The organism is Sphingomonas sp. NFX23 (genome assembly GCF_049887795.1).
In the GTDB taxonomy this organism is placed as follows: Bacteria; Pseudomonadota; Alphaproteobacteria; order Sphingomonadales; family Sphingomonadaceae; genus Sphingomonas.
In genome coordinates this window covers 283,226-398,568 of the sequence record NZ_JAGEKH010000004.1, presented here as the reverse complement: position 1 = coordinate 398,568, position 115,343 = coordinate 283,226, and the positions used below count along the sequence as shown (strand labels likewise).

Genomic DNA, 115,343 nt, shown 5'->3' with positions numbered 1-115,343 from the left:
ATCGTGTCGAACTTGCTCCAATTGTACGCGACGACCTGCGCGTTCAGCGTCAGCGCGTTGGTGGCACGGATGCGACCGGCGACGATCACCTGGCCGGGCGTGTTGAAGCTCGCCTTGGCGCCATCGATCGAAACGTTCGAGCTTGCCAGCGGACCGACCAGCCCGGTGACGTTCAGGCTGCCCTTCAGATTGTGGCGGATGCTCGACTTGTAGCTGACACCGACGGTGGCGAAGTCGTTGTGAAGCTGCACGCCTGCGGTCCAGCCGAAGTCCCAGCCGTCACCCTTCAGCTCCTGGAAGCCGTCGGGCAGCGCCGCGGACAGGTTGGGGAGCGCATTGTTGAGCGTCGCATCGGTATATTCGACGTTCAGCGCACCACCGACACGGAGCCAGTCGGTCACCGCAACGCCGATCGACGGTTGGATATCGATCGTCCGCAGCCGCGTCTTGTCCGCGCTGTAGCGTGCCCAGCTGTTCGCTTCGTAATTGGTGGTGAAGCTGAACGGCGACGTCACCGCGACGCCGATCGCAATCCGGTCGGTCAGCGGATAGGCGATCGCGCCCGACGGAACGACGCCCTTGTTGATCGGATCGCTCGACGTACCGTTGCCGCCGACCGGCGCATAGTTGAATCCGGTTGGCCGGCCGGTCGTCGGCGAGAAGGTTGGACGGCCGATGAGCGTGCCGGTGTCGACGACGTCGCCCTTGGGCAGGATCGCGCTTGCGCTCAGCGTCGCGCTGCCGTCGCGGATGCCGGCGATCGCGGCCGGGTTCCACCACAGCGAGTCAGGGCCGGTATCGGCGCCTTCGCCCGAGAATGCGCGACCGGCGCCACGCGCGGACTGCGCCTGGAGATAGAAAGCGTCGGCGTAGGCGGTGCTGGCGAATCCGAAGGCGGAGACAAGCGCTGATACCGCGAGAAGCGGAGCTTTGGTGCGAAGCATCATGGGTAAGATCCTGAAAGCTATACTGATAATAGGGAGGTGGAAGCCGCGCCTCAGCGCACGCGCGTCCAGGTCTGGGTCTTGCAGAGCGGGAAGAAGACGCAGCCGCGCAGCTTCAACTGGTTCGCGCCGAGCGGGGTGATCTTGCCGCTATACGTCTTGCCGTCCTCGGCGTTGTAGACTTGGCCGCTGCTCCAGACGCCGCCTGAGTCAGACTTGAACCCGCTGAGCATCTGCAAACCCTGGATCGGGCGGTTGCGCAGCGCAGTGTTCGAATTGTTCGCGTCCTTCATCGAAGGATTCGCGCGCAACGCGTCGGAGGTGAGGATCTTGCCACAGATCGAAGGGCCGCAACGAGCGATCTCTACGATGGCGTTGTGCGTCTCGGTCTTCCAGCGGCCGATGACGGTCTCGGGCGTGGCAGACGCGCCGGCGAGCAGGGCGGTGGCGATCAACAGGGACATCTTCTATCCTCTCCTAGTGTCGTTTGGCGCGCCGTATGCGTACGGTCGCTAAAATCTCGTAAAGCCGGCGACGTTATCGCGACCTCGTTGCCGTATACGGCAGTTATCGGTCCCGACTAGAATTGTACGAAGACAAGTCAAGTCTTCTTACTGATTTCGGGCGGTGAAAAAGTGTTCATAAGCCCACTCCGTCACGTCGCAAGCGCCTCCGTCATGCCGGGCTGGTTCCGGGGTGACGAAGTGAGTGGCGGCTCAATTCCGCAGTGGTTTGCCGGTCTGCAGCATGTGCACGACTCGCGCCTGCGTCCGCGGATCCTTCACGCTCGCCATGAACGCCGCGCGCTCAAGCTCGAGCAACTGGTCCTCGGTCACGGTGTCGACCAGATCGGCCTCGCCGCCAGTGAGCACCTCGGCCAGACGATCCGCGACGACGAGGTCGTAGTCGGTCGCCATGCCCTTCTTGTGGAAGTCCGCGACCGCCATGTTCAGCCCCGTACGGCCACTCGCGCCTGCCAGACGGAAGGTCGGCTTCTCCGGCGGAGCATAGCCTTCGACCAGCGACAACGCCTTGGCCTTCGCATCCGCGAGCAACCGGTCGCGGTTCATCGTGATGCCGTCGGCCTTGCGCAGGATCATCATCTCCTTCGCCTCCGCCGCCGACTTGGCGACCTGCGCGGTGGAGACAGCCTGGAACACCTTGGTCAGCACCGGCATCGGCCCATTCGGCAGCGTGCGCGACTTGGTCCAGCGGTCGAGCATCTCGCCATTGCCGCCCCAGCCGGGAACGAGACCGACGCCGCACTCGACAAGACCCGCATAGGTCTCGGCATGCGCCTGCACCGCGTCCGAATGAAGCAGGATCTCGCACCCGCCGCCAAGTGCGAGCCCGGCCGGCGCGCTGACGACCGGGAAGGGCGCGTATTTGAGCGCCTTGTACGCCTGCTGGCCGCCCGAGACGCTGGCCTCGACCATGTCCCAAAGGCCCGCTCCGACCGCGAACATCGCCGCGCCCAGGTTCGCACCCGCCGAGAAGTTCGACGCCTCGTTATAAACCACCAGCGCCTTGAAGCGCTCGCGCACGACCGGGATCGCCTCGTTGATGAGCGCCACGACCTGATCGTCGAGCGCGTTCATCTTCGTGTGGAACTCGAGCGCCGCGACGCCGTCGCCGACGTCCCAGAGCGACGCCGACAGGTTCGTAAGTATCGGTCGCGAGCGGAGCTTGATGTCCTCCAGTAGCTCGACGCCGTCAGCGCGCGGCACGTCGGCATACTCACCGTCCGCAGTGAGATACTGATGCTGCCCGTTTTCGACACGGTAGAACGGACGATCGCCCGCAGTCTTCAGGATCGCCGGAACGTCGCGACCTTCCTCGGCGAGGCGCGCGGCGAGCACACCCGGTTCCATGCGGTCGATCAGCTCGAACGGCCCGTATTTCCAGTTGTAGCCGAGCTTCATCGCGTCATCGATCGCGACGACATCGTCCGCCGCTTCGCCGACGAGCATCGCCGCATAGGACAGCGTGTTGCCGAGGATCGTCCACGCATAGGTGCCGATCTTGCCCGGCTCCGCGATCAGCGCCGCAAGATCCTTGCCCGTCTTGCCCGGCAACTCAGCCGGCTTGGCTTCCGCACGGTACTCGCCGGTTGCGAGATCGAGCGACAGCTTGGTGCGGGTCGCCTTATCGAAGCGGTAGAACCCGCCCTTGCCCTTGCGGCCGGTGAACCCTTCCGCGATCATCTTGTCGACCAGCGGCAGCGGACGCACCGTATCGAAATACGGATCGCCAGCGGGCAGCGTGGACGACAGGCTCTTCGACAGCAACGGCATCAGATCGACACCGACGAGGTCGACAAGCCCGAAGATACCCGTCTTCGGCACGCCCATCGGACGGCCACCGATCTGGTCGGCCTCTTCGACGGTCAGCCCCTGGTCCATCGCCGCGTTGATCGCGATCGCCAGCCAGTAGGTGCCGATGCGGTTGGCGATGAAGCCCGGCGTGTCCTTCGCCCGCACGATCCGCTTGCCCATAAAGCGATCGACGAAATCCTCGACCTTCTCGGCGACCGCGACGTCGGTGTGCTCACCGCGGACGATCTCGACCAGCCGCATGTAGCGCGGCGGGTTGAAGAAGTGCGTGATGAGGAAGTCGGCCTTGAACTGGTCCGACCGCCCCTCGACGAGGTTGCCGAGCGGGATCGTCGAGGTGTTCGACGACACCGCAGTGCCGGGACGCTTCAACGTTTCGAGCTTGGCGTAGAGCGCCTGCTTGATGTCGAGCCGCTCGACGATAGCCTCGACGATCCAGTCGCACTCGGCGACCCGGTCGAGGTGATCGTCGATGTTGCCCGTCTCGACCAGCTTGGCCGCCCGCTTCGACATGAAGGGGGCGGGGTCGGTCTTGAGCATCTTGGCGACCGCGCCCTTCGCCACCGCGTCGCGGTCGCCGCCCTCGGGGAGGTCACGCGGTACGATGTCGAGCAGCAGTACCGGAATGCCGGCGTTAGCGACTTGTGCCGCAATTCCAGCACCCATGACGCCCGCGCCGATAACGCAGACCTTTTTCACAACGTCGACCATCATGCGCGCTCCAGCACCGTAGCGATGCCCTGACCGCCGCCGATGCACTGGGTCGCCAGCGCATAACGGCCACCTTCACGCGACAAGAGCGCAGCCGCCTTGCCGACGATCCGCGCGCCGGTCGCACCGAGCGGATGCCCGATCGCGATCGCGCCGCCGTCGAGGTTGATCGTCTCGTCCTTGAGCCCGAGATCGCGGATGCACGCGATCGCCTGGCTCGCGAACGCCTCGTTGATCTCGACCACGTCGAGGTCGGCGACAGTGATCCCGGCACGCTCCAGCGCCTTCTTCGACGCACCGATCGGGCCGAGCCCCATCGTCTCGGGAGCACAACCCGAGACGCCGATCGACTTGATCCGCGCGAGGATCGTCAGGCCGTGCTTCTTGGCGAACTCTTCCGAGGTAACCAGCACCGCGGACGCGCCATCGGTCAGCGGCGACGAGGTGCCGGCGGTCACCGACCCATCCGCGCTGAACGCAGGCTTCAGGCCGGCGAGCGCTTCGGTGGTCGTGCCGGCGCGGATCGTGCCGTCCTGGCTGACCGGGCCGGCCTTCGTCTGGATCGTCACGATCTCGTCGGACAGGCGGCCATCGGCGCGCGCCGCGGCAGCCTTGTCCTGGCTTTTCACCGCGAACGCATCCTGCTCGGCGCGCGTGATCTGGTAGTTGCGCGCGACGTTCTCGGCGGTCTCGCCCATGCCCATGTATGCGCCGGCGCTCTTCTTCGCGAGTTCGGGGTTGGGGAGGGGGTTGTAGCCGCCCATCGGTACGCGGCTCATCGATTCGAGGCCCGCGCAGATAAACGCCTCGCCCGCGCCGACCGCGATCTGGCCGTAGGCGATATGGATCGCGCTCATCGACGATCCGCAGAACCGGTTGACCGTCATCCCGCCGACCGAGATCGGCAGGTCGGCGATCTGCGCGATCAGCTTGGCGACGTTGAGGCCCTGCTCGCCCTCGGGGAACGCGCAGCCGAGGATGATGTCCTCGATCTCGGCCGGATCGACGCCGGTCTTGTCGAGCAACCCGCGAATCGTCTGCGCGGCGAGATCGTCCGGACGGACGCGGGCGAGTTCGCCCTTGCCGGCGAGGTGGAACGGCGAACGGGCGTACCCGGCGATGACGACGTTGGTCACGATGATCCTCTCATATTGCGGTCGACCCGGTTAACGCTTGCGGGTTACCCTTAAGGTGCGATACCTCACCTTTACGTCAAGGTGAAGCGGCCGACAATATGGCTTACGCACACTGAGCAATGGAGAGCGAGATGCAGGACACTTCCGGGGGCAAGGCGATCGGCGTCCCGTTGCTGGGCGAGCCGCGGCTGCTGGGCGACATGCTCGACCTGTCGGTGCAGCGGTTCGGGTCGCGCAACGTGCTCGACTTCATGGGCCGGACGCTGACCTATGCCGCGCTCGGCGAGTCGGTCGACCGGGCAGCCCGCGGGCTCCAGTACATGGGTGTCGTGAAGGGCACGCGCGTTGCGCTGTGCCTGCCGAACACGCCCTATTATCCGATTCTGTTCTTCGCGATCCTCAAGGCGGGCGGCGTCGTCGTCAACGTCAACCCGCTCTATGTCGAGCGCGAGCTGGCGCATCTGCTCGAGGATTCGGGCGCGACGATCATCGCCACCTGCGACATTGCTGAGATCCACGCACGCGTGCTCAAGGTCGCGGGGCAGATGGGCGTGAAGCATGTCATCACCTGTCCGATCGCCGGCGCGCTGCCGACGGTGAAGTCGATCGCCTACCGCATCTTCAAGCGCGCCGAGATCGGTCGGGCACCGAGTGATGCGCGGCATTCGACGTTCGATTCACTGCTTAAGGCGAAGGGCGCGCCGTCCCCGGTCGCGGTCACCCCGGACGAAGTCGCGGTGCTGCAATATACCGGCGGCACCACCGGCGAGCCCAAGGCAGCGATGCTCAGCCACGCCAACCTCGTCGCGAACGCCGACGCGATGGTGGTGTTCGTCGGTGGCGAGCAGCCCCACCAGGACCGCGTGCTCGGCGCGCTGCCGCTGTTCCACGTCTTCGCGCTGACCACAGTGCTGACCTATTCGATCCGCACCGGCGCGGAGATGATCCTGTTGCCGCGCTTCGAGCTACAGCAACTGCTCAAGACGATCGAGCGGACCAAGCCAAGCTATTTCCCCGCAGTGCCGACGATCTACGCCGCGATCACCACCGCCGCCGAGACGCAGAAGATCGACCTGTCCTCGATCCACGCCTGCATCTCGGGCGGCGCACCTCTTCCGGCGGAGGTGCGGATCGCGTTCGAGGCAACGACCGGCGCCAAGCTCTGCGAGGGGTATGGCCTGTCTGAAGCCTCGCCGATCATCACGTGCAACCCGATCGATGGCCTCAACAAGCCAGGCTCCGCGGGGCTGCCGTTCCCCGGCACGACGATCGAGATCCGCGATCGCGAAGACCCGACGCGCCTGTTGCCAATCGGCGAGAATGGCGAGATCTGCGCGCGCGGACCCCAGATCACGCAAGGCTATTGGCACAAGCCCGCTGCCACCGCAGACCTGTTCGCGGACGGCGCGCTGCGCACCGGCGACGTCGGCCATCTCGACGCCGACGGCTATCTGTTTATCGTCGACCGGATCAAGGACCTGATCCTCGCCGGCGGCTACAACGTCTATCCGCGCGTGATCGAGGAGGCGCTATATGAACACCCCGCGGTGCTCGAAGCGGTGGTGATCGGCGTGCCCGACAAATACCGCGGGCAGGCGCCGAAGGCGTTCGTCGTACTGGCCGAAGGTGCGGTCGCTACCCCGCTCGAACTGCGCGATTTTCTGCGCGACAAGATCAGCAAGATCGAGCTTCCCCGCGAGGTCGAAATCCGCGACAGTCTCCCCAAGACGCTGATCGGCAAGCTATCTAAAAAGGAACTTGTCGCTGAAGAGACCGCAAAGGCGGCGGCGTCGGAGGCGAGGGGAGTGGACGCGTGAACGACCGACAGGACGATCTGACCGGCATACAGGAGGTGTCGCGCATGCTCGGCGTGAGCGCGCGGACGCTGCGGTTCTACGAGGACAAGGGCCTGATCGAGCCCTGCCGGATCGGTACGACGCGCGTCTACACGCGGCGCGAAGTGGCCCGGATGCAGCTGATCCTGCGCGGCAAACGGCTGGGTTTTACGTTGCGCGACATCGAGGAGTTCCTCGACCTCTACGACGCCGACCCGCAACATGTGGAACAGATGCGCGCGCTGGCGGAACGGTGTCGGCAACGGATCGACCTGCTCGATGCGCAACGCGAAGCGATCGTCCAGACACGGGATGAGTTGGAGAAGATCGAGCAGGAGGCTCTCGCGCGGATTCCGGCGGGGACGGTCTAGGCCTACGAGACGCGACCGCCCTGAAACTGCACCACCCCTCGAACCTGCCCCACCCCGGCGAAGGCCGGGGCCCAGTTGGAGAGGTGGCAATAACGAAGCGCAGCGCCAATCAGCAACGTCCCCCAACTGGACCCCGGCCTCCGCCGGGGCGGGGCACGCTGTGCAGATCGAGGAGCGCCTAAAATCCTCCCCCGCCAGGGGGGGGGTGGCTGGCACTTGCCAGACGGAGGGGGCGGACAGGATAACCGCCGTTCCGTGTCCTTCCCTCCGCCACCTTCGGTGCCACCTCCCCCTTGCGGGGGAGGATCGCGAGTTCGCCGAGAAGCTTAAAGCCCCACCACACCCCCGTCGGTCTTCGTGATCACGATCGTCGAGGATCGCGGCCGCGAAGGGGTCGTCACCGCACCCGCCTGGTTGGCTGGCCAGCTGCTCGTGATATTCGTCGGCCCGCCATTCTCGCCGGGATGCTGGATGTTGACGAACAGCGACCGGCCATCCGGCGTCGTATGGATACCGGTGATTTCACACTCCTTGGGCCCGACCAGGAAGCGGCGCAGTGCCGCGCCCGGTGCCTTGCCGACCCGCGTTGTTACCGAACCGGTTGCCGCACCGATCGTGTTGGTCACCGTCCGCGTGCCGCCATCGTTGACGATCCCCGGTACCGAGGCGAGCAGCATGCAGTTGGTGACGTCCGTGAATGCGCCGTCATCCGTCTCGATCCACATCACCGGTGCGATCGTCCCCGACGCGTTGCTCGGCAGGCCGAACCACAGGCCGTCCGGCGACGAGAAGTCGTTGGTCGCATCGAGACCCGACAGGTTGATGTTGGTTGCATCCAGATCGGAACCGGCACCGAACGCATAGATGTCCCAAGCGAACGTCGTTGCCTCGGACGTGTCGCCCGTCTCGCGTAGACGAATGATGTGGCCGTTGGCATTACCCGTGGTCTGGCCGCCCGTGGTCTTGGGGTCGACATAGGCGCGCGGGTTGGGGGCGTCCGCGGTAGCCACCGTGCGCGACGAGTTGTTGGTGAGCGTGCAATACATCTCGCCGGTCGCCGGATTGACTGCGGTCCACTCCGGACGATCCATCCGCGTCGCACCCAGAGCATCCGCTGCCAGTCGCGTGTTGATCAACACATCGACCTGGCTCGAGAACGGATAGGCTGCGTTGGCCGAGGTGAGGGGCCCCTGGCCGAACACCAGAGGCAACCACTGACCGCTGCCATCCGCCGCGAGCTTCGCGACGTAGAGCGTTCCAGCATCGAGATACTTGTCACCGATCGCGAGACGGTTCGCGGCGCTCGCATCCGCTGCCGACCACGGTGTCGCCGACACGAACTTGTAGATATACTCGTTCTGCGCGTCGTCGCCCATGTAGAAGGCCGGCTTCACGCCCGCGATCGTCCGGCCGATCTGGCAGCCTTCGTGGTTCATACGACCCAGCGCGGTCCGCTTGCGCGGCGTCGAGGCTGCGTCGAACGGATCGATCTCGACTACCCAGCCGTACTGGAAGATCTCGTTGCGGAAATCGCCCGTGCCATCGGCCGGCGCGCTGGCCTGTGCGGTGATGTTCCAGCGCGAATATATCGTGCTCGTCGTGTCCGCTGGCGTGACCGTCGACCACCCGTAGTTACCGCCGGTGTTGCTCTCGCCCTTGCCGTAGCGCGTAAGAGACGTGTTCGCCTTTACGCCCACAGGGCCAGTTGCCGCGCGCCGCGCCGCGTCGCCGACTTCGCGCTTGAAATACCCGACCCAGTTCTCTTCGTTTGTCAGGTACGTGTGCCAAGGCATTGTACCATTGGCGCAATTGTTGATCGTGCCCCGACCCGTGGTGGCATCCGGCGAGTAGCGCGTCTTGAGGCTGTCGGCACCGCGCACGGGGCCCGAGAAGCTCATCGGCGTCAGCGGGGTGATACGGCGGTTGAAGGACGAGGCGGTGGTGTAGCTCCAGGCGGCGGCGCGGTTGACTTCGATGACCGACACACCGTGGCATTCCATTTCCTTCAGCGCTTCGGCTTCGGGGCGGACGCCAGCGGTCGTGGTCGGGCCGTTGGGATGCAGATAGGCTTGCGTGATATTCTCGTGGTTGAGCACGAGCAGGCCGCGCGTGTTGCCGTTGGCGTCCGGGGTACCGGTGGCGGACATGCCGAAATAGCTCATGCCGTCATGATGATCGCCCGCGCGCTTCGAGAAGGTCGCGTCGGTACCGTCATTGGCATACGCGCCGACACCGCTGCCGATCGGATCGCCGAGCCGGTACAAGACCGTCACCGCGTAACCCGCAGGCACTGCAACGACATCCGCAAGGCTCTTCGCAACGGCCGTGAAGCCCAGCGATGCAGCACCGACGGTCACGCTGGTCGTCGCGCTGACCGAACCGCTGGCCGAAACCGCGGTAAACTGGAAGCTGAGGACGGTCCCGGCAGCAGCACCCGGTACGACGAAGGTCGCGGTGGCGGTCGAGGCACCGGCGAGCGTGACGGCGGGGCCGGCGGTCTGGGTCCAGGTCACGCTGTCGACCTGGCCGATCGCTGCACCGGTCAGCGTCGCGACGCGACCCGCGGTCGAGCTGCCGCCGGCAGTCGCCGTCACCGTGACGGGGCTCAAGCCGTTGCCGTCATTGTCGTCGTCGCACCCGGTCAGCAACATGCCGCCGAACACCGCCGCGGCGGTTGCGGACATGCCGCCCATCAAGGTCTGGCGACGCGAATAGCGCGACTCGATCAGGTCGTTGATATGCGGATTGGCAGTCGGGTTGGTATCGATATCGCCGTCGGTATAGATGGTCTCGAACGTCATGCTTGGTCCCCCCGGGGATGGTTGCGTGGTGTGTAACGATGCGTGGAAGTTAGAATTTCGCGCCCAGCTCGACGCCGTAGAAGCGCGGCTCGCCGGCGATGTAGGTCGGGATACCGAAGCCGCCGCCGGTGTTGCCCGCGTCGATCAGGTAGCGCTTGTTGGTCGCATTCCGGACGAAGCCGCCGACGCTGTAGCGACCTTGCGCGAACTCGACCCCGGCGCGCGCGTTGACCAGCGTGTAGCCCGGCGTGCTGATCGCGGGGTTGTTCGGCAGCTCGAAAAACGCCTTGGTGCGGTAGGTGACGCTCGGCGTGGCGTAGACCGTCGCGCCGCCGACCGGCAGGCGGAGGATCACGCCGCCCGACGCGGTCGTGTCCGGCTGAAGGCGGAAGCGGTTGCCAGCGAATACGCCGTTCGCCGCTTCGTCGCCGATGCCGCCGTCGATGTACGCAAATGTCCCGAATACCGAGAGATACGAGGCGAGCTTCAGATTGCCTTCGAGTTCGACGCCGAGGTTCTTGGCCGACCCGGCGCTCTGCGTCGTGGTCACGCCGTTATTCGTCACCGACACCTGGAAGCCGTCATAGGTCTGGTAGAAGACCGATGCCGCGCCGCTGAACGGGCCCACGCGACCCTTGATGCCGCCTTCGTAGTTCCAGACGTTCTCCTGCGGGACGACCTGCAGGTTGGGACCGACGCCGAACGCGGTGCGCTGGGCGGCAAGCTGGACCACCGGCGAGCGGCGTCCCTTGCTGATCGTCGCGTAGAGATTGACCGCGTCGTTGAGCTTCAGCAGCGCGTTGAAACGCGGCAGGATCGCGGTGAAGCTTTTCTCCGCGACGAACTTGTTGCCGTTGGTATTGGCCGTTCCGAGCAGGCTAGTTAACGTCGTAAACGGCGCGGGCAGGCCTGCGAGGATCACGGAGTTCGGCTGGATCGACGAGTAGCCCGACTGGCGATCCTCGATCAGGAGGCGCGCACCAGCGGTCAGTTCCAGTGCTGGTACCGGAATATAGGTCGCATCGGCGAACACCGAGTAGGTGTCGTTGTTGCCGTAGTTCGTGAACTCCGCGGCGTAAGGTATTGCCGTGGCTCGACCACCGGTCAGTAGTCCAGTAGCGCGCGTGGCGGGGATCGTGCCGTTCGGTGCGACACACCCAGTCCCGGTTGGGATACCGGCGCTGTTCAGCACCGATCGAATCGGCGCATACGCACCAGCGACCGAGCAAGCGAGATACGTGCCTTCTTCGGTTGCGAATGGTACCCGCTGATAGCCGTTTTCGAAGAACGCGTTCCAGCCGACCGAGGCGCGGTACTTGGGCCCTTCGAAGGCGAAGCGGCTCTCATGGCTCCACTGGTCGCCCTTCGCGTCTTCGGCGAACTCGAGATACGCAGCGGGGCCACCATCGGCGTCGAACACTTCAAGCGCGTCGAACTTGCGATACCCGTTGACGGTGGTGAAGGTGATCCCCGGCGACAACTCCGCGGCGATCGTCAGGTTCGCGTCATAGACGTTGCGGTCGAGGCCGAGCTTGCGTGCACCGAGAACTGCGGCGCTGTACGGCGAGCCCGAGAGTTCAGCGTAGCCATAGTCTCCAGTCTGGCCGCCGGTCGGGGCGTGCGCGCGGCTCTTGAATGCGGTGCCGGGGTTGCGCTGTCCGTCATAGGTCAGGACGAGGTCGGCGGTGATGCTGTCGCTCGGGCGATAGCGGAGCGAGCCGCGGATGCCGCGCTGGTCCTGGCCGTTCAGATCGTCCTGGTCGACGCCGCCCTGGTTCTGGTTCGGCACATTCGCGTCGCCGGCGATGTTGCGGACGTACCCCTTGCGATATTTGTACGCGAAGGCGATGCGGCCGGCGAGGACGTCGTTGCCCGCATTGAGGAAGCCCGAAACCTGGGTGCGGTCGAAATTACCGTACGTGCCGTTGGTCGCGCCCGATATGCCGGGTTCCGGCTTGGCAGAGACAAGGCTGATCGCGCCGACCGCGGCTGCGGTGCCGAACAAGGTCGCCTGCGGCCCCTTCACGACTTCGATCCGCGAGAGGTCGAACAGGTCCTGATACGCGCCGCGCGAACGGCTGATGTCGATGCCGTTGTAATAGAGCGTGACGCGCGCGCCCTGCTGCGACGAGCCGTTGTCCGAGGTGATGCCGCGGATCACGAAGCCGGGGTTGTTCGCGCTCTGCTCCTGGATCTGGAGGCCGGGAATATAGGCGGCGACTTCGCTCAGCGAGTTGACGCCGATCGACGCCATGCGTGCGCCGGTCAGCGCGGTGACAGTGATGGGGACGTCTTCGATCCGCTGTTCGCGCTTCTGCGCGGTGACGACGATCTCGTCGTCCGACGTTGCGGCCTCGGTTTCGGCTTGGGCAGTGGCTGGCGTGCCGGCTTGTGCGAGCGCCATGGTCGAGCAGGTCGTGGCGAGCGTCGCAACCGCGAGCCGCATGAAGATACGTGTCATTAAGTCCCCCGTGTCGTTGCCGTCGCACTACGGGGACGAGGTGACGTTTCGATGGCGTCTTCATGAAAGCAAAATGACTATTCCGTAACGACGCTGTCACATCGTTGCCGCCGGGGTGTCTTCGATCGTGGCTAGCAGGCGGGCAACACCCGTTACGAAAGTCCGAGACGATGACGATCAACCGCCGCGATGCCCTGAAAAACGCCCTGAAACTTGCCGGCTCCGGCGCGACGCTCGCGCTTCCCGCGGTAGCGTCACAGGCAGCGGGCGCGGCGAAAGCTCGGTTCGATCACGGGGTGGCGAGTGGTGATCCTTCGGTCGACGGCGCCATTCTCTGGACGCGTGCGACACCGGTCGATGCGACGCAGGCCGGCGACATCGCGCTGACCTGGCACGTCGCGGAGACCGAAGGCGGCAAGCCGATCCGCTCGGGCACGGTCAAGGCCCGCGCGGCGCGCGACTTCACCGCCAAGGTCGAGGCGACCGGGCTCCAGCCGGGGCACGAGTACCGCTATTGGTTCGATGCCGCGGACGGCACGCGCTCGCCGGTCGGCCGGCTCCGGACGCTGCCGAAGGGCAAGGTCGCCGACGTCGTCATGGCAGTCGTCTCGTGCCAGCTCTACGCGGGCGGGCTGTTCAATGCTTATGACGCGATCGCCAAGCTCGACCGGCTCGACGCCGTCCTGCACCTCGGCGACTATATCTACGAATACGGCGCCGATGGGTACGGCGCTGACATCGCCAAGAAGATCAATCGTCTAGTCGAGCCGCGTCACGAGATCGTCAGCCTCGCCGACTACCGGATGCGCCACGCTCAGGTGAAGCGCGACGTCGACATGCAGGCCGCCCATGCGCGCGCTGCGTTCATCTGCGTCTGGGACGATCACGAGGTCGCCAACGACGACTGGATGCACGGTGCCGAAAACCACGATCCCAAGACGGAGGGCGACTGGGACGCGCGCAAGGCCGCCGCGATGCAGGCGTATTTCGAATGGATGCCGATCCGCGATCCCAAGCCCGGCCAGCCCTGGGCGGCGATCAATCGCAGCTTCGATTTCGGCGATCTCGCGACGCTGGTGATGGTCGAGACGCGGCTACTCGCGCGCAGTCATCAGGTCGTGTCGAAGGGCGAGGCGATCACACCCGCAGAATACGCGCCGATGCTGGCGGAACGCGCGCGGCCCGACCGCGAACTGCTCGGGCCGGCACAGCTCGCCTGGGTCGAGAAGACGATGGCAACGTCCGTGTCGGCGGGGAAACCCTGGCAGGTGCTGGGCAACCAGATCGTGATGGCGAAGGTCGCTGGTCCCGACATGGAGCGGCAACTCGGCCCGGTGAAATTCGGCGAGACGATGGCGAAGCTTCCGGCGATGTGGCGCGAGCGACTTGCGGCAGGCATCGCTTCGTACCGGGCTGGTATGCCGTTCGGCCTCGACAGTTGGGACGGCTATCCGCCCGCCCGCGAGCGCCTGTACGCGGCGTTCCGACGTGCGAAGTCGCGGCCGATCGTGCTGTCGGGCGACAGTCATGCCGCCTGGGCGAACGATCTGCACGACGACGCGGGCAAGCTGGTCGCGGTCGAATTCGGCTGCACCGCGATCACCAGTCCGTCCTACGGTTCGCTGTTACCGGGTATCGGCACGTTGATCGCCGACGCCAACAAGGGTGAGGTCCGGTTCTGCGACCAGGACGCCAAGGGCTTCACGCTGCTGACGCTGACGCCTGAACAGGCGACCGCCGATTTCGTGACCGTGTCGACGGTGTTTGCCAAGCCGTTCACCCAAGCGACCGTTAAGCGGTTTCGTGCACAGGCTGCTCGGCCCGAACTACCGCTGGAAGAGATTGCCTAAAACGATCCTCCGTTCGAATAGGATCGGAAACCGATCGCCGATCGCTCGGGCTAGCGCCTGACAATCAAAGTTTTTCCGCCGCAAAGTTCAATCGACTGTCAATTCCTATTCAGCGAGGGGATATTCATCTCATCGGACGGAGATGGGAATGCAGCGAGAGGCTTCGAGTTCGACGGTAGGATGGCCGACCGTCCTTCTGGCAGGTGTCGTGTACGGCGGATGGATGGTCGCGACGGCGTGGCATGCGGCCATTCCGACGCCGTTGCTGGTGCTGATCGGCGGGTGGTTGCTCGCCTGGCAGGGATCGCTGCAGCACGAGGTCATTCACGGGCATCCGACGCGGATCCGATGGATCAACGACGCGATCGGGTTTGCGCCGCTGTCGCTGTGGCTGCCCTATCGCCTTTACCGCCGCAGCCATGTCGCGCATCACCGCGCGGAGGTCATCACCGATCCTCGGCATGACCCGGAGTCCCGCTACCGCGTGCAGGCGCGTGGTTTCGCCGCAGTCCTCGGCCGGCTTCAATCCACGCTTCTCGGTCAGATGGTTTTCGGACCTGCGATCTCGGTCGGCCGCTTCTTCCTGCAGGAGTCCCGCCGCCTGGCGTGCGAACCGGCGCGCGTCGTGCGCGACTGGGCGCCACACCTCGTCGCGGTCGCGCTGGTGCTCTGGTGGCTCGATCATGTCGGTCTTGGCGTCGGCCGTTACGTGCTCTGCTTCGTCTATCCAGGCATGGCGCTGACCATGGTGCGCTCCTACGCCGAGCATCGCGCCGATCTTGAGAGCCCCGGTCGCGCCGCCAGCGTCGAGCATGGCGGGCTGCTTGGGCTGCTGTATCTCAACAACAATTTGCATGCCGCACATCACGAGCGGCCGTCGCTCGCCTGGTACGACCTGCCAGCGTACCACCGACATAACCGAGCCCGGTTCGCGGAGGCGGGGGCACCGATCTATCAGGGCTATGGCGAGATCGTCCGGCGGTTCGCCTTCAGCGCGCATGACGACATGGTTCATCCCCTCCACCGCGAGCCCGTGTCTTGACGGGCCGGATCGCCTCGCTCGGGATGTACGATCACCCCGCGCAGCACACTGCGAACGACCGGCTGTGGTCGGCGATCGCCGCTGTCCTGCGCGAACGCGGTGTCGCGGACGTGCCCGCCCGGCTCGATCGAACACGCGACGTCCATGCGATCTGGCGCGATCCGGCGTTGCTGTTCGGCCAGGCCTGTGGCTATCCGTTGATCGCCGATCCGACGCTGGATCTGCAAGTGATCGCGTTCCCGATCTACGCCGGGCGAGAAAGCGGCAGCGTGATCGTGGCGAGAGCGGACGATCCCCGCAGGGCGGTCGCGGCGTTTCGCGATAGCCGCGCGGCCATCAACGACCGCCAGTCGAACACCGGCATGAACCTGTTCCGCGCTACGATCGCGCCGTTTGCAGGGCAGGGCGCGTTCTTTGCCGAGGTGCTGGAAACCGGCGCGCATCGAGCCAGCATCGTCGCGGTCGGGATGGGCAAGGCGGACCTCGCGGCGATCGACAGCGTGACCTATGCGGCGATCGCGCGGTTCGAGCCGGCTTTGGTTACGGGCCTCAAGATCGTCGCACCGAGCCCCGCATCGCCGAGCCTGCCCTTCGTGACCGCGGCCGGGACCGACGCCGAGACTGTAGCGGCATTGCAAAGTGCGCTCGATCATGTCGCTGCCGATCCCGATCTGGCCGCGGTACGCGAGACGCTGTTGCTCGCCGGGATCATACCCGCCGAGCCAGACGCGCTGGCGCCGATATCGACGCTGGAAGCCGAGGCCGTCCGGGCCGGCTATCCCACGCTCTGCTGACATGAAGGACAACGCCGTGTCACCAGCATCCGACCCGATCGACCTAGCCACGACGATCGACGAACTGCGCAGCGCGCGTCGCGCCTGGCGGCAGGAGCAGGACGGCCGGCATAGTGTCGCGCGCTTCCCGTCGCTGGACGAGACCGGTCGCGCGCTCGACGATCTCGTCGCGGCGTTGTTTCCCGGGCGGCTCGGCATGTTCGCAGGTCCGGTCGAGCGTGAGGATGCGTTCGTCGAGACGCGGCTCCGGCAGGCGCTGGAACGGCTGCAACGGCAGGTCGAACGCGAATTCGCCTATTGGCAGGAAGAGGCGGTGCTGTCGTTCGACGTCAGCCATGCGAGCATGATCATCGGTCTGTTCTGTGCCGAACTGGGGCCGATCCGTGAACTGGTCGACGACGACGTCCGCGCGGCGTTCCTCGGCGATCCGGCGGCCCGCAGCGCGGACGAGATCCTGATCTGCTACCCCGGCATCGTCGCGATCCTGTACCACCGGATCGCGCACGCGCTCTACGGCCTCGGCGCGCCGATCGTCGCACGGATCATTTCCGAGCTGGCGAACAACCGCACCGGTATCGACATCCACCCCGGCGCGACGATCGGCCGCAGCTTCTTCATCGATCACGGCACCGGCGTCGTGATCGGCGAGACCGCGATCATCGGCGACCGGGTACAGATCTACCAGCACGTCACGCTCGGCGCGCGCAGTCCGCTCGGCGTGACCGACGTGTCGGCGCGCGAACGGCTCGCGCGGCATCCGATCGTCGAGGACGACGTGGTGATCTATGCCGGCGCGACGATCCTTGGCCGCGTGACGATCGGGCAGGGCGCGACGATCGGCGGCAATGTCTGGCTGCTCGAAGACGTCCCCGCCGGCAGTGTCGTCGCGCAGCCGACCGCGGTGATCCTGGCGGGCGATGCGGCGGATCAGCTGCACGAGACGCTCAGGGGGCGGGGAGCATGAGCCGGTTCGCCTGCTGCCGCGACGAGGACGGCCCGGTCAAGCCGGTGATCGGCGTGCTGTGCTGCAACGAGATCGCCGATCGGCCGATCCAGGCGGTCGCTACTCGCTTCGTCGAGCCGCTGGTGCGCTATGCCGGCGCCACCGTCCTGCTGGTGCCGGCCGTGGCGGATGCGATGGACACGCGGGCGCTGGTCGGACGACTCGACGGCCTGTTGCTGACCGGATCGCGGTCGAACGTCGCGGGGGCACGCTACGGCAAGTCGGACGCGGCCGACGACGCTCTCGATCTGGACCGCGATGCGGTGGCGCTCGAACTCGCGGGGCGGATGATCGAGGCGGGTCGGCCGGTGTTCGGTATCTGTCGCGGGTTGCAGGAGCTGAACGTGCTGTTCGGCGGCACGCTGACCGATGCGCTGGACGATGGCCATCACCGATCGACCGACGACGCGACCGCGTACGAGACGCTGTTCGACCATGTCCACGACGTGAGACTGCGATCGGGCGGGATGCTCGCGGCCGCGATAGCCGAGCCTAGCATCTCGGTCACGTCGGTTCACCGCCAGGGTATCGATCGGCTGGGGGAGGGGCTCAGCGTCGAGGCGCATGCGGTTTCGGACGGGCTGGTCGAGGCGTTCTCGGCGCGTCCGTGCGGCGGCGACGTGCTGGCGGTGCAATGGCATCCCGAATGGGACGTTGCAGCCAGCGCATCCAGCCGCGCATTCTTTTCACTTATCGGCCAGTCGCTTGGGACCTATCGGGACCGATGACTGCGACCGCTCGTTTGGTTCGCACGGAGATCGTCGCAGAGCGATCCACTAACAGGGACACTATCATGACTGCTTATCGTACCGCGTTGACGCTCGCCGCCTCGACCCTCGCCTTTGCCAGCGCGCAGGTAGCCCATGCGCAGGACGTGCCCGCGCAAACTACGACGGCGCCTGCCGCAGACCCCGCTGCGGCGCCCGACACGGGAGACGATATCATCGTCACGGGCACCCGCGCGGTTGGTCGGTCGCGGCTCGACAGCGCATCGCCGGTCGACGTGCTGAGTTCGGCCGCGATCCAGCGCCAGGGGACGACCGAATTGGGGGCCGCGCTGTCGGCGATCGCCCCCTCGATCGATTTCCCGCGTCCGTCCGCCGTCGATGGCACCGACGCGATCCGCCCAGCGACGCTGCGCGGCCTTTCGCCCGACCAGACACTGGTGCTGGTCAACGGCGTGCGCGGCCATACCGCGGCTTTGCTCAATGTCGGCGGGTCGGTCGGGCGCGGCTCGGCTGCGGTCGATCTCAATACGATCCCGACCGTCGCGCTCGACCGTATCGAGGTGCTGCGTGACGGGGCGTCCGCACAATATGGCTCGGATGCGATCGCCGGCGTCGTCAACCTGCGGCTGCGCGAAGCCCGGTCGGGCGGCGGCATGACCGTCAACTACGGCTTCTACAACACCGATATCGACACCGCGCGCGGCAGCCGCAGCACGAATGGCGAGCATGCGCTGACCGTGTCCGGCTGGCAGGGCATTGGCTTTGGCGAGGACGGCTTCCTGACCCTTTCGGGCGAGTATCTGGATCGCCAGGCGACCAACCGCGCCGACTTCGACACGCGCGCGCTGGTCAAAATCCCCGGGACGCCGGGCCGCGTGACCGGCCTCTTCGGCGACCCCAAGGTCGAGCAATACAGCATCTTCGCCAACGCCGGCACGACGCTGACCGGCACGTGGAAGCTGTACGGCTGGCTCGGCTATCAGGACCGCGACACGCGCAGCGCGGCTTTCCCACGGTTGCCGCTCGCGTCGGACCAAGTCGCCGTCGACCGACTGACCTTGGCAGGACTTTCCGATGGTTTCTTGCCGCTGATCAATACGAAGTCGCGCGACATCAACTCGGCCATCGGCATCAAGGGCGTGGTCGCCGACTGGAACGTCGACCTGAACGCCAGCTATGGCCGCAACAAGATCGGGTTCCGGACGCTGGACTCCGCGAACTATGCCTATGGCCGCACCACGCCGCGCGACTTCTCCGACGGTGCGCTGATCTACGACCAGTACATCGTCGGGCTCGACGTCGATCGCAAGTTCGACGTGTTGCAGGGCGTCAACGTCGCGTTCGGGCTCGAAGGGCGCCGCGAGGGGTTCAAGATCCAGTCGGGCGAACTCGCGTCCTATGGCTATCCCACCGATCGGACGGTGACCGGCGCACTGCCGACCGCACCCCCAGGCGCGCAGGGCTTTGGCGGGTTCTCGCCGGACAACGCGATCGAGCGGAGCCGTCGCAATGGCAGCGTCTATCTCGATATGGAAGCGCAGGTGACGGACAAGCTGCTGCTCGGGCTGGCCGGACGCGGTGAGGATTATTCCGATTTCGGCTCGACCGGCACCGGTAAGGTCTCCGCGCGCTATGACTTCGCGCGCTGGTTCGCCCTGCGTGGAACGGCGTCGACCGGCTTCCGCGCGCCGGCTCTGCAGCAGCAGTATTTCACCTCGGTCGCAACCGTCATTCAAAACGGAAACCCAGTTCAGACCGGAACCTACCCATCGGTAAGCCCCATTGCGGCTAGGCTCGGAGGCCTTCCTCTCGAGCCTGAGAAGTCGACGAATTTCTCGGTCGGTACCGTCATTCGCTTTGGCGGGTTCGACCTGACAGTCGATGCGTACCGCATCCGCATCCGCAATCAGATCGGTCTTTCGGAGAACATCACCACGTCGTCGACCCAATCCGCCGCGGTCAATGCGCAGATCCTCAACTTGCTCGCCGGATCAGGGGCAACGGCGGCGCGGTTCTTCATCAACGGCATCGCCTCGACCACAAAGGGCATCGACGCGGTCGCGCATTACCGGCTGCCGACCGATGCTGCCGGGACGTTTGACCTGACGATCGCCGGTAACGTCAACGATGTGAACGTGACGCGCGTGCCGACATCGACCTCGGCGCTCAACCCGGCACCCACGCTCTTCGCCCGCAACCGCATCGAGTCGCTCGAAAACGGTACGCCGGGCGAGAAGGTGACCGGGTCGATCGATTGGTCGCTCGACCAGCTCGGAGCACTCGCCCGTGTCACCTATTATGGCGACGTGACGCAGCCCGGTACGACCCCCGCCGGCGACGTGCACAGCGGCAAGCACCTGATCACCGATCTCGAACTCCGCTACCAGGCGAAGAAGGGCGCGCAGATCGGCCTTGGCGTCAGCAACCTGTTCGACGTCTATCCCGACGCGACGAGCATCGCGAACAACCCGACCGGGGTGATCGGCTACCCCTATTACTCGCCGTTCGGGTTCAACGGCCGCTACGTCTACGCCCGTGCAGGCCTGAGCTGGTGATTAAATCATAGTCGTACGATAGGGTATTGCGTTCGGCCGCATCGCTGGGTAGCTTTCGGTTCCAGGATCGATTTCGCGCATTGCGGTCGTAATTCTGCACTAGTCATCACGGAGACCATTCGATGAAGAAGATCACGATCGTGCCAATGATTGCAGTCCTGGCGCTTGGCCTCGCCGCCTGCACGAAGCCCGCAGCGACCGAGAACGTTACCGACATTCAGTCGAACACGGTCGTCGAAGAGTCGGACGCGAATCTTTCCGCGGTAGACGGTATCGAAACAAGCAACTCGGCCGATCTTGAGAACTCGGTCGATTCGAATTCGAGCGGCAACGCGCTCTGATCGATGACTTGAAATTGTAACAGATGGTTTGGTTCGGTAATCGAACCATCTGTTCGAAGACTCGAAAGGCGACGTACTTTCCGTTTTAGGGGAGTCGTTGCCTTTTGTATTTCTGATCGATCGAAGTACGTTTTAGAGCTGATGCATTTCGGCGCGATTTATAAACTATTCACCGAGGGTAGTGAATAACTCTATTCCTATTTGATAAGTGGGTATTACAACGGGGCAACGTCAAGGCGAAGTGAAGCTCCCTAGACGGAACCTAGTGGTCCAGTGGAGCCCTTCTGCTGGGCCACCATTTTTGAGCGCGAAGTTTGGAAGACATGGCGGCGTGCCGGCATCTGGCAGGGACCGTACTCTTGAGTATTGGCTATTAGTCAGCTGGTCTTCGGTACCGCGTTGGATCGACGTCCGCGCCAATAGCGGATCGCGGTCATCACTAAGGCGACGACGACTGCGAGGATCGCAACGCCCGCCAACTTGTGCTTCGGCATGATGTTGTGGACCGCGTCGAGCAGCGTGTCGCCGAACAGATAGCCGATGCCGGTGAACATCACGCCCCAGACTACCGCAGAGATCGCATTGAGCATCATGAACGTGCGTGCGGGGACATGCGACGTGCCGATAGCTATGGGGCTGATCGTGCGCAGGCCGTAGAGGAAGCGGAAGCCGAGGATGAAGACGGTCGGATGGCGTTCCAGCGTGTCGAGTGCCTTGGCGAAGGCCGGCTTGGCGGCGATCTTGCGAACGCGGGCCGTGTCGCGGAAACAACGCCCGGCGAGGAAGAAGAGCTGGTCCGCGGCGAACGATCCCGCGACGGCCGCAGCGGCGCTGCCCCAGAGCGGCAGCAAATGCTGATGCGCCAACACACCGCCCGTGACGACCGCGGTTTCGCCTTCGAGCCCCGCACCCAGGAATATCGCGGCGAGGCCGTATTGGGCGATGAGCGTTTCGATCGACATCGCTCGCCCTTGCCGCAGCGCGGAGTTCTCCGCCAGTATCATTTATCCGCCTCACTACAGGCGGTTATCGACGTCGATGCAGGCTTCTACCGACCGAGATAGTCCATCTTGCCGATCGGCACGCCGCGCATCCGCAACAACGCGTAGGCGGTCGTGATGTGGAAATAGAAATTGGGCAGCACGAACCCGAGCACGTAGTTCTGCCCCGTAAAGTCCAACGTCCGGCTGGGCGTGACGATCGTGACGACGGCATCCTCCTTGCCGTCGATCGCCTCGCGCGGCACGCCCTCGAGGAACGCAACCGTTGCGGCGATGCGCTGCTGCAGCGCTGCGAAACTCGTCTCGTCGTCGGCCATTGCGATCGTCGGAACGCCGCCAAGCCGGACCATCGCGCCCTTCGCCGTATCGCTGGCGCGCTGGATCTGCGCGGTCAGTGGCGCCATGTCGGCGATCAGTCGCGTGCCGAGCATGTCCGCCTCGGCGATGCCGTGCTCCTGTGCATAGGCTTCGCCCGATTTCAGGATCGCCGAAAGACTGGCGAAACCGCGGCGAAACGCGGGGACGGTGAGGTCATAGAGCTGGGTCATGCGCGCAGGCGTAGGCGCGCAATCACGTCCGGTCGAGGAGGAACACGGCAAGCTGGTTCCAGGCAGGCTGCTTTGCCGCGACGCCGATCGTGTGCAGCGGGCTGCTGGAGGGAAGCGCGACGATGGTCGGTCTAGCCAAGTTCGGTCCGAGCAGCTTCAGGCCCTGCTTGAGCGCGGTACCGCCGTTGAAGGCGACTGCGCGAAGCTCCGGCAATCGTCCCATGAGCGCGACGATGTCGTTGCCTTCGGCGTCGAGGATCGCCGCGTCGCTGCTTCCCGCCCGCCGCGCCGAGCTGATCACGTCCCACAGCGCCACGCCGCTCGCCCGCAACGCTACCAGCCGATCCTCATAGTCGAGCGTAACGAGATCGCAGCCGACGACCGGCGACATCAGTTGCCAGAACTGGTTCTGCGGATGCGCATAATAGCGCTGCGCGGCAAGCGACCGGTCGCCCGGCAGGCTGCCCAGAACCAGAACCCGCGCTTGAGAATCGAAAACCGGCGGAAACGAGTGCTTGAGCGACATTAAGATCCCCGGGCTGCCACGACCGCAAGACTATGCGATACGCCGGTTATAACCTAGGGTCGGCACATATGGTCGCACCACGCGCGGTACGATCACAGGAAGGACTGCCACTTGGCACTGAACGGACAACTACCGGCGCTCGCACGGACCGGTATCGACGGGCTCGACGACATTCTCAATGGGGGGCTGACGCCGGACCGGATGTACCTCGTCGAGGGTACGCCCGGCACGGGCAAGACGACGCTCGGGCTCGGCTTCCTGCTCGCCGGCGCATCGGTCGGCGAGGCGGGTCTGTATATCACGCTGGCCGAGACCGAAGTCGAGTTGCGCGCGGTGGCGCAGACGCATGGCTGGTCGCTGGATCCCCTGACCCTGTTCGAGATGGTCCCGGCCGATGGCCTTGGCGAAGATCACGAACAGACGTTGCTGCATCCAAGCGAGGTCGAACTCGGCGAGACGATCCGCGACGTGATGGCGAAGGTCGACGAGCTTCGGCCGAAGCGCGTGGTGATCGACAGCCTGTCCGAACTGCGCCTGCTCGCGCAGAGCCCGATCCGCTATCGCCGCCAGATCCTCGCGCTCAAGCACTTCTTCTCGACGCGCGCCTGCACCGTGCTGTTCCTCGACGACAAGAGCGGCTCGGGCAGCGATCTCCAGTTGCACAGCATCGCGCACGGCGTCATCTCGCTCGAACAGACCTTGTCCGGGTTCGGCGCGCAACGTCGACGCCTGCACGTCGTCAAGATGCGCGGCGTTCGGTATCGCGGCGGCTATCACGATTTCGAGATCGAGCGTGGCGGGCTGTGCGTCTACCCACGCCTCGTCGCATCCGAACACGTCATGAAATATTCGGATGAGGCCGTTTCGACCGGGTCGACCGAACTCGATACGTTGCTGGGTGGTGGCTTGATTCCGGGTACCGCGACATTGCTGACGGGGCCCGCCGGTGTCGGCAAGACGACCGCCTCGGTCCAGTCGGTGATCGCAGCGTTGGAGCGGGGCGAGCGCGCGGCGTATTTCCTGTTCGACGAGCGCTTGCCGACATTGCTCAAGCGCAGTGCATCGCTGGGCATGGACCTGATGCCGTTCGTCGAGAACGGTCAGCTCGAGCTGCGGGCGATCGATCCCGCCGAGATGTCGCCCGGCGAGTTCTCAGGTGCGGTGCGGGCCGCGGTCGAGCAGCATAAGGCGAAGATCGTCGTGATCGACAGCCTCAATGCTTACCTTCAGGCGATGCCGAACGAACAGTTCCTGATCCTGCAGATGCACGAGATGCTGACGTATCTCGGTCAGAAGGGGATCGTCAGCCTGCTGATCCTCGGCCTGCACGGGATCACCGGGGACGTTCGATCCGACGTCGACCTCAGCTATCTGTCCGATACGATCGTCCAGCTCCGCTATTTCGAGGCGCATGGCGAGGTGCGGCAGGCTATTTCGGTCATCAAGACCCGCACCGCACGGCACGAACGCACGATCCGGGAGTTTCAGATCGGTAGCAACGGATTGTTGGTCGGCGAGCCCCTTCGCGAATTCCAGGGCGTGCTGACCGGCGTTCCGACATTCTCGGGTGAAGGAAAGACGTTGATGGCCAGTCGGATGGGGATGCAGGACTCGCGCGTCTGACATGGACGATCGCGTCCTGATCCTGGCGCCCCGCGGGCGCGATGCGGCAATCGCGTCGGACCTGCTCGGGCGGAATGACATCGTTGCCTACGTGTGTCGCGACCAGATGGACCTGATCGCCGAACTCGCAAAGGGCGCGGGCGCGGTGATGCTGACGGAGGAAGCTCTCGCGACCGAGGAAGTCGCCCCGCTGGCGGAATGGGTCGCGGCGCAACCCAATTGGGCGGATATCCAGTTCGTCGTGCTGGCCAACGGAACGCGGACGCCGCGCACGCCGCGTGCCACGCAACGCCTTACTGACCTGGGCAATGTCCTGCTGCTGGAGCGCCCGCTGCATGCCGAGGCGATGCTGGGTGCGATCCGGTCGGCGCTGACGGCGCGGCGGCGGCAATATGAGTTGCGCGACGTCGCGGTGACGCTCGAACGCGCGGTACTCGACCGGACCAGCGAACTCAGAACCGCGCGCGAAAGCCTGGAAATCGCGCTCGAAGCTGCCGGCATGGGAAGCTGGGACATCGACCTGACGACCGGCGAATCCCGACGGACGCTGCGGCACGATGCGATCTATGGCTATCCGGAGGGTCGGCCCGACTGGACGATGGAAACCTTCCTGAGCCATATCGACGTCAAACAACGCAGCACCGTCACGCGCGCAATGACCGAAGCGACGCGAACCGGCGTGATCGACGTCGAGTACCGCATCGATGCGGCCGACGGTGCGTCACGGTGGCTCGTCGCCAAGGGGCGGGTTCAGTATGACGATGCCGGCAAGGCGGCGCGGATGACTGGCGTGGTCTCCGACGTCACCGATCGCAAGGAGGCCGACGCGCAACTCGCGCAGGCGCAGAAGATGGACGCGATCGGCCAGCTGACTGGCGGCGTCGCGCACGATTTCAACAATCTGCTGACGCCGATCGTCGGCAGCCTCGACCTGCTCCGCCGGCGGCACAAGGACGACGAGCGTACGCAGCGGATGATCAGCGGCGCGTTGCAGGCAGCAGAGCGCGCCGCGACGCTGACCCAGCGACTGCTCGCGTTCGCCCGGCGGCAGGCTCTCCAGCCGCGCGCCGTCGATATCGGCGCGCTGATCGACGGATTGGTCGACCTGATGCGGCGCTCGCTCGGGCCGTCGATCGCAGTGACGATCGAGATCCCGCGGCATTTGTCGTCGGCTCGGGTCGATCCCAACCAGCTCGAACTCGCGCTGCTCAATCTGGCGATCAACGCGCGCGACGCGATGCCTGGTGGCGGCAAGCTAACCCTAACCGTCAGTGAAGTCGTCGTCGACGATCGCAACGTCGTCGGCCTCGCGCCGGATCGCTATGTCCGGATCGCGGCGATCGATACCGGCGTTGGCATGGACCGCGCCACGCTCGCCCGGGCGACGGAGCCGTTCTTCTCTACCAAGGGTGTCGGCAAGGGCACCGGGCTGGGACTATCGATGGTCCACGGCCTCGCCGCGCAGTCGGGCGGCACGCTCCGCCTGACCAGCGAGCCCGGCTCCGGCACCACCGTCGAGCTGTGGCTGCCGGCAACCGAGGAAGCGGCGACCGAGGCGGTCGAGAATACCGCGGAGCCGGTCATCGCGCGGCGTGCGGCGAAGGTGTTGCTAGTCGACGACGAGGATCTGGTACGCGCGGCGACCGCCGACATGCTGCGCGACATCGGCTATGTCGTGGTCGAGGTCCCCTCCGCCAGTCAGGCGCTGTCGGCAATCCGATCCGGTGTCGATGCGGACATACTCGTCAGCGATTATTTGATGCCGGGGATGACCGGCGGACAACTCATCACCGAACTCTGGTCGTCGGGCAATCGCATCCCGGCTTTGCTCGTGACCGGCTATGCCGCCGCGGGCGAGGATGTGCCCGAGGGCGTCACGCGCCTGTCGAAGCCGTTCCGCCAGACCGATCTCGCCGCGCGGGTCGACGAACTGCTGCGCCAGTCGCCGCCGGGCCGTCCGAAGCTGCGCGCGGTCGAGTGAGATCGCGGACCGGGTGAATACCCCCCGGTCCAATCTCCTTCGGGGTATCAGAAGCCCTTCTTCAACGACACGAAGAACTGCCGTGGCGCGCCAGCGAGCAACGTCTGGTTGTCACCGCTGGCGGTGAAACCATTCGATCCGATCGTCGAAATATACTTCTTGTTGGTAAGGTTGGTCACGTTGCCCTCGATCGCGACGCCGTGAAGCGCACCGTCGCCCTCGAAGCGGTAGCCAATGCTCGCGTCGACCAGCACGCGGCTCGGCACCGACTGGTCGTTGAGATAGGTGAAGTAACGCTTGCTCATGTAATCCGCGCCGACCCGGCCGGTGAAGCCCGACTGTTCGAGCACGATCTCGCCCTTGACCATGTGCTTGGGCGTATCGACGACGGTGTCGCCCTTGCGGACCTGGACCGAGCCGGAGGCGTCGGTGACCGTGTCCTGATATTCCGCGTTGGTGTAGGAATAGCTGGCGAACAGCGAGAGCGGGCGGAACACGCGGTAATTGGCGGAGACTTCCGCGCCGTACGTGCGCACGCTGCCCGCGTTGTTGAGCGTCGGCGCGTTGCCGAGGATGCCGACCCCGTTCGCAAAGGCGAGAAGGCGGTTCGAGAAGTCGACATAATAGGCCACTGCCGAGGCTTGGAACGGTCCGCTATGCAAGCGGACGCCGCCTTCAGCCGTCTTCGAGCGCTCGGGCTTGAGGCGCCCGCGGACGGCGTTGAAGCCGGCCTGCGTCGCCGCGAACGGCCCGGTGGTCGCCGACGAGACGAACGCGCGCATGTTCTCGGTATAGTCGGCAAACACTTCCGCCGCCGGGGTCAGCTTGAACAGGATGCCGGCCTGAGGTTGGAACCAGTCTTTAGCGGAGATACGGCCGACCGAAAGCGGCGATGTCGTATCGGGCAGCATCGTCGCACTGTTGACGACATAGGCGCCCTTCCACCCGGCGTTGACGACCAGGCGGTCGTTCATGAGCTTCAGCGTATCCTCGACATGATACTGCATCGTGTCGGTGCCGTATTTGCCGTCCCACTGCGTCGCGTAGGAATTCTTCTGGAACTTCAGCACGTCGCGGTTGGGCTGCGCGCTGTCGGTCATGCCGTAGAAGCGCCGCGCCTGCGTGAAGGTGTTGGTCTCGAGCCAGCCACCGATCTCGAAGGTGTTCGCGCCGGTCTCGTACGCGATGTTGCTGAGCGCACCGCCGCGCTTGATGCTGTATTCCGTCGTGCGGAAGCCCAGCGGGCTCGGCGCGGTGATCGCGCTGCCGTCCTGGTTCAGCGCGCCGACCAGGGTCGGGGAATAGGGCGTGATCCACGACCCCTGGCCCTTGTTGTTGTGGTAATAGCCCGTGGTGGTCATCGTCAGTTCGGGCGTGAGGTTGGCGTCGAGCGTAACGCCGCCGAGGTAATCCCGCCGCACGCCACCGGCATCGAAATACGCATCGTCGACCGTCCCGAACCCGGTCGGGAAGGTCGTGCCCACGCCGGCCCACGGCGCGACGAAGCCGACCGAAGAGCCGTTGTTCGCCTTGGTGTAGGTCGCAAGCGCACCCTGGTTCTGGTAGGTCTTCGCGATCTGCAACGCGAGCGGATAGTTGTCGGCGATGTTGTCGTTACGCAGGCCACGGCGGCGAATGATGTCGTAGCTGAGATCCTGATAATCCTGCTCGCGACGATCGGAGAAGTTCACGAACGCGGACAGGCTGCCGAAGCTGCCCAGATCCTTGACGATCTTGCCGTTCGCCTGATGCTGGCGCTGGACGCCGTCGCCCTTCCACTTGTCGGTCGTCAGATAGCCGTAGCTGAGATAGCCCTTCAACCCGCCACCGAGATCGCCGCTGTCGATACGCGCATAGCCGCGGTACGTGTTGTCGGAGCCATAAGTGCCGCCGCCGGTGACGTTGGCCGTATCGCGGGGCTTGTCGCTGAAGAACTGGATCGTGCCGCCGAGATTGCTGGTCGATGCGGTGCCGAGCGCGCCGGCGCCCTGCGCGACTTCGGTGCGGGCGACGTTCTCGGAAATGATCGCGCGGCTGATGTGCAGTCCGTTGACGTTGCCGTAGCTCATGTCGCCGAGCGGCACGCCGTCGAGCGTGAAGCCGAGCTGGTTCTGGTTGAACCCACGCAGCGAAATGCGGACCGCCCATTCATACGCGCCGAACGGGTCGGACGCCTGGAAGTTGACGCCGGGAAGCTTCTCGATCGCCTTCAACGGGCTCGACCCGGGGGTGAGGCGCGCGAGGTCGACTGCGCTGACGCTCTGGACCTGGCGGCTCTGGCCGAAGCCGAGCACGACGATGTCGGACGACGTCTCGGGTGCCGGATCCGCCTGGACTTCTGCCGGCGCAGCTACCGGGGTTTCCGGTGCGGCCTGGGCAAACGCGGCAGGCGTAGCGAGCGCCGCGAGTGCAACACCGGCGAAAAGCGACGATATGGTCTGCATGATGTCCCCTGAAGCGCGACGGCGCTCAGCGGCCCTTTGCCGATCGACGTGACGCGTCCGCGACAGATCGAAGACGATTTCGAGACGGTCGCCGATATTGTTACGGTAGTGACCCGAATGCCTCGCCTAACGGGAGAGAGAAGGGGCCCGCGGCTACTTTGCCGTGGGAAGGGTGAGGGCACGTGTGCCAGTCACGATAGCCATCACCCCCGCATCATCCGCGCGATCGTCTTGGCCGCCGCCGCACCATAAGGCGGCTTGAGCCCGGCAAGCTTGGCCACATCGAGCTTCGACTGTTTGTAGACAGCCCGCGCATGGCTGAACGTCCGGAAGCCGTCGATGCCGTGATACGCACCCATCCCCGACGGTCCGCTGCCGCCGAAGGGAAGGTCCTCCATCGAGACGTGGAAGATCACGTCGTCGAGCGTCACGCCGCCCGAAATCGTCCGGTCCATCACCCGCCGCCGCTCGGTGTCGTCGGTGCCGAAATAATAGAGCGCGAGCGGCCGGTCGCGGCGGTTCACCTGCGCGATCGCGTCGTCGATGCCGTCGTAGCGGCGAATGGGCAGCACCGGGCCGAAGATCTCCTCCTGCATCACGATCATGTCGTCGGTCGCGTCGCGGACGATGTGCAGCGGCATCTTTCGCGAGTTGGCGGCGCCGAAATCCTCGTTGGCGGGGTTTACGACCTCGACGGCCGCGCCCTTCGCACGGGCGTCGGCGATCCAGTCGGTAAGCCGCTGGTGGTGGCGATCGTTGACCACCGACGTATAGTCGGCGTTAGCGAGCAGCGTCGGGTACATTGCACGGGCCGCCGCCTTGATGCCATCGACCACCGCCGCCTCACTTGCGGACGGGACGAGCAGGTAATCGGGTGCGAGGCAGATCTGACCGGCGTTCATCATCTTGCCGAGCGTCACGCGTTCGGTCGCCCGCGCGATATCGGCCGATGTGCCGAGGATGACTGGCGACTTGCCACCGAGTTCGAGCGTGACGGGCGTCAGATTGTCGGCGGCGGCGTGGAGGATGTGACGCCCGATTGCGGTCGCGCCGGTGAAGATTAGGTGGTCGAACGGCAGCGCCGCGAACGCCTTCCCGACGTCCGCGCCGCCCGAGATGACGGCGAATTCGTCTTGCGCGAAATACTTCGGCACGAGGTCCTCGAACAGTGCGGCCGTCGCGGGCGTATACTCACTCGTCTTCGCCATCGCGCGATTGCCCGCGGCGAGCACGCCTGCGAGCGGCCCCATCAGGAGGTTAACCGGGAAATTCCACGGCGCGATGATGCCGATGACACCCTTGGGCTGATACTCGACCCACGCCCTCGCGCCGAGTAGCCCTAGTGGAAATTGAACCGAGCGCCGCTCCCGCCGCATCCAGCGATCGAGATGCTTCGCGGCATGCGCTATCGGCGCGAGCGAGGCACCGATATCGGTGATCATCGTCTGCTCGCGGCTACGGTGCCCAAAATCCTCCGATACCGCGTCGCAGAACGCAGCAGCATTGTCCCGCACCATCGCCGCCGCGCGCTTGAGCCGGTCGAGGCGCACCGCCTTGGTGACGGGAAGCTCGGCCATGAAGGCGTCGCGTTGCGTGGCGAGGATCTTCTGCATATCGGTCATGGGGGCATCCTGGCGGGAGAGTTCTGACGGGCGAAGCGCTATCAGGTTTGACCAGGCAAAGCGGTTGGTTCGGCAGGTGCATATTGATGCACGAACCTCAATGAGAAGCCGGTTTCGCCAGCAGCGCGCCGTTTCGGATCGCTGATGCTCTGGTCAAAGAAAAACAGCGTCTCGATCGTCCTGTCCGGCAGTACACGCTCTTCGCCTATGGCATGAATGTGGATATCACCCTGATCGCCTTCCATAGGGCGCATCGGCTGGAACCCTCCGATCGCATTTTCGTACGTGTTCGCAATCGTACGATAGGCGTCCATGTTACCGATCTCCGGTGCGTTCCAACGGACGGAGCATGCATGGAATGGTGGATATTCGATCCATAGCGTGGCCCCGCCATCGTTCAGGTCCCAGGCACGTGCTGGATCATCACGCATCGTCACCTTTACTTCGGCCTTGGAGAGTTCGCGGGCGCCACGTGCGATCATCATCGCTTCAACGGCCTTGTCATCTGGAAAGCGAACAAGACAGATGTCTTGGTACAATTTGGTCATCCGCAAGAGGCGTTCGTCTGCCGCCGATGCAACCGATGCCATTAACAGCGCCAAAAATATCGACATCGTTTCCCCCGTAGATGCTTAGCGTTTACCTCGTCGCGTGCGCGTCCATGAAATATCGCTTCGGATCGAATTTAGTCCACATGCTCCTGCGAATATCGTGAGCTTTATGCCCCGACCGGCAGGTCCCGAAACGCCTGGTCCTTGTCGACGCGGATTTCGCCGGGGAGGCCGAGCACGCGTTCGGCGATGATGTTCTTGAGGATCTCGTCAGTGCCGCCGGCAATGCGGAGACCCGGTGCCCACATCGTCGCGGCGTGGAACGCGCCTTTGAGCGGGGTCAGCGCGGGGTCGGATATGATGCCGTATTGATCGCCTGCTTCGACCGCGGTGTTGCCGATCGCCTGTAGCTGGTTGGCGGCGACGATCTTGCCGATCGAGCTTTCGGGGCCGGGCACCTGCCCCTTCGACAGCGCGGTGATCGTCCGCATCCGGGTGTTGCGCAGGCCCTCCGATTGCACCCACCAGTCGGCGAGCGTCTGACGGAACGCGGCATCCTTCAGCAGCGGCCCGTCTGCGCCGTTGGCCTGGGCTGCGAAGGCGAGGATATCCTCGGGCCCGACGCCACCGCTCGTGCCGATCGCGAGGCGCTCGTTCATCAGCGTGAACAGCGCGACCTTCCAGCCGCCGTCTACGGGACCGAGGCGCTGCGCGTCGGAAATCCGGACGTCCTCGAACCAGACTTCGTTGAAGCTCGACCCACCGGACATCTGGTGGATCGGACGGATCTCGATCCCCGGTGCGTTCAGGTCGAGCCAGAACATCGTCAGGCCCTGGTGCTTCGGCACGTCGGGATTGGTGCGGACCAGGACGATGCCGTAGTCGCTGTAATGCGCGCCCGATGTCCAGACCTTCTGGCCGTTGATCACCCAATCGTCGCCGTCTCGGACCGCGCGCGTGCGGATCGCGGCGACGTCGGAGCCGCCGGCGGGCTCGGAGAAGAGTTGCGACCAGATTTCGTCGCCGCGTACCGCGGGGCCGACGAAGCGGTGCTTGGTCGCGTCGTCGGCATAGGCCATCACGGTCGGCACGCACATGCCGAGTCCGATCGTTAAATAGCTGCCGTCGACCGCATGTTTCGCCTCTTCCTGGCCGAAGATGACGCTTTCGATAGGCGTGCCGCCGCCGCCACCCCATTCCTGCGGCCAGGTGATGCACGCGTAGCCGCAGGCTGCCTTGCGCGCCTGCCACGCCTTCGCCTTGGCCATGTCGTCGGGGTAATGGCCGGCGTCGTATTCGGCGATGTTCGCGTCGAGCCACGCGCGTGCGGCGGCGCGATACGTGGCTTCGGCGTCGCTGTCCTTGAAGTCCATGGTCTGCTCCGATCAGGCGGCGTTGCGCATTTCAAGTTGGCCGACGAGGCGTTCGCGCCATGCCGCGGGGCTGCCGGCGACGAGTGCAAGCTGGCGAGAGCGGCGGTAATAGAGGTGGCAGTCGGACTCCCAGGTGAAGCCCATCCCGCCGTGCGTCTGGATGTTCTCCTTCGACGCGAACCAATAGGCGTCGGACGCGGCGACGCGCGCGGTGGCGGCGGCGAGCGGCAGTTCGGCGGCGCCGACGTTCAGCGCCCACGCGCCGTAATAGGCGTTCGAGCGCGCGAGTTCGTTCTTCACATACATGTCGGCGAGCTTGTGCTTGATCGCCTGGTATCCGCCGATCTGTCGGCCGAACGCGTAGCGATCGAGCGCATAGCCCTTCGCCATGTCGAGACAGCGATCCGCGCCGCCGAGCTGCTCGAACGCGAGGAGGACGGCGGCGCGGTCGAACACCGCCTGCATCGCGGCGATGCCGTCGTCGCTGCCAAGTTTCTCGCAAGGCACGCCATTGAAGGTGAGCCGCGCCGCGCTCCGCGTCGGGTCGAGCGTTTCGAGGACTTCCGCGGTGACGCCGGCGCTCTTTTCGACGAGGTAGAGGCCGTCGCGTGCCAGGACGACGATCAGGTCAGCGACGTCGCCATCCGTGACGGGAATCTTCTCACCGGTAAGTTTTCCACCGGAGACGGTGGTGCGGATCGAGCGTGCGGTGACCGGGCCGGCGCCTTCCGAGGTCGCGAATGCGCCGATGACCTCGCCCGCTGCGATCCTCGGCAGCCATCTAACTTTCTGGGCGTCACTGCCATAGAGCATCAGGGCCTCGGCGACGAAATAGACGGTCGAGGCGAACGGGATCGGCGCGCAGGCTCGCCCGAGTTCCTCGGCGATCGCGCAGAGTTCAATATGGCCAAGCCCCAGTCCGCCGAATTCCTCGGGGATCGCTGCGCCGAGCCAGCCTTGTGCGCCGACCGCTTTCCACAGGTCCGCATCATACGCTTTGGCGGGATCGTCGAGCACGGCGCGGACGCGGTCGCTGCCGCAATGCGCGCCAAGAAACTTGCGCGCCTCGTCCTTGAGGAATTTCTGGTCGTCGGAATAATCGAAGTTCATGCAGACTCCTTGGCTTGCGCCCAATATTCGTCGCGGAGCAGGCGCTTGTAGAGCTTCCCCGTCTCGTGCCGCGGCAGTGTCTCGCGAAAGTCGATCCGGCGCGGCGCTTTCACATGGCTGAGGTTCGCACGGGCGAAGGCGCTGAGTTCGGCCGCCAATTGCGCGCGGTCTTCGGACGGGTCGGCGGGGCATATGATTGCCACCACTTGTTCGCCCATCTCGTCGTCGGGCGCGCCGATCACCGCGACGTCGGCGACCTTCGGGTGCGTGACGAGGAGGTTCTCGATCTCGGCGGGATAGATGTTCACGCCGCCCGAGATGATCATGAAGCTCTTGCGGTCGGTGAGGTAGAGATAGCCCTCCTCGTCGAGCCACCCGACGTCGCCGAGCGTGGTCCATCCGTGCGCGTTGGCGGCCTCCGCGGTCTTGGCGGGGTCGTTGTGATATTCGAACGCCCCGCCGCCCGCGAAATACACGTCGCCTTCCGCGCGTGGCGGTAGCGCGTTGCCCGCCTCGTCGCAGATCATCGTCTGCGCGGTCAGGTTGCGGCCGACCGAGCCCTTGTGCGTCAGCCACTCCGCACTGGAGATCGCGCAGAACCCGTTGCCCTCGGTGCCGGCGTAATATTCGCCGATGATCGGCCCCCACCAGTCGATCATCGCCTGCTTGACCGGGAGCGGGCAGGGGGCGGCGGCATGCCAGACCGCGTTCAACGACGATACGTCGTAGCGCGCGCGGACTTCGGGCGGCAACTTGAGCAACCGGATGAAGTGCGTCGGCACCCATTGCGCGTGCGTGACATGGAACCGTTCGACCGCCGCGAGCGCGGCTTCGGGATCGAAATGCTCCATCACGACGACGGTGCCGCCGACCTGGTGCACCGCCATCGACCAGCGCAAGGGCGCGGCGTGATAAAGCGGCGCGGGCGAGAGATAGACCATCTCGGGGGTAAAGCCGTACAGCCCCTTGCCGAGCATCACGAGCGGCGAGACGTTGGTCCCGAACGGCTCGTCCGACAGCGCGTGCTTGACGCCCTTGGGCTTGCCGGTGGTGCCCGAGGAATAGAGCAGGATACCGCCGGGCGAGGGGTCGGCAATGGGCGTTGCGGGTTTTGCATCGCGCGCGGCTTCGTAAGACGCGTACCCGTCGATTGGGCCGTCGACAACATAGCGCCGCACGTCCTCGAGCATCGGAACCAGGGCCGCTGCCACCTCTGCACATCCCTTGCTGGCGATCAGCACGCGGCAGTCGCCATCGCGGATGATGTACGCCGCCTCGCTCGCGGTCAGTTTCGACGACAGGCACGTGCAGTACACGCCGGTGCGTTCGGCCGCCCACATCACCTCCAGATAGCGCGGCGAATTGTCCATCAGCACCGCAATCCCGTCGCCGCGCTTCAATCCGAGCGACCGGAACAGATGCGCACCCCGGTTCGCCCGTTCATCGAGGTCGCGATAGGTCACCGTCTCGCCCGTCGCCGCCATGATATAGGCGGGCTTGTCGGGGGTCGTCAGCGCGTGCGCGACGGGGTGCATCAGACGCGCTCGATGATGATCGCCGGGGCCATCCCGCCGCCCGCGCACATCGTCACGAGCCCGCGCTTCAGGTCGCGGCGTTCGAGCTCGTCCAATATCGTGCCGATCAGGATCGCGCCGGTCGCGCCGATAGGATGACCCAGCGCGATCGAGCCGCCATTGACGTTCACCTTGTCGCGGTCGAGCTTCAGGTCGCGGATAAACTTCTCCGCGACTACCGCGAACGCCTCGTTGATCTCCCATAGGTCGATGTCGTCGACCGTCAGCCCGGCCTTCGCCAGCACCTTTCGCGCCGCGGGAACGGGGGCGTTGAGCATCAGCGTCGGATCGTCGCCCATGTTCGCCATCGCGACAATCCGCGCGCGAGGCTTCAGCCCGTGCTTGGCGGCATAATCGGCGCTTGCAAGCAGCACGGCGGCGGCGCCATCGACCACGCCCGACGAATTGCCGGCATGATGAACGTGCGCGATTTCGAGGCCGGGATAGCGGCGGTTGATCTGCTTGCGATACGTCGTGCCCTTGTCGTCGAGCGGAATGTCGGCAATCCCGGCGAACGAAGGGCGCAGCGCAGCGAGGCCCTCGGCGGTGGTGTCGGGCCGCGGGTATTCGTCCTTTTCGAGCACCAGCGCACCGGTATCGTCGGTGACGGGGACGAGGCTGCGATCGAACCGCCCTTCGGCGACCGCCACCGCGGCACGGCGCTGGCTTTCCAACCCGAGCGCTTCGAGCGTTTCGCGATCGATCCCCTCGATACTGGCGATCGCGTCGGCGCAGATGCCCTGGTTCGATTGCGGATGCGCGGCGTCGAGCCGTGCGTTGCCCGAGCCGATCCCGAGCGGCCGCTTCCCCGCCGCCATGTCGTCCTGCATCATCGTCGTGGTCAGCGACATCATCTCGGTGCCTCCGGCGATCACGAGGTCCTCCATCCCGCTCATGATCTGCGCCGCGGCGAAGTTCACCGCCGTGATCCCGCCGCCGCAGAACCGGTCGAGCGTCGTCCCGCTCGCCTTGACGTCATACCCCGCGTCCAGCGCCGCCATCCGCCCGAGATCGCCGCTCTGCTCGCCGCGCTGAGTCGAGGTCGACCAGATGATGTCGTCGACATCGGCGGTATCTAGCTTGTTTCGCTCGGCAATCGCCTTCAGGACGGTCGTGGCGAGATGTTGGGGGTGCATGTGCGCAAGCGCGCCCTTGCCGGTCTTGCCGATACCGCGCGGGGTACGGACGGCGTCGATGATCAGTGCCTCGGCCACATCGCTCTCCTGTTGCACCCGCCGGTTCGGTCGTGGTGCCTGATGCCGGATTGCGTCCGGCTTCGGTACGACGTAACATTCGTTATGGGGAATGGCTTGTCAAGCAGGGTATTGTTGGAAGACGGGGCGGCACCACGCGCAGATCTGGCGCCGCGCGACTGGTTGGAAATCGGCTTGCAGTTGCTGAAGAATGGCGGGCTCCGCGCGCTGAAGCTTCGCGGTCTAGCGCAAGCGCTTGGTGCGTCGACGGGAAGCTTCTATCATCATTTCAAGGACTTCGATGGGTATCATGCGGCGCTCGCAGGATATTTCGTCGAAGCGCATATCGATCCGTTGATCGTCACGCTGTCCGCGTCGGAGCTTCCACCGGTCGAGCGCATTCGCGCATTCGCGGATCATGTTCGCGACCACGACATGGCGCAGCTGGCCTTGGCGATGCGGGCCTGGGCGAAAAGCGACGCGCGGGTGGCCGCGGCGATCCGCGAGCATGACGACACGGTGATGGCGTTCCTCGTCGAGCAACTCGTGGCGCATGGGTTCGAACCTGCCGAAGCGGGGATTCGCAGCTATGCGCTGTTGGCGATCGGCCTCAGTCAGGTCCATGCCGCCGAAGGGATTGAGCGCAGCGTCGTTCGCGAGGGATTGCTGACACTGCTGTGCGAGCGCTAGCGTAGTGGACTGACGCGACTCCGTAAAAAAGCGGAGCGCGAACAAGAGGATGCGGGCATGCAGACGTATGACTACGTAATTATCGGCGCGGGCTCGGCCGGCTGTGTGCTCGCCGCGCGATTGACCGAGGACCCTGATGTGAGCGTGCTGCTGCTCGAGGCGGGCGGTCGCAACGACGGCGTGCTGGTGCGAATGCCCGCCGGCGTCGGCGAACTCATCAAGAGCAAGAATGCGAGCAACTGGGGCTTCTCGACCGAGCCCGAGCCGCATCTCGACGATCGCCGGCTGTGGTGGCCGCGCGGCAAGGGGTTGGGCGGGAGCTCGTCGATCAACGGCATGATCTACACGCGGGGCCATCCGCAGGATTACGACGAGTGGCGGCAGATGGGCTTGCCCGGTTGGTCGTTCGACGACGTGCTGCCGTATTTCAAGCGGCTCGAAGGGCATCATCGCGGCGCGTGCGACCTGCACGGCGGCGGCGGGCCGCTGACGATCTCGGGCGGCGAGTCCGACAGCCCGTTCTACGACGCGCTGGTCGAAGCGGGGCGGCAGGCGGGCTATCCGGTGACTGAAGATTTCAACGGCGCTAGCCAGGAAGGGTTCGGGCGCTACGACCTGACGGTCGCGGACGGGAAGCGCTGGAGCACCGCGGCGGCGTATCTGCGGCCGGTACTGTCGCGGCGAAACCTGACCTGCGTCACGGGCGCGCGGACGACGCGGATCCGGATCGACAAGGGACGTGCGACCGGTGTCGATTACGTGCTCGACAAGGGTGCGCGCGCGGAGAGCGTGACGGCGACGCGCGAGGTTCTGCTGTGCGCGGGGGCGGTGCAGTCGCCGCATATCCTCCAGCTATCGGGGATCGGCGATCCAGATCGGCTGACCGCGGCGGGAGTGGGCGTGGTGCACGCGCTGCCCGGTGTCGGCGAGAATTTGCAGGACCATCTCGACGTCGTGATGAACTGGAAATCGCGCGGGCTGCGGACCGGGTACGCGATGACCAAGGGCGTGGGGATGATCGGGGTCGGGCTCAATTACCTGCTGCGCGGCAAGGGGGCGGGGCGGCAGCAGTTCCTCGAGGCAGGCGCGTTCGTGTCTTCGCGCGAGGGGCTGTCGCGGCCCGACGTGCAGATCCACGCGGTGCTCGCGATCATGCAGGATCACGGCAAGGTCAAGGCGACCGAGGACGGCTTCACGCTGCACCTTTGCCAGTTGCGGCCAGAGAGCCGCGGGCGGATCGGGTTGCGCTCGGCCGATCCGTTCGCGGATCCGGTGATTGCTGCGAACTATCTCGCGACCGCGGAGGATCGGCGAGTGATGCGCGCGTGCGTCGGGATCGGGCGCGACGTGGCACGCCAAGCGGCGCTCGACCCTTACCGTGCGGGGGAATTGTCGCCGGGCGAGGATGTCCAGACCGATGACGAGATCGATGCGTGGGTAAGGCGGACCGCGGAGACGATCTACCATCCGGTGGGGACGTGCAAGATGGGGACCGCAGACGACACGATGGCGGTGGTCGATGCGAGCTTGGCGGTGCGGGGGTTGCAAGGACTGCGGGTGGTCGACGCATCGGTGATGCCGACGCTGATCGGGTCCAACACCAACGCTCCGACGATCATGATCGCGGAGAAGGCGGCGGACATGATCAAGGGGCGGCAACTGGCAAGGGCGGCTTGAGGGCGGTCGGTATTTGCATCCTCCCCCGCCAGGGGGAGGTGGCACCGGAGGTGACGGAGGGGGAGGACACGGAACAGGCGTTTCCTTTCCTCCCCTCCGTCTGGCAAGAGCCAGCCACCTCCCCCTTGCGGGGGAGGATGCGTCTCCTCGTATCCCGCATCCAACCATCCTCACCAACTGCCGTACCCGATGTCTCGGGCCGGGTGGGAAAGGTGAAGACAGCTCTTTAAACCATCACCGCGGCGCCATCCGGATCGCGCCGTCCAGACGCACGTCTTCCCCATTGAAATACCCGCATTCGATCATCGTCAGCGCCAGCGCCGCAAACTCCTCCGGCCGGCCGAGCCTCTTCGGAAACGGCACAGAAGCCGCCAGCGCATCGCGCACCTGCTGCGGCGCGGCCGCCAGCAACGGCGTGTCGAAGATCCCCGGCAGGATCGTGTTCACCCGGATCCCCTCGCTCATCAGGTCGCGCGCGATCGGCAGGGTCATGCCGACCACGCCGGCCTTCGACGCCGAATACGCGGCTTGCCCCATCTGGCCGTCCTCCGCCGCAGCACTCGCGGTGTTGACGATCGCCCCACGCTCGCCGTCCTCGCCCGGCTCCAGCGTCAGCATCCCCGCCGCCGACTTCGCGAGACAACGGAACGTGCCGACGAGGTTGATCTGGATGATCCGATCGAACGCATCGAGCGGAAAATGCTTGATCGAGCCATCCTGCTTCGACCGCCCCGCCGTCTTCGCCGCGTTGCCGGTGCCTGCACAATTGACCAGGATCCGTTCCTGGCCATGCGCCGCGCGCGCCGCCGCGAACCCCGCATCGACACTGTCGTCAGACGTGACATCGACCTTGCAGAACACCCCGCCGATCTCGTCCGCGAGCGCTTCGCCCTTGTCCGCCTGGAGGTCGAAGATCGCCACCTTCACCCCCTTGGCGGCCAGTGCACGCGCCGTGGCGGCGCCCAGGCCCGACGCGCCTCCGGTCACGACGGCAGCAGTGTTTGCGAGGTCCATGCATCTCTCCTGTCAAAGCCCCGAGGTCCGCGCCCCGGTTGCAGAACATTAGTTATGCCGGTATTCGAGGCTTGCCAAGCCGGCATGTCGCTGAGGATCCGACGATGAGCCACGCCATGTTGCAGAACGCCAGCCCGCATTGGCTTCCGCGCCAGCCAAAGGGTGCGCTCGATCATATTCCGGGCAGCAATGGCCTGCCGTTTGTCGGCAACACCTTCAAATTGCTGGCCGATCCGATCGCGTTTAGCGAGGGTATGGCCGCACGATACGGCCCGATCTATCGCAATCGCGCACTCGGCGGCACCGGCGTGAACTTGCTCGGACCCGACGCGAACGAACTGGTGCTGTTCGATCGCGACAAGATCTTCTCGTCCGAACAGGGCTGGGGCCCGCTCCTCAACATGCTGTTCCCGCGCGGCCTGATGCTGATGGATTTCGACAAGCATCGCGCCGACCGGAAGGCGTTGTCGGTTGCGTTCAAGCCCGAGCCGATGCGGCATTATGCGACTGAGCTAGATGCCGGGATCGAGGCCGCGATCGGCGGCTGGGCCGGACAGACCTTGCGCTTCTACGACGTGGTGAAGAAGCTCACGCTCGATCTCGCCGCGACCAGCTTCCTCGGCGTGCCGCTCGGCGCGGAGGCGGACCGGATCAACCAGGCGTTCGTCGACGAGGTGCAGGCGAGCGTCTCGCCGATCCGCAAACCCTGGCCCGGTACGCAGATGCGCAAGGGCGTGAAGGCGCGCGCGTATCTGGTCGACTTTTTCGAGCGCGAGATTCCCGCGCGCCGGACCGGAAACGGCCAGGATTTCTTCTCGCAGTTCTGCCGCGCGACCGATGACGACGGCGCGCCGCTGACCGCGCTGGCGATCGCCGACCACATGAACTTCCTGATGATGGCGGCGCACGACACGATCACGTCCTCCGCGACCAGCCTGGTGATGCTGCTCGCGCGCAACCCGGATTGGCAGGAGCGGCTACGCGAAGAGGTCGTCGCGCTCGACCCGGATGTGCCGCTGACCGAGCAACTCGATCGCCTGATCCTCACCGAATACGCGTTCAAGGAATCGCTGCGGATGATGCCGCCGGTCCCGTCGATCCCGCGGCGTGCGCTCAAGGATTTCAGCTTCGGCGGGTTCGATATCCCGGCGGGCACGAGCGTCAACACTGCCATCACCTATACGCACCGGATGGCGGAGCACTGGCCCGATCCCGACAAGTTCGACCCGCTCCGCTTCACGCCCGAAGCGTCGAAGGGCCGCCACCGGTTCGCCTGGGTCCCGTTCGGCGGCGGCGCACACATGTGCATCGGCTTGCACTTCGCGACGATGCAGATGCGACTGCTGATCGCGCACCTGCTCACGCGCTACCGGATCGAGGCGGCAGCGGACAGCGGCGACGCGTGGCAGGTCTTCCCGATCCCGCGCCCGAAGGATGGTTTGCCGGTGACGTTCGTACCGCTTGCCACCCCGCAATAGTGTGTCATCCTCGCGCGGTTCATTCGAAGGAGCCGTTCGTTGCGCTTGACCCTTGCTCTCCTCCTGCTCGCGGCGACGCCGGCCTTTGCCCAGCAACAACCGGCCGCACCAATACCCGACGGCCCGACGCGCAGCTTCACCGGCAGCGACCTGTTCGGCCTGACGATCGCGGCCGACCCGCAGATCAGCCCGGACGGCAAGACGATCGTCTATGTCCGCCGCACCGGCGACGTGATGACCGACAAGATGCAGTCCTCGCTCTGGCTGATCGACGTCGCGAGCGGTCGCCAGACACCGTTCGCGACCGACGGCAGCAGCCCGCGCTGGTCGCCCGATGGTATGCGCATCGCCTATGCCGCGCGCGACGGCGAGGGATCGCAGCTGTTCGTCCGCTGGATCGGCGGCACGCAGAGTGCACGGGTCACGAGCTTCCCCGGCGACCCGCAGGCGCTCGCCTGGTCGCCGGACGGGACCAGGCTCGCCTACATCGCGACGGTAGCAGGCGAGGGGACCAAGCTCGGCACGCAGCCGCCCAAGCCCGAGGGCGCGAAATGGGCCGAGCCGCTGACGATCATCGACCGGGTCAACTACCGCAACGACGGGCCGGGCTATGTGAAGCCGGGCTACGACCATCTCTTCGTGGTCGGTGCCGACGGCGGAGCGGCTCGGCAGCTCACATACGGCAAGTTCGACGATGGCGGCCCGCTGTCATGGACGCCCGACGGCCGCAGAATCGTCTTCGCCGCGATCCGTGGCCCCGCCGCCAACCGCCAGGTGATGAACTCCGACGTGATCGCGGTCGATGCGATGAGCGGCACGATGCGGATGTTGACCACGCGCGACGGCCCCGATGCGCAGCCGCGCGTATCGCCAGACGGCAGCAAGATCGCGTGGCTCGGTTTCGACGACAAGCGCCGCAGCTACGAGAACACGCAGCTCTATGTCGGCGACCGCGACGCCGCCTCGCCGCGCTCGCTCACCGCCACGCTCGACCGGGCGATCGAGGACGCGGTGTGGTCCGCCGACGGTCGCAGCCTGTACGCGAGCTACGACGATCACGGCCAGCGCCGCGTCGCGCGCGTCGGGATCGATGGCCGCGTCACGCCGCTGATCGACAACGTCGCGGGCGGCGGGCTCGACCGGCCGTATACCGGCGGCGAGTTCTCGGTCTCGATGGGCGGCACGATCGCCTATACCGGCGGCGATGCGAGCACGCCTGCCGACGTCTGGGTGCTGGCGGGCGGGAAGCCGCGCCGCCTAACGACGCTCAACGCGGTGCTGACCGGATCGAAGGCGCTCGCACAGGTCCGGAAGATCGCGGTGACCGCGCCCGATGGTCGCCCGATCGACGCATGGCTCGCGACCCCGCCGAGCCGTGTCGCCGGTCAACGCGTACCGCTGATCCTCGAAATCCACGGCGGTCCGAACGCCGCGTACGGCCCCGGTTTCGCCACCGACATGCAGCTGTACGCCGCCGCCGGGTACGCCGTGCTCTGGACCAACCCGCGCGGCTCGACCTCCTATGGGGCCGAATTCGCCAACCTGATCGACAAGACCTACCCCGCCGCCGATTACGACGACCTGATCGCCTCGGTCGACGCGGCGATCAAGGACGGCACCGCCGACCCGGACAATCTGTTCGTGACCGGCGGATCGGGCGGCGGGCTGCTGACCGCGTGGATCGTCGGCAAGACTGACCGGTTCAAGGCCGCTGCGACGCAGAAGCCGGTAATCAACTGGATCAGCGAGGCGCTGACGATGGACAACACGCTGTTCACCTCGCGCTACTGGTTCACCAAGCTGCCGTGGGAAGATCCGATGAGCTATTGGAACCGCTCGCCGCTCAGCCTGGTCGGCAACGTCAAGACGCCGACGCTGGTCGTGGTCGGCGGCGACGATTACCGGACGCCGGTCAGCGAATCCGAGCAATATTACGCGGCGCTTCAGATCCGCGGCGTGCCGACCGCGCTCGTGAAGGTGCCGGGCGCGAGCCACGGTGGCCTCGCCGCTCGCCCGTCGCAATCCGCGGCGAAAGCGTCGGCGATCATCGCCTGGTTCGATCGATACCGGAAGCCCGCAGTCGCGACCGGAGCAGCACAGTGACGGCGCGGTACATGATGCTCGCCGGCGTCGCGCTGGTCTCGACCGCGGCGGTTGCGCAGGTCCAGCCGCCGCGCGTCGCGAAGAAGCCGTTCCAGGTGACGTCGCCCAACGGTGCGCGCGAGGACGATTACTTCTGGCTGCGCGACGACACGCGGAAGAATCCCGAGATGCTCGCCTATCTCGCCGCCGAGAACGCCTATGCCGACGCGCAACTCGCGTCGCTGAAGCCGCTCCAGGCCAAGCTGTACGAAGAGACCGTCTCGCACATCAAGCAGGACGACAGCTCGGTGCCGTATCCGAAGAACGGCTATTATTACGGCTCGCGGTTCCAGACCGGCGCGGATTACCCGATCCTCGAACGCCGCAAGGGCAGCCGTACCGCGCCCGCCGAAACGCTGTTCGACGAGCCGGCGATGGCGAAGGGCCACAGCTTCTTCGCGCTGAGCGACTGGGCAGTGAGCCCCGACAACCGCCGCGTCGCCTGGGCCGAAGACACCGTCGGCCGTCGCCAGTATGTCCTCAAGGTAAAGGACCTAGCGACCGGCGCGACGATCGCCGACACGCTCTCGAACATCGAGCCGAACGTGGTCTGGGCGGACGACAACAAGACCGTGCTGTACGTCGAGAAAGACCCGGTCACGCTACGCGGCTACCGCGTGAAGGCGCATGTCCTCGGCACGCCCGTCGCCAGCGACCGGTTGCTGTACGAGGAGAAGGACGACACCTATTCGATGGGCGTCGCGCGCACCGCCGACGACAAGTTCGTCTGCATCGGCGTGAGCAGCACGGTCAGCGACGAGCAGCGCTGCGCCCCCGCCGCCGCCCCGACCAGCTTCACGATCGTCGCACCGCGTGCGCGCGAGTTCCGCTACAGCGCGGATCACATTGGCAACCGCTGGATCATCCGCACCAACAAGGCAGCGAAGAACTACAAGCTGGTGACCGTCGCCGACGCCGATCTGGCCAAAGGCACGGCGGCGTGGCGCGACCTGACGCCAGCCAGCGACACCGTCTTCATCGAAGGCTTCAAACCGTTCGACGGCTTCGTCGCGATCGACCAGCGCGAAGGCGGCAATCGCATGATCCGCGTGCTGAACGACGCGGGCAAGTCGACGCCCGTGACCGCCGACGAGCCCGCCTATCGCATGTCGTTCGACGTCAACGAGGAGACCGCGACGCCGTGGGTCCGCTACACCTATGGTTCGCTCGTGACGCCGACCACGACCTACGAGGTCAACGCGAAAACCGGCGAGCGTCGCGTGCTGAAGGTCGCACCGGTGCCAGGCTACGACCCTGCGAAATACGTCACCGAACGCGTCTGGGCGCCGGCGCGTGACGGCACGCGGATCCCCGTGTCGCTGGTATACGCCAAGGGAACCAAGCGAGACGGCACCGCGCCGCTCTTCCAATACGCCTATGGCAGCTATGGGATATCCAGCGACCCGGCAGTCGACCCCGGTCGCATCGGCCTGCTCGATCGCGGCGTGATCTACGCGATCGCGCATATCCGCGGCGGGCAGGAGATGGGGCGCGGCTGGTATGACGACGGGCATCTGCTCAACAAGAAGAACAGCTTCACCGACTTCATCGACGTCACCCGCTATCTCGTCGCACAGAAATACGCCGCCAAGGACCGCGTCGCGGCGATGGGCGGCAGCGCGGGCGGGCTGCTGATGGGCGGTGTCGCGAACATGGCGCCAGCCGACTATAAGCTGATCATCGCGCAGGTGCCGTTCGTCGACGTGGTGACGACGATGCTCGACGCGTCGATCCCGCTGACGACGTTCGAGTATGACGAATGGGGCAACCCCGCGCAGAAGGCGTCGTACGACTATATGCTGAGCTATTCGCCGTACGACAACGTCAAGGCGAAGGCGTATCCGGCGCTCTATGTCGGCACCGGACTGTGGGACAGCCAGGTGCAATATTACGAGCCGACCAAATGGGTCGCTAAGCTCCGCGAACTGAAGACCGACAAGAACCCGCTGCTGTTCCGCGTCAACATGGAGGCAGGGCATGGCGGCAAGTCCGGGCGGTTCGAACGCTATCGGCAAAATTCGGAATGGCAGGCGTTCATGCTGCAACAGCTTGGTGTCGCGAAGTAGCGCGACCGTTGGCACGCGACCCGAAGCAGGGTACCGAACACGCGGGACGCGGCTTCCAGCCGTTTCCCGTGATCGCGTCGGTGCCCGGAAGGGCTTGATTGGGAATGCGGTGCGGACGGTTCGCCGTCCCATGCCGCGGCTGTCCCTGCAACTGTAAGCGGCGAGCGAGACGCACGAGCCCTTTTCGCGAGGGCAGCCACTGGGTGAAAACCTGGGAAGGCGTGCATCGAGCAGCGACCCGCGAGCCAGGAGACCTGCCGGCGTCTGGTCGCTCTTGTCCCGGTCCAGGGGGTGGCCGAGGCACGGTGAACGCCGCCTGCGTGACACTGGCTGAGCGACGACCATGTGGCGGGGGCCGCATCGGTGTCGTGCGTCGGCCGCTCATGGCGTCCGGTCGTCGCATGGCCCGGCCGTTTTCGGCAGGCCCCGGTCCTCGTCGGACGCTGCGGGGTTTGTGCATGACGACTTTGACGATGGAACGACCGACGCGGGTTTCGACCCGAAAGCGCATCGGTTGGATGTTCGCAGGCCTGGTCGCGGCCAACATCGCCGCGTGGTGCTGGGCGTTCTCGCTGTTCCACGCGCAACCGCTGATGCTGGGCACGGCGCTGCTCGCCTGGGGCCTCGGCCTGCGCCACGCGGTCGACGCAGACCACATTGCGGCGATCGACAATGTGACGCGCAAGCTGATGCAGGACGGCCAGCGCCCGATCGCGGTCGGCTTCTGGTTCGCGATCGGCCATTCGGGGATCGTGCTCATCGCGGCGGTCGCGATCGCACTGACCGCCAATGCGCTGTCGCAGTTCGAGGCATTCAAGCAGGTAGGCGGGGTGGTCGCGACCGTCATCTCCGCTGTGTTCCTGTTCACGATCGCCGCGATGAACCTGATCATCCTCCGCTCGGTCTGGCGCACCTTCGGCCATGTCCGCGGCGGCGGCACCTATGTCGAGGAGGACCTCGACCTCCTCCTCGGCAACCGCGGCCTGCTCGCACGTCTGTTCCGCCCGATGTTCCGGCTGGTCACGCGGAGCTGGCACATGGCGCCGCTCGGCTTCCTGTTCGGACTCGGTTTCGACACGGCGACGGAGGTCGCGATCCTTGGCCTCTCAGCGAGCCAGGCCGCCGACGGTCTCTCGATCGGTGTCGTCCTAGTCCTCCCCGTGCTGTTCGCGACCGGCATGGCGCTGGTCGACACCGCGGACGGCGTCGTTATGCTTGGTGCCTATGAATGGGCGTTCGTGAAGCCGATCCGTAAGCTCTACTACAACATAACCATCACCTTGATCTCCGCGATCGTCGCGATCGCAATCGGCGGGATCGAGACGCTCGCGCTGCTCGGATCGAAGCTCGGCTTCACCGGCGGCATATGGGACGTTGCAACGGCACTCGGCGAGAACTTCAATGGCCTCGGCTTTGCGATCATCGGCCTGTTCGTGCTCTGCTGGGTGCTGAGCTTCGCAATCTACCGCTGGAAACGCTTCGACGAGATCGAAGTCGTGCACGGATAAGCTAGCTCCTCTGTTCCCCAAGCTCGACGCGCTCTCGATCCTCCCCCGCCAGGGGGAGGTGGCGCGAAGCGACGGAGGGGGAGGACGACGATCACGTTTGTTCCGTGTCCTCCCCCTCCGTCTGGCAAGTGCCAGCCACCTCCCCCTCGCGGGGGAGCATCGAAAACTACCGATATGCGAATTGGCAGTCCCGCCAAACTGCTCTAACCCACCCCCGAGGCTCGGTTTCACCGAACCTCACAGATCGCGCCGGTGCCCTTCGGGGCTTGAATGGGAATGCGGTGCGGGAGTTCCTCCCAATGCCGCGGCTGTCCCTGCAACTGTAAGCGGTGAGCGAGACGCACACGCCCTTCACGAGAAGGGCAGCCACTGGGGAAACCTGGGAAGGCGTACGTCGAGCCTCGACCCGCGAGCCAGGAGACCTGCCAGCGCATATGGTCGCTCTTGCTACGATCCAGGGGATGGTCGCGGCACGGTACTCCGTCTGAGCGACGAACGCGTGCGGCCCTATGGTCGTGCGTGCGTGTGCTCGCAGGAGAATACCAATGCCCGATCTTTCAAAGGTCCCCGTCACCATCGTCACCGGCTTTCTCGGAGCCGGCAAGACCACGCTCATCAGCCACCTGATCCGCAACGCGAACGGCCGCCGTCTCGCCGTCGTCGTCAACGAATTCGGCACGCTCGGTATCGACGGCGACATCCTCAAGGGCTGTGCGATCCCCGATTGCCCGGCGGAGAACGTGATCGAGCTGGCGAACGGCTGCATCTGCTGCACGGTGGCGGATGATTTCATCCCGACCGTGGAGGCGCTCCTCGCGCTCGACCCGCGCCCCGATCACATCCTGATCGAGACCTCCGGCCTCGCGCTGCCCAAGCCGCTGCTCAAGGCGTTCGACTGGCCAGCGATCCGCTCGCGCATCACCGTCGACGGCGTCATCGCGCTCGCCGATGCCGAAGCAGTCGCCGCCGGTCGCTTCGCGCCAGATGTCGCTGCGCTCGACGCCCAACGCGCCGCCGACCCCAGCGTCGATCACGAGACGCCCTTGTCTGAGGTATTCGAGGACCAGCTCGCCTGCGCCGATATCGTGCTGCTGACCAAGGTCGATCTCGCCGGCCCCAAAGGCGTCGCCAAGGCACGCGCGGTGATCGCCGCCGAATCCGCACGGCCGCTCCCGGTGATCGACCTGACCGACGGTATCATCGATCCGCGCGTGATCCTGGGCCTTAACGCCGCCGCCGAGGACGATATCGCCAGCCGCCCGTCGCATCACGACGGCGAGGACGATCACGAGCATGACGATTTCGACAGCGTCGTCGTCGAGCTTGGCGAGATCGCCGACCCCGCCGACCTGACCGCGAAGATCGAGGCGCTCGCCCGCAGCGCCGACATCCTCCGCGTAAAGGGGTACGCCGCCGTCACCGGCAAGCCGATGCGCCTGCTCGTCCAGGCGGTCGGCGCGCGCGTCCGTACGCAGTACGATCGCCCATGGCGCGCCGGCGAACCGCGCCGCACGCAATTGGTGGTCATCGCCGAGCACGACCGGATCGACGAGGCCCGCATCAAGGCCGCGCTGGACGGCTGAGGCGCACGATGCACGTCGTCTTCCGCGAGACCCACGGGCTGGAGGAAAGCGCGGTCCCGCAGGACCTCGCCCAATCCCCCGCGGACCTCGTCGTCCTGTCCTTCTCCGACGGTGACCTCGGCGCGTTCGCCGCGGGCTGGAAACGTGCGGATGCGGCCGGTAGCCGATTGCCCTCGCTACGCCTCGCGAACCTGACCGCGCTCCAGCACCCGCTCTCGGTCGACACCTACATCGAACAGACGTTGGCGGGCGCGAAGGGCATCCTGATCCGGCTGATCGGCGGGCGCTCCTACTGGAGTTACGGCCTGCAACAGGTCGAAAACCTCGCGCGCGAGAACGGCATCGCGCTAGCCGTCCTCGCCGCAGACGGCCGCATCGACACACGCCTCGACGCCGCATCGACGATCCCGCTCTCGACGCTCCGCCGCCTGGCCCATCTCTGCGACACCGGCGGCGCAGTCGCAGCGCAGGCTGCCTTAGCTCAGTTCGCGCTCGCATCAGGCTGCTACGCTGGCCCCGTCACCGGCGTCCGCGCGATCGCGGACGTTGGCGGCTGGCAACCGCACGACGGCGTTACCTGTCCGGCCGCGTTCGATTTGAACGCGACACGCCCCCGCATCCTGATCGTCTTCTACCGCTCGTACCTGACCGCCGCCGACCTTCACCCGATCGAAGCGCTTCACGCTGAGCTAACCGCGCGAGGGTTCGACGTCATCGGCCTCTTCGCACCCTCGCTGAAAGCTCCCGACGCAGCCGGCTGGCTGAGCCGCTGGGTCACGGCGCTCACGCCGGCGGCGATCGTCAACGCCACGGCCTTCTCCGCACGAGGCGCCACCGACGCCACGCCTCTCGACGGCGCGGACGTCCCAGTATTCCAGATCGCGCTAGCCACCTCCGACCGCGCCGCCTGGGCCGGCGCCACCCGAGGCCTGTCGCCCGCCGACCTGGCGATGCACGTCGTCCTCCCCGAGGTGGACGGCCGCCTCTTCGCCGGCGTCGCCAGCTTCAAGGAAGCCGCCGCGCGAGACGGCGACCTGGAATACACCCGCCGCGAACACCGCGCCGACCCAGCACGAATCGCCGCCATCGCCGCGCGCATCGAAGCGTGGACAAACCTCGCCAGCAAACCCGTCGCCGACCACCGCATCGCGATCATCCTCTCGACCTACCCCGGCAAGGCATACCAGATGGCGCACGCCGTCGGCCTCGACGCACTCGCCTCCACGCAAGCGATCCTCGAAGACCTCACCGAGGCCGGCTACGCGATCACGCCCGACGCAACTGATCTCGCTACCTCACGCATCCACTGGCCGCTCGCGCAGTACCGCAAAGCCCTCGCGCATCTCCCCGAAGCGCTCCGCGACGACCTCCATGAAACCTGGGGCGAACCCACCGAAGACTTCGCCTTCACAGCGATCGACCGGGGCGGGGCGCTCGTCGCCCTCCAACCCGAACGCGGCCGCACAGAGCAACGCGCGGAGGAATATCACGACCTCTCGCGCTGCCCCTGCCATGCCTATGTCGCCTTCTACCTCTGGCTTCACGCACGAGGCACCGATGCGCTGGTGCATGTCGGGGCGCATGGCACGCTCGAATGGCTCCCCGGCAAGTCGGTCGCGCTGTCCGACGCCTGCTGGCCCGAGGCGCTGACCGGTGCAATGCCCGTCATCTACCCGTTCATCGTCAACGATCCCGGCGAAGCGGCCCAAGCCAAGCGTCGCATTGGCGCGGTCACGCTCGGCCACGTCCCGCCGCCGCTCGAACGCACGCGCACCGGCGCCGGCCTTGGTCGCCTCGAAGCGCTGCTTGACGAATTCTCCAACGCCGACGGACTCGATCCAGCCCGCCGCGACCGCCTGCAACGGGACATCCGCGACGAAGCCACCGCCACCGGCCTCGCCGCGACGCTGGGCCTTGACGACGCACAGTCCCAAGCCGAAGCGATCACCCGCATCGACACGTTCGTCTGCGACGTGAAGGAAAGCCAATTTGGCGACGGCCTCCACATCTACGGCCGCGGCGAGCAAGGCGATGCCGAACGCGCCGGTCTCCTGTCGGCGCTCCATGGCAAGCGCGTCGCGTCCGGCCCGTCCGGCTCGCCGTGGCGAGGCCGCGCCGACGTCCTCCCGACCGGCCGCAACCTCTACACGACCGACCCGCGCGCGGTCCCGTCTCGCGCTGCCCATACCCAAGGCGTGAAGCTCGCCGACGAACTCGTCCGACGCCATTTGCAGGACCACGGCGACTACCCGCGCAACCTCGTCGTCGACCTCTGGGCCTCGGCGACGATGCGCACCGCGGGCGAGGAGTTCGCGATGGCACTCCACCTGCTCGGCGCGGAACCGGTATGGGACATGCAATCCGACCGCGTGACGGGCGTCGAGATCCTCCCGCTCGCCAACTTCGACCGGCCCCGCATCGACGTCACCCTGCGCGTATCCGGCCTGTTCCGCGACGCCTTCCCGACGCTCTGCACGATGTTCGGCCAGACGGTTCGAGCCTTAGGCGCACGCGACGAACCGGCCGATTGGAACCCGTTCGTCGGCAAGCCAGTCACCGCGCGCGTCTACGGCCCCGAACCCGGCCGCTACGGCCTGAGCATGGGCGATGCCGCCGAGACCTACACGCCGGAAGCGCGCCTGACCGCCGGCCAAGCGTGGCTCTCCGCCTCCAGCCACGCGCTCGACGCCGATGTGGAAGGGGGCCAGGACACGTTCGACCCCGCCGGCATCCGCGACCGCGTCGCCGCCGCCGACGCCTTCGTCCACGTCCAGGACCTCCCCGAAACCGACCTTCTCCTCGCCGCGGATTACGCCGCACACGAAGCCGGCTTTGCCGCCGCGCAATCGGTCGCAGGGGGCGGCGCCACGCTCTACCATCTCGACGCACGCGATCCGAACAAGGCCAAGGCCCGCCCGCTAAACGAGGAGATCGCCCGCGTCGTCCACGCCCGCGCGGCAAATCCGGCCTGGGTCGACGGCATGATGCGCCACGGCTTCCGCGGCGGTGCGGAGATCGCCGCGACGCTCGACCATCTCGGCGCCTTCGCGCATCTCGCCAGCGCAGTCCGTCCCGAACTGATCGACCTCTATTACGACGCGACGCTGGGCCGCGACGACGTCCACGCCTTCCTTGCCGAAGCCAACCCCGGCGCACTCGCGGCGATGCAGGCGCGTTTTGCCGCGCTCCACGCAGCCGACCTGTGGCCGACCCGCCGCAATTCGATCCTCGCGAGCCTGGACCTGCCGGCATGAGCGCATTTGTCAAAGGCTGGTGCCCCAACGCATGGCGCCCGATGATGGCCGGCGACGGCCTGCTGGTCCGAATCCGCCCACCGCTCGGTCGCGTGACGCGCGAGCAAACACTCAGCCTGTGCGACGCGGCGGCGACGCACGGCAACGGCCTGATCGACTGTACCAGCCGCGCGAACCTCCAGATCCGCGGCGTCCGCGAGGATAGCTGGCGTCCATTGATCGACACACTACTCGATCTCGGCCTCATCGATCCCGATCCGATCCGGGAAGCGCGCGCGAACATTCTCGTCGCACCGGAATGGCGAATAGGTGACGACACCCACCGCATCGCCGAACACTTGCGCGCGCGCCTGGCGGACTTGCCCGAACTTCCCGGCAAGGTCGGCTTCGCGATCGACGCCGGCGTAGCGCCGGTGTTGCAAGACGCCCCCGCCGACTTCCGTATCGAGCGCGCTGAGTCTGGAGCGCTTATCCTGCGCGCGGACGGCGGGACCTTTGGCACGCCGGTATCGCCCGGCACCGAAGCCGACCGGTTGATCGCACTCGCGCACTGGTTCGTCGACAGCGGCGGCACCGCCAGCGGCCGCATGGTACGCCACAGCGCCACACTTCCGGATTGGGCAGCCCCAACAACCCCTCCAGCCGCAAGCGCGCCACCACTTCGCATCGGAAAGCATTCCCTCGGACTCGCGCTAGGCCTCCCATTCGGTCGGATCACAGCGCGCGCGCTGGCACGCTACGTCGACACCGAGCAAGCAATTCAAGCGATCCGCATTACCCCTTGGCATATCGCAATCTGCGAAGCCGACGCGGCGCTTCGCGTTGAGCCCGACCCAATCGACTTCATCACCGACTCCGCCTCGCCAACGCTTCATGTCGACGCCTGCGTCGGCGCGCCAGCCTGTCCGCAGGGCAGTGTCGAGACGCGCGCGCTCGCCCTACGCCTCGCCCCTCACGTCACCGGCCGCCTCCACGTCTCCGGCTGCGCCAAGGGATGCGCCCGCGCCGCCCCCGCCGACGTCACGCTCACCGGTCGCGAAGGCCGCTACGACCTCTCCTTCGACGCGCGCGCCGGCGCACCACCCTCCCGCGCAGGCCTCGACGCCGCGCAAATCCTCGCCCATTTCGGAGCCGCCTGAATGCCGTACGCCTATGAAACCGACGGCGCGGCGATCTACCGCCAGTCCTTCGCGATGATCCGCGCGGAGGCCGATCTCGCGCGGTTCTCGCCAGAGGAAGAGCCCGTCGCCGTCCGCATGATCCACGCCGCCGGGCTCGTCGGCCTAGCCGAGCACATCCGCTTCACGCCAACGTTCGCCAGCGAAGCCCGGCGCGCGCTGCAAGCCGGCGCCCCGATCCTGTGCGACGCCCGCATGGTCACCGAAGGCATCACGAAGGCCAGATTGCCCGCCGACAACCGCATCGTCTGCACGCTTCATGCCGCCGAAACGCCCGAACTCGCGCGGACGATGGGCAATACCAGATCCGCCGCCGCGCTCGAACTTTGGCGCCCACATCTCGCCGGCGCCGTCGTCGCGATCGGGAATGCGCCGACCGCGTTGTTCCACCTGCTCAACATGCTCGAAGACCCCGACTGCCCGCGTCCCGCGGCGATCATCGGCTGCCCGGTCGGCTTCGTCGGCGCGGTCGAATCCAAGGCGGCGCTATGGGCCGATCAGCCCGTGCCTTGCGTCGTCGTCGAGGGTCGGATGGGCGGCAGCGCGATCACCGTCGCCGCGATCAACGCGCTAGCGAGCGGCACCGAATGATACCGTTGCGAACTGGGGGCACGATCCACGGCGTCGGCTTGGGCCCCGGCGCGCAGGACCTGATGAGCGTTCGGTCGGACCGCCTCGTCCGCGACGCGCGCCACATCGCCTATTTCCGCAAGGCCGGTCGCCCCGGCCAGGCGCGAAAGATCGTCGAGGGCATGCTCCGCGACGACGTGATCGAGTTCCCGATGGAATACCCCGTCACCACCGAGATCCCGGTCTCGGACCCCCGCTACAACGACCAGCTCTGCGCCTTCTACGCCACCTGTATCGAGCACCTCGCCGCCCTGACGCGCACCGGCGAAGACGTGGTCGTGCTCTGCGAAGGCGACCCGTTCTTCTACGGCTCGTTCATGCACCTCTACACGCGCCTCCAGACGATCGCGCCCGTGCAGGTCGTCCCCGGCATCACCGGCATGTCCGGCGCATGGACCGCCAGCGGCGCGCCGATAACCTGGGGCGACGACGTCCTGACGGTCCTGATGGGCACGCTCCCCGAAGACGATCTCGTCCGCCGCATCCGCGACACCGACGCGTTGGTGGTGATGAAGATCGGCCGCCACCTCGCCAAGCTCCGCCGCGCCGTCGCCGCTGCGGGGCGCGAGACCGAAGCATGGCTGGTGGAGTACGCAGCGATGGCCGATCAGCGCGTGACGCGACTATGCGACGCGGAGGCGATCACGCCGTATTTCTCGATCCTGCTGATCCACGGCCAAGGACGCCGTCCGTGACCGGCTGGCTGGCGATCGCAGGCCTGGGCCCCGGCAACGACGCACTCGTAACCCCGGAGGTCACCGCCGCGCTCGCCGAAGCGACCGACGTCATCGGCTACATCCCCTATGTCGCGCGCATCGCCCCTCGCGAAGGCCTGACGCTCCATCCGACCGACAACCGCGTCGAACTCGACCGTGCCACGCACGCGCTACAACTCGCGGCGAAAGGCCACCGCGTCGTGGTGGTCTCGTCCGGCGACCCCGGCGTGTTCGCAATGGCGGCCGCGGTGTTCGAGGCGCTCGAAGCCGGTCCGCTAGAATGGCGAGACCTCTATATCCGTGTTCTTCCTGGCATCACCGCCATGCTCGCCGCGAGCGCACGAGCCGGCGCGCCGCTCGGCCATGATTTCTGCGCGATCAACCTGTCGGACAATCTGAAACCCTGGGCCGCGATCGAACGCCGCGTGCGCCTCGCCGCCGAAGCCGACTTCGCGATCGCCTTCTACAATCCGCGATCGAAAGCCCGCCCCGACGCACTGATCCGCATCTTCGAGCTCCTTCGCGAAACCTGCCAGGACGACCGCCCAGTGCTGTTCGCGCGCGCCGTCACCACCCCCGAAGAAACCCTCCGCATCGTGCCCCTGACCGAAGCTCGCGCGGACATGGCGGACATGCGGACGATGATCATCATCGGCTCCAGCCTTACGCGCGTTATCGAGCGCCCGGTGGGACCGATCCTCTACACCCCCCGGTCGGCGCCATGATCGAGCCAGCGCATCACATCCGCGACCGCGTGCACCTCGCGTCGAGCGGGCAGGGCAGGCCGATCGATCATGATCACCGTGAGCCCAAGCGCGCGCGCCGCATGCAGTTTGGCCGACGCCCCCGTGCCGCCGGCATTCTTGCAGACCACGACTTCGATGCGGCGCGACGCCATCAACCGTCGATCGCCCTCGACATCGAACGGCCCACGGTCGACCACGAGATGATGACGCGGCAACCCCGGCGGCTGGTCGGGCACATCGACGAACCGCAGCAGATAGTCGTGCTGCGGTTGCTCCGCGAACGCGTCGACATGCATCCGCCCGAGCGCCAGCATGACGCGCCGCGACGGCCCGCCCAGCGCCGCAACAGCAGCGTCGATATCGGCCACGCGCGTCCATCGATCGCCAGCGACCGGCAACCAAGCCGGCCGCGTCAGTGCAATATGCGCGACACCGGCGCGCTCCGCCGCGATGACCGCGTTCGCGCTCATCCGGGCCGCGAACGGGTGCGTCGCGTCTACCATATGCGTCACGCCCTCCTCGCGCAGATACGCGACCAGCCCGTCGACGCCGCCAAACCCGCCGATGCGCACCGGGATCGGTTGCGCTTTCGGTTCGGCAACGCGTCCGGCATAGCTGAGCACCGCATCGTCGCCGCGCGAGGCCAGCGCCGCGGCGAGCGCGCTGGCCTCGGTCGTGCCGCCCAGCACCAGGATGTTCGACATGGCTGACACTCCCTGGCTGACGATCATCGGTATAGGCGAAGACGGCGTGGATGGCCTGTCCGCTGCGGCGCAGGCCGCATTGGCACAAGCCGAGCTGGTGACCGGCGCCACCCGCCACCTCGCGTTGCTCCCGGACCTTAAGAGCGCGGTCGAACCCTGGCCAGTCCCGTTCGGCGACGGTGTCACTCGGCTGCTCGCGCACCGTGGCAAGCGCGTCGCGATGCTCGTATCCGGCGATCCGTTCTGGTTCGGCGCGGCTACGTCGATCACGCGTCACCTCGATCCCGGCGAATGGGTAGCGCACCCCGCGCCCTCGACATTTGGTCTCGCCGCCTCCCGCCTCGGCTGGCCAATCGAGGAAACCAGCTGCCTGGGTCTCCACGCCGCACCTTTTACCCGCCTCCGCCGGCACATAGTCCCGGATTGTCGCGCGATCGTGCTGGTCCGCGACGGCGCAGCGGTTGCCGAATTGGCACGGTATCTCTCCGACCTCGGCTTCGGGCAATCGCGCCTGCACATTCTCGAAGCGCTCGGCGGCCCCCGCGAGCGTGTTCGCGACATCGCGGCAGCCGACCTCGATGATGACGACATCGTGCATCCCGTCGCGGTTGGGATCGTCTTCGCGGGGCAGGGCAAGGTTCTGCCTTACGCGTCCGGCCTGCCGGACACATGGTTCGATCATGACGGCCAGCTTACCAAACGCCCGGTTCGCGCGCTGACGCTGTCCGCGCTCGCCCCAAGGCCCGGCGAGACGCTGTGGGACATCGGCGCGGGCTCTGGCTCGATCGGCATCGAGTGGTTGCTCGCTCATCCGTCGACGCATGCCACCGCATTCGAAGCCGACCCCCTCCGCGCCGGCCGAGCCGAGAATAACGCCGCAGCCCTGGGCGTCGATCGACTACGTGTAATCCGGGGTCGTGCACCGGAGGCTCTCGAAGGTCACGCCGCACCGAATGCTGTCTTCGTCGGCGGTGGGCTCTCCGAAGCCTTGCTCGAAACATTGTGGGCCAAGCTGCCGATTGGCGCACGCCTGGTCGCAAACGCAGTGACGCTCGAATCCGAGGCGTTGTTGTCGCGCTGGCATGGATTGAAGGGCGGCATCCTGCTGCGCCTCGAACTGTCGGAAGCCACCCCGCTCGGCACACGACGCGGCTGGCGCGCGAGCTACCCGGTCGTCCAATGGAGCGTCACGCTGTGATCGTCGCCGGCTTCGGGTTCCGCGCGGATGCCACGCTGGCATCGCTGCAAGATGCGCTTGCCAGCGCGCAGCACGGCCAGGCGCAAGTCACGCGGCTTGCCACTCCTCGCGACAAGGCTCCGCTGGTCGAACGGCTTGCCGAAGCGCTGGATCTGCTCCTGGTCGCTATCGACCCAGATGCGCTACGCGCTGCACAAACGGCCACGAAGTCGGCTTTTAGCCTGAAGATACGCCAGACTGGCAGCGTCGCCGAAGCTTGCGCACTCGCTGCGGCAGGACCCGGCGCGCGGTTGCTGACACCGCGCCACATTTCCCACGACCGCATGGCGACGTGCGCCATCGCAGAAGGATCCGCATGACCGTCCACTTCATCGGCGCAGGCCCAGGCGCGCCCGACCTGCTTACACTCCGCGGGCGCGACCGGATCGCCGGATCGCCCGTATGTCTCTACGCGGGCTCGCTTATTCCTGCGGCGATGCTCGATCATTGTCCGCCCGGCGTACGCATCGTCAACACCGCGCCCTTGTCGCTCGACGAGATCATCGCCGAGATCCAGACGGCGCACGACGCCGGCCAAGACGTCGCCCGGCTCCACTCCGGCGACCTGTCGATCTGGTCGGCGATGGGCGAACAACTCCGCCGTCTCCGCGCGCTCAACATCACGTTCACGATCACCCCCGGCGTACCAGCCTTCGCCGCCGCCGCCGCCGCGCTAGAGGTTGAACTGACGCTTCCCGAACTCGCGCAGTCGGTAGTGCTGACTCGCACGTCTGGCCGCGCCAGCACGATGCCGCCCGCCGAAACCTTGACCGCGTTCGCTGCGACCGGCGCGACGCTCGCAATTCATCTCTCGGTCCACAATCTCGCGCAGGTGATCGCCGACCTAACGCCGTCCTACGGCTCGGAATGCCCCGTCGCGATCGTCTGGCGCGCGAGTTGGCCCGACCAGCAGATCGCGCGCGCTACGCTCGCCACTATCGCCGACGCCGTAGCGGGCAAACCCGATCGCACCGCGCTGATCCTAGTCGGCCGAGCGCTCGCAGCGCAGGATTTTGCGGAAAGCAGCCTTTATGCAACAGGCTACGACCGGCGTTTTCGGCCACAATCGGCGGACTCGAAGTTCGCGGGAGACGACGCATGACGCCCGGCCTGATGGTCGCCGCGCCCGCATCGGGCACCGGCAAGACCACCGTCATGCTCGGCCTCCTCCGCGCGCTCCGCGACGACGGCCTTGCGGTCCAGCCATTCAAGAGCGGCCCCGACTATATCGACCCCGCCTTCCACCGCGCCGCGAGCGGCCGCGCGTCGTTCAACCTCGACAGTTGGTCGATGCCTGCGGCGATGCTCGACACCCTTGCCGCCAAAGCCGACGATGCGGACTTCGCGCTTGCGGAGGGCTCGATGGGCCTGTTCGACGGCGTTGCGAAGCCGGGCGCTACCGGCAACGGGGCCAGTGCCGACATCGCGCGCAGGATGGGCTGGCCGGTCGTGCTGGTGATCGACGTCTCGGGACAGGCGCAGTCCGCCGCCGCCATCGCGATCGGCTTCAGCCGCTATGATCCGAGCGTGCGGATTGCCGGTGCGATCCTCAACCGCGTCGCCAGCCCCCGCCACGAACGCCTCGCGCGCAGCGGGATGGACGCGGTCGGCATCCGCGTGTTCGGAGCATTGCCACGGCGCGGCGACCTGAAGCTCCCCGAACGCCATCTCGGGTTGGTACAAGCGGTTGAGCATCCCGATCTCGATGCGCGGATCGCCGAATATGCCGAATTCCTGCGCGCGCATGTCGATATCCCCGCGCTCCATGACACGGCGGCTGCCAGCGCGAGACCGGCAAGCGTGCCGAGTTGGATACGCCCCCCGGCACAGCGAATCGCACTCGCACAGGACGCCGCCTTCTCGTTCACCTACGCACACGTGCTCGAAGGCTGGCGTCGGGCCGGCGCTGAAATCCTGCCTTTCTCGCCGCTAGCCGACGAGGCCCCCGCCGTGGACGCCGACCTCGTCTGGCTCCCCGGCGGCTATCCCGAACTCCACGTGGGCAAGCTCGCCGAAGCGCACCGGTTCCATGCAGGCCTGACCGAGTTCGCGAAGACCCGCCCGGTCCACGGCGAGTGCGGCGGCTACATGGCGCTGGGTGAGGCGCTGATCGACGCGGACGGCGTGCGCTACCGGATGGCGGGGCTGCTCGGTTTGGTTACCAGCTATGCCCAGCGGAAGATGCACCTCGGGTATCGCCGCGCGACATTGCTTGCGTCGATGGGCGGGGTCGCGGCCGGCGCTGCGCTGACCGGCCACGAATTCCATTACTCCACGATCATCGACCAGCCGGACGCTCCACTCGCGCACGTCACCGATGCCGACGGCAATGCCGTTCCCGAAACCGGCTCGTATCGCGGCCACGTATCCGGCAGTTTCTTCCACATGATCGCCGCTACGCCATGACCGGTTTCGTATCGTTCGTCGGCTCGGGGCCCGGCGATCCCGAATTGCTGACGCTGAAGGCGGTGTCTCGGTTGCAAACTGCAGACGCGGTCCTGTTCGACGATCTGTCTTCAGCCGTTCTGGGCCATGCGCGCCCCGGCGCCGCCCTGATCGCGGTAGGGAAGCGCGCCGGTCGTCCGTCGCCAAGCCAGTTGCATGTATCGCAGTTATTGGTCGAATACGCCCGAACCGGCATCCGCGTCGTCCGCCTGAAGTCCGGCGACCCGGGCATGTTCGGTCGCCTGGAGGAGGAGATCGTCGCGCTGAGAACAGCGGGCATAACGTTCGAGATCATCCCCGGCATCAGCGCCGCCAGCGCGGCCGCTGCCGCCGCGCAGATCCCGCTCACGCGCCGGCTCAGCGCGCGCCGTGTCCAGTTCGTCACCGGCCACGACGTCACCGGCGACCTTCCCGAACAACGCAACATGGCCGCGCTCGCCGATCCCGAGGCGACGACGGTGGTGTTCATGCCCAAGCGCACGTTTCCCGCGCTGGCGGCATCGCTGATCGAGCACGGGCTTTCCCCGGATACGCAGGCGCTGATCGCCGAGAATGTCGGCCATCCCGACCAGTCCCTGGCGCGCTCGACGATGGCGGAACTGGCCGCGCAGTTGGAGGCAGGATTTTCCAGCAAACCCGCGCTGATCCTCTACGGTCCGCTGATGGATTCCGAGGCTGGGGAGTGATCGACCTCCACCTGATCGGCATCGGCACCGGCAACCCCGATCACCTCACGCGCGCCGCGATCGCCGCGATGAACGCCGCCGACCTGATCCTCCTCCCACGCAAAGGCGATGCGAAGTCCGACCTGATCGACCTGCGCCGCACCATCTGTGCAGACGTCCTGACCGGTGCGACCCGCGTCGTGGAATTCGATCTGCCTGAACGCGATACGTCCGCCCCCTATTTGGGCGCGGTCGAACAATGGCACGACGCGATCGCGGCCGTCTGGAGGGGCAAGATTGCGCAACACCTGCCCGACGGGGGCCGCCTTGCGTTGCTCGTATGGGGAGACCCTTCGCTCTACGACAGCACGCTCCGCATCGCAGATCGACTACGCGCGGACGGTCTGGCGATGACCGTGACGGTCGAACCCGGGGTCACTAGTCTCCAGGCGCTGACCGCAGCGCACGCAATACCGTTGAATATGGTCGGCGCGCCTGTTCTTATCACGACGGGACGCAGATTGAGGGCAGGGGGGTGGCCGGCGGGCGTCGATACGATCGCGGTCATGCTCGACGGGGATTGCGCGTTCCAGACGCTGGACGCACCCGGTATCGAGATATCGTGGGGCGCGTATCTGGGAATGGCGCACCAGGCGCTGGTCGCCGGCGCCCTGGCCGAGGTCGCCATTGAGATCATCGAGGCTCGTGCCAGCCTCCGCGAGCGGCATGGCTGGATCATGGACATCTATCTTCTGCGCCGCGCCGTTCCGGTCGCCTAACTCAGGTTACCCTGAACCTTCGATTGCTATCACGTTCAGGGAACATCCGGATGGTGCGGCGTAAGCGCCGCGCAGCGAACACGTTCGAGGTCCGACTATGGTGAAGATCGTCATCATCGCCTTCGCGGCGATATGGGGGGCGTCGATGCTGTTCGGCGTGACGCTGTTGGTCGGCAGTCGCTACTCGACCCGTATCCGCCGGTTCGTGACCGGCGACTGAGTGCGTTCGAAAGAGGCGATCGGCGCGCTCGAGACGGCGCCGATCGCCGCTAAAGTGCTGATTATTCGAGATCGTCTTCGTCGACGATGATCGTCGACGCATTGGGCTTGCGCTCGATGGCCGCGAGGCACGCGTCGACGATGTCGTCGTTGAAGCGATTGAACAGCTCGATGCCGTCGTCCTCGGGTTCGTCGCCGCTCAGCTCCTTCAGGACCGCGTACTTGACCGCGAACTCATATTCGTCGCCGTCGAACTCGCCGGAAAATTCGATCTGCTTCTGGATGTCGTTGTCGACGACGCTCGCCTGATCGATTTCGAGGGTATTTGCCATGTCGGAACTCCTGGGGTTTGACCGCCTACTGCCTGCGAGCGGGCGGCAGTGCAAGCGCTCAACCGGGTGGTTTGCTAACCGATTGTAACAAGGGCTGCGGCAGGGCAAGGATAGGGGCATCACTCCTGCCATTGTGAGTCGTCAATGTCGCGTTCCAGCCTGCTTCGTTCCGCCGCCATCCTCTGCTGCATCGCCAGCGCCGCCTCTGCGCAAACCCCCGCCAAATCGTCGCGCGTCAATCCGCTGACCGTCCCCAGCACGCTGCCGTTCCAGGCGCCGCGCTTCGACCAGATCACCGACGCCGATTACCAGCCCGCGCTGGAACAGGGCATGGCGGAACAGATCGCCGAGATGAAGGCGATCGCGAATAACGCCGCGGCACCGACCTTCGCCAACACGATCGAGGCGATGGAGCGCTCGGGCCGGACGCTCGACCGCGCGAGCCAGGCGTTCTTCGGCGTGTCGCAGGCGAACACCAACGATGCGCTCGACGCGGTACGGTCCGCCGAGGCACCCAAGCTCGCGCAGCACAGTGACGCGATCTATCTTGATCCGAAGCTCTTCGCGCGCGTCCAGGCGCTCTACGCAAAGAAGGACTCGCTAGGTCTCGATGCCGAGCAGAAGCAGGTCCTCGAGATCTATCACAGTGACTTCCTCCACGCCGGCGCGCAGCTGAACGATGCCGACAAGGCCAAGCTGCGCCTGCTCAACACGCAGATCTCGACCGCGACGACCGATTTCCAGCAGAAGCTGCTCGCCGGCACCAAGGCTGGCGCGCTGGTGGTCGACGACAAGGCCAAGCTCGCGGGCCTCAGCGACGCTGAGATCGCAGCCGCTGCCGAGGGCGCGAAGGAGCGCGGCATGCCCGGCAAGTACGTGTTGTCGCTCCAGAACACGACGCAGCAACCGGCGCTCGCCTCGCTCTCCGATCGCGCAACCCGCGCGGCGCTGTTCGAGAAGAGCTGGAACCGGTCGCAGCGCGGCGATGCGAACGATACGCGCGCGCTGATCCAGAAGATCGCGCAGTTGCGCGCGCAGAAGGCGCAGCTGCTCGGTTATCCGAACTACGCCGCCTATTCGTTGTACGACCAGATGGCGAAGACCCCGGCGGCTGCGAAGGGCTTCATGACGCAGCTCGTCCCCGCGACCGCAGCCGAGCAGCGTCGCGAAGCGGCCGAGTTGCAGAAGACCATAAACGCGACCGGCGCCGCGTTCCCGCTCGCACCGTCCGACTGGGATTTCTATTCGGACAAGGTGCGCAAGGCCAAGTACGACCTCGACCAGAACGAGCTGAAGCCGTATTTCGAGATCAGCCGCGTACTGACCGACGGCGTGTTCTTCGCCGCGAACCAGCTCTACGGCGTCACCTTCAAAGAACGCCGCGATATCCCGACCTACCAGCCGGACATCCGCGTCTTCACCGTCTACGACAAGGACGGCTCTGAACTCGGCCTGATGTATTTCGATTACTGGAAGCGCGACAACAAGGCGGGCGGCGCCTGGATGTCCAACTTCGTCGGCCGGTCGAAGCTGCTGAAGACCAAGCCGGTCGTCTATAACGTCGGCAACTTCACCAAGCCCGCGCCGGGCCAGCCCGCGCTGATCACGTTCGACGACGTCACGACGATGTTCCACGAGTTCGGCCATGCGCTGCACGGGCTGTTCGCGAACCAGACCTATCCGCTGGTCTCGGGCACCAACACCGCGCGCGACTGGGTCGAGTTCCCGTCGCAGTTCAACGAGCATTGGGCGCTCGATCCCAAGGTATTCGCGAACTATGCCAAGGATTATCGCACCGGGGCGGTGATGCCGCAGGCGCTCGTCACGAAGATCAAGAACGCGGCGAAGTTCAACCAGGGTTATGAACTGGGCGAGCTGGTAGCGGCGGCGACGCTCGACCAGGACTGGCATTCGCTGCCGGCGTCGGCCGGGCCGCAGGATGTCGATGCGTTCGAGACCAAGGCGCTGAACTCGATGGGCCTCGACACGAAGGACGTGCCGCCGCGCTATCGCACCAGCTATTTCGCGCACATCTGGGCGGGTGGCTATGCGGCGGGCTATTACGCGTACCTCTGGACGCAGATGCTCGATAACGATGCGTATGCGTGGTTCATGGCGCATGGCGGGCTGACGCGCGCGAACGGCCAGCGCTTCCGCGACATGATCCTGTCGAAGGGGCATACCGAGGATTACGGTCCGATGTTCAAGGCGTTCTATGGCAAGGACCCCGATATCGGCCCGATGCTCGAAGACCGCGGCCTGACGGCGACCGCGAAGTGATGCGGCGGTGCAGCGGCCTTTTGGACCGCTGCACCGCACCATATTAAATCTGTAGCGTAACGGTCATCCGACTGTCTCGTCGTGCCAATAGGCGCAGCCCCGGGAGTGACGATCGATCGATCTCGCTAGGGGTTTTCAGGAATGACGATGTTTTCTCGTACGGCCGCGCGGCTGTTGTGCGGCGCTATCGGTTTTGTCGTGGTCGGCGTGCCAGTCACCGCAACGGCGCAGTCGCTGGTTGCCAAGGACGCGGGGCCAGGCTCGCCCGCACCAGTGGCCGACCCCGCGGATTCGGTAACCCCGCCCGCCGGCCAGGATGACACGATCGTCGTTACCGGCGCCAACACGCGATCGGTAACGCAGGTCAGCGGCGTCGACATGCAGAAGATCCTTCCCGGCGTCAGCCCGTTGAAGGCGCTGCAAACGCTCCCCGGCGTTACCTTCCTCACCGCCGATCCCTGGGGCAATAACGAGCAGAACATCTCGCTGTTCGTCCACGGCTTCAACGCGCAGCAACTCGGCTACACGCTCGACGGTCTACCGCTGGGCGATCAGAATTACGGCAATTACAACGGCCTGTCGCCGCAACGTGCGATCATCTCGGAGAACGTATCGCGCGTGACGCTGGCCAGCGGCGCGGGCGATCTCGGTACCGCGTCGACCAGCAACCTCGGCGGTACGATCGATACCTTCTCTAGCGACCCCAAAAAGGACATGGGCGTCCAGGTCGACCAGACGCTGGGCAGCCATTCGACCTCGCGACTGTTCGCGCGGATCGACAGCGGTGATCTTGGCAATGGCAACGCGTTCTACATCTCGGGCTCGCGGCAGAAGGCCAAGGCGTGGGATTTCAACGGTATCCAGGGCGGCTATCAGGCTAATGCCAAGTTCGTCCACGAGGACTCGAACGGCAAGCTGACGCTATATGGCGCGTTCTCGGACAAGACCGAGCCGAACGAGGATTCGACCGTCATCACGACGGCCACGCAAGCGACCGCGCCGTATGTTCGCCCGTTCGTCTATCCCAATTTCAACGAGATGCTGACCTATCTCAACTCCGGCGCGTACAAGGCGGATGGGTCGAACTACCGCAATTACTACGGCGTCGCGGCGCGCACCGACTATCTCGGCTACGTCAAATACGAGTGGAACGTCAGCGACAAGGTCACCTTCTCGAACCAGGCCTATTATCATCACAACGACGGCGTCGGCGTCATCGGCGGTCCGATCGACGTCGCCGGCCTACCTAAGCTGTTCTCGTTCTATTATCCCGGTCAGAACCTCACCCAGGTGTTCGGCGGCTCGGGCCTTGCGACGCGCACGACGGAATACCGGATCGACCGCGGCGGCCTCGTCTCCACCCTCGCACTGGATCTCGGCGCGCATCACGTCGAGTTCGGCGCCTGGTACGAGCATCAGAGCTCGTCCGCCTATCGCCGCTGGTATCCGTTCCCGGTCAACGATCCGAGCACGCCGTACCAGCGTCCGCGCGAGGAACTGACCCCGCTGATCACGCAATATCACAGCGAAGTCCGCGTCGACGAATACCAGGCGCATATCCAGGACAGCTGGAAAGTCCTGCCGGGCTTGACGATCCAGGGCGGCGTGAAGAGCACGTTCCAGAACGCGTCGCAGCGCGTGCCGACGCAGCCGATCCCGGGCTCGTTCACCGGCTCGGTCGCGCTGCCGGTGGGCAAGATCGACACGCACAAATACTTTCTGCCACAGCTTGGCGCGCTGTGGGATGCGACCGACAACGAACAGGTGTTCGTCAACGTCCAGAAGAACATTCGTCAGTTCCAGACGAGCGCGGCGGCGGGCTTGTCACCGTTCGCCCTCGGCAGCCAGGCGGCGTTCGACCTGTTCAAGCAGGACGTCGAGCCAGAGACGAGCTGGACCTACGAGGCGGGGCTGCGTTCGCATCATGCGCTGAACCTCGGCCCGCTGACCGGCTTCGATGGCCAGATCAGCGTCTATCACGTCGACTTTAGCAACCGTCTGCTCGGGATCAGCCCGACGCCGGTAGTGACCGCAGTCGTCAGCGGCGCGGCGATCCTGCAGAATGTCGGTGCGGTGAAGACCGACGGGTTCGACGTCGCCGGTACGTTCCGGTTCGGCTCGCACTTCTCGTTCTACGATGCGCTGTCGTACAACAACTCGCGCTACGAGGAGAACTACATCAGCGGGACGAGCACGGTTGCGACCGCGGGCAAGAAGGTGCCGGGCAGCCCCGACTGGCTCAACAAGTTCACCGCCTCGGCCAATTACGGCATCTTCGACGCGCAACTCGTCGGCGACTATATCGGCAAGCGGTTCGCGACCTACACCAACGACCTGTTGGTGCCGTCCTACTTCACGCTGTCCGGCCGCATTGCCGCGCGCGTACCGCTGTCGGAAGGGGAGATCGTCAAGACGGCGACGGTCAGCCTCAACGTCACCAACATCACGAACAAGCGCGCCGCCTCGACGCTCAGCATTGGCGCGGCGAGTGGGACGTTCAACCAGTTCCCGGTCGCACCCCGCCAGGTGTTCGGGACGATCAGCGTCGGCTTCTGACGCGGGAAGGGGGCCTCGGTCTTGCCGGGGCCTCCTACTGTGCGTCCGTCGTTGTCGGGAATATGATCGGTGGATTGCCCGGTTGCCAAGGCGCCGGGCGTATCATGACCCGAGCGAACAACGCCGACGCGAGGTGCATCGCCAGCCATGCATGCAGTCGCTCGAACGGCAGACCGTCGAAATAGGAACGATCCGTCTGCGCGAACTGGCGGACGAACGGCATGATCGCGAGATCGGTCATCGACTGCGGGCTGGTGCCGAGACTGCCGCTAGCACGCAGCCTCTCGCCTAGATCGCCGAGCAGCACGGTAGCCGCATCGCGGTGCTCGATCGGATCGACGTCGTAGCGATCGGCATATTTGTAGCGGTCGAGATGGTGTTTGAAGGCGCCGTCGTTCGTCGCGATCAATCCAGCGTCGTTATCGGTTGGCCACTCGGCGTCGGGCGTACGCGCGCAGGCCCAGCGCATGATGTCGAGGCTCTGGGCGATCACCGTCCCGTCGGGCAGCACGAGCACCGGCACGGTTCCCTTGGGCGACGCGTCGAGCATCGCCGCCGGCTTGTCCCGCAAGACGATCTCACGCAGTTCGACCTCACGATCGTTCGCCGCGATCGCGAGACGCGCGCGCATCGCGTAGGGGCACCGACGGAAGCTGTAGAGGATCGGCATCATCGGACCTGCATAACCCGAGCGGGCGTCCAAGTCGCCTGATCCCGAAAACAGTCGGCGCTACTGCGATCCATACCGCGGAGCGGCATCGATCGCGGCAAGGCCGTCAACTCAGAAACGATAGCCGATCGTCGCCTGCACGGTCCGGCGGTTGCCGTACCAGCACCAGTTATAGTTGGCGAAGCACGACGTCAGATACTTCTTGTCGAAGATGTTGGCACCGTTGACGGCGAGGCTAAGCCCGCGCAGCGATGGGGCGAATTTCTCCAGGTCGTAGCGGATCAGCGCGTCATAAACCGTATAGGACGGGCTGTTGCGGCCCGCGGTCTCGCCCGGCGTTACGCCTGCATAGACCTGGTCAACGTGACGCACCGCGCCGCCGATCGTCAGCCCTTCCAAGGCACTGACGGGCGGTGCCCAATCGAGGCCTAGCGACGCACCGCCGCGCCCAACGGTTTCGAGCCCACGTCCGACGCGCGTTGGATCGTTCACATCCTGCGTCACCTTGACGCGCTGACGGCTATAGGCGGCTCGGGCTTTGAAGCCGTACGGCAGCGGCGCGCTACCCTCGAATTCCACGCCCTGCGAGCGGACCTTGCCGGTCTGCGTCGAGACCGAGAACGTCGGCGTTGAGGTCAGCACGTTGGTCTGGTCGATGCGGAACCACGCTCCCGAGAGCAGTATCTGCGTGCCCGGAATCGTGAACTTCGCGCCGGCCTCGAACTGCTTACCAAGCGACGGATCGGCGATGCCGAACGATCCATCGGGACGGAGCACGGTGCCGGCCTGCTGTTCGAACGACGTCGAATAGCTCGCATACGGCGCGAGTCCGAATGGCAGCGTGTAGAGCGCCGCTGCACGGTAGGTGAACTTCTCGTCGTGCTTCGCGGCACCGCCGATCTGTTGCGCGCGCGCCCAGTCCTGACGGCCGCTGAGCACGACGCGAAGCGCGCCGAGCGCCATCTGGTCCTGCGCGTAAAGACCCTGCTGGCGCTGGCGGATCACGGTATAGCCGCCGAACGGGTCCGGCACTGCCGCGACGCTTTGTGGCGGAATGACAGTCCCATAAACTGGGGCGAACCCGTTTAGCGATGGCGCCGAACCGAACGCGAAATCCTCGATCGAATGCGCAACCTGGCGATCCACGCCGAACAGGAGCGTGTGCTTGATCGGGCCGGTCTGGACGGTGCCGGAGAGCTGGTTGTCGAACGTCCAGTTATTGAGCTGCTCGCGGGTCGCGTAGGATGCACGGCTGAAAGTCTGCTGCGTCGGGTCGGTCGTGTCGAGCCCGCCTGCGGTATAGATCAGCCCGAGCGCCGACTTCACATACTGATAGCGACCCGACGAGCGGAATGCCCATCCGCCGCCGAAATCGTGACGGAAGATGTAGGTAAGCGCAGCCTGCTCACGGCTGAAGCGGTTGCCGGCCTCGCCGCCGTCGAAGCTGGTCGGCAACTTGCCGTTGGGGTTGGCAAGCAACGTGCCGCTGGCGGGAAACACGCCGTAGTCGCCGTTGTATGGATCATGCGAGTAGGCGCCGAGCAGCGTGAAGCTGGTCGAGCTGCCCGCACCCGCCGTTACTGCGCCCGAGATCGTCTGGCGCTCGCGCTTGCCGAACTTCTGCTGCGTGTCGGCACCGTTCGCGCTGCCGTTGATCCGCCAGAGGACGCCTTCGCCCGCTCGGCCACCGATATCGGCATCGATGCGGTAGAGATCGTAGTTGCCGTAGGTGCCGCTGATCGCCCCGTAAAGCGCCTGGTCGAGCGGGAGCTTGCTCGATTCGGCGACCAGGCCACCGGGGCTCGACTGGCCGTACAATACCGATGCGGGGCCCTTGATGACTTCGATCCGGTCGAGCCGGGAGACGTCGACCTGTGGCACCGCATAGCCCGACGGGCTGCCGAACTGCTTCAGGCCATCGAGATAGACCGGGGCATCGAAGCCGCGTAGCTTGAACTGATCATAGACCTCGCCGCTCGACCCGCGCGTTTCGGGGGTCACGCCAGCAACGAACCGGAGCGCCTGGTTGAGGTTCTGCAAACTGCGTCCGGCAATATCGTCGGCGGTGATGACGGTGATCGACTGCGGCGTCTCGGCGAGCGGCGTATCGGTCTTGGTCCCGGAGGACGCCTGGTCTCGCGGATGCTGTCCGGTAACGACGATCACGTCCGAGGCGTCTTCGTGCAAAGTCTGCGCATAGCCCGGCGCGGCGGCGAAAGCCGCGGAGCCCAGCAGGATGGCGATGCCAAGACGACGTGTCATATGATTCCCTTTACGTTATCGCGCCCCGCTAATGTTTTTGATAACTATTATCAATAGCCGCGTTCCGACCGAGCCACATAGCGCTTGCCTCTGCGGCAATATGGCAACACCAGCCACGGAACGTAACGTGATGGACGACAGACATGAGCGGCAAGATACTAGCGGTCGAGATTGCGACGGCGGGGGACGCATCCTGGTTCGAGAAGCATCCCGATCGCCGGCTACGGATCCGCAACATGGTGATGGGCGAGTTCGGCGACGTGAGCGGCGAGCCTCCGGTCGGCATGGCGTGGCGAACGATCGTCCTGGAAGCGCAGCCTGGCGCCCGTAGCCGCCAAGCGATCGCACTCCCGATCGGCACGGATGTCGAGTCGTTCGATGACGACGATCTCTTCGATCTATTCCGGCGCGTAGCTCCGCCCGGCGCGCGGAAAATGATCGCAGCATTGCGCCAGGTTAAGTTGCCCGGCACGCCCGAAACCTAACTCCGTCTCGCGCGGTTTAGCACCATGCTTATTGGAACAAATATCGGGCAAAGCGAGGCTTTCCCGTGGTGGACTGCGCTTCTAACTTCGCCGCCGCCTGCTAGCTTGAGTGACAGTGACGCGCTGCCGAAGGGCGCTGCGTCCTCGGTGCCCTGCCCGGATACGAGAGTGTCGCACGGACGGGCGGGGCACCTCGTTCATTTCTAATTCACCTTCGAACGGCATATCGCGAAGTAGAGGCATCGCCCAAGTAACGCGTACCTTCAGCGCCCCGTCGGTTTCAGTCACACGGACGGACGGGGCGCTATTTCGCTCCGGTTAAGCCAAGCCCTGCCGCGACAACCGCGCATCGATCAGGTCGAGCTCGCGCCCGAGTTGCTCCGCTAGTTCGACGCCAATCTCCCGGCGTCGTGCAAGGTCGAAGATCGCGTTGCGCTCAGCCCGCACCGCCGCAAGCCGCATGTCGCGTTCGATCTTGACGTCGCCCTGCCGCGCGCGGTCCTCCGGCCGTGACGACAGGCTATCGATGCGTTCGCGGTACTGGTCCATCAAGCGCGCCGCGACATCGGTGAAACGATCGGGATCGTCACGCCCCTCGGCCATCCGATGTTGAACACGGTCGAGTTCGGCGATCGCGGCGTTGGCAGCGACCAGCCGAGCCTGATCGCGCGCGGCACCGATGCCGGTTTCGGGCGGCAGGCTGAGGCCCCGCAGCAGCAACGGCAGCGCTACTGCGGCAATGACCAGCGACGACAGGATGACGCCCGACGCAAGGAAGATAACGAGATCGCGCGCCGGGAAGGGCGTACCGTCGGCGAGGCTCAACGGCAGCGTAAGCGCGCCTGCCAAGGTGATGGCACCACGCGCGCCGGCGCACGACATCGCCGCGATGATGCGCCGTGGTGGGCTTTCGCCCGCGGTCGTATCGTTGCGCCGCCGTGCTCGAAGAAGCGTGAACTGGAGCGAAACCCAGACCCAGCCGTAGCGAAGGATCGCCAACCCGGCGACGACGGCAATGACATAGACGGCCAACCAACACGGGCTGACGTGCCCGGTCGACGTCACGGTGTCGCGGGCGCGAACGAACACCTCGGGCAGTTGCTCGCCGAGCAGCACGAAGATCACGCCGTTCAGGGTGAACTGCAGCATGTCCCACACCGCGCGCCTGCGGATGCGCGTTCCGGCGGCGACCGCGGTGGTCGCGTCGGCAAAGGTCATCGCGATACCAGCCGCAGCGGCAGCGAGAACGCCAGACGCGTGGATATGTTCGGCCAGTAAATAGGCGGCGAACGGGATCAGCAGGCTGACGAGGATATTCGATCCGGCCTCGTCGCCGAACCGTCGTGCGAAGGCGCTCTTCGTCGCGACGATGCCGAGCGCAACGCCGACGCCGATCGCGACGCCCGCAATCGCCATCCACGCGAACGTCGCGGCGGCATCGGCGAACGAGAAGGTGCCGGTCAGTACGGCGGCGATCGCAAAGCGGACGCAGACCAGACCGGACGCGTCGTTCAACAACGCCTCGCCCTCAAGGATATGCATCATCCGCTTCGGAATCGGCGCGTTCTGGGCGACCGCGGAGACGGCGATAGGATCGGTCGGCGACACTACCGCTGCGAGCGCGAACGCGACGCCGAGCGGCATCGCCGGGATCAGCCAGTGCACGAACAAGCCCATGCCCAGCACGGTAAGGAAGACGAGCCCCAGTGCGAGTCCCAACACCGCTCCGCGATCGCGAAAGAGTTCGTCCTTGGGAATGCGCCAGCCATCGAGGAATAGGAGCGGCGGCACGAGCAACAGGAAGAAGAGTTCGGGATCGAGTTCGACCCGGACATGCGCAACCATGCCGATGAGTGCGCCGAGCGCGATCTGCACCAGCGGACGCGGCAGCGCCGACGGCAGCATGCGCGACGCGATGCCGCTGACCACGACGGCAAGCAACAGAAACAGGCACAAGGTCACAATCTGCAAACCGGACTCCCCAAGGTTTTGGACGCGCGGCAGGCACGCAGGCGCGCGATCAACAGGACCGGCAGGTATTCTCGATCAGATAGCAGAGAATCGGAAATTTCGGAAGCGTGCGCTACCTTTCCCCACAGCGTCTACGCCGTCCGCAGCACCACGCAGCCGCCGCGGACGTCGTGGTGGTAACCCGACACTTCCATCCCGCGATCGAACCGATGCCAGGTTCGGCCGCCGTCGCCGCTCATGGCGTACGTCACGATGTGGCGATTGTTGGTCACGTGGATCTGCATCGAACGACCATGCGGGTTGGCGGGGCGGCCGCGCTGGGCGCCATATTGATGCGTGACGAAACGATCGCCGTCGAGGCCAAGACCGCAATAAAGCTTGTCGTCGTAGAACAGGAGGAGCCCAGCAGTGGTGCCGGGAGTCGCATTCGAAACGGTACCGCGTATCCCCGGCGATCAGCACAGCGGAGATGAGTTCACAGGCACGGAGCCGTTAGCGGCGAGGGTCAGCGTGTTGCCGGAGATCGATGCGCGCTTTGCCTCGTTTGGACGTGGGCGAAAAAACTCCATCTCGTGCCAAGCGCGAGCTTCTCAAAATTGTCGGATTCGCTTGGCCGTGCGAGACTGCGGCGCCACCCTTTGGCTTGGTGAGCGGCATCCAGAGCTCGCCGCCCTTCATGCTGAACTAGCCGTCGGCGGTCCATTCGGGGCGCTCGGATGAGAAGCCGTCGACGATCCAGTCTTCTGGGTAGCCCAAGGATCATAGACTTTTCGACAGAGCCGACCGTCGAAAGGCCGTCGGCTGCAAGGCGGATACGATCGACGCCCGGGAGGAAGAGCCACATCCTCGCCATCGATGGCGGCTGGCTCGCTCGGTGACGTTCGTCCCGGCACGGAAGCGGGGGCCAGTCTCACGCTAACGGGAAGGGGCTTCCGCTGGCGTATCCATCGTGGCACGCACGCTCCACCACGACCAAGCAAAGGCCTTCCTCCCTTTGCTGGGCGGATCAGACGAAGGGGTAATATGACGAAATTCCTGGCGTTCGGCGAGATCATGTTACGGCTTTCCCCGCCGGGTCGCGAGTTGCTGTTGCAGACCCCGAAGCTCGACGTTTGGGTCGCAGGCGCCGAGGCGAACGTCGTAACGCAGCTTGCACGGCTCGGCCACGACGTCGGGATGGCAACGATGGTCCCCGACAACGATCTCGGCCGCGCGGCGATAACGACGTTGCGTGGACACGGTGTCGACACGTCGACGATCACCCTGGGCGGCGACCGGATGGGGCTGTATTTCGTGACGTCGGGCGCAGGCCTTCGCGCCACCGAAGTCATCTACGACCGGGCCTGGTCGTCGTTCGCGGAGGCACCTGCTGACACCTGGGACTGGACTTCGCTGCTCGACGGCGTCGATCGGCTGCATCTGTCCGGCATCACCCCGGCGCTCGGCCCGGTCCCGGCGGAGGCTGCGCTGGCCGCGGTTCGTGCCGCGACCGAACGCGGAATTGCGGTCTCGTTCGACGGCAATTGGCGCGGCAAGCTGTGGGAACGGTGGGACTCGAACCCGCGCGCGATCCTGACGCAACTCGTCGAGCATGCGGACCTGATGTTCGGCAATCACCGCGACATCGCCCTGCTGCTCGATCGCGACTTCTCCGGCGAGGCCGAGGATCGCCGGCGCGAGGCGACGGAGGCGGCGTTCGCCGCGTTTCCTCGCTTGCAGATGATCGCGTCGACCGCGCGTCATGTCGAACACGTCGACCTCCACCGCCTTTCCGCGAGGATCGATACGCGCGACGCTAGCGTTCAGACCGACGAGGTCGTGCTGGCCGGTATCGTCGATCGGATCGGCGGCGGCGACGCGTTCGCGGCGGGTATCCTGCATGGCCTGCGGTCGGGCAAGGACTTCGCCGAAACCGCGCGCATCGGCTTGGCGCTCGCGGCGCTGAAACATTCGTTGCCGGGCGATGCGAGCCTGTTCCGCCAAGCGGATATCGACGCATACCTGGCCGGCGGCCTCGATGTCCGGCGATGATGGCTGAACGCTTGGGGCGGCGATAGGCGCTAATTCGTCCAATGGCGCTGGGGCGAATGCGTCGTGCTCGGTGCGTTGCCGAACGCGCCGCGCACCGCAGCGCTCTACGGCCTGTCGAAGCGCGCGTATAACGGCACGCTCTATTACGAGGACAAGACGTTCAGCGCGCGCGGATCCGTCGGCTATCGCAGTCCGTACAACGACGGCAGTTCGGCGACGGGCAACCTGTTCGAGGGGTATGATTCGACCCTGAACGTCGGTGTAGTCTGGATCCGAAAGCGACCCGGTGGCGCACTCGTGGCGAGAGTGCGCCACCGATCAGATCTCGTCAGGGCTGAAACCGAGCGCTGTGGTCAAGGCCGAGCGGGCACGGAGACACTGCTCCCAAAGATGTGGATTACCCAGATCATCGGGCGCAATCGCTTCGGGCCATTCGCGCGCAATGACGGCCTCGATCCGGTCACAGGCCGCACCATCGAGCAGGAAGCGGCGATCGATCGCCGCAAACGCTTCCGCATCGACCTGAACGCGAAGCCGGAGACACGCGGGACCGCCGCCGTTGCGCATCGATTCGCGGACGTCGACGATCTGCAGTCGGGTGATCGGCCCCCCGGCTGCGATCAATTCCGACAGCCAAGTCCAGACGTCGGCATGCTCACGTGCTTCGGCCGGCAGGACAAGGGTCATTCCCCCATCCGGCATCGTGACCAGCTGGGAATTGAACAGATATGTCCGGATCGCCGTGTCGAGGCTCACGCGATCTGCCGGAACCTCGACGACCACCGCGTCGGGGACGAGCGCCGCCACCGCATCGTACAGCGCGCGAGGATCGGCGAACGCCTGCTCATGTGCGAACAGGACGTGACCGTTAGCCACCGCAACCACGTCATTATGGAAAGCACCCGCCGCGATCGCCGCCGCGCTTTGCCGAACCATCAGCGTATGGCCGGGATCGAGGCCGTGGCGGCGTGCGACCGCCTCGCTCGCGCTGCGGTGCTGACGCGAGGGGAAGCCACCCGCCTGACCCTCGCCATAGACGAACATCTCTACCGCAGCGCCGCCTGCGGGCGAGACCAGCCGCATGAAGTTGGCTGCGCCTTCATCCCCGAATGCGGCGGGCAGGGGGGGATGCACCCGGAAATACCGCGCGTCCGAAAACGCGAGGCGGAGTTGTCGTTCGGTCTGCACCGCCTCGATCGCGCGGTGCGGCATCGTCGACAGGTTCGCGACCGAGATATGGCAAAGGCCGTCACGGGTGTCGGTCGCCGGGGAAACCGTGCCCGCATTCGCGGTCCACATCGAAGACGCCGACATCGCGTTGGCAACGAGCGCTCTGTCGGCAGCCCACGCGGACGCCAGGACTTCCGCATCGGATCCCGCGAAACCTAGCGTCCTCAACCAATCGACTTGGGGCCTGACGTGCGGCAGGAAGATGCCTTGCTTCAGCCCCATGGCTATCAGCCGACGCATCTTGCCCATGCCCTGAAGCGCGGCAAGACGCGGGGCGGACACCGCACCGGCGTTGGCGGACGACGCACGGTTGCCGATCGAGAGCCCCGCATAATTATGCGTCGGACCGACGATTCCATCGAAATTGACTTCGATCACGGCATTACTCCTCGTCCCGTCGGTCTCGGTGTTTGCCACCGCCGTCCCGCGAATGGCAGGCCGATAGCCGGAATTGCCGACAGGGTAAAAGGTGCCGTGCCCGATGAAGGATAGCTATTAGGCGGTGCCAGCGGTCTCGAGCGACGGGGCGGGGTCGTGCGATACGCTTCCGCTCCGCGCGATCAAGCGCCTGTGCGTGGCAACCGTGCGACGGTGCGAGGTTCCGATCCGCTGGTGTCTGTGGCACATCCTTCGGCATGGGTGGGGTAACACGAGCAGCGACTTGGCTGCGCAACGGCGCTTTCGGTGCGATCGCAATGCTGTCCGTCGGCGGACCGGCGGTCGCGCAGGACGACGCAGGGTTTCAGTCGTACATGCGCGAACTGCGTCAGCAGGCGCTGGCCGATGGTGTCAGCGCGCGTACGGCGGATGCGGTCTTTCCGACGCTGACGCTCAACCCCCGCGTGATCGAACTCGACCGAGCACAGCCGGGCGCGACGAACTCCAGCGCGATACCCGCCTTCGCGCCGTATCGAACCCAGCATGTCGACGCGGCGAGGATCGCTCGCGGTCGCCAGACCTATCAGGCGCAACGCTATCGACTGCAGCGGATCGAGCAGCAGACCGGTGTTCCCGAATCGGTCATGGTCGCGATCTGGGGCCATGAGACGAACTACGGCAGCTATACGGGCGACTTCGATCTCCTGCGATCGCTCGCGAGCCTCGCCTATGAAGGCCGTCGGAGGTCGCTGTTCGCGGGCGAGTTCATTGCTGGATTGAAGATGCTCGATCGCGGCGTGACGCGGTCGCAATTGAAGGGAAGCTGGGCAGGGGCCATGGGCAACCCGCAGTTCCTGCCGTCCATCTACCTGCGGATCGCGCGAGACGGCGATGGCGACGGCCGTGCGGATATATGGAACAGCCCCGCCGACACGCTCGCGTCGATCGGCAACTATTTCGTCGACGCCGGCTGGCGCGCTGGTCAGCCCTGGGGGGTCGCGGTCAACGTGCCCGCCGGGTTCGATCGATCGCAGGTCCGCAACCGCCTCGTCTCGCCGCGCTGCCCGCGCGTGTTCGAACGGCATAGCGGCTGGCGGACCATCGCCGAGTGGCGCACCCTGGGGGTCAGCCCGCAGAGCGGTCGGTCGCTGGACGGTTCGGTGATGGCGACGTTGCTCGAACCGGATGGCCCAGGGGCGACGGCGTATCTGTTGACCAGCAACTACCGCGTGATCCTCGATTACAATTGCTCGAATTTCTATGCGCTGTCGGTCGGATTGCTGGCCGATGCGGTCGAGCGCTAGGGCCCTGAGCCTGGCGTTCGCGCTCGCCGCCTGTGGTCACGCGCGCGAAAGCGGTGGCGCGATCCTGTCGGCTGGCGGCGGACTGTACGGCAGCTATCAGGATACCGGCACGGCAAGCTTGTACGGCGACGAATTGTCGGGCAACCGCACGGCATCGGGCGAAGCGTTCGATCCGGATGCGATGACCGCGGCGCATCGCACGCTGCCGCTCGGGTCTTTCGTCGAAGTCACCTCGATCGAGACCGGCCGGTCGATCTTGGTCCGCATCAACGATCGCGGTCCCGGTCGTCGTGATCGGATGATCGACCTGTCCCGTGCCGCGGCGCACATGCTCGGCACCGACCGCCATCAGGTCGCAACAGTCCGTATCCGTGCGATCGTGCCGTCCATTCGGGATGCCTCACTGCTTCGTGCGGGTAAGGCGGTCGCCCTGCAACCCGCCGCCTATACCCGCGCGATGAGCATCCACACCCTGCCGTCTCGTGCACCGGTGACGCTGGTACCCGGCCGTCGGTATCGGCTGCAGGTCGCGACCTTCTCGAACGAAGCGCGCGCGACCGCATTGGCCAAACGCCTCGATGCCGACGTGGTCGAAGGCGGTGGCCTGTACCGCGTCCGCATCGGCCCGTTCAAAGATGCTATCAGCCTGCAACGCGCGCGTGACGCGGTCGCCGAGCGCGGCTATGGCGATGCCCAGGTCCTGCCCACGGATTGAGTTCCCTTTTGCTCACGGAATACCCCATGAAGAAGCTGATCGTCGCACCGCTTGCCGCCCTCGCGCTGGCGCATCCGTCCATCGCCGCTGCGCCGCAGTTCCAGACCGCCGCGCCGATCGCGTACATGGAAGACCTGTCCTCCGGCGCGGTGTTGTTCTCGCGTGATGCCGACCGCCGCATGCCGCCGGCGTCGCTCGCCAAGATGATGACGGTCTATGTCGCGTTCGACATGGTCAAGAAGGGCGAGTTGAAGCTCGACCAGATGATGACCGTGCGCCCCGAGACCTGGGCGAAATGGCATGGCCCGACCGCCGGTTCGACGATGTTCCTGTCGTCCGGTGAGAACGTCAGCGTCGCCAACCTGCTTTACGGCATCGTCACGCTATCGGGTAACGACGCGTGCATCGTGCTTGCCGAAGGGATCTCCGGTTCGGAGCAGGCATTCACCGAGCGGATGAACCGCAAGGCAGCCGAACTCGGCCTCAAGGACAGCCATTTCGGTACCGCGAACGGTTGGCCCGACAACGGCGTCACCTACGTCACTGCACATGACCTTGCCGAACTCGCCGCCGCGACGATCAACAACTATCCAGACCTCTACAAGCAGTTCTACTCGAAGCGCGACTTCACCTGGGGCAAGACGATGGGCGGCAGCGCCATCACCCAGGCAAACCGCGATCCGATCCTTGGTCGTGTCGCCGGTGCCGATGGCTTGAAGACCGGGCATACCGAGGAGGCAGGCTACGGCTTCACCGGCTCGGCCGTGCAAAACGGGCGTCGCCTGGTCATGGTCGTCGCCGGCCTGACAAGCGCGGGGCAGCGCGCAGAAGAATCAGTGCGGTTCATGGAGTGGGGCTTTCGCGCATGGCAGTCGAAGCCGATCGTCGCCAAGGGCAAGAAGGTCGAGACCGCAGCGGTCCAGCTCGGCGATGCCTCGTCGGTCGGTCTCGTCGCGCCCAAGGCACTGACCGTGACTTTGCCCGCCGGTACCTCGCCGAACCTTACTGCGAAGGTCGTGTACGAGGGCCCGATCAAGGCGCCGATCAAGGCTGGCCAGCACATCGCCGACCTCGTCGTAACGACGTCGGACGGCCTGCAGCAGCGCATGCCGCTAGTCGCAGACAAGGATGTTGCCGTAGCCGGCTTCTTCGGACGTGCCTGGGCTGGCCTGACCGGGTTCTTCGGATGACGATGCATGTCCCGGACGCGCGACGGGCATGACTGAGATATTCGGCAACGCCGCCGCGCAGTCCGCTTTCCTTGCGGCGATGCGTGGCGGCGCGCTGCATCACGCCTGGCTGCTGACCGGACCGCAAGGCGTCGGCAAGGCGAGTTTCGCGCGGCTGGCGGCGATGCGGATGCTGGCTGACGGCGCCAATCCCGATGCCACTCCGGCTGGGTTCGACGTGCCGCAGGGCGACCGCACGCGGTCGTTGATCGAGGCGGGGTCTCACCCGGACTACCGTGTGCTCGCGCGTCTTCCAAAGGATCCGGAGAAACCCGACCAGGACCTGGCGCGAAGCATCACCATCGCGCAGGTCCGCACGCTCCAGCCGCTGTTCGCGACGACGCCGTCGATGAGTGCGCGCCGCGTGGTGGTGATCGATGCGATTGACGATCTCGAACGCGGCGGTGCCAATGCGTTGCTCAAGAACCTCGAGGAGCCGCCCGCTGGAACGATCTTCCTGCTCGTCAGCCACGCGCCCGGGCGACTGCTGCCGACGATCCGGTCGCGGTGCCGATTGCTGCGGTTCGAAGCACTGGGTCAAGACGAGGTGACGAAAGCGATCCGCGCACTCCGCCCCGAAGCGGATGACGAAGAGGTCGCCGCGCTCGTCCGTGCCAGCGACGGGGCGCCGGGGCGGGCGCTACGCTATGCCGGCCTGGACATCGCCGGCATCGACAGCGCGCTTGCCGAGATCGCGCGCGACGGTGACCGTGATAATGGCCGACGCCTGAAACTGGCGAAAGCGCTGGGGAGCAAGACGTCGCAACCGCGATACGAGGCGTTCCTGGACCGCGCGCAAGCCTTTGTCGCCGACCAGGCGCGCACGCGATCCGGACCCGCTTTGCGTACCGCGCTCGATGCCCATGCGGCTGCGCGAGATCTTGCCGGCGCGGCGGTTGGACTTTCGCTGGATGCGCAGGCGACCGTCTTCGAAATGGCCGGGATCGTCGCGTCGCTGCGTCAGTAAGCGGCGGAATCGCACAAGCGTCCCGGTGGGGTCTTAGCGTGGGCTTCACCTGATCGGACCGATGCTCTAGGAGCGCGGCATGGCCGACCCCTTTTATATCACCACCGCGATCCACTATCCCAATGGCCGTCCGCATATCGGCCATGCCTATGAGATGATCGCCGCCGACGCGATCGCCCGGTTCCAGCGTCAAGCGGGACGCGACGTGCTGTTCCAGACCGGTACCGACGAGCATGGTCTGAAGATGGCGCAGGCCGCGCGGGACCGAGGCATTCCGGTACGCGCATTCGCAGACGAGATGTCGTCGCATTTCAGCGTGATGGCCGATCGTCTTGGCATTTCCTATGACCGTTTCATTCGTACCGTGGACGCGGATCACTATGCCGCAAGCCGTGCCATCTGGCAGGCTATGGCGGACTCGGGCGATCTGTATCTCGATCGCTACGAGGGCTGGTATTCGGTTCGCGACGAGGCGTTCTATGATGAATCCGAACTGACCGGGGAGGGCGATGATCGCCGTTCGCCGCAAGGTACGCCGGTCGAATGGACCGCCGAGGAAACGTGGTTCTTCCGCCTGTCGAAATATCAGCAGCCGCTGCTCGATCTCTACGCCGCCAACCCGGACTTTATTCGCCCCGAAAGCCGCCGCAACGAGGTGATGCGCTTCGTCGAGGGTGGCCTGAAGGATCTGTCGGTGTCGCGTACCAGCTTTGACTGGGGCGTGCCGGTGCCCGACAGCCCCGGCCACGTCATGTATGTGTGGGTCGACGCGCTGACGAACTATCTGACCGGTATCGGTTATCCCGACATGGCGGGCGACAAGGCGAAGTTCTGGCCCGCCGATATCCATTTGATCGGCAAGGATATCGTCCGGTTCCACGCGGTGTACTGGCCCGCGTTCCTGCTGTCCGCGAACATTCCGCTGCCGAAAAGCGTGTTCGGTCACGGCTTCCTGCTCACACGCGGGGAAAAGATGTCCAAGTCGGTCGGCAACGTCGTCGATCCGATGGCGTTGGCGGACGCGTTCGGCGTTGACGCCCTGCGGTATTTCTTCCTGCGGGAGGTCAGCTTCGGTCAGGACGGGAGCTATTCTCCCGAGGCGATCGTGACCCGTGTGAACGCCGAACTGGCGAACAGCTTCGGCAATCTGGCGCAGCGGACTTTGTCCTTCATCGCCAAGAACTTGGAAGGCGTGTTTCCCTCTGCTGGCACGGTCCAGGAGGCGGATGGCATTTTGATCGAGGAGGTCATCGTCGCATGTGCGGGCTTCAAGGCAGGGTTTACGGATCTGGCCTTGTCGCAGGGTATCGAGGCCTGGATGCGGGGCGTGTTCGCTTGCAACCAGTATATCGACGCACAGGCGCCCTGGGCACTGCGCAAGACCGATCCCGACCGGATGCACGCCGTGTTGCGTACGCTGGTGCGCGCGATCCGCATGCTGGCGATCGCGATCCTGCCGGTCGTGCCGGACTCCGCCGGTAAAGTGCTCGATCAGATTGGCGCGGTCGAGCGCGATCATGCCGCGATCGACGATGATCGCTGGTACGACCGGGTGGCTGCGTCCGACTTCCGGATTACGCCACCATCCCCCGTCTTCCCCCGTCTCGAACTGCCCGCGGAGGCCTGATGCTCGCCGACAGCCATTGCCACCTCAACTACAAGGGGCTCGTCGAGGATCAGCAAGCCGTACTTGCCCGCGCGCGCGCGCGGGGGGTGACGGCGATGCTCAACATCTCGACCCGTGAGAGCGAGTGGGATGATATCGTCGCGACCGCCGAGCGCGAGCCCGACGTCTGGGCAACGATCGGCATCCATCCGAACGAGGCGGACACCTATCCCGATGTCGATGCCGCCAAGCTGATCGAGCGGGCACGGCATCCTCGTGTGGTGGGGCTGGGCGAAAGTGGCCTGGACTACTTCCGCGACACGTCGGACCGCGCCCGCCAGCAAGCGAGCTTTCGCGCGCACATAACGGCATCGCGCGAGACCGGGTTGCCGATCGTCGTCCACACACGCGATGCCGAGGACGATACCGCTGCGATCATGGCAGAGGAAATGGGGAAGGGGGCCTATCCCGGCGTCATCCACTGTTTCACCGCAAGCGGAGCTTTCGCCGACAAGGCGTTGGACATGGGCCTTTATATTTCGATATCGGGTATCGTCACCTTCAAGAACGCACGTGATCTGCAAGAGACGGCCGCGCGCTTGCCCATCGAGAGGTTTCTGATCGAGACCGACGCACCGTTTCTCGCGCCGGTCCCGCATCGTGGCAAGACCGGAGAGCCGGGCTTCGTCGCCGACACGGCGAAATTCCTGGCCGACTTGCGCGGTGAGGATGTCGAAGACTTATCGCGCCGTACGGCCGAGAATTTCCACACGCTGTTCGGCAAGACGCGCGCATGAGAATCACGATTCTCGGATCGGGCACGTCGTCCGGCGTCCCGCGGATCGGCAACGACTGGGGCGATTGCGATCCTGCCGAACCACGCAACCGCCGCACGCGCGCGTCCGCGCTGATCGAGCATGATGGTACGCGCATCCTGATCGACACCAGCCCGGACATGCGCGAGCAACTTCTCGCGGCCGACGTCGACCGGGTCGACGCCGTTATCTGGACGCACGATCACGCGGACCACTGCCACGGTATCGACGACCTGCGCCAGCTCTACCACGCCGCGGGAACGCCGGTACGCGGCTATGCGCGACCCGCCACGCTCGCGGCGCTGGACTCGCGCTTCACCTACGCATTCCATGGCCGAGCCGGCTACCCGCCGACGATCGCGGCAGAAACGCTACCCGATCGGCTGACGATAGGCGGAATCGAAATTCGCGTTACCGATCAACCTCACGGTAACATCCACGCGGCTGGATTGCGGTTCGAAGCGGGTGGCGCTTCGATCGGATATGCTACCGATTTCAATATCATGACCGACGATATGGCCAGGCTTTACGAAGACCTCGACGTCTGGGTCGTCGATGCGTTGCGACGACGACCGCATCCAACACATATGGAATTGCCGGCCGTGCTTGGATGGGTCGACCGACTGCGGCCGGGGCGAACCGCGCTTATCCATATGGACCACAGCATGGACTATGCGAGCTTGATCGCCGAACTTCCGAAGGGTGTCGAGCCTGGTTATGACGGGCTCGTACTCGACGCATGACCGCAGACCGTGCAGCCCAGTTCGCGCTGTACGCCGTGATGCTGATCCTGCCGCTTTCGGCGCTGGTTGCTAGGCGAAGCGCCGTCAAGCCGATGCTCAAGATGGCGCTGGCATGGGTAGGCATCTTCGCCGTCGGTCTCCTGATTGCGAGCCAACGCGATCGACTGTCCGGCGTCATTGCGATGTTCGACGATCAACAGGTCAGCGGAACCGAAACGCGCATACGCATGGCAGACGACGGTCATTTCTGGGCGAACGTGGAGATCAACGGGGTCGGTCGGCGCATGCTGATCGATAGCGGTGCCACGACGACGGCATTGTCGATGCAGACTGCCAAGGCGGCCGGCCTCGATCTCGGTGAAAGTCCGTTTCCCGTAATTCTATCAACCGCCAACGGCCAGGTCACCGCACGGTCGGCGACCGCGAAACGCGTAGTCGTCGGCAATATCGTCATGACCGACTTGGGAATCGTGACGTCGCCGGCTTTCGAAGAGACGGACATTCTCGGCATGAACTTTCTGTCGCGGCTGGGTTCGTGGCGGGTCGTCGGAAAGACGCTGATCCTATCGCCACCGCCATCGCATATTTAACATAATGTATATTATCGATCTGCGACAAATTTCGGATGATTTCCGGGTTGTTCCAAGGTGCCTAGGTAACCTGAACAGCTTACGTATAATGACGACGCCCTAATCGTCATAAGCGATCGTCCCTGGCTCAGCGTATGCGGTTCAATGGTGAACGCTGCTAGATGCCGTGTGAAGAGCCCGACGACGCCACGCCGGGCTGGCTCAGCCCCCTCCTTGCGCGCTACTTCGCGTTCGCAAGAGCCGCTGCGATCTCCGCGGACTTCGCCTGGCGCAATACACCGCAATGGCGAATGCTCTCCAGCGTGCGCTGATAATTTAGCAACCCGACGTTAGCCTTGCGGATCGAGGCGCCGACCCTGGCATCGATCCGATCCGCCTGATCGGCACCGCACTGGACCGCGAGCGCCTGCGGCAGGCGGCTGGTGATGAAGATGCCGTTGCCACCGGCGAGAAGCTTGTCGTAGTTCGCCAGGATCCAGTCGATGCCGAGATCGCGCGTTCCCGCATTGCCGGCGACGCCGAAGATCAGCCCGATCCTGTCATAGCTCCGCATCCGCTTGTCTTCGAGCGACAGGAGATAATTGGCGGCGTCGGGCCGCCCACTGGACGCAGCGGCACCGAGAGCGGCTTGGCGAAAGCCCGGGTCCTCGCTCGATAACGCCTTGTCGACCAGCATCTTCGCAGCAGGCAGACCGCCCTCCTCTGCCACCACGGTCAGCGCAGCTCCGAGAAAGCCGGAATCGAGCGCCGCGGTGTCGCCCGCTAGGTATTTTTCGCCAGCCGTCTTCAACTTGGTCCGGACAGCAACGTCTCGCGCGTCGTCCGCGACGAGATTGACCAGTTCGTGGCGCAGGTTCTGCCGACCTGGATCATCCTTTGCATAGGCGCCCGCTGCCGGGTTGAACCCAAGTGCGGTCAGGCGCGGTGTGTAGATCGAGGCCAACAGTGTGCGGTAGGCAGGCAGCGAAGCGGCCGAGATCAAGCCGCGCGAGCGCAACCCGGCAATCCGCCGCCCGCCGTCGATGCTGGCGGTCGAATCCGGGTTCGCCGCGACCGCACGCGCTTCCGCGAACAGCCATGCGGCCGGTGCCTTGCCCGCGCGGAACGCAGCCCACAGACTGTCGGTGGTGGCGAGCGCCTCGCCCGGTGACAACGTGCCCGAAGCCGCGATCAACGCCTGCCAATCCGCCGGTGCCATGTCGAAACGGTAATAGCCCGCACCGCCGACGTTCGGCATTATCAGGCCCGAGGCGGGCGCGGCAATCGACGTCACGGTCTTGTCGAGCAGCGTGCATTGCTTCGCCGCGCCGACCCGAACGCAGAACGGGATCGTCCAGCTCAATGGCGGCGGGGACGATCCCAGGAAGGCATAGCGCGACTGGGACGCGACGATGCCGTTACCCTGCCGCCGGACGTCGATGACCGGAACGCCCTGCTGGTCGACGAACGATTTCAGCGCGGACAGCACGCGCGGATCCTTCGCCGCATCCGAGATCGACTGGAAGAACTGCTCGGATGTCGCGTTGCCATACGCGTGACGCTTTAAGTGAAGGCGGACCCCCGCCTTGAACTTCTCGTCGCCGAGATAGGCCGCGATCATCGCGACGACCTGCCCGCCCTTGCCGTAGGTTATGCCGTCGAACGCGGAATCGATCTGGCCGTTGTCGGTGATCGGCTGGTGGATCGGGCGTCCCACCTCCAGCGCATCGGTGTTCATCGTGCCGAAGCCCTCATCCAGCGCACCGACGCCGATGTTGAGCTCGGGCCGCCAGGCATTGCCGATGCGATAGCCCATCCAGTTGGCGAAGCTCTCGTTCAGCCAGATGTCGTCCCACCACGCCGGCGTGACGAGGTCGCCGAACCATTGGTGCGATAGTTCGTGCGCGACGATCATCCCGAACGCCTGCTTGTCGGACGTCGTCGCACCGGGCGAGAGGAAGATGATGCCGTCGCCATAGGTGTCCGCGCCCGCGTTTTCCATCGCGCCCGGCATGATCGGCGTGCCGATCTGGTCGAGCTTGGGGAACGGGAACGGCTCGCCGAAATATTGCTCGAGCAGGGACACGATGCGTGGCGTCTCCGCCGTCACATAGCCCATCTTGTCCTTCTGCGCGTGCGTCGCGACGGCGCCATACGGCATCGGCGTTGACCGTTCGGGGGTCGCCGGGATCGTCCCGGTCTGGTGAACGAACGGCCCCGTATCGAACGCAACGAGATACGTGGGCAATGGCTTGGTTACCGCGAGCTGATGCTTCTCCATTCCCCCGGCGACCTTCGTGACGGACACCTTCGGCGCGTTGCCGATCACGACCAGACCTGGATGCGTCGTGACGGACACGGTGAACGGCGTCTTGAAGCCAGGCTCGTCGAACCCGGGAAACGCAGCGCGCGCATCGATGCTTTCGAACTGCGTCCAGCTGTACCAGGCATCGCCGACCTTGACGTGGAACAGGCCGGAAGCGGTGTCTCCGAAACTGCCCGTATAATCGAACGCCAGCGTCGCCGCGCCGGCCGGCAGGACATTCGCGAAGTCCAGCCGCGCTGTGCCACTCTGATCGACCTGCGTGAAGATCGCCGGGGTAGCCTTGCCACCTACCATCGCGACCGCCTTGCCAATTTTCAGGTCGCGTCCGTGAATATACAGGGATTTTGTCGCAGCCTTCAGCGTGACGTCGATCTCGTCATGTCCCGAAAACCGGTCAGCCTCGGGCAAAATGGTGAAGTCGAGGCGATACGCCTTAGGTATCGCCGCATCGGACAGACGCCCCTTCGGTGCGCTCGCATCGGGTACGATTACCGCCTTGGCGGGCGCTTCCGTCATCGCCTTCGGACTTGCATGCGCGGTCGACGACAGCAGGAGAGCGGTGAAACCGATGAGGCATGAGGCGCGCATGTGAAGATTCCCGACGAAGGTGTAGTAGGGGTGTAAGTCAGCACCGAAAGCGCTGCAAGCCTTCTCTGGCCATGCCCTCCATTCGCGCCGGGCGGATGATTTCGAAGGTTTTCCTGTACGCCGATGACGAGTAGCAAATGGCGTTCGACATCGTCTAAGGCTTGAGTATGCAGCAAGACACGCCGGTAAGCCCTTCCGATACCGCCATTTTAGCAAGGACGGCTTACCCGTCGATCGCCCCCGCCCCTGCGTTGCGTGCCGCAGAGCCTTACGCCCGTGACGAACTGCTGCACGAGATCTTCGACGCGACGCGCGCGCTGCATCCCGACGCGACCGCGCTGCGGCTGATCGGTGCGGACGAGGAATTCGACCGAAAGACCGAGTGGACCTACACCGATCTCGCCACGCGCAGCCTCGCGCTCGCGCACCGCCTCCGCGCGATGGGGATCGGCCGCGGCGACCGCGTCGTGCTGTGCCTGCCGCGCGGGCTCGACCAGTATATGGCGATCCTCGGCGTGCTGCGCGCGGGCGCTGCCTATGTGCCGGTCGACTGGGGCTATCCGCAGGACCGGATCGACTTCATCGTCGAGGACAGCGAAGCCGCGCTGACGATCACGGTCGCCAGCCGCGTCGCCAACCTCAAGGGAAAAACGCTCGCCCTCGATGCGGCGCTGGGCGATCTCGCGGCTGAGCCGTCCGAACCGATCGGCCGCGACGTCACTCAGGCCACCCCGCAGGACCTCGCCTACATCATCTACACCTCGGGCACGACCGGCCGCCCCAAGGGCGTGATGATCTCGCACGGTAATGCGTGCCACCTGGTCCGCTCGGAAAGCGCGATCCTCGACCTGACCCCGGCCGACGTCGTGTTCGGCGGGTTCAGCCTCGCATTCGACATGTCGGTCGAGACGATGTGGAGCGCGTTCTTCGTCGGTGCGGTCGTGCTGGTCGCGACCGAGGCGCTGGCGACCAGCGGGCCCGACGTGGCGATCGCGCTCGCCGAGGCGAACACGACGATCTGGCACGTGGTCCCCTCGCTGATCGCGCTGGTCGAGCATCCGGTGCCGACGCTACGCCTGCTCAACATGGGCGGCGAAGCGTGTCCGGCCGACCTGCCACGGCGGCTCGCACGTCCGGGGTTGCGGTTGCTCAACACCTACGGCCCGACAGAGACGTCGGTCACCGCGACCTGGACCGAGGTCTTCCCCGGCCAGCGCATCACGATCGGCAAGCCGCTCCCCGGCTACACCGCCTGGGTGGTGGACGAGCATATGCAGCCGGTCCCCGACGGCCAGGAAGGCGAACTCGTGATCGGCGGTCCCGGCGTCGGCGTCGGCTACGTTAATCGCCCAGACCTGACCGCTGAGAAGTTCATCATGACGCCGTTCGACGGGCCTTCCGGTGCCCCCGAACGCATCTACCGGTCGGGCGACCTGGTGAAGCTCGACGCGGCGCGCGACATCGATTTCGTCGGCAGGATCGATACGCAGGTGAAGATCCGCGGCTTCCGCGTCGAACTCGCCGAGATCGAGGCGGTGATCGGCGAATGGCCCGGCGTCGCGCAGACCGTCGTCCAGCTCTTCACCGACGGCGACGGCTCGGAGTTCCTCGCCGCGTTCCTGATCGCGCGTCCGGCGGAGGAAATCGACATGGTCGGCCTCAAGGCCCGCGTCGCCGAGCGGCTCCCCAATTACATGCGCCCCACGGGCTACCAGTTGCTGTCGCAAATGCCGACGCTCCCCGCTTCGGGGAAAGTCGACCGCAAGGCGCTGGTCAAGCCCGAGATCACCGTGACATCGGACCGCGAGATGGTCGCGCCCGCCACGCCGATGGAGGAAAGCCTGCACCGTGTCTGGGCCGAGGCGTTCGCGCCGCAGCCGGTATCGGTGCTCGACGACCTGTTCGAGGATCTCGGCGGCCATTCGCTGAAGGCCGCTCGGTTGGTTTCGGCAGCGCGAAAGGTCCGTGGCCTTGAAGGGCTGTCGCTCGAGGACGTCTACGCCGCGCCCACCATTCGCGCGCTCGCGCTACGGATCGGTGGCACAACGCCCGTCGCGATCCTCGACGAGACCAGCTTCCACCATATCGCGCCGTGGAAGCGCCGGCTGTGCGTCGCCGCGCAGACGCTCGCGCTGCTGCCGATCTACACGCTGGCGGGCCTCCAATGGTTCTCGCCCTATCTGGCCTACACGCATCTCGCGGGCGACATGCCACGGGTCGACGCGCTGATCCTCAGCGGGCTGTTCTTCACGGTCGTGCCGATCGCGTCGATGTTCCTGTCGATCGCGCTCAAATGGCTGATCGTCGGGCGGTTCAAGGCGGGCGATTATCCGCTCTGGGGCAGCTATTATTTCCGCTGGTGGCTGGTCCGCCGGATCATCGGCGTCACCGCGACGCCGTATCTCGCGGGCACGCCGATGATCCGCGGTTATTACCGGATGATGGGCGCGAAGATCGGCCAGCGCGTTCATATCGGCACCGGGATCATCGACACCGCCGACCTGCTCCACGCCGACGACGATGCGATCATCAGCGATCAGTCGGTGCTGTCGACCAGCTCGGTCGAGCGCGGGTTACTGCGGCTCGGCACCGTCAAGCTCGGCAAGGGCGCGTTCGTCGGGTCGATGGCGGTGGTCGGCCGCAACGCGGCGCTTGGCGACGACGCTATGCTCGACGATCTGTCCGCGCTGCCCGCCGATACGACCATCCCCGCCGGCCAGCGCTGGGCAGGCTCGCCCGCCGCGCACGACGGCGATGCGCCTCGCCGCCCCGCCATCGCAGCCCCGCGCAACGCCGGGCCGGCGATCGGCCTGTTCCTGTGCGCGCTGATCCTGCCGCTGGTCGCGATCCTGCCGATCGCGCCCGGCCTGATCGCGCTGATCGAGCTCGACTGGGCGACCAGCGGCTATGCCTATGTCGCGGTCGCGCCACTGCTCGCGGTCACCTATGTCGTGATGATGTGCGTGCTGACGGTGGCGGCCAAGCGCCTGATCCTCGGTCGCGTCGCACCCGCGGTGTATGCGCTGAACAGCGGATTCTACGTCCGCTACTGGTTCGTGCAGCAGATCAACGACCTCGCGCTGCGCCTGCTCCACCCGATCTTCGCAACGCTGTACGTGGTGCCGTGGTATCGCGCGCTCGGCGTGAAGGTCGGCCGGCGTGCGGAAATCTCGACCGCCAGCGCGATCGTGCCCGACCTGGTCGAAATCGGCGAGGAGAGTTTCATCGCGGACTCGGTGATCTTCGGCGCGGCGCGGATTGGCCACGGCACGATCGAACTGGCGCACACGAAGATCGGCCGCCGCAGCTTCATCGGCAATTCCGCGCTGCTGCCGGGCGGGACGCAGATCGGCGACGAGGTGCTCGTCGGCGTGCTCTCGAAGCCGCCGAGCGACCCCGCGCTCGCCACCGAGGCGGGTAGCACCTGGTTCGGCTCGCCCGCGATCAAGCTGCCGGTGCGCCAGGTCAACACGATGTTCGACGAGGGCGCGCGGTTCAATCCGTCGCGCGCGCTGATCGCCACGCGCCTGTCGATCGAGGCGGTCCGCACCACGCTGTCGCTGACCGCGTTCCTGGTGTTCTTCAGCTTGCTGCTGTCGGTGGTCGGCGACCTCGACGATCTCGACAACGGTGCGCTGGTCGTAGCGGCGACCTTCCCCTTTCTGTACGTCGGCTTCTGCCTCGCCTGTGGGATCTTCGTCCTCGCGCTCAAATGGCTCGTCGTTGGCCGCTACAAGGTCACCACCGCGCCGCTCTGGAGCATTTTCGTCTGGCGCACCGAACTCGTCACCGCAACCTACGAGAATCTGGCGGTCGCCAATTTGCTCGAGCCACTCCGGGGAACGCCGTGGATTGCGCTGTACCTCCGCCTGATGGGCGCGCGGATCGGCAAGCGTTGCTACATCGACACCACCGACCTGACGGAGCACGACCTCGTCGATATCGGCGACGACGTCGCGCTCAACGATTTCGCCGGCTTGCAGACGCATCTGTTCGAGGACCGCGTGATGAAGGTCGGCGCGATCCGCGTCGGCGACCGCGCGACGATCGGTTCGCTCGCGATCGTGCTGTACGACGCGGAGATCGGCGCCGACGCGCAGCTCGGCGACCTGTCGGTGGTGATGAAGGGCGAGACCTTGCCGGACGGCACTAGCTGGGACGGGAGCCCGGCGCGGATCGCCGTCGCGACGTGACGCCGGTCTGGCACGACGGTCCGCTCGTCGCGCTCGTCTGGGACGGGCAGTCTCCAATCGCGTGGAGCGTTGCCGAGTCTGGACCGTACGCTGCCGGCCTGCCCGGCGATGCGCGCGCGATCCGACACGGCCTGGCCGTTGCGCTCATCCGCAAACTGGCCGGCGACTCTGACGATGTTCGACTGACACGCAGTGCGGCCGGCGCGCCGATCGTTTCCGCTCCCGGTGGCTGGTATCTCAGCCTCTCCAGTCGCGGTGCACACGCCCTAATCGGCGTTGCGCGCGCACCGATCGCTGTCGACCGCGAGGTCATCGACGACCACCCTCCGCTCTGGGACATGCTCACCCCGACGGAAGCCGACGCGCTCCGCCGCCTGCCCGCCCTCGCCCAGCCCCAAGCTTGGCTCCGCCGCTGGACGATCAAGGAAGCGCACGCGAAGCTCATCGGCGAACCGCGTCGCATCCGCCCCGAATCGATCGAAACCGTCGTGATCGATCCGACCCATGCGACCGCGACCTTCGAAGGCACTTCGCGCTGCTGGAGCCGTTCCACCGCCGACGCGATCGAAACCATCGCGCAGTGGAGCCAGCCATGACGAGAATCCTGACCCGCCGCTACGAGGAGAAGGACCGCGCCGCCGTCCTCGCGATCTTCGATTCGAACCTCCCCGAGTATTTCGGCGCCGGCGACCGCGAATGGCTGGAGGAGACGCTCAACGAGCCCGACGGCCCGGCATTCGTGGTCGACGTCGACGGCGTCCCCGGCGCGTTCGGCGGCTACGAGATCTGGGAGCATTACAACAAGGCGCTGCTCTTCTGGGGCATGGTCGCGCGGACGTACCATGGCTCGGGCCTCGGCAAGCTGCTGCTGTTCGAACGCCTGCTCCATGTCGCCACCTCAGCCGAACCGCCCACGCGCTACGTCACCGTCGACACCTCGCCTCAGGTCTCGCCGTTCTTCCAGCATTGCGGCTTCGAACTGACCAGCGTCTGGCCCGGCGGCTACCGTTCCGGCATGGACATGCACGAACTCCGCTTCGATATTGCGGGGGTGTCGCTCGAAGAGCTAACGGGCAGACGCGACGCTGCTTTTGCGCGATGTACGGCCTGATACGGTCCAGTCTTCATCTACCACGCCCTCGATGTTTTGGCGTACGTTCCGGACCGAAAAATCCCGTTCTATAAGGCTTCTCTATGATCGAACGTCTCGTCGCCATCATGGCCCGGTTGCGCGATCCCGTCGAAGGTTGCGAATGGGACCGTGTGCAGACCTGGTCCACGATTGCGCCCTACACGATCGAGGAAGCCTATGAAGTCGCCGACGCGATTGAACGGAACGATCCCGGGGATCTAAAGGACGAACTGGGCGACCTTCTGCTTCAGGTCGTGTTCCATAGCCGCATTGCCGAGGAAGCCGGTGCCTTCACGCTGGCCGACGTCGTGACCTCGATTGCCGACAAAATGGAACGGCGTCATCCGCATATATTCGGGGACGTGGAACAGTCGCCCGGATGGGAAGCAATCAAGGCGCAGGAGCGTTCGGTGAAATCGGACAGCAGCGCGTTGGCGGGGGTCGCACTTGGCCTTCCGGCACTGTCTCGGGCCGACAAGTTGCAGAAACGCGCAGGGCGGGTGGGCTTCGACTGGCCGGATGCGAGCGGGCCGCTGGCGAAAGTCCACGAGGAAATCGAGGAGGTTCTCGACGCTCCTTCCGAGAAGCTCGCGGAAGAAGTCGGCGACCTGCTGTTCGCAGTGACCAACTGGGCGCGACATCTCGGAGTAGACGCGGAAAGCGCATTACGCGCTGGCAATCTGAAGTTCGAGGCGCGGTTCCGGGCGATCGAGGATCTCGGCGGCGATGCGTTCGCCGGCATGACCCTCGATCAGAAGGAGGAACTGTGGCAGGTAGTCAAACGTCGCGGTGGGTGAACCGATCGTAATCCGCATCGGAAAGTCGCACGTCATATGTCGTCTCGAGCTCGTCATCGACGCTCCCGAACACTTCGCCATGCGCATGCAGCCAAGCAGCACCCGCGCCATCGCTGGCATCGAGCGTGATCCGATAGCGCCGATGCGCCCCCGTCAGCTTTGCCGCGATCTGCTCGATCAGATGCGGCACCCCTTCCCCACTCAGCGCCGATATCGCCACGACGTCGTCGCGCCGCGCCGCTTCGCCGGCAATCTCGTCGTGCGCGTCGGGATCGAGCAAGTCGAGCTTGTTCCAAACCTCGAACCGCGGCGTATTGTCGTCGACGCCGATCTCCGCCAGCACCGTCTCGACATCGGCACGCTGCGCCTCCGAATCTGGGTGGGCGATATCACGGACATGGACCAGCAGATCGGCGGACACGACCTCTTCCAAGGTCGCCTTGAAAGCCGCGACCAATTGAGTCGGAAGGTCCGAAACGAAGCCGACGGTGTCCGACAGGATTGCCTTGTCGAGCCCGGGTAGCTGAATCTGACGTAGCGTCGGATCTAGCGTTGCGAACAGCAGATCCTCCGCCATCACGTCAGCACCAGTCACGCGATTGAACAACGTCGACTTACCAGCATTGGTATAGCCGACCAGCGCGATTACCGGCCACGGCGCACGCTGGCGACGTTCGCGGTGCAGCCCGCGCGTCCGGCTGACCTGCTCGAGCTCACGCTTCAATCGCGCCATCCGGTCGCGGATCAAACGACGATCCGCTTCGATCTGCGTCTCGCCCGGACCGCCAAGGAAGCCGAAACCGCCGCGCTGACGTTCGAGATGGGTCCAGCTCCGCACGAGCCGGCCAGCCTGGTAATCGAGATGCGCGAGTTCGACCTGCAAGCGCCCCTCGGCGGTCGCGGCGCGTTCGCCGAAGATCTCGAGGATCAGTCCGGTGCGATCGATGACCTTCACCTCGAGCGCTTTCTCCAGATTGCGCTGCTGGATCGGAGTCAGGCTCGCATCGAAAACGACCAGTCCCGCCTCTTCCATCCGAACTTGGGTGGCCAACAATTCAACCTGCCCGCTTCCGATCAGCGTTGCGGGCTTTGCCTGGCGGACGCGGTAAGCGATCCGTTCTACCACCTCGACTCCGATGGCAGCGGCCAACCCCGCGGTTTCCTCCAACCGAGCGTCTACGTCGCGCGCGGCGTCGCCCTGGTCGGGGAGAACGACGATCGCTCGTGTTCCACGGGTGAACTCGTCCCGATCGCGTTCGAAACCACTACTCAATCGTCATCGTCCGTTTCATCCGTGTCAGTGGGCTCTTCGGCAAGGTTCAGCGGGCGCGCCGGCTGGATCGTCGAGACAGCGTGTTTGTAGACGAGTTGCGCCATGCCTTCGCGCTGAAGCAACATGCAAAACAGGTCGAAACCTGCGATCTGGCCCTGCAGCATGACGCCGTTGATGAGGAACATCGTCACGCTGTCTTCGGATTTGCGCACCGCGTTGAGGAAGATATCCTGCAAAAGCGGGTGCTTCTTCTGGTTTTCTCCGACCGCATCGACGATCGCCGACACGTCCATGGGCCCAGCAGGCATGATCGTCGAGATCGCATGCTTGTAGATCAGCTGCGACTGGCCATCGCGGCGCAGCAGGACGGAAAAATTATCGAACCATGTAACGATGCCCTGGAGCTTTACGCCCTTGACGAGGAACATGGTGACCGGCGTCTTGGAGCGCCGGAGTGCGTTCAGGAACAGATCCTGAAGCGAGCCTGGTTTATCGGCCAATGGGATAACCCTTTGTTTTTGGCGGGACTTTGCCCGCAAGGCGCCGTTTCCCGGCGTCGGAGATGCACCCGGTTACCGGGCGCGGTACTGATCTATGATCGCCGCCCTGCTATATCCAGAGGGCGGCGAAATTACGGCGTCTATTCCTCGCGGGTTTCGGTGATGCCGAGCAGCTTCAATTTTCGATGGAGTGCCGAGCGCTCCATGCCGATGAAGCTGGCCGTCCGCGAGATATTTCCCGAGAAACGTCGGATCTGCACCCGAAGATATTCCCGCTCGAACGTCTCACGCGCTTCCCGCAAAGGCGAGCCCATGATCGCGGTCGATCCAGCCGATCCGATATCGCCCTGGTCGCCGAGAACTTCGGCCGGCAAAAGGTCGAGATCGATCCGCCCGATCCGGTCTCCCGGCGCCAGAATGATCGTGCGCTCGACGACGTTGCGCAACTGCCGGACATTTCCCGGCCAGTCGTAGGATTGCAACGCAACCATCGCATCCGGCGCGATTTCCGGCGTCGGCACGCGGCGCTCGGACGCGTAGTGCGCGATGAAATGCTGGACCAACGCGGGGATGTCCTCGCGACGATCAGACAGCGGCGGGATCATCACCGGTACGACGTTGAGCCGGTAATATAGATCCTCGCGGAACCGTCCTTCGGCGATTTCGAAGACGAGGTCGCGGGCGGTTGCCGAGACGACGCGAACGTCGACCTTGACGACGCGCGTACCACCTACCCGGGTAAAGCTCTGGTCAGTCAGGGCGCGCAGGATACGGGCCTGCGTCGCGATCGGCATGTCAGCGATCTCGTCGAGGAACAACGTGCCGCCATGCGCCTGTTCGAACAGACCGGGACGGACGAGATCGCCCGCTTCCTCGACGCCGAACAGTTCCTCGTCCATTCGCTCGGGCGTCATCCGCGCGGCACTGACGATGATGAACGGCGCGTCGGTCCTGAGGCTCCAGCCGTGCAGCAGGCGGGCGGCGACTTCCTTGCCGACTCCCGCCGCGCCCATGATGAGGACCCGACTGCCGGTTGCCGCCACCCGCTTCAAGGTCGCGCGAACGCCGTTGATCGAGCCCGAACTGCCGGTCAGGTCGGTTTCGCGGCCGACCGTAGCCCGCAGTGTCGCCACCTCGCGACGGAGCCGTTCGGTCTCGGTTGCCCGCGCAACCATCAGCAAAAGCCGTTCGGCCTCGAACGGCTTTTCGATGAAGTCGGACGCACCGCGGCGGATCGCGGCGACGGCCGTATCGAGGTTGCCGTGGCCTGAAATCACCAGCACCGGGATCGACGGATCGCGACGCTTGATCTCGTCGAGCAGTTCCAGCCCATCGAGACGCGACCCTTGCAGCCAGACATCAAGCAGCACCAGCGACGGACGCCGCGCTGCGATCGCTTCCAGGGCGGAATCGCTGTCACCAGCGTCGCGTGTCTCATAGCCTTCGTCCTCCAGGACGCCGGCTACGAGTTCGCGAATGTCACGTTCGTCGTCCACGACGAGAATATCGAGCGCCATTAAATCATGTCCGGTTGCGGGTCATCGTGTCGAGTCGGCCCTCCCCAGCCAACTCGGATGCGGATGCCCCTTGGTCGAGCGCGGCCAGCGCCTTGGCGTCGAAGGTCATGGTGACGAGTGTACCGCCCCCCGGCCGATCGGAAAAGCCGATCGTGCCGCAATGCTCCTCAATGATCTTCTTGACGATGGCAAGGCCGAGGCCTGTGCCACGGGCACGGGTCGTTACATAAGGTTCGACGATCCGGTCCCGCTCCGCCGGTAGCCCGATGCCGGTGTCCGCCACTGCGATGCCGACCGTGTTGGCATCGCTCGTCAATGTCATCGTGACCGATCCGCCGGGTTCACCGCGAGTTTCAATAGCTTCCACCGCGTTCTTGACGATGTTCGTGAGCGCCTGCCCGATCTGGCGGCGGTCGCAAACCAGTGTCAGACCCGGATCGTCCTGCACCAGCTGGAAGCTGATCGCGGGATGCGCGACCTCGTGCAGGAACAGCGCCTGGCGGGCGGCATCGACCAGCGATTCCTCGCGGAACACTGGCTTCGGCATCCGCGCGAACGAGGAGAACTCGTCGACCATGCGACGAAGATCGCCAACCTGGCGGATGATCGTGTCGGTCAATCGCGAGAACGTACCGTCCTGCGCCTCGATCTTGCCACCATAGCGGCGTTGAAGCCGCTCGGCCGCAAGCTGGATCGGTGTCAGCGGGTTCTTGATCTCATGCGCGATCCGGCGAGCGACGTCCGACCATGCCGCGCGGCGTTGATCGAGCAGCTGCTGCGTGATGTCGTCGAACGTCAGGATCGGGCCAGTAGCTGGCCGGGCGATCCGCACGGCAAGCGTGCGGACCTCGCTCCCCTGGCCAACTTCGACGATCGCTTCCCGGTCGCCACCATCGAGCATCGCGTCGAGCTCGGGCGCGACATCCACCAGACGCCGTCCGACCAGCCCGCCAGTATCGGTGCCTAGCAACGTCGTCGCCGAATCGTTCGCAATCGTGATCGTCCGCTCGCGTCCGGTTGCGACGACGCCTGCGGAGACCCCCGCCATCACCGCCTCGATCAGTGCGCGACGGCTTTCGAGCTGGCCGTTGGCAGTGACGAGTTCGGTGTTCTGCGCCTCCAGCTGCCCGGTCATCTGGTTGAACGCGTTGGCGAGCGTGCCGACCTCATCGCGGCTGCGCGGATCGGGGACACGCGCGGTCAGGTCGCCGGCTGCCACCCGGCGTGCGGCGTCGACGAGCTCGCCCACCGGCCGGACGAGACGATCCGCAACCGCCAGCGCGATCCACACCGCAATCCCCACGATCAGCAACGAGATCAACAACAGTGCCGCATTGAACTGCAACTGGAGACTACGCGCCCTGGCCAGAAGCGATCGATAACTCTTCAGCACGTCGTTCGCACGCGTGGTCTGTTCGGAGAGTGATTTCGTATCCTCGACGCGGCCTGCATAGAGAAACAGCTCGTCAGATCCGGGCAGCATCGTGATCGTCTGGATACGATCGCCCGTCACCGCAACGACCGCGCTTTTGCCCGACCGCAGCTCGGCGATCGCCGAGGGCGTGACACGGCGCGTAAAGTCGATTTCGTACGGGTTGACGATCGCCAGCGTCTGGATCCCCTGCTGAGGGGACAGCTTGAACAACGCAGCTTCCGAGAGGCTGCGAAAATAGACCTGTTGGAGGAACCAGCCGGAAAAATCCGGGCTCTGCAGCGAGCGCTCTCGGAGATAGGCGGACATGTCGCTTGCCATCGTCACGGTGGCTTCCTGCCACCGGTTGAGCTGGCGTGCGTAGGACGACTGGGCAAGCCCGGTCGCGTTCTCGAGCATCCCGCGCGCCTGATCGGAATACCAGAACTGGACGCCATATTGGAACAGCAGCGATGCGAAGATCGTCACCAGCAGCATCGGCACGGCGGCGACGATCGAGAACAAAGCGACGAGGCGAACGTGGAGGCGACCGCCACCGCCCACCGGAGAACGCGCTGCACGGCGCATGGCCACACGTCGCCCTAGCAACATGAGGAGAGCGATTCCGGGCACGAGGTTCGCGACCAGCAGCAGCGCTACCAGGGGTGGCGGGATCAGGCGCTGCGGCGCGTCGCTGCCGGTAATGATAAAGTAGCTCGTAACGGCGATCGCGATCGCCACACCGAGCACGACCGCCTCTACGGCAGGCGTCACGGCAAACCGGTGTGCAGGCCCGTCATCGTCCATCGGTAGCGTCGCGGAAGCGATCATCGTTGCCCCGATACAACGTCAACCGTTGCCGTGAAACCACATAATGACAGAATTACCGCCGTTCCGGTTCGTCTACGCGAGGCGCGTCGCTGCCGATCGTACCGCCGATATCGATGCCGAGCGTATCGAGGCGTTTACGCAGGGTATTGCGGTTGATCCCCATCGCGCGGGCGGCCCGAAGCTGGTTCTGACCATGACGCGCCAGCATCGCCTCGATCAACGGCCGTTCGACTTCGCCGATCACGCGGTCGTAGAGCGTGCCGTCATCGAGTGCAGCCGGATCGTCATGAGCGATGCGCGCGATCATCGCGCGGACCGCTTGTCCGATATCGAGGCCGACCGGGTCGGTGAGCGTGGCGTGGCGGCCGATCATGGTACGGATCGCGTCCGCGTCGATGACTTCGTCGCGCGACAAGACTGCCAGCCGCCGCATGAGATTTTCGAGTTCGCGAACGTTGCCCGGCCAGTCATGCCCGCCAAGCGCGACCAGGGCGTCACTGGCAAGCTGACGCCGTGGAAGGCCCTGTGCAGCGGCGTGATCCAGAAAATGCCGCGCGAGCAACGCAATGTCCTGACGTCGTTCGCGCAGGGGCGGCAACGTGATCGGGACGACATTGAGCCGGTAGAACAGGTCTTCGCGGAACTGCCCTGTCGCGACCTGTGACGCCAGATCGCGGTTGGTCGCGGCGACGATGCGAACGTCGACGCGGATCGTCCGTGCGCCACCGACGCTGGTGAACTCGCCCGACTGGAGCACGCGCAGGAGGCGGGTCTGCGCTTCCATCGGCATGTCGCCGATCTCGTCGAGGAACAGCGTGCCGCCCGACGCCTGTTCGAACCGTCCGGCGTTGCGCGTCGCAGCGCCGGTGAACGCGCCGCGTTCATGTCCGAACAGTTCGGCTTCGATCAATTCGCGCGGAATCGCGGCCATGTTAATCGCGACGAACGGGGCTGCGCTACGCGGCCCGAGATCATGGATCGCGCGCGCGACGAGTTCCTTGCCGGTGCCCGATTCGCCCGAGATCAGCACGGTCAGATCGTTCGATACGACGCGCGCGATGATCCGGTAGACGTCCTGCATCGCCGCCGAACGCCCGATCAGGGGCAGCGCGCGGTCCGCGTCGTGGAGCGTATCCTCAGATACCATCCCGCCCCGAGCGAGCGCACCGGCAACCGCGCGGGTCAGCACGTCGAGGTCGAACGGCTTGGGTAGATATTCGTACGCACCAACCTCGGCCGCGCGGACCGCCGTGGTCAGCGTGTTCTGCGCCGAGAGGACGATGATCGGGAGCAGCGGAAACCGCGCGGCGACGCTGCGGACATGATCGATGCCGTCGCCGTCGGGGAGGATGACGTCGGTGATGAGAACGTCGGGCAGCGTCACCGCAAGCGCGCGTTCGAGTTGCGCGAGGCTGTCGGCGACGGTGACGTCATGGCCGGCGCGACGGAGAGCCTGCGCGACGACGGTACGAATCGCGGCGTCGTCATCGACGACCAGAACCGTACTCATGACGCGGCTCTCGGCAGCAGGAGGCGAAGGACGGTCATCTCGGGGTTTCCTTCGCGGCCGTATTGGACGATGCCGCCCATGTCCCTGGTCAACTTGTCGACCAGCGCGAGACCGAGCCCCTGCCCTTCGCGTCGACCCGATACGAACGGGTCGAACAGGTGATCGGCGATGTCGGCGGGGGCGCCGGGGCCGTTGTCGAAAATGCAGATCTCAATCGGCAGCGGCAGGCGTGGCTTGCCGGGTGCCGAACTGACGGTGATGCCGTGACGGTACGCGGTGGTCATGACGATCCGCGGTTCTCGTTCGTTGCGAACGGCTTCGCGCGCATTCTTCAGCAGGTTTATGACGATCTGCAGCAACGCGTCGCGGTTGATCTGCGCGGGCGGGAGCGAGGGATCGAAGCGTTCCTCGATCGTTATACCGCGCGCGAAACCGGCGAGTGCGAGCCGGCGGGCATGACCGAGCAGCGGATAGATGTTCTCGCTGGCGAGCGGCAAGGGCCGGGTGTCGCTGAAGTCCTGCATGCGGTCGATCAATGCGGCGATGCGGTCGACTTCGGTTACGATCAACGTGGTGAGTTCGCCCGCGCCGAGCAGTTGCGCCGCGCCGCGGATACCAGACAGCGGATTCTTGATTTCGTGCGCGAGCATCGCGGCGGCGCCGACCGCAGCCCTTGCTCCAGCCGCGCGATCCGCGGAGTGTCCAAGCCGCCGCGAGGTGGCGGATGCGTGCAAGGTGATCGCGCGCCAGCCCGGATAGTCGGCGATCTGCGTCTCGGCGAAATCTGCACGGATCTTGACACCGCGCGCGGTCGAGATTTCGGTGTCGTAGACGGCGAGAGCGTGTCCGTCCCGATTTCGCGGATCGTCGGGCGGCGGGATGATCGCATCGAGCGGCTGTCCGATCATCAACCGTTCCGACAGGTTCAGCAGTTGCTCGGCGAGCGCATTGGCATGCGCGACCCGGTGGTCGGGATCGACGACCACCACAGCCACCGGCAGCGCGGCAAAGAGTTCTGCGAACCCCGGCCGATTGCGCGATGGCGTATCAGGCTGCTTCAAGGTCGCGGCAGGGAGCGTAGAACTCGGCCAGCATGGCCTTGACTTGCTTGGGGTCCGGTACCTGGTTCACCTTGTTGCGGAACTCGGCCGAACCGGGCAGCCCCTTGGTGTACCAGCCGATATGTTTCCGGGCCATGTTGACGCCGGTCTCGATCCCGTAATGCTCGAGCATCGCCTCGTAATGGCCTGCGATCGCGTCATATTGCTCGGTGATCGACGGGTCCTCGATGCGACGGCCGGTGGCGAACCATTCCATCACCTGGCCGAGCACCCAGGGGCGGCCGTAGCTGCCCCGACCGATCATCAGGCCATCGGCCCCCGACTGATCCATCGCCGCTTCGGCGTCCTCGATGGTGCAGATGTCGCCGTTGACGATCACCGGTACGCTCACTGCTTCCTTGACCTTCCGGACGAAGCCCCAGTCGGCGCTGCCCTTGTACATCTGGTTGCGTGTGCGGCCGTGGACGGTGATCAGCTTGATGCCGAGGTCTTCCGCGATCCGCGCGAGATCGGGCGCGTTCAGGCTGTCGTGACACCAGCCCATCCGCATCTTGAGCGTCACCGGCACGTCGACCGCCTTGACGGTGGCCTCGATGATCGCGCTGGCCAGCTTGGTGTCGCGCATGAGCGCCGAGCCCGCGTCGCCGTTAACGACTTTGCGTACCGGACAGCCCATGTTGATGTCGATGATCGCCGCGCCGCGATCCTGGCTGAGCTTCGCGGCCTCGCCCATCTCGTAGGGCGTGCAGCCGATCAACTGCATCGATACCGGCTCCTCGAGCCGATCCCACGCAGCCTTTTGCAACGACTGGCGGGTCTCGCGGATCGCAGCCTGGCTGGCGACCATTTCGGTGACGTTGAGGCCCGAGCCATAGCGTCGCACGAGTGTGCGGAACGGCATGTCGGTGACGCCGGTCATCGGCGCGAGCACGACGGGGCTTTCGATCCGGACGGGACCGATCTGGATAGGAGCAAGGTTACGCATGGATGTGCCTGAAAAAGAGGCATCCCCTACCCCGTCCAGGGGTTTTTCGCAAGACTGGCGAGCGTCGGGGCGAACCGCTAGGGCGCAAGGATGACACAGGCACAGCGTATCGTCGCGATCATCGTCGCGGCCGGAACCGGCGTGCGCGCGGGGGGATCGGTTCCCAAGCAGTTCGCGCCGATCGCCGGTCGGCCGATGATCGCCTATTCCTATGAGGCGTTCACGACGCACCCGGCCATCGCCGAGACGATCGTCGTCGTCGCCGAGGGCCAGCAGGGCTTGGCGACCGCAGCATTGCGGCAGGTATCGATCGTCGTCGGCGGCGCCACCCGGCGCGAGTCGGTTACCAACGGCCTCGTGACGGCCGGCGACGCGACGCATGTGCTGATCCACGATGCCGCCCGTCCCTTCCTGTCGCACGCGGTCATCGATTCGCTCGTTGCCGCCTTGAAGACCCGGGACGCGGCCATTCCGGTGCTGCCGGTGACCGATACGCTCGCGCGCGGCAGTGTCCTGTTGGGCGATATCGTGCCGCGCGCGGACCTCAACCGGGTGCAGACCCCGCAGGCGTTTGCCGTGGAGACACTGCGTGCCGCCCATTCCGTCTGGCCGGCGGACGAGGAGGCGACCGACGATGCGCAGATGGTGCGACGGCTTGGCGTCGGCGTCGCGTTGGTGCAGGGCTCGGCGATGCTCGAGAAAGTCACGCACCCAGAAGATTTCGCAGCCGCCGAAGCGCGTGTCGCGTACGAAACCCGTACCGCGATGGGGTTCGACGTCCACCGCCTCGAAACCGGCGAGGAGCTCTGGCTCGGCGGCGTCCTGATCCCGCACGACAAGGGGCTGTCGGGGCATAGCGACGCCGACGTCGCGCTCCACGCGCTGACCGATGCGCTGCTCGGCACGATCGCGGCGGGCGATATCGGCACGCATTTCCCGCCGAGCGACCCACAGTGGAAGGGCGCCGACTCCGCGCAGTTCCTCCAGCATGCCGCCAAGCTGATCGCCGACAAGCGCGGTCGCATCGATTTCGTCGACCTGACGATCATGTGCGAGGCGCCGAAGATCGGGCCGCACCGTACGGCGATGACCGCGCGGATCGCCGACCTGCTCGGGCTCACGCTCGACCGGGTCAGCGTCAAGGCGACGACGACCGAACGGCTCGGCTTCACCGGGCGAGGCGAAGGCATTGCCGCGCAGGCCGTTGCGACCATTCGCTTGCCCGGATCGCCGCTGTGAAGATCGTCGGCGCACTTGCCGCGATCGCGCTCCTTGCCAGCCCGGCGGTCGCCCAACAGCGTTGCATCACCGGGCCCGAGGCCGAATCGCTGACGCTCGTCGCGATGCCCGACATTCTCCGCGAAACCGGTCGCGTCTGTGCGGCGCAGCTTCCCGCCAGAAGTCTCATCCGATCGCAGTCAAGTGCGTTGATCGACCGGTATCAGGTCGAGTCCGACCGAGCATGGCCGGCAGCGCGCGCGGCGATCGTCAAACTCAGCAATCCAGCCGTGGACGCGATGCTCGATTCGGAGTTTGCGCGACCGCTGCTGACGACGTTGCTGGTGCCACAGATCGTCGGGCGGATCGCGACGCGCGATTGCGGGACGATCGACCGGATGGTGACGCTGCTCCAGCCCTTGCCACCGCGCAACACCGCGGGCATCGTCGTCGAGACGTTGCGGTACCTCAAATCCCAGAAGTCGCGCAGCGGAGATATCGCCGCGGTGGCGATGCTGCTCTGCCCGGTGGAGACACGCTGATGGATACGATCCTTCCCGCCGAACTGGTCGACGCCGCACGCAAAGTGGTCGAGCAGAACCGCGCGATCGGCCGCCGGGTCGCGGTCGCCGAGAGTTGCACCGGCGGGCTGGTCGCGGCTGCACTGACCGAGATCCCCGGGTCCTCCGACGTGTTCGAGGTCGGCTTCGTCACCTACTCGAACGCCGCCAAGCTCGGCGTGCTGAAGATCAGTTCGGACGTGCTCGAAACGTTCGGCGCGGTGTCGATCGCGGTTGCGTGGAGCATGGCGCAGGCTGCGCTAAAGCAGTCGGGCGCCGACATCGCGGTGGCGATAACGGGCGTCGCTGGCCCCGGTGGCGGTTCGCTAAAGAAGCCGGTCGGCACCGTGGTGTTCGGTCGCGCTGAGAAGGGCCGCGACCCGTCCGACGTCCACGCCGATCGCAAGGACTTTGGCGATCTCGGTCGTGGTGGGATCCGGCTTCAGGCCGCGTTGTGCGCGCTCGAACTCTTGCTGCCGGATGCGTCCGCCCCGTAAAGCTCAGCGGCGCGAGTCTCGAACGCGCCGATCATCTTGCGCAGTGCAGCGCCGAACACCTGCCCGGCGATCATCTCGAACATCCGGTTCTTGAACGCGAAGTCGACGGTGAAGTCGACCGCGCAACCCTGCGGCTCTGGCCGAAAATGCCATTCGTTGCGTAGATACTTGAGCGGGCCATCGACGTAATCGACGTTGAGTTCGCTCGGCCGGACCTTCTGCACGCGCGACGTGAACGTCTCGCGCAGGCCCTTGAAGCCGACGATCATGTCGGCGAGCGTCTCCGTATCGCTGTTCGAGCGCACGCGCATCGCGCTTACCCAAGGCAGGAATTCGGCATAGCGACCGACATCGGCCACCAGGTCGAACATCTGCTCAGGCGTATAGGGCAAATGGCGCGTTTCCGAATGCTTCGGCATCAGATGCGCGCGACGCCCAGCTTTGCGTCACGGTTTGCACGCAACCGCTCGAAATCATCGCCGGCGTGATAGCTCGACCGGGTCAGCGGCGACGATGCGACCAGCAGGAAGCCCTTCGCGCGCGCTATCGAGGCATAGGCGTCGAACGCCTTGGGCGGCACGAACTCGGCGACCTTGGCATGGCGCGGCGTTGGCTGGAGATACTGCCCCATCGTCAGGAAATCGATGTCGGCGCAGCGCATGTCGTCCATCACCTGATGGATCTCCAGACGCTCCTCGCCGAGCCCGAGCATCACGCCCGACTTGGTGAAGATCGACGGATCGTGCTTCTTGACGCTCTCCAGCAGCCGCAACGACGCATAGTAGCGCGCACCCGGGCGGATCGTCGGATAGAGCCGCGGCACGGTTTCGAGATTATGGTTGTAGACGTCGGGACGCGCCTCGACGATCGACTCGATCGCGGCCTGCGCCTTGTTGCGGAAGTCGGGCGTGAGGATCTCGATGGTCGTCGTCGGGTTCGACGCGCGGATCGCCTGGATCACCTTCACGAACTGCGACGCGCCGCCATCGGGGAGGTCGTCACGATCTACCGAGGTGATGACGATGTGGTTCAAGCCCATCTGCGCAGCCGCATCGGCGACGTTCTGCGGCTCCATCCGATCGACCGCGCGCGGCATACCGGTCTTGACGTTACAAAACGCGCACGCCCGCGTGCAGGTATCGCCGAGGATCATGACCGTGGCGTGCTTCTTCGACCAACACTCGCCGATGTTCGGACACGCCGCCTCTTCGCACACGGTCGTTAGGCTTTTGGATCGCATGAGCTCACGCGTTTTCGCGAAGCCAGCGGAGGTCGGCGCCTTGACGCGGATCCAGTCGGGCTTGCGCGCACGGACCGGCGCAGCCATCGGGGTCATGTCGTTCATGCACGCCAGATAGCCCCGCCCTGCCGTCGAGACAATGGCGGCGGACGCCGTCGGCGGGTTGGAACCATCGGACGAACCGGATAAAATCATGGAACCAGTTTCAACATGACAAGTTTTTCATGTTGCATCGCAAACTGATATGGAAGGCTATCCGTGCCAACACACTTTCCGGAAATGATCGAAGGCTATCACCGCTTCAAGGACGGCCCCTGGGAGGAGCAGCGCGAGCGCTGGAAGGAACTGAAGGACGGCCAGAGCCCCAAGGTGATGATCATCGCGTGCTCCGACAGCCGCGTCGAACCCGCGCAGATTTTCGATACGCTGCCCGGCGAAGTGTTCGTCGTCCGCAACGTTGCCAACCTCGTACCGCCGTTCGAGACCGGTGGTGGCCATCACGGTGTCTCGGCCGCGATCGAGTTCGCTGTCACGCAGCTGAAGGTCGAAGAGATCGTCGTGATGGGCCACGAGAAGTGCGGTGGCTGCAAGGCGGCGCTGACCCAGGCGTTCGCGGATGCCGAGCGGGGTGCGGGCGGGTTCGTATCCGATTGGGTGAGCCTGCTTGACGGTGCCCGCGAGAAAGTCATCGCGAAGTACGGCGATAGCGAACAGGCCGGTCGCGAGATGGAACTCGAGTCCGTCCGCACCTCGATCGCCAACCTGCGGACGTTTCCGTTCGTGACCGAGGCAGAAGCCGCCGGCACGCTGGCCCTTCGCGGCGCCTATTTCGGCATCGACAAGGGCCAGATGCTGCTGCTCAACGAGGATGACGAGTTCATCCAGGCAGAGTCGACAGAAGCCAAATCCGCGAAAGCCTAACGGGTCAGCGAAGGCCTAACGCCTTCTCCGCCACCTTCTTGACCTTCGGGTCGAGCGGTGGCGGCACCATCGATACGCCGGCTTCGAGGCGGTCCGCGATCAGCGTCAGCGCTGCGATCCGGGCCGCCTTCTTGTCGTTGCCGTCGATGACGCTCCACGGCGCGGTCGCGGTGTCGGTGCGCGCGAACATCTCGGCCATCGCCTCCAGATACTCGTCGCGCCGCGATCGGTTGTGGAAATCGTCGAGCCCGGTCTTCCAATGCTTCCACGGATCGTCGAGCCGCGCTTCCAAGCGCCGGTCCTGCTCCTTCTGCGTGGTGTGGATGAACAGCTTGATCAGCGTCGTGCCGCTCTCGACCTGCTGCGCCTCGAACGCGTTGATCTCGTCATAGCCGTGGCGCCATTCGGTCTCGCTGGCGAACCCCTCGACGCGCTCGACGAGGACACGGCCGTACCAGCTGCGGTCGAACACCGCGATGTTGCCGTTGGCGGGCAACCGGTTCCAGAAGCGCCAGAGGAAATGATGCGCCTTCTCGTCCGCGGTCGGCGCCGAGATCGGCCAGACCTTGTAGTTGCGCGGGTCCCATTCGGCGGAGAGACGCTGAATGATGCCGCCCTTCCCTGCCGCGTCCCAGCCTTCGAACATCACGATCGCGCGCGTACCGCCGACGATGTGCGCGACCTGGATATGCTCGAGGCGCTTTTGCAGCGCTCCAAGGTCGTGCTTGTACCTGCCGTCGTATTCGTCGCCGTCTTCGTAGTCGGCCAGGTGTATCGTCATGCATCGCGCTCCGTCGCAAGGGTCGGGATCTGAACGTTCCAGGCGCCCCGTCGGCGCAGGACGAACCAATAATAGGCGATCGACAGCAGGATCTGCGCGGCCGTCATGATCAGGCCGGGGCGCCCCTCCTCGAGATCGAGCCAACTCGTCCAGCAGACATAACCGAGCGCGAGCAGCGTCACGATCGGCGCAAGCGGGTATAACGGCATCTGGTAGGGTGCATGGGCGGTCTGACCGGTACGCCTGCCGACCATCGCCGCGACGCAGATGCCCGCGTAGATCGCGACGAGGCCGGTGCCGCTGAGCACGAGCAGCAACTGGAGCGGCAGAAAGCACGCGACGATGCCGAACCCGCCGACCAGCAGCGTGCCGACCCAGGGGGAGCCGAACTTCGGGTGGACCTGCGTCATCCATTGGTCGAGTGGACGGCCCCAGCTTCCGTCGCGCGCGGTGCCGTAGAAGAAGCGCGCGCAGGCGAGGATGCAGGCGATGACCGCGTTGACGATCGCGACGACGACGCCGATCGAGAGCCAGTTCGCCATCGTGGTGCCGCTGCGGAGGGTGACGAGCAGGCCGAACGGGTCGTCGGCGGTGAGCGTGGCGTGGAGATCCGGCACGCCGACGAGGACCGCGACGATCGGGATACCTTCGAACAGAAGCGTGAGCGCGAGCGAGGCCATGATCGCGCGGGCGATCAGCCGGGGGGCGTCGAGCATCTCCTCGCCCAAATACACCGCCGCGCCACAGCCATTGAGCGCGAAGATAGCGATCGAGGTGGCGAGGCCGATCGAAGCGGCGGACGCGGGAACGAGCGCGGCCCCTTGCGGCATCACTGGGTGGAGCAGGAGGTCGCCGATTGGACGGACGGTATCGGCGAACCCGAGCCAGACGACCGCGAGGATGGCGAGCATCTCGACCAGCAGGAAGAGCCCAGTGAGCCAGGCGTTGACGCGGATCCGGAGCATCGCGACGAGCGTCGCCCCGGCGACCACGGCGATCGCGACGGGGATCTGCGGCAGGCCGGGAACCAGCGTGCCCAGCACCGCGCTGACGCCTAGCCCTGCGACGGGCGGGAAGAGCAGGTTGTTGAAGACGTTGACGCCGAGCATGACGAACCCCGCCATCGGCCCGAGCGTGTGCGCGACCGCGACATACTCGCCGCCTGCGACCGGCCAGGCGGACGAGAGCTCGGCATAGACGAATGCGGTGGCGACGCACACGAGTCCGGCGATGAGCGTTGCCCAGACCGCGCCGGTGCCCGCGACCTGGAGCATGCCGGGGACGATGACGAACACCGACGATGCCGGGGTCGCGACGGAGAGGGTGAGGAACAGGACGCCCGTCACGCCTAAGCTGCGGACGAGGCTTGGCGCCGGTGTCATCTGATCGTCGCGCATGCCAACCCCTTATCGTGCAGAGGTATTTGCATGGTTAGCTAGGTGGGGAAAGCGGTGGAGGAGATAACGTCTTTCCCTCGCCCCTACGGGGAAAGGGAGGGGCCCGGCCGCGCTTGCGGGTGGGAGGGAGAGGGGACGTTGGCGGACACCAACCGCCCCTCACCCTCCCGGCGCAAGCGCGCCTCCTTCCCTCTCCCCGTTGGGGCGAGGGACAGCTAGATCACCCCGCGCTCGGCGCGACCACCTTCGTCGCGTCCTTGGGACCATCCACCGTCAGGCGGATGTTGAGTTCCTTCAGCTGCTTGGCACTGACCGGGCTCGGTGCGCCCATCATCAAATCCTCGGCCTTCTGGTTCATCGGGAACAGCACGACCTCGCGGATGTTCGGCTCGCCCGCGAGCAGCATTACCATCCGGTCGATCCCCGGTGCGGAGCCGCCATGCGGCGGTGCGCCGACCTTGAACGCGTTGATCATGCCCGCAAAGTTCGTGTCGACATCGGCCTGCGTGTAGCCGGCGATCTCGAACGCCTTGTACATGATCTCCGGACGGTGGTTCCGGATCGCGCCCGACGACAGCTCGACGCCGTTGCAGACGATATCGTACTGATACGCCAGGATATCGAGCGGATCCTTGTTCTCCAGCGCGTCCATTTCGCCCTGCGGCATCGAGAACGGGTTGTGACTGAAGTCGACCTTCTTCGCATCCTCGTCATATTCGAACATCGGGAAGTCGACGATCCAGCAGAACTCGAACCGGTTCTCGTCGATCAGGCCGAGGTCGGCACCGATCCGCGCCCGGGCGGCGCCCGCGAGCTTGGACGCGGGCAGTTCCTTGCCGGCGGCGAAGAAGATGCCGTCGTTTGGCCCGAGGCCCATCTCGGCGATTAGCTTCCGCGTCGCTTCCTCGCCGTGGTTCTTAGCGATCGGGCCGCCGAGCTCACCGTTCTTCTGCGTGATGTAGCCGAGCCCGGCATGCCCCTCGGCGCGCGCCCAGTCGTTCATGTCGGTGAAGAACTTACGGCTCTTGTCGGCGGTGTTCGGCGCGGGGATCGCGCGGACCACGTCACCACCGGCGACGATCCCGGCGAACAGGCCGAAGCCCGAATCGACGAAGTGATGGCCGACGTCGTGGATCAGGATCGGGTTGCGCAGATCGGGCTTGTCGCTGCCGTACTTCAGCATCGATTCGCGGTAAGGAATGCGCTTGAACGGGAGGGCCGAGACCTGACGGCCCTTGCCCTGCCAGTCGGCGAATTCCTCGAACACGCCGTGGAGCACGGGCTCGATCGCATTGAACACGTCGTCCTGCGTGACGAAGCTCATCTCAAAATCGAGCTGGTAGAATTCGCCCGGCGAGCGATCGGCGCGTGCGTCCTCGTCGCGGAAGCACGGCGCGATCTGGAAATAGCGGTCGAAGCCGGCGACCATCAACAGCTGCTTGAACATCTGCGGCGCCTGCGGGAGCGCGTAGAACTTGCCCGGATGAACGCGGCTCGGCACGAGGTAATCGCGCGCGCCTTCGGGTGACGATGCGGTCAGGATCGGCGTCTGGAATTCGGTGAACCCCTGCCCGTTCATGCGGTTGCGCAGCGAAGTGATCACCTGGCTGCGGAGCATGATGTTCGCGTGCAGCCGCTCGCGACGCAGATCGAGATAGCGATAGCGCAGGCGGATATCCTCGGGATACTCGGCCTCGCCCGCGACCGGCATCGGCAGCTCGCCGGCCATCGACTGGACCGTCGCGGCGGTCGCACGAATCTCGATCCCGCCGGTCGGCAGGTTCGGGTTCACGGCTTCCGGCGCGCGTGCGGTCACCTTGCCGGTGATCGTGACGACACTCTCGCTCTTCAGACCCTCGATGACCTTGAAGACCGGGCCGCTGACGTCGGTGACGATCTGCGTGATGCCGTAGTGATCGCGCAGATCGATGAAGACGAGGTCGCCGTGATCGCGCTTCTTGTGGACCCAGCCGGAGACGCGGACCTCTTCGCCGACCTGTTCGGGGCGGAGGGCGGCGCAGTTGTGGGTGCGATAGGCGTGCATGATGGGTCTTCTCGGACGATAAACAGGTGCCTCGCGCTTCCCTTCCCTACCGGGCTTTGTCAACCCGGACGAGGCTCGCTATGGACGGGCAATGCATATCCACCCGCTTATCTCCGACAGTGCCACGCTCGCCAATCTGTGTGCGCGCATGGCCGACGCCGACTATGTGTGCGTCGACACCGAATTCATGCGCGAGAGCACCTATTACCCGGAACTCTGCCTGATCCAGATCGCGGACGACAAGGAAGCCGCGGCGATCGACCCGATGGCGCCGGGGATCGACCTGAAGCCGCTGCTCGACCTGCTCGTCGAGAATCACGACGTGCTGAAGGTCGTCCACGCCGGCGGGCAGGACATTGAGATCGTCTACAACCTCACCGGCAAGACGCCCTTCCCGCTGTTCGACACGCAGGTCGCGGCGATGGCGCTCGGCCAGGGCGAGCAGATCGGCTATTCGAACCTTGTCGACAGCTGGCTCGGGATCGCTGTCGACAAGGGTGCTCGGTTTACCGACTGGGCGCGCCGGCCGCTCGATGCGCGACAGATCGAATATGCGATCGGCGACGTGACGCATCTGTCGAAAATCTTCCCGAAGATGCTGGAGCGGTTGCGCAAGACCGGGCGCGGGGTGTGGCTCGATCAGGAGATGGAGCGGCTTGGCGACACCGCCAATTATGCGAACGATCCCGATCTTGCGTGGAAGCGCGTGCGGATTTCGGGGCGCAAGCCCGAGGTGCTGGGGCGGTTGAAGGCACTCGCGCGCTGGCGGGAGCTGGAGGCGCAGGCGAAGGACCTACCGCGCGGGCGGATCGTCAAGGACGAAACGCTGGGCGACATGGCGGGGCATCCGCCGAAGAAGCAGACGGACTTGGCGCGGGTGCGTGGGCTTTCGGCGACTTGGGCTGGGAACGACATCGGTGGCCGCTTGATGGCGGCGATCGAGGGCGCGCAACCACTTGGCGACGACGAACTGCCGCCGCGCGACGATCGGAAGCCGGGGCTTGGCAAGGAGGGGTCGCTGGTGGCGGACCTTCTCAAGCTTCTGCTCAAGATCCGCTCGCGAGACATTGATGTCGCGTCGAAATTGTTGGCGCGCACCGATGAACTCGAAGCGTTGGCGGCGGGTGTTCGGACCGGGCTGCCGATGCTCGAAGGCTGGCGGTTCGACCAGTTCGGCCGCGACGCGCTCGATTTGGTCGAGGGGCGGCTGGCGTTTGCGGTGATCGGCGGAAAGCTGAAGATGACGCGTACGGAGGATGCCGCATGAGGATGGTTCTGGTTGCGGCGTTACTCGCGTCGGCGGGGTGTACGCCGGTCGAGATGCGCGGCGAGACGCCTGCCGCTGCGCCGGTCGCGGCCGCCTGCAATGCCGACTCGCTCGGCGATCTGGTCGGCAAGCGGGCGAGCGATGCTCGGGCCGACGTGATGCAGACGCGATCGGGTGCACGCACGCTACGCTGGATCGCGCCGAACACGGCCGTGACGATGGATTTCCGCGCTGATCGTCTGAATGTCTATGTGGACGCCAAGGGCCGGATCGAACGCTTCACCTGCGCTTGAGCCCATTGATCCTCCCCTAGAAGGGGAGGATTCAGGAGAGCGCCAGTACGGGCTTGCGTCCCAGGGCGGCGGCAAGCGCGTTATGGCGACGTTCCACCGCTTCGCCGTAGAGCCCACGATCATCAGGGCGCAGCGTCAGCGTAAGTGATACCCCGTCATCTGCGAGCCCTGATCGTTTCAAAGGTCCTGCCAAGCCACCACTCATTCGCTGGCCTAGTCGCATAGCGAGGCCCCAAGCAGTCGCGCTTTTCACCGCTGCCGGAGACGCGAGGAGACCAACTGTTTCACCGGCGGAGAGATCGCCGCCAAGGCTCGTATAAAGAGCTTGCGCCAGCATCCCCCGGCCAGGCGCGTCAATCGCGACCCAGTTGCCGTGCAGCGCGACCTCGACGCCGCGTTCGGCGCGGAACTCGGGGTTGGCGCGCCAGCCTACGTCCGCAAGCAAGCATGCGGTGTGGCGAATGCGTGCCATCGCGGGTGGCTCGGTGGTGAACAGCGGTGCGATCCAGCGATCGAGGAGATCGCCATGCTCGGGGAAGCGACCGAGCAGGCGGCCCTCTTCGCGGGCGGCTACGATCAGCGGATCGAGCGTTCGGTCTGCTGGCTTCAGGTCTTCGTAGAGCAGGCCCTCGCGCAGACCATAGGCGGACACGATCGTCGTCCGGCTGCCAAGCTGCCGCACCAGCACGCCGAGCAACGCCGCGGCGTCGGCGAGCGTTGCCGTGCGGCCCGACGACAGCCCCGGAATCGCCTTCAGGCGCGGCTTGGATAGCTGTGGGATCGTCCGGCTCAGCCGAGTGATCGTCGCGGCGGTCATCGAATATTGGTGAATGATCGGCAGCGGATAGTCCGACAGCTCCATGTCGAGCCGTGCCAGTGCGCGCCACGATCCGCCGACCAGATACAGCGGAAGCCCCTGCCCCTTCGCGGTCCAGCCGGCCTCGCGCACCAGGCGCGCCACGTAGCGCGCGAGCACCTTGCCACGCTTCGCCCGGATCGGGCCGATGCGGAGGACGCCGAGCGGAAACGAGACGCGGTCCTCGATCTTGCCGCGGCGGACGCGGACGAGTTCGAGACTGCCGCCGCCGAGATCGCCGACTATGCCATCCGCCTCGGGGATCGCGGACAGCACACCGTAGCCAGCCGCGCTGGCTTCCTGTTCGCCCGACAGCGTCTCGACGGTCAGGCCGAGTTGTTGAGCCGCGGCAATGAGTTCGCCGCCGTTCTTCGCATCGCGTACTGCCGCGGTTGCGACCGTGCGGAGCGTCGAGCATTCCATTTCCTTTGCCACCGCCGCGAACCGCGCCAGCGCGACGCGTGCCGTTTTCAGCGCCGACTTCTCGATCGCGCCGGTAGCGGCGAGCCCACGACCGAGCCCCGCCAGCACCTTCTCGTTGAACCGTATCGCGGGCAACCGCGGCGGCCCCTGGTAGACTACCAGCCGGATCGAGTTCGAGCCGATGTCGATGATCCCGGTGCGCGGGTGATCGTCGGTCTCGGCCTTGGGCGGGGAATTGCCGAACAGGATATTCGTGACGCTCATCGTTTTCGGCGGAGCGACAGGGTCGGCACGGCATTGCTGGTCGCGAGCGAGGCGCCGCGGCCGGAGAGCGAAGGATTCGTCATGAAATACCGATGCAGGTTGAACGGGCGGTCGCCGGGATCGACGCGGCTATATTCGCCGTCGGGGCCTAGCTCCCAACTCTGCTCGTTGTCGATCAGGTTCGCGACCATCACCTGATCGAGGATCTGGTCGTGGACGGTCGGGTTGAGGATCGGCAGCATATATTCGACGCGGCGGTCGAAGTTGCGCGGCATCCAGTCGGCCGACGAGATGAACAGCTTGGCGCCGTCGTTGGGCAGCGCCTTGCCGTTGCCGAACGCCCAGATCCGACTGTGTTCGAGGAACCGCCCGATTACCGACTTCACCCGGATCGTCTCCGACAGGCCGGGTACACCGGGGCGCAGGCAGCAGATGCCGCGGATGATGAGGTCGATCTCGACCCCTGCCCCGCTCGCTTCGTAGAGCTTCTCGATCACCGCGGGGTCGACCAGCGAGTTCATCTTCGCCCAGACGCCGGCAGGCTTGCCGGCGCGTGCGTTGGCGATCTCGACGTCGATCAGGTTCATGAGGTTCTGGCGGAGGTCGCGCGGGCTCAGGCTGACGCGGGCCATGTCGGTCGGTTCGACATAGCCGGTGATGTAGTTGAACATCTGCGCCGCATCGCGCCCGACCGCGGCGTCGGCGGTGAAGAAGCTGAGGTCGGTATAGATCTTGGCGGTGACCGGGTGATAATTGCCCGTGCCGAAATGGCAGTAGGTGCGGAATGCCTGTCCCTCACGGCGGACGACCAGCGAGACCTTGGCGTGCGTCTTCCAGTCGATGAAGCCGTAGACGACCTGCACGCCTGCACGCTCCAATGCGGAGGCCCAGACCATGTTCTGCTCTTCGTCGAACCGCGCCTTCAGCTCGACGACCGCGGTGACGGACTTGCCAGCCTCGGCCGCGGTAATCAGTGCGTTGATGACCGCGGGCTGCTTGCCCGCGCGATAGAGGGTCTGCTTAATCGCGACGACGTCGGGGTCGTTCGCCGCCTGTTTCAGGAAGGCGAGCACCACTTCGAACGTCTCGTACGGGTGGTGGACGACGATGTCCTTGGCCTTGATCGCCGCGAAGCAATCGCCGCCGAATTCACGGATCCGCTCCGGGAAGCGCGGCGTGAAGGGCGGGAATTTCAGGTCGGGACGATCCTCGTCGACCAGCCCGTCGAGGTCGACGATGCCGAGCAGATTGCCGCTCTCGGTAATGATCGCGTCCGCACCGCCGAGTTCGTCCTTGAGGACCGCGGCGAGCACGTCGGGGATGCCGGTTTCGAGTTCCAAGCGGATCACGCGGCCGCGGCGCCGGCGCTTGATCGCGTTGGCGAAGTAGCGGACGAGATCCTCGGCCTCCTCCTCGATCTCCATGTCGCTGTCGCGCAGGACGCGGAAGCTGGCGGCGGCGAGGACTTCGTAGCCGGGGAACAAGACCGGCGCGAACCGCTTCAGGATCGATTCGATCGAGATGTAGCGCGCAGGCTCGCCAGGCAGGCGAACGAAACGCGTCATGGTGTGCGGGAGCATGACCAGTTCGCGGACCGGCTCATTGTCCGAGCGGCGGACGAGGTCGAAGATCACCGACAGGCCGCGGTTCGGGATGAACGGGAACGGGTGTGCGGGGTCGAGCGCCTGCGGGGTCAGGATCGGGAAAATCTGATCGCGGAAATGCGTTTCGAGCCACTCGTCGGCCTCACCCTCAACCGCCTCGCGCCGGAGGACGAACAGTCCGGCTTCGTCGAGCAGCACGCGGAGATCGCCCCACACCGCCTGCTGGCTCGCCATCAGTTCGTCGGCCTCGCGGACGATCGCGGTCAGCTGCTGGCCCGCGGTGAGGCCGTCGGCCGAGCGGCGGTCGACGTCCTGCGTCTGCTGTCCCTTCAGGCCGGCAACGCGGACCATGAAGAACTCGTCGAGGTTCGAGCCCGAGATCGACAGGAAGCGGAGCCGTTCGAGCAACGGGTGCGCGGGGTTGCACGCCTCCTCCAGCACACGCCGGTTGAACGCCAGCCAGGACAGCTCGCGGTTGAAATACCGGTCGTTCGGCTCTGCGCCGATGGGATCGTCGTCGTCTTCCGAT

At 65.5% G+C, this 115,343-nt stretch carries 90 protein-coding genes, 1 pseudogene and 2 riboswitches (2 of these 93 running past the window's edge); of the genes and pseudogenes, 52 read left to right on the top strand and 39 right to left on the bottom strand.

Translation table 11 applies throughout. From position 1 onward, the window contains the following. From J4O76_RS12725 to J4O76_RS12710, 4 genes are all read right to left on the bottom strand, one after another. A protein-coding gene (locus J4O76_RS12725; RefSeq protein WP_426282190.1) for an OmpP1/FadL family transporter crosses the window boundary here: on the bottom strand, positions 1-947 show its 5' portion. 388 nt of this gene lie to the left of the window's left edge; only the first 947 of its 1,335 coding nucleotides appear in the window; the start codon lies at positions 945-947; its stop codon lies beyond the left edge, outside the window. Positions 948-997: 50 nt separating this feature from the next. Beyond that, positions 998-1,408, bottom strand: coding sequence for a DUF2147 domain-containing protein (locus J4O76_RS12720; protein WP_353442603.1), 411 nt, complete (start codon positions 1,406-1,408; stop codon positions 998-1,000). A gap of 252 nt (positions 1,409-1,660) precedes the next feature. Then, a complete protein-coding gene (locus J4O76_RS12715; RefSeq protein ID WP_426282444.1) occupies positions 1,661-3,988 on the bottom strand; it encodes a 3-hydroxyacyl-CoA dehydrogenase NAD-binding domain-containing protein in 2,328 nt (775 codons plus the stop codon). Further along, positions 3,988-5,124: a thiolase family protein gene (locus J4O76_RS12710; protein ID WP_353442604.1), complete on the bottom strand. Its 1,137-nt coding sequence runs from the start codon at positions 5,122-5,124 to the stop codon at positions 3,988-3,990. The genes J4O76_RS12715 and J4O76_RS12710 overlap by 1 nt, the downstream gene beginning before the upstream one ends. Before the next feature lie 131 nt (positions 5,125-5,255). Between J4O76_RS12710 and J4O76_RS12705 the strand changes: the two genes are divergently transcribed. Both J4O76_RS12705 and J4O76_RS12700 read left to right on the top strand, forming a co-directional pair. Further along, positions 5,256-6,941 (top strand): long-chain-fatty-acid--CoA ligase, encoded by a 1,686-nt coding sequence (locus J4O76_RS12705; protein WP_426282188.1) that lies wholly within the window; start codon positions 5,256-5,258, stop codon positions 6,939-6,941. Continuing rightward, positions 6,938-7,330 carry a MerR family transcriptional regulator gene (locus J4O76_RS12700; protein WP_120300301.1) on the top strand — a complete coding sequence of 131 codons (393 nt, stop codon included), beginning with the start codon at positions 6,938-6,940 and terminating at the stop codon, positions 7,328-7,330. Before J4O76_RS12705 ends, J4O76_RS12700 begins: the two co-directional genes overlap by 4 nt. Before the next feature lie 326 nt (positions 7,331-7,656). On the opposite strand, the gene J4O76_RS12695 is transcribed toward J4O76_RS12700, so the two are convergent. Together J4O76_RS12695 and J4O76_RS12690 are read right to left on the bottom strand one after the other, a co-directional pair. After that, entirely contained in the window at positions 7,657-10,131 is a 2,475-nt protein-coding gene (locus tag J4O76_RS12695) for an alkaline phosphatase PhoX (RefSeq protein WP_426282186.1), read from the bottom strand. 49 nt (positions 10,132-10,180) lie between these two features. Then, positions 10,181-12,592 (bottom strand): TonB-dependent receptor, encoded by a 2,412-nt coding sequence (locus J4O76_RS12690; RefSeq protein ID WP_426282184.1) that lies wholly within the window; start codon positions 12,590-12,592, stop codon positions 10,181-10,183. Between the two features lie 170 nt (positions 12,593-12,762). Here J4O76_RS12690 and J4O76_RS12685 point away from each other — a divergent pair, with 170 nt between their 5' ends. From J4O76_RS12685 to J4O76_RS12655, 7 genes are all read left to right on the top strand, one after another. Then, complete coding sequence (locus J4O76_RS12685) at positions 12,763-14,442, top strand: alkaline phosphatase D family protein (protein ID WP_426282181.1); 1,680 nt, start codon at positions 12,763-12,765, stop codon at positions 14,440-14,442. A 148-nt stretch (positions 14,443-14,590) separates the two neighbouring features. After that, positions 14,591-15,484: a fatty acid desaturase gene (locus J4O76_RS12680; protein ID WP_426282180.1), complete on the top strand. Its 894-nt coding sequence runs from the start codon at positions 14,591-14,593 to the stop codon at positions 15,482-15,484. Further along, the gene (locus J4O76_RS12675; protein ID WP_426282178.1) at positions 15,481-16,278 is read left to right on the top strand and encodes a phosphate/phosphite/phosphonate ABC transporter substrate-binding protein; all 798 of its coding nucleotides are present in this window, start codon (positions 15,481-15,483) and stop codon (positions 16,276-16,278) included. Before J4O76_RS12680 ends, J4O76_RS12675 begins: the two co-directional genes overlap by 4 nt. Position 16,279: 1 nt before the next feature. Then, positions 16,280-17,242: a serine O-acetyltransferase EpsC gene (gene epsC, locus J4O76_RS12670; RefSeq protein WP_426282177.1), complete on the top strand. Its 963-nt coding sequence runs from the start codon at positions 16,280-16,282 to the stop codon at positions 17,240-17,242. Then, the gene (locus tag J4O76_RS12665) at positions 17,239-18,009 is read left to right on the top strand and encodes a gamma-glutamyl-gamma-aminobutyrate hydrolase family protein (RefSeq protein ID WP_426282176.1); all 771 of its coding nucleotides are present in this window, start codon (positions 17,239-17,241) and stop codon (positions 18,007-18,009) included. The genes epsC and J4O76_RS12665 overlap by 4 nt, the downstream gene beginning before the upstream one ends. 65 nt (positions 18,010-18,074) lie before the next feature. After that, on the top strand, positions 18,075-20,564 hold the full coding sequence (locus J4O76_RS12660; RefSeq protein WP_426282175.1) for a TonB-dependent receptor plug domain-containing protein: 2,490 nt from the start codon (positions 18,075-18,077) through the stop codon (positions 20,562-20,564). Between the two features lie 122 nt (positions 20,565-20,686). Beyond that, a complete protein-coding gene (locus J4O76_RS12655) occupies positions 20,687-20,905 on the top strand; it encodes a hypothetical protein (protein ID WP_056481709.1) in 219 nt (72 codons plus the stop codon). Positions 20,906-21,282: 377 nt separating this feature from the next. Here the strand turns inward: J4O76_RS12655 and J4O76_RS12650 are convergent, their stop codons facing one another. The 3 genes from J4O76_RS12650 to J4O76_RS12640 all read right to left on the bottom strand — a co-directional run bounded on the left by J4O76_RS12650 (position 21,283) and on the right by J4O76_RS12640 (position 22,980). Beyond that, positions 21,283-21,867 carry a DedA family protein gene (locus tag J4O76_RS12650; protein ID WP_426282174.1) on the bottom strand — a complete coding sequence of 195 codons (585 nt, stop codon included), beginning with the start codon at positions 21,865-21,867 and terminating at the stop codon, positions 21,283-21,285. 86 nt (positions 21,868-21,953) lie between these two features. Continuing rightward, the gene (locus J4O76_RS12645; protein ID WP_426282173.1) at positions 21,954-22,454 is read right to left on the bottom strand and encodes a DUF1993 domain-containing protein; all 501 of its coding nucleotides are present in this window, start codon (positions 22,452-22,454) and stop codon (positions 21,954-21,956) included. 22 nt (positions 22,455-22,476) lie between these two features. Next, positions 22,477-22,980 (bottom strand): DNA-deoxyinosine glycosylase, encoded by a 504-nt coding sequence (locus J4O76_RS12640; RefSeq protein ID WP_426282172.1) that lies wholly within the window; start codon positions 22,978-22,980, stop codon positions 22,477-22,479. A 111-nt stretch (positions 22,981-23,091) separates the two neighbouring features. Here J4O76_RS12640 and J4O76_RS12635 point away from each other — a divergent pair, with 111 nt between their 5' ends. Next, positions 23,092-24,603, top strand: coding sequence for an ATPase domain-containing protein (locus J4O76_RS12635; protein ID WP_056058899.1), 1,512 nt, complete (start codon positions 23,092-23,094; stop codon positions 24,601-24,603). Between the two features lies 1 nt (position 24,604). Then, positions 24,605-26,584 (top strand): ATP-binding protein, encoded by a 1,980-nt coding sequence (locus tag J4O76_RS12630; protein WP_426282171.1) that lies wholly within the window; start codon positions 24,605-24,607, stop codon positions 26,582-26,584. 47 nt (positions 26,585-26,631) lie between these two features. On the opposite strand, the gene J4O76_RS12625 is transcribed toward J4O76_RS12630, so the two are convergent. The 7 genes from J4O76_RS12625 to J4O76_RS12595 form a co-directional block, all read right to left on the bottom strand. After that, positions 26,632-29,028 (bottom strand): TonB-dependent receptor, encoded by a 2,397-nt coding sequence (locus tag J4O76_RS12625; RefSeq protein WP_426282169.1) that lies wholly within the window; start codon positions 29,026-29,028, stop codon positions 26,632-26,634. Positions 29,029-29,231: 203 nt separating this feature from the next. Beyond that, complete coding sequence (locus tag J4O76_RS12620; protein WP_426282167.1) at positions 29,232-30,650, bottom strand: coniferyl aldehyde dehydrogenase; 1,419 nt, start codon at positions 30,648-30,650, stop codon at positions 29,232-29,234. 41 nt (positions 30,651-30,691) lie between these two features. Continuing rightward, the gene (locus J4O76_RS12615) at positions 30,692-31,264 is read right to left on the bottom strand and encodes a hypothetical protein (RefSeq protein WP_426282166.1); all 573 of its coding nucleotides are present in this window, start codon (positions 31,262-31,264) and stop codon (positions 30,692-30,694) included. Between the two features lie 104 nt (positions 31,265-31,368). Continuing rightward, complete coding sequence (locus J4O76_RS12610; protein ID WP_426282165.1) at positions 31,369-32,574, bottom strand: acyl-CoA dehydrogenase family protein; 1,206 nt, start codon at positions 32,572-32,574, stop codon at positions 31,369-31,371. A 12-nt stretch (positions 32,575-32,586) separates the two neighbouring features. Then, positions 32,587-33,684 (bottom strand): acyl-CoA dehydrogenase family protein, encoded by a 1,098-nt coding sequence (locus J4O76_RS12605; protein WP_426282164.1) that lies wholly within the window; start codon positions 33,682-33,684, stop codon positions 32,587-32,589. Then, complete coding sequence (locus J4O76_RS12600) at positions 33,681-35,219, bottom strand: acyl-CoA synthetase (RefSeq protein WP_426282163.1); 1,539 nt, start codon at positions 35,217-35,219, stop codon at positions 33,681-33,683. The genes J4O76_RS12605 and J4O76_RS12600 overlap by 4 nt, the downstream gene beginning before the upstream one ends. Next, positions 35,219-36,472 (bottom strand): acetyl-CoA C-acetyltransferase, encoded by a 1,254-nt coding sequence (locus J4O76_RS12595; RefSeq protein ID WP_426282162.1) that lies wholly within the window; start codon positions 36,470-36,472, stop codon positions 35,219-35,221. Before J4O76_RS12595 ends, J4O76_RS12600 begins: the two co-directional genes overlap by 1 nt. Before the next feature lie 96 nt (positions 36,473-36,568). Here J4O76_RS12595 and J4O76_RS12590 point away from each other — a divergent pair, with 96 nt between their 5' ends. Together J4O76_RS12590 and J4O76_RS12585 are read left to right on the top strand one after the other, a co-directional pair. Beyond that, the gene (locus J4O76_RS12590; protein WP_162236821.1) at positions 36,569-37,141 is read left to right on the top strand and encodes a TetR/AcrR family transcriptional regulator; all 573 of its coding nucleotides are present in this window, start codon (positions 36,569-36,571) and stop codon (positions 37,139-37,141) included. A 57-nt stretch (positions 37,142-37,198) separates the two neighbouring features. Next, the gene (locus J4O76_RS12585) at positions 37,199-38,818 is read left to right on the top strand and encodes a choline dehydrogenase (RefSeq protein ID WP_426282160.1); all 1,620 of its coding nucleotides are present in this window, start codon (positions 37,199-37,201) and stop codon (positions 38,816-38,818) included. A gap of 234 nt (positions 38,819-39,052) precedes the next feature. Here the strand turns inward: J4O76_RS12585 and J4O76_RS12580 are convergent, their stop codons facing one another. After that, positions 39,053-39,832, bottom strand: a complete 780-nt coding sequence (locus J4O76_RS12580; RefSeq protein WP_333960034.1) for an SDR family NAD(P)-dependent oxidoreductase — start codon at positions 39,830-39,832, stop codon at positions 39,053-39,055. 104 nt (positions 39,833-39,936) lie between these two features. On the opposite strand from J4O76_RS12580, the gene J4O76_RS12575 reads away from it, so the two are divergent. The 10 genes from J4O76_RS12575 (at position 39,937) to cobJ (ending at position 55,112) form a co-directional block, all read left to right on the top strand. Then, on the top strand, positions 39,937-41,310 hold the full coding sequence (locus tag J4O76_RS12575; protein ID WP_426282159.1) for a cytochrome P450: 1,374 nt from the start codon (positions 39,937-39,939) through the stop codon (positions 41,308-41,310). 39 nt (positions 41,311-41,349) lie between these two features. Then, on the top strand, positions 41,350-43,413 hold the full coding sequence (locus J4O76_RS12570; RefSeq protein WP_426282158.1) for a prolyl oligopeptidase family serine peptidase: 2,064 nt from the start codon (positions 41,350-41,352) through the stop codon (positions 43,411-43,413). Continuing rightward, positions 43,410-45,518, top strand: a complete 2,109-nt coding sequence (locus tag J4O76_RS12565) for a S9 family peptidase (protein WP_426282157.1) — start codon at positions 43,410-43,412, stop codon at positions 45,516-45,518. The genes J4O76_RS12570 and J4O76_RS12565 overlap by 4 nt, the downstream gene beginning before the upstream one ends. 61 nt (positions 45,519-45,579) lie before the next feature. After that, positions 45,580-45,794, top strand: a riboswitch (cobalamin riboswitch). 182 nt (positions 45,795-45,976) lie between these two features. Next, entirely contained in the window at positions 45,977-47,026 is a 1,050-nt protein-coding gene (locus J4O76_RS12560) for a HoxN/HupN/NixA family nickel/cobalt transporter (RefSeq protein ID WP_426282156.1), read from the top strand. Between the two features lie 233 nt (positions 47,027-47,259). Beyond that, positions 47,260-47,470: riboswitch (cobalamin riboswitch) on the top strand. A 101-nt stretch (positions 47,471-47,571) separates the two neighbouring features. Then, positions 47,572-48,609, top strand: coding sequence for a cobalamin biosynthesis protein CobW (cobW, locus tag J4O76_RS12555; RefSeq protein ID WP_426282155.1), 1,038 nt, complete (start codon positions 47,572-47,574; stop codon positions 48,607-48,609). Between the two features lie 8 nt (positions 48,610-48,617). Beyond that, on the top strand, positions 48,618-51,863 hold the full coding sequence (cobN, locus tag J4O76_RS12550) for a cobaltochelatase subunit CobN (protein WP_426282153.1): 3,246 nt from the start codon (positions 48,618-48,620) through the stop codon (positions 51,861-51,863). After that, complete coding sequence (gene cobG / locus J4O76_RS12545) at positions 51,860-53,002, top strand: precorrin-3B synthase (protein ID WP_426282152.1); 1,143 nt, start codon at positions 51,860-51,862, stop codon at positions 53,000-53,002. The genes cobN and cobG overlap by 4 nt, the downstream gene beginning before the upstream one ends. Then, complete coding sequence (locus J4O76_RS12540) at positions 53,003-53,632, top strand: precorrin-8X methylmutase (RefSeq protein ID WP_426282150.1); 630 nt, start codon at positions 53,003-53,005, stop codon at positions 53,630-53,632. It begins immediately after the preceding gene. Beyond that, the gene (gene cobI / locus J4O76_RS12535) at positions 53,629-54,366 is read left to right on the top strand and encodes a precorrin-2 C(20)-methyltransferase (RefSeq protein WP_426282149.1); all 738 of its coding nucleotides are present in this window, start codon (positions 53,629-53,631) and stop codon (positions 54,364-54,366) included. The genes J4O76_RS12540 and cobI overlap by 4 nt, the downstream gene beginning before the upstream one ends. Then, complete coding sequence (gene cobJ / locus J4O76_RS12530) at positions 54,363-55,112, top strand: precorrin-3B C(17)-methyltransferase (protein ID WP_426282148.1); 750 nt, start codon at positions 54,363-54,365, stop codon at positions 55,110-55,112. The genes cobI and cobJ overlap by 4 nt, the downstream gene beginning before the upstream one ends. Here the strand turns inward: cobJ and J4O76_RS12525 are convergent. Continuing rightward, positions 55,088-55,837, bottom strand: coding sequence for a cobalt-precorrin-6A reductase (locus J4O76_RS12525; protein ID WP_426282147.1), 750 nt, complete (start codon positions 55,835-55,837; stop codon positions 55,088-55,090). The genes cobJ and J4O76_RS12525 overlap by 25 nt on opposite strands. Here J4O76_RS12525 and cbiE point away from each other — a divergent pair. From cbiE to J4O76_RS12490, 7 genes are all read left to right on the top strand, one after another. Further along, positions 55,836-57,035, top strand: coding sequence for a precorrin-6y C5,15-methyltransferase (decarboxylating) subunit CbiE (gene cbiE, locus J4O76_RS12520; protein WP_426282146.1), 1,200 nt, complete (start codon positions 55,836-55,838; stop codon positions 57,033-57,035). The two genes, J4O76_RS12525 and cbiE, sit on opposite strands and share 2 nt — an antisense overlap. Beyond that, positions 57,017-57,394: a cobalamin biosynthesis protein gene (locus J4O76_RS12515; protein WP_426282145.1), complete on the top strand. Its 378-nt coding sequence runs from the start codon at positions 57,017-57,019 to the stop codon at positions 57,392-57,394. Before cbiE ends, J4O76_RS12515 begins: the two co-directional genes overlap by 19 nt. Continuing rightward, positions 57,391-58,176 (top strand): precorrin-4 C(11)-methyltransferase, encoded by a 786-nt coding sequence (cobM, locus tag J4O76_RS12510; protein ID WP_426282143.1) that lies wholly within the window; start codon positions 57,391-57,393, stop codon positions 58,174-58,176. The genes J4O76_RS12515 and cobM overlap by 4 nt, the downstream gene beginning before the upstream one ends. After that, on the top strand, positions 58,173-59,480 hold the full coding sequence (locus J4O76_RS12505; RefSeq protein ID WP_426282142.1) for a cobyrinate a,c-diamide synthase: 1,308 nt from the start codon (positions 58,173-58,175) through the stop codon (positions 59,478-59,480). Before cobM ends, J4O76_RS12505 begins: the two co-directional genes overlap by 4 nt. Continuing rightward, entirely contained in the window at positions 59,477-60,205 is a 729-nt protein-coding gene (gene cobA / locus J4O76_RS12500) for a uroporphyrinogen-III C-methyltransferase (protein WP_426282141.1), read from the top strand. Before J4O76_RS12505 ends, cobA begins: the two co-directional genes overlap by 4 nt. Continuing rightward, positions 60,202-60,963 (top strand): precorrin-6A synthase (deacetylating), encoded by a 762-nt coding sequence (gene cobF / locus J4O76_RS12495; protein ID WP_426282140.1) that lies wholly within the window; start codon positions 60,202-60,204, stop codon positions 60,961-60,963. The genes cobA and cobF overlap by 4 nt, the downstream gene beginning before the upstream one ends. Positions 60,964-61,060: 97 nt before the next feature. Further along, a complete protein-coding gene (locus J4O76_RS12490; protein WP_426282139.1) occupies positions 61,061-61,183 on the top strand; it encodes a hypothetical protein in 123 nt (40 codons plus the stop codon). 61 nt (positions 61,184-61,244) lie between these two features. Here the strand turns inward: J4O76_RS12490 and J4O76_RS12485 are convergent, their stop codons facing one another. Further along, the gene (locus J4O76_RS12485; RefSeq protein WP_056058830.1) at positions 61,245-61,514 is read right to left on the bottom strand and encodes a DUF1488 family protein; all 270 of its coding nucleotides are present in this window, start codon (positions 61,512-61,514) and stop codon (positions 61,245-61,247) included. Positions 61,515-61,658: 144 nt separating this feature from the next. Between J4O76_RS12485 and J4O76_RS12480 the strand changes: the two genes are divergently transcribed. Together J4O76_RS12480 and J4O76_RS12475 are read left to right on the top strand one after the other, a co-directional pair. Further along, positions 61,659-63,794: a M3 family metallopeptidase gene (locus J4O76_RS12480; RefSeq protein WP_426282138.1), complete on the top strand. Its 2,136-nt coding sequence runs from the start codon at positions 61,659-61,661 to the stop codon at positions 63,792-63,794. Between the two features lie 147 nt (positions 63,795-63,941). Beyond that, positions 63,942-66,350: a TonB-dependent receptor gene (locus tag J4O76_RS12475; protein ID WP_426282136.1), complete on the top strand. Its 2,409-nt coding sequence runs from the start codon at positions 63,942-63,944 to the stop codon at positions 66,348-66,350. Positions 66,351-66,384: 34 nt separating this feature from the next. On the opposite strand, the gene J4O76_RS12470 is transcribed toward J4O76_RS12475, so the two are convergent. Both J4O76_RS12470 and J4O76_RS12465 read right to left on the bottom strand, forming a co-directional pair. Next, complete coding sequence (locus tag J4O76_RS12470; protein WP_426282135.1) at positions 66,385-67,023, bottom strand: glutathione S-transferase; 639 nt, start codon at positions 67,021-67,023, stop codon at positions 66,385-66,387. A gap of 108 nt (positions 67,024-67,131) precedes the next feature. Then, positions 67,132-69,282, bottom strand: coding sequence for a TonB-dependent siderophore receptor (locus J4O76_RS12465; RefSeq protein WP_426282134.1), 2,151 nt, complete (start codon positions 69,280-69,282; stop codon positions 67,132-67,134). 143 nt (positions 69,283-69,425) lie between these two features. Here J4O76_RS12465 and J4O76_RS12460 point away from each other — a divergent pair, with 143 nt between their 5' ends. Next, complete coding sequence (locus tag J4O76_RS12460) at positions 69,426-69,767, top strand: hypothetical protein (RefSeq protein ID WP_056481805.1); 342 nt, start codon at positions 69,426-69,428, stop codon at positions 69,765-69,767. 318 nt (positions 69,768-70,085) lie between these two features. Here J4O76_RS12460 and J4O76_RS12455 read toward each other — a convergent pair whose 3' ends face one another. Both J4O76_RS12455 and J4O76_RS12450 read right to left on the bottom strand, forming a co-directional pair. Continuing rightward, positions 70,086-71,738: a Na+/H+ antiporter gene (locus tag J4O76_RS12455; protein ID WP_426282133.1), complete on the bottom strand. Its 1,653-nt coding sequence runs from the start codon at positions 71,736-71,738 to the stop codon at positions 70,086-70,088. Positions 71,739-71,813: 75 nt separating this feature from the next. Beyond that, a pseudogene (locus J4O76_RS12450) lies at positions 71,814-72,579 on the bottom strand (hypothetical protein); the annotation flags it as partial. A 182-nt stretch (positions 72,580-72,761) separates the two neighbouring features. Between J4O76_RS12450 and J4O76_RS12445 the strand changes: the two are divergent. After that, complete coding sequence (locus J4O76_RS12445; protein WP_426282132.1) at positions 72,762-73,769, top strand: sugar kinase; 1,008 nt, start codon at positions 72,762-72,764, stop codon at positions 73,767-73,769. A 318-nt stretch (positions 73,770-74,087) separates the two neighbouring features. On the opposite strand, the gene J4O76_RS12440 is transcribed toward J4O76_RS12445, so the two are convergent. Next, positions 74,088-75,377, bottom strand: coding sequence for an N-succinylarginine dihydrolase (locus tag J4O76_RS12440; protein ID WP_426282131.1), 1,290 nt, complete (start codon positions 75,375-75,377; stop codon positions 74,088-74,090). Between the two features lie 317 nt (positions 75,378-75,694). Between J4O76_RS12440 and J4O76_RS12435 the strand changes: the two genes are divergently transcribed. The 8 genes from J4O76_RS12435 to J4O76_RS12400 all read left to right on the top strand — a co-directional run bounded on the left by J4O76_RS12435 (position 75,695) and on the right by J4O76_RS12400 (position 83,346). Beyond that, positions 75,695-76,681, top strand: a complete 987-nt coding sequence (locus J4O76_RS12435; protein ID WP_426282443.1) for a lytic murein transglycosylase — start codon at positions 75,695-75,697, stop codon at positions 76,679-76,681. After that, a complete protein-coding gene (locus tag J4O76_RS12430) occupies positions 76,665-77,396 on the top strand; it encodes a septal ring lytic transglycosylase RlpA family protein (protein WP_426282129.1) in 732 nt (243 codons plus the stop codon). Before J4O76_RS12435 ends, J4O76_RS12430 begins: the two co-directional genes overlap by 17 nt. Before the next feature lie 26 nt (positions 77,397-77,422). Continuing rightward, entirely contained in the window at positions 77,423-78,586 is a 1,164-nt protein-coding gene (locus J4O76_RS12425) for a D-alanyl-D-alanine carboxypeptidase family protein (protein ID WP_056058791.1), read from the top strand. Between the two features lie 28 nt (positions 78,587-78,614). Then, positions 78,615-79,592, top strand: coding sequence for an AAA family ATPase (locus tag J4O76_RS12420; RefSeq protein WP_426282128.1), 978 nt, complete (start codon positions 78,615-78,617; stop codon positions 79,590-79,592). A gap of 79 nt (positions 79,593-79,671) precedes the next feature. After that, a complete protein-coding gene (gene metG, locus J4O76_RS12415) occupies positions 79,672-81,219 on the top strand; it encodes a methionine--tRNA ligase (RefSeq protein ID WP_426282127.1) in 1,548 nt (515 codons plus the stop codon). After that, on the top strand, positions 81,219-81,995 hold the full coding sequence (locus J4O76_RS12410; protein ID WP_426282126.1) for a TatD family hydrolase: 777 nt from the start codon (positions 81,219-81,221) through the stop codon (positions 81,993-81,995). Before metG ends, J4O76_RS12410 begins: the two co-directional genes overlap by 1 nt. Continuing rightward, positions 81,992-82,756 (top strand): MBL fold metallo-hydrolase, encoded by a 765-nt coding sequence (locus J4O76_RS12405; RefSeq protein ID WP_426282124.1) that lies wholly within the window; start codon positions 81,992-81,994, stop codon positions 82,754-82,756. Before J4O76_RS12410 ends, J4O76_RS12405 begins: the two co-directional genes overlap by 4 nt. Further along, entirely contained in the window at positions 82,753-83,346 is a 594-nt protein-coding gene (locus tag J4O76_RS12400; protein ID WP_426282123.1) for a retropepsin-like aspartic protease family protein, read from the top strand. The genes J4O76_RS12405 and J4O76_RS12400 overlap by 4 nt, the downstream gene beginning before the upstream one ends. A 220-nt stretch (positions 83,347-83,566) precedes the next feature. On the opposite strand, the gene J4O76_RS12395 is transcribed toward J4O76_RS12400, so the two are convergent. Then, on the bottom strand, positions 83,567-86,239 hold the full coding sequence (locus J4O76_RS12395) for a M1 family metallopeptidase (RefSeq protein WP_426282122.1): 2,673 nt from the start codon (positions 86,237-86,239) through the stop codon (positions 83,567-83,569). A 167-nt stretch (positions 86,240-86,406) separates the two neighbouring features. Here J4O76_RS12395 and J4O76_RS12390 point away from each other — a divergent pair, with 167 nt between their 5' ends. From J4O76_RS12390 to mazG, 4 genes are all read left to right on the top strand, one after another. Further along, complete coding sequence (locus tag J4O76_RS12390) at positions 86,407-90,432, top strand: Pls/PosA family non-ribosomal peptide synthetase (RefSeq protein WP_426282121.1); 4,026 nt, start codon at positions 86,407-86,409, stop codon at positions 90,430-90,432. Beyond that, a complete protein-coding gene (locus J4O76_RS12385) occupies positions 90,429-91,028 on the top strand; it encodes a 4'-phosphopantetheinyl transferase family protein (RefSeq protein WP_426282120.1) in 600 nt (199 codons plus the stop codon). The genes J4O76_RS12390 and J4O76_RS12385 overlap by 4 nt, the downstream gene beginning before the upstream one ends. Beyond that, a complete protein-coding gene (locus J4O76_RS12380) occupies positions 91,025-91,543 on the top strand; it encodes a GNAT family N-acetyltransferase (RefSeq protein ID WP_426282119.1) in 519 nt (172 codons plus the stop codon). Before J4O76_RS12385 ends, J4O76_RS12380 begins: the two co-directional genes overlap by 4 nt. Before the next feature lie 83 nt (positions 91,544-91,626). Further along, on the top strand, positions 91,627-92,361 hold the full coding sequence (mazG, locus tag J4O76_RS12375) for a nucleoside triphosphate pyrophosphohydrolase (RefSeq protein WP_426282117.1): 735 nt from the start codon (positions 91,627-91,629) through the stop codon (positions 92,359-92,361). On the opposite strand, the gene hflX is transcribed toward mazG, so the two are convergent. The 7 genes from hflX to dusB form a co-directional block, all read right to left on the bottom strand. After that, the gene (gene hflX, locus J4O76_RS12370; RefSeq protein ID WP_426282116.1) at positions 92,342-93,634 is read right to left on the bottom strand and encodes a GTPase HflX; all 1,293 of its coding nucleotides are present in this window, start codon (positions 93,632-93,634) and stop codon (positions 92,342-92,344) included. The genes mazG and hflX overlap by 20 nt on opposite strands. Then, positions 93,631-94,173 carry an RNA chaperone Hfq gene (gene hfq / locus J4O76_RS12365; protein WP_082441049.1) on the bottom strand — a complete coding sequence of 181 codons (543 nt, stop codon included), beginning with the start codon at positions 94,171-94,173 and terminating at the stop codon, positions 93,631-93,633. The genes hflX and hfq overlap by 4 nt, the downstream gene beginning before the upstream one ends. A gap of 101 nt (positions 94,174-94,274) precedes the next feature. Then, on the bottom strand, positions 94,275-95,651 hold the full coding sequence (locus J4O76_RS12360) for a sigma-54-dependent transcriptional regulator (protein WP_056058755.1): 1,377 nt from the start codon (positions 95,649-95,651) through the stop codon (positions 94,275-94,277). Positions 95,652-95,655: 4 nt separating this feature from the next. Beyond that, positions 95,656-97,893: a sensor histidine kinase gene (locus J4O76_RS12355; protein WP_156348732.1), complete on the bottom strand. Its 2,238-nt coding sequence runs from the start codon at positions 97,891-97,893 to the stop codon at positions 95,656-95,658. A 52-nt stretch (positions 97,894-97,945) separates the two neighbouring features. Next, entirely contained in the window at positions 97,946-99,403 is a 1,458-nt protein-coding gene (ntrC, locus tag J4O76_RS12350) for a nitrogen regulation protein NR(I) (protein WP_426282115.1), read from the bottom strand. Then, the gene (locus J4O76_RS12345; RefSeq protein WP_426282114.1) at positions 99,400-100,464 is read right to left on the bottom strand and encodes a two-component system sensor histidine kinase NtrB; all 1,065 of its coding nucleotides are present in this window, start codon (positions 100,462-100,464) and stop codon (positions 99,400-99,402) included. Before J4O76_RS12345 ends, ntrC begins: the two co-directional genes overlap by 4 nt. Further along, the gene (gene dusB, locus J4O76_RS12340) at positions 100,451-101,449 is read right to left on the bottom strand and encodes a tRNA dihydrouridine synthase DusB (protein WP_426282113.1); all 999 of its coding nucleotides are present in this window, start codon (positions 101,447-101,449) and stop codon (positions 100,451-100,453) included. The genes J4O76_RS12345 and dusB overlap by 14 nt, the downstream gene beginning before the upstream one ends. Positions 101,450-101,539: 90 nt before the next feature. On the opposite strand from dusB, the gene J4O76_RS12335 reads away from it, so the two are divergent. The 3 genes from J4O76_RS12335 to J4O76_RS12325 are packed head-to-tail and all read left to right on the top strand — an operon-like array spanning position 101,540 to position 103,724. Continuing rightward, a complete protein-coding gene (locus tag J4O76_RS12335; protein WP_426282111.1) occupies positions 101,540-102,688 on the top strand; it encodes a bifunctional 2-C-methyl-D-erythritol 4-phosphate cytidylyltransferase/2-C-methyl-D-erythritol 2,4-cyclodiphosphate synthase in 1,149 nt (382 codons plus the stop codon). Further along, positions 102,685-103,209 (top strand): hypothetical protein, encoded by a 525-nt coding sequence (locus J4O76_RS12330; RefSeq protein WP_426282110.1) that lies wholly within the window; start codon positions 102,685-102,687, stop codon positions 103,207-103,209. Before J4O76_RS12335 ends, J4O76_RS12330 begins: the two co-directional genes overlap by 4 nt. Then, a complete protein-coding gene (locus tag J4O76_RS12325; RefSeq protein WP_056048893.1) occupies positions 103,209-103,724 on the top strand; it encodes a CinA family protein in 516 nt (171 codons plus the stop codon). The genes J4O76_RS12330 and J4O76_RS12325 overlap by 1 nt, the downstream gene beginning before the upstream one ends. On the opposite strand, the gene J4O76_RS12320 is transcribed toward J4O76_RS12325, so the two are convergent. Together J4O76_RS12320 and lipA are read right to left on the bottom strand one after the other, a co-directional pair. Beyond that, positions 103,670-104,143 (bottom strand): type II toxin-antitoxin system RatA family toxin, encoded by a 474-nt coding sequence (locus J4O76_RS12320; protein WP_426282109.1) that lies wholly within the window; start codon positions 104,141-104,143, stop codon positions 103,670-103,672. The genes J4O76_RS12325 and J4O76_RS12320 overlap by 55 nt on opposite strands. Beyond that, positions 104,143-105,069, bottom strand: a complete 927-nt coding sequence (lipA, locus tag J4O76_RS12315) for a lipoyl synthase (RefSeq protein ID WP_120300234.1) — start codon at positions 105,067-105,069, stop codon at positions 104,143-104,145. Before lipA ends, J4O76_RS12320 begins: the two co-directional genes overlap by 1 nt. 174 nt (positions 105,070-105,243) lie before the next feature. Between lipA and J4O76_RS12310 the strand changes: the two genes are divergently transcribed. Continuing rightward, positions 105,244-105,885: a carbonic anhydrase gene (locus J4O76_RS12310; RefSeq protein ID WP_426282442.1), complete on the top strand. Its 642-nt coding sequence runs from the start codon at positions 105,244-105,246 to the stop codon at positions 105,883-105,885. Between the two features lie 4 nt (positions 105,886-105,889). On the opposite strand, the gene J4O76_RS12305 is transcribed toward J4O76_RS12310, so the two are convergent. The 3 genes from J4O76_RS12305 to aspS all read right to left on the bottom strand — a co-directional run bounded on the left by J4O76_RS12305 (position 105,890) and on the right by aspS (position 110,107). Continuing rightward, positions 105,890-106,666, bottom strand: coding sequence for a polyphosphate kinase 2 family protein (locus tag J4O76_RS12305; RefSeq protein WP_426282108.1), 777 nt, complete (start codon positions 106,664-106,666; stop codon positions 105,890-105,892). Beyond that, the gene (locus J4O76_RS12300) at positions 106,663-108,063 is read right to left on the bottom strand and encodes an APC family permease (RefSeq protein ID WP_426282106.1); all 1,401 of its coding nucleotides are present in this window, start codon (positions 108,061-108,063) and stop codon (positions 106,663-106,665) included. The genes J4O76_RS12305 and J4O76_RS12300 overlap by 4 nt, the downstream gene beginning before the upstream one ends. Before the next feature lie 220 nt (positions 108,064-108,283). Further along, positions 108,284-110,107 carry an aspartate--tRNA ligase gene (gene aspS / locus J4O76_RS12295; protein WP_426282104.1) on the bottom strand — a complete coding sequence of 608 codons (1,824 nt, stop codon included), beginning with the start codon at positions 110,105-110,107 and terminating at the stop codon, positions 108,284-108,286. Positions 110,108-110,198: 91 nt separating this feature from the next. Here aspS and rnd point away from each other — a divergent pair, with 91 nt between their 5' ends. Then, entirely contained in the window at positions 110,199-111,374 is a 1,176-nt protein-coding gene (rnd, locus tag J4O76_RS12290) for a ribonuclease D (protein WP_426282103.1), read from the top strand. Beyond that, entirely contained in the window at positions 111,371-111,667 is a 297-nt protein-coding gene (locus tag J4O76_RS12285; protein ID WP_426282101.1) for an I78 family peptidase inhibitor, read from the top strand. Before rnd ends, J4O76_RS12285 begins: the two co-directional genes overlap by 4 nt. Positions 111,668-111,698: 31 nt before the next feature. On the opposite strand, the gene J4O76_RS12280 is transcribed toward J4O76_RS12285, so the two are convergent. Together J4O76_RS12280 and J4O76_RS12275 are read right to left on the bottom strand one after the other, a co-directional pair. Then, on the bottom strand, positions 111,699-113,210 hold the full coding sequence (locus J4O76_RS12280) for a Ppx/GppA family phosphatase (protein WP_426282100.1): 1,512 nt from the start codon (positions 113,208-113,210) through the stop codon (positions 111,699-111,701). Beyond that, on the bottom strand, positions 113,207-115,343 hold the 3' portion of the coding sequence (locus tag J4O76_RS12275) for an RNA degradosome polyphosphate kinase (protein ID WP_056058715.1). Its footprint extends 29 nt past the window's final position; only the last 2,137 of its 2,166 coding nucleotides appear in the window; the start codon falls outside the window, past its right edge — the gene reads right to left on this strand; its stop codon occupies positions 113,207-113,209. The genes J4O76_RS12280 and J4O76_RS12275 overlap by 4 nt, the downstream gene beginning before the upstream one ends.

Coding starts and splice junctions, on each gene's coding strand:
- J4O76_RS12465 (WP_426282134.1), bottom strand. CDS start 69,282: ATGACACGTCGTCTTGGCATCGCCATCCTGCTGGGCTCCGCGGCTTTC.
- J4O76_RS12280 (WP_426282100.1), bottom strand. CDS start 113,210: ATGAGCGTCACGAATATCCTGTTCGGCAATTCCCCGCCCAAGGCCGAG.
- J4O76_RS12655 (WP_056481709.1), top strand. CDS start 20,687: ATGAAGAAGATCACGATCGTGCCAATGATTGCAGTCCTGGCGCTTGGC.
- rnd (WP_426282103.1), top strand. CDS start 110,199: ATGCATATCCACCCGCTTATCTCCGACAGTGCCACGCTCGCCAATCTG.
- cobN (WP_426282153.1), top strand. CDS start 48,618: ATGCACGTCGTCTTCCGCGAGACCCACGGGCTGGAGGAAAGCGCGGTC.
- J4O76_RS12425 (WP_056058791.1), top strand. CDS start 77,423: ATGAAGAAGCTGATCGTCGCACCGCTTGCCGCCCTCGCGCTGGCGCAT.
- epsC (WP_426282177.1), top strand. CDS start 16,280: ATGAAGGACAACGCCGTGTCACCAGCATCCGACCCGATCGACCTAGCC.
- J4O76_RS12640 (WP_426282172.1), bottom strand. CDS start 22,980: ATGTCGCTCAAGCACTCGTTTCCGCCGGTTTTCGATTCTCAAGCGCGG.
- J4O76_RS12405 (WP_426282124.1), top strand. CDS start 81,992: ATGAGAATCACGATTCTCGGATCGGGCACGTCGTCCGGCGTCCCGCGG.
- J4O76_RS12560 (WP_426282156.1), top strand. CDS start 45,977: ATGACGACTTTGACGATGGAACGACCGACGCGGGTTTCGACCCGAAAG.
- J4O76_RS12690 (WP_426282184.1), bottom strand. CDS start 12,592: ATGACACGTATCTTCATGCGGCTCGCGGTTGCGACGCTCGCCACGACC.
- cbiE (WP_426282146.1), top strand. CDS start 55,836: ATGGCTGACACTCCCTGGCTGACGATCATCGGTATAGGCGAAGACGGC.
- J4O76_RS12715 (WP_426282444.1), bottom strand. CDS start 3,988: ATGGTCGACGTTGTGAAAAAGGTCTGCGTTATCGGCGCGGGCGTCATG.
- J4O76_RS12580 (WP_333960034.1), bottom strand. CDS start 39,832: ATGGACCTCGCAAACACTGCTGCCGTCGTGACCGGAGGCGCGTCGGGC.
- cobM (WP_426282143.1), top strand. CDS start 57,391: ATGACCGTCCACTTCATCGGCGCAGGCCCAGGCGCGCCCGACCTGCTT.
- J4O76_RS12390 (WP_426282121.1), top strand. CDS start 86,407: ATGCAGCAAGACACGCCGGTAAGCCCTTCCGATACCGCCATTTTAGCA.
- J4O76_RS12325 (WP_056048893.1), top strand. CDS start 103,209: ATGGATACGATCCTTCCCGCCGAACTGGTCGACGCCGCACGCAAAGTG.
- J4O76_RS12515 (WP_426282145.1), top strand. CDS start 57,017: ATGGAGCGTCACGCTGTGATCGTCGCCGGCTTCGGGTTCCGCGCGGAT.
- J4O76_RS12480 (WP_426282138.1), top strand. CDS start 61,659: ATGTCGCGTTCCAGCCTGCTTCGTTCCGCCGCCATCCTCTGCTGCATC.
- J4O76_RS12470 (WP_426282135.1), bottom strand. CDS start 67,023: ATGATGCCGATCCTCTACAGCTTCCGTCGGTGCCCCTACGCGATGCGC.
- J4O76_RS12600 (WP_426282163.1), bottom strand. CDS start 35,219: ATGCACCCCGTCGCGCACGCGCTGACGACCCCCGACAAGCCCGCCTAT.
- J4O76_RS12355 (WP_156348732.1), bottom strand. CDS start 97,893: ATGATCGCTTCCGCGACGCTACCGATGGACGATGACGGGCCTGCACAC.
- J4O76_RS12685 (WP_426282181.1), top strand. CDS start 12,763: ATGACGATCAACCGCCGCGATGCCCTGAAAAACGCCCTGAAACTTGCC.
- J4O76_RS12460 (WP_056481805.1), top strand. CDS start 69,426: ATGAGCGGCAAGATACTAGCGGTCGAGATTGCGACGGCGGGGGACGCA.
- J4O76_RS12300 (WP_426282106.1), bottom strand. CDS start 108,063: ATGCGCGACGATCAGATGACACCGGCGCCAAGCCTCGTCCGCAGCTTA.
- ntrC (WP_426282115.1), bottom strand. CDS start 99,403: ATGAGTACGGTTCTGGTCGTCGATGACGACGCCGCGATTCGTACCGTC.
- J4O76_RS12380 (WP_426282119.1), top strand. CDS start 91,025: ATGACGAGAATCCTGACCCGCCGCTACGAGGAGAAGGACCGCGCCGCC.
- J4O76_RS12400 (WP_426282123.1), top strand. CDS start 82,753: ATGACCGCAGACCGTGCAGCCCAGTTCGCGCTGTACGCCGTGATGCTG.
- J4O76_RS12285 (WP_426282101.1), top strand. CDS start 111,371: ATGAGGATGGTTCTGGTTGCGGCGTTACTCGCGTCGGCGGGGTGTACG.
- J4O76_RS12645 (WP_426282173.1), bottom strand. CDS start 22,454: ATGACCCAGCTCTATGACCTCACCGTCCCCGCGTTTCGCCGCGGTTTC.
- J4O76_RS12320 (WP_426282109.1), bottom strand. CDS start 104,143: ATGCCGAAGCATTCGGAAACGCGCCATTTGCCCTATACGCCTGAGCAG.
- J4O76_RS12410 (WP_426282126.1), top strand. CDS start 81,219: ATGCTCGCCGACAGCCATTGCCACCTCAACTACAAGGGGCTCGTCGAG.
- J4O76_RS12680 (WP_426282180.1), top strand. CDS start 14,591: ATGCAGCGAGAGGCTTCGAGTTCGACGGTAGGATGGCCGACCGTCCTT.
- lipA (WP_120300234.1), bottom strand. CDS start 105,069: ATGAACGACATGACCCCGATGGCTGCGCCGGTCCGTGCGCGCAAGCCC.
- J4O76_RS12420 (WP_426282128.1), top strand. CDS start 78,615: ATGACTGAGATATTCGGCAACGCCGCCGCGCAGTCCGCTTTCCTTGCG.
- J4O76_RS12615 (WP_426282166.1), bottom strand. CDS start 31,264: ATGTCGATATTTTTGGCGCTGTTAATGGCATCGGTTGCATCGGCGGCA.
- dusB (WP_426282113.1), bottom strand. CDS start 101,449: ATGCGTAACCTTGCTCCTATCCAGATCGGTCCCGTCCGGATCGAAAGC.
- metG (WP_426282127.1), top strand. CDS start 79,672: ATGGCCGACCCCTTTTATATCACCACCGCGATCCACTATCCCAATGGC.
- J4O76_RS12540 (WP_426282150.1), top strand. CDS start 53,003: ATGCCGTACGCCTATGAAACCGACGGCGCGGCGATCTACCGCCAGTCC.
- cobW (WP_426282155.1), top strand. CDS start 47,572: ATGCCCGATCTTTCAAAGGTCCCCGTCACCATCGTCACCGGCTTTCTC.
- J4O76_RS12625 (WP_426282169.1), bottom strand. CDS start 29,028: ATGCAGACCATATCGTCGCTTTTCGCCGGTGTTGCACTCGCGGCGCTC.
- J4O76_RS12310 (WP_426282442.1), top strand. CDS start 105,244: ATGATCGAAGGCTATCACCGCTTCAAGGACGGCCCCTGGGAGGAGCAG.
- J4O76_RS12660 (WP_426282175.1), top strand. CDS start 18,075: ATGACTGCTTATCGTACCGCGTTGACGCTCGCCGCCTCGACCCTCGCC.
- cobI (WP_426282149.1), top strand. CDS start 53,629: ATGATACCGTTGCGAACTGGGGGCACGATCCACGGCGTCGGCTTGGGC.
- J4O76_RS12620 (WP_426282167.1), bottom strand. CDS start 30,650: ATGACCGATATGCAGAAGATCCTCGCCACGCAACGCGACGCCTTCATG.
- cobG (WP_426282152.1), top strand. CDS start 51,860: ATGAGCGCATTTGTCAAAGGCTGGTGCCCCAACGCATGGCGCCCGATG.
- J4O76_RS12605 (WP_426282164.1), bottom strand. CDS start 33,684: ATGAACTTCGATTATTCCGACGACCAGAAATTCCTCAAGGACGAGGCG.
- J4O76_RS12705 (WP_426282188.1), top strand. CDS start 5,256: ATGCAGGACACTTCCGGGGGCAAGGCGATCGGCGTCCCGTTGCTGGGC.
- J4O76_RS12505 (WP_426282142.1), top strand. CDS start 58,173: ATGACGCCCGGCCTGATGGTCGCCGCGCCCGCATCGGGCACCGGCAAG.
- mazG (WP_426282117.1), top strand. CDS start 91,627: ATGATCGAACGTCTCGTCGCCATCATGGCCCGGTTGCGCGATCCCGTC.
- J4O76_RS12435 (WP_426282443.1), top strand. CDS start 75,695: ATGCTGTCCGTCGGCGGACCGGCGGTCGCGCAGGACGACGCAGGGTTT.
- J4O76_RS12360 (WP_056058755.1), bottom strand. CDS start 95,651: ATGGCGCTCGATATTCTCGTCGTGGACGACGAACGTGACATTCGCGAA.
- J4O76_RS12485 (WP_056058830.1), bottom strand. CDS start 61,514: ATGGCAAATACCCTCGAAATCGATCAGGCGAGCGTCGTCGACAACGAC.
- J4O76_RS12490 (WP_426282139.1), top strand. CDS start 61,061: ATGGTGAAGATCGTCATCATCGCCTTCGCGGCGATATGGGGGGCGTCG.
- J4O76_RS12525 (WP_426282147.1), bottom strand. CDS start 55,837: ATGTCGAACATCCTGGTGCTGGGCGGCACGACCGAGGCCAGCGCGCTC.
- J4O76_RS12305 (WP_426282108.1), bottom strand. CDS start 106,666: ATGACGATACACCTGGCCGACTACGAAGACGGCGACGAATACGACGGC.
- J4O76_RS12475 (WP_426282136.1), top strand. CDS start 63,942: ATGTTTTCTCGTACGGCCGCGCGGCTGTTGTGCGGCGCTATCGGTTTT.
- J4O76_RS12720 (WP_353442603.1), bottom strand. CDS start 1,408: ATGTCCCTGTTGATCGCCACCGCCCTGCTCGCCGGCGCGTCTGCCACG.
- cobA (WP_426282141.1), top strand. CDS start 59,477: ATGACCGGTTTCGTATCGTTCGTCGGCTCGGGGCCCGGCGATCCCGAA.
- J4O76_RS12630 (WP_426282171.1), top strand. CDS start 24,605: ATGGACGATCGCGTCCTGATCCTGGCGCCCCGCGGGCGCGATGCGGCA.
- J4O76_RS12395 (WP_426282122.1), bottom strand. CDS start 86,239: ATGCGCGCCTCATGCCTCATCGGTTTCACCGCTCTCCTGCTGTCGTCG.
- J4O76_RS12575 (WP_426282159.1), top strand. CDS start 39,937: ATGAGCCACGCCATGTTGCAGAACGCCAGCCCGCATTGGCTTCCGCGC.
- J4O76_RS12430 (WP_426282129.1), top strand. CDS start 76,665: ATGCGGTCGAGCGCTAGGGCCCTGAGCCTGGCGTTCGCGCTCGCCGCC.
- J4O76_RS12650 (WP_426282174.1), bottom strand. CDS start 21,867: ATGTCGATCGAAACGCTCATCGCCCAATACGGCCTCGCCGCGATATTC.
- J4O76_RS12445 (WP_426282132.1), top strand. CDS start 72,762: ATGACGAAATTCCTGGCGTTCGGCGAGATCATGTTACGGCTTTCCCCG.
- J4O76_RS12665 (WP_426282176.1), top strand. CDS start 17,239: ATGAGCCGGTTCGCCTGCTGCCGCGACGAGGACGGCCCGGTCAAGCCG.
- J4O76_RS12610 (WP_426282165.1), bottom strand. CDS start 32,574: ATGGACTTCAAGGACAGCGACGCCGAAGCCACGTATCGCGCCGCCGCA.
- J4O76_RS12695 (WP_426282186.1), bottom strand. CDS start 10,131: ATGACGTTCGAGACCATCTATACCGACGGCGATATCGATACCAACCCG.
- J4O76_RS12585 (WP_426282160.1), top strand. CDS start 37,199: ATGCAGACGTATGACTACGTAATTATCGGCGCGGGCTCGGCCGGCTGT.
- aspS (WP_426282104.1), bottom strand. CDS start 110,107: ATGCACGCCTATCGCACCCACAACTGCGCCGCCCTCCGCCCCGAACAG.
- J4O76_RS12335 (WP_426282111.1), top strand. CDS start 101,540: ATGACACAGGCACAGCGTATCGTCGCGATCATCGTCGCGGCCGGAACC.